Below are 115,343 nucleotides of genomic sequence, written 5' to 3' on the forward strand. Positions count from 1 at the left end.
ACGAGCGCACTTCATTCTCTGCTCGATTAAAACGAAGGTGCCATTCGTTCAGCGTCTTGGCGTAGTCCAAACCAATATCGAACAAGTCTCGCGTCACTAAGTCACTGTACTTTGTTGTTGCTTGGGTTAGTGAGGTTACCGACGGTAAAAAACCACCCGGGAAAATGTACTTTTGGATAAAGTCGACGTTGTTACTGTAGTAATCGTAACGCTGATCGGCAATCGTAATCGCTTGAATCGCCATCAAGCCACCAGACTTCAATAAAGACTCACAGACCTTAATGTACGAAGGCAGGAATTGTTTGCCCACAGCTTCAATCATTTCAATAGAAACGAGCTTGTCATAAGTGCCGGTTAGGTTTCGGTAATCTTCTTTGAGTAGAGTGATTTTGTCTTCTAAGCCACGCTCTTTGATTTTTTGCTCCGCGTACGCGTGTTGCTCTTCAGATATCGTTGTTGTGGTGACCTGACAACCGTATTGTTCAGCCATGTAAATCGCCATAGCGCCCCACCCAGTGCCAATTTCAACAACATGATCGGTAGATTTCAGCTCAAGTTGCTGACATAGACGATCCATTTTGTTGATTTGAGCCTGCTCTAGAGAGTCGTCCGCATGATTGTAAAGCGCCGACGAGTACAGCATATTGGTGTCAAGGAACGCTTCGTATAGGTTGTTACCCAAGTCGTAATGCGCATGGATATTTTTACGTGAGTTCTCTTCAGAGTTTCTGTTTGACCAATGGCTGAACTTGTACAGTATTTTAGTCAACCAACTGCCTTGCTCTTCGAGTTTATCTAGAGCACGCATGTTAAGGGCCATCAGTTTCATTAATGAGGTTAAATCGGGGCTATCCCACCACCCATCCATATAAGCCTCACCAGCAGCAATACTGCCGCCCTGCAAGATCCGTGAATAAAAGCCTGGATGTTTTACCTCTATAGTAGCGACAACAGGTTGACCACTGTACTCCCCATTTGGCGCACTAAAACGCTCGCTTCGCTCTGTCGTTTCCGTCTTAAAACTTTCAATAACTGTTAAGCAGCCGATTTCCATTTTTTGCAGACATTGAAAAATAACTCCGCGAGCCGCTTTTTGCGTTGTCGTCAATTTACGCGGCAATGTCATAGAACTAGTATTTAACATGCAGAATTCTCCTTGTGCTTTTTATTTTTTTTGTCTGTTTTTTCAGTATCGGCTTCTATTTCTTCATGCGTTGAATATTTAGGATGAGAATAAAAAGGTGCGCCTTTCACCCAAAGTTTTAATGCGTGCCAATAAATACCAACCATTACTTTTACCGTTTGTATTGGTGTAACGATCAAACACCTCAATAAGGTTTTGCTTGAAAGTGGCTTGGCTTTCATAACCATGGTGGCATCAAAGTGTTTCTCTCCTTTGTGACATTCAAGATGAATATTCAACTTGTCTGTCAAAGGTTTAATTCTCCAGCGGTAGAGTTGGTCAATCGGGTTGAATGGTGAAACATGGAATGCTTTAACTTGTTCCCAACCAAACTTTTCTTCTTCTTTATCTGCTGACACCACGTAGTAATGTCGTTCATTCCAAGGAGTGTTACTCACCTCTGCGAGGAGATACTTCCATTCTCCTTCCGCGTTATAAACGTAGTAGAAATTAACGGGACTGAAATAAAGTCCTAGATAACGCAAGTGACAGACTGCGATTACCTTGCCGGTACAGCGAACACCTGTCAGTTCTTCAATTTTGCTGTGCACTGCCGACTTGACGCTACCTTCACCAATGTAATCACTGCGCTTGAAGCGAGCCCAATGCCACCAACGCGAACCAAAACCCCATACTTTTTTCTCTAAAGCATCGATCTCGTCTACATCAATGGCGGGCATAAATAAAGAGTAGTTCAACTCATGATTCACCGGCGTGAATCGACGGTGACGAACGTTGCCTATAAACAATCGGCTGTTCATTTGGCTATCCATATCACGCTGCGCCTTTTTCGAAAGGAACCACATTTTGTTCGCGGTACTTTTCTTCTAGTTCTTTCACAACATCAAGCGCGCTACGCACGCCATCTTCATGAAAACCGTTGTACCAATAAGCCCCGCAGAACCAGGTACTTTGTTTGCCCTGTATCTCATCTTTGCGCTGCTGCGCTGCAATAGACTCAGTGGTGAATACTGGATGATGATAAGTGAACGAACGCAAGACTTTATTTGAGTTAATTTGCTCAGTACTGTTCAACGTTACACAAAACGTGTGTTCTGATTGAATATGCTGAAGAATATTCATGTTATAAGTGAGCGAAGGGAGGCGTTGCTGTTCCTCTTCACTTCCTTCCAATAGGTAGTTCCATGATGCCCATGCTGCCTTACGTTTTGGTAGTACGGCAGAGTCGGTATGAAGAACAACTTCATTTGCTTGGTATGTCATATCCCCCAAGATTTCCTGCTCAATTGGGCTGATATCCTCTAGCGTTCTCATTGCTTGATCACTGTGACAAGCAAAGATAACGTCATCAAACCAATGTGTTTCTCCGCGAACTTGAACGCCAACCCCTTTTTCGTTGCGAACCACTTTTTCGACAGGACTATTAAGACGAATATTCTCGACAAAGCCTTTAGTCAATGGTGGAATGTATGAACGTGAACCACCTTTAATCACATACCATTGTGGTCGGTTAGTCACATCTAGCAGACCGTGGTTGAGGAAGAAACGTAAGAAGAACATAAGAGGGAATGCGCGCATGTCAGCCAAAGTCGACGACCAAATCGCAGCGCCCATCGGTAATATGTAGTTATCGGTAAAGAAAGCACTGAATTTGTGTTCGTCAAGGAACTCACCTAACGTCTGAGAGTGCGTGGACTGCTCGCTAGCGAAGCGCTTGGCAAGTTTATTGAAACGAAGTATCTCGAAGATAAATCGATAAAATTTAGGGTTTGCCCAGTTACGTTTTTGAGCAAACAATGTCGACACTGTGTGGCCGTTGTACTCTAGTCCGTTCCCATCATTTCTGACACTGAAGCTCATTTGAGTCGGCAGACCTTCAACGCCAATCTCGCTCATCATTTTAATGAAATTAGGGTACGTACGGTCGTTATAGACGATGAACCCAGTATCTATCGCGTATTCTTTACCATCAAGGCTCACATCAACGGTTGCAGTATGGCCACCGATGTAATCGTTCGCTTCAAACAGCGTTACATCATGTTCTTTATGCAAGTAATAACCACAAGTAAGGCCAGAGATTCCCGTTCCCACAATCGCTATCTTCTTTCTTCCTGCTGTTTTCATTTTTATTCCTTCTTATGATACGAGTTTAGCAGTTAGGCGAGCTTGCCAACTGTATGGAAGTAACGAGATAAAACGTAAAATACTGGTAAATCTCGCCGGGAAATAGATATAGGTCTTGTTGGCGGCTAACTGCTTCCTGATAGAGTCCGACGCTTGCTGAGTAGAAATGATCATTGGCATTTCGAAGTCGTTTTTGTTAGTCAACGGCGTTTCAACAAAACCAGGAAACACCGTTACCACTTTGATCCCTTTCTTTTTCAAGTCGACGGCGAGCGTGCGTGCAAAATAACTGACTGCCGCTTTGGATGCGCCGTAAGCTTCAGCACGAGGCAATGCCACTTCTGATGCGATAGAGCCAACAATAACAATGCGGTGCCCTCTCTCTAAATGCACTTGGCAGCCTTCAACGCAGTTGGCAACACCGACAACATTTACGTTCATCACACGCGCCATGAGTTTCGCGTCGACCACTCCCTCATCCATGTACTCACAATCGCCTGCGTTAAAAACCCATGTGTTTGGCGTAAATGGCAAATTAGAGAGCGCCTGCTGAGTTTCCTCATAATTTGTCACATCAAACTGCAATGTATGAATTTTGGAGGAAACTGCCTCCAGTTCTGCAAGAACATCTTGATTCCGACCACAAGCAATCACATTCCATTCTGAGTTCGCGTAATCTAGGGCAAGCTGCCTTCCTATTCCGGAGGTGGCGCCTGTGATTAAGATGGTGTTGTTCATTGTCCTAACCTCTGCTTGATGGTTTTAACGACTGAACCAAGTAACGGTAAATGCTCATAGAGCATCTCTCCGAGATCAAAATAGTCTCGGTGATAAATGACCTGACCTTCGCTAAATTTGAGGTGCGAAACACCATTGACGAGAATAGGCGCACCCTTCTGAAGTTTGGGATGCTGAAGGTCCATTGTCCAAGTTAGGAAGCCTGTATCTCCGACTTGTTGATGCTCATGGATTACAAAATCACAACTGATGACGTTGGCATATAATGAGGTGAAATAATCCGAAAGTGCTGGCCATCCTTCTAAACGATGCGCTGCGTCCTCAAATACTACATCTTGGTGATATATATCCTTAAGCAGATGTAAGTTCGCTTTGTTGAGCTTTTGATAGATATTGCCAACAGACTGTATGTCCATTTTTTACTCCTACACGCCCATTAAGTTGTACAAAATTATTATATGTACAAGATAGTTCATTCCACCAAAGTTGTACAAAAATAATTTTGTATAACTTTATTTCTGTAAGTAGTACGTGATGAAGTTCGCACGCGATCAATCGGCGAAAAAAAAGGCTTGGTCAAAACCAAGCCTTTTCAGCAGATTAACAATTATTTAAGTAGGAACAATTAGTATTGCTGGCCTCGCAACGCTGCAATACGTTTATCTAGCGGAGGGTGGCTCATTAATAGCTCAGTCAGCGACTGCTTGCCATTGATACCAAACGCCATCATGGTGCCATCCAGTTGAGATTCATGACTCACCTTCAAACGCTCTAGAGCCGCAATCATTTTTTCTTTGCCAACGAGGCGCGCAGCACCTGCGTCCGCGTGGAATTCGCGATGACGGCTGTACCACATAGTCAAGAAGCTAGCTAGGAAACCAAATACCAGTTCAAGCACCATGGATACGCCAAAGTAAACCATCATATTTGTACCTTGGCCTTCTTCATCATCGTTCGATGCCACGATATTGGCAATAAAGCGTGATAGGAAGATAACAAACGTGTTCACGACACCTTGCATCAACGTCATCGTGACCATATCACCATTTGCAATATGGCTCACTTCGTGTGCAAGTACTGCCTCTGCCTCATCACGAGTCATATTGTGTAAAAGACCAGTAGAAACGGCGACAAGAGAGTCATCTCGTTTTGCACCTGTCGCAAATGCATTGATATCTGGTGAATCATAAATAGCCACCGTTGGCATACCAATACCCACTTGTTGAGCTTGACGACCCACAGTTTCGACTAACCAATGCTCCGTTTCGTTGCGCGGGCTTTCAATGACCATACCACCAACCGAGCGTAGCGCCATACCCTTTGACATCATCAACGAAATAAATGCGCCACCAAAACCAAATACAGCAGCCATTACAAGTAAACCTGACAGACTGCCTGGTTGCATTCCAGTTACAGCGTAAACAATATTCAGAACAACACTAAGCACTAGCACGACAGCTAGGTTAGTTGCTAGGAATAACATAATTCGCTTCATTACTTTTCTCCGAGGAAGCTTATCGTTTTTTTAAAACGGATTGTTATAAGGAACAAATGGTAATCGCTATAAAAGCCAATTCCGTTGATTTTCATGTTCCGTGCGTTATAGATATAGTCTATCCGCGATAAAAACAAGGTTAAGCAATAAATTGCAACATTTGTTTTCGGGACTGAAATATTTAATTCAAGCGATTTCAAAACATGCTTTGGTAGGAGCCGGAACCTCCGTTCATATACATTTATCAAAATGATAAAATAAGCTCTGAGCTACCCATCATCTATTGATAGATGATCTTGGTGTTAAATCTATCACCTCTTAGCAACTTAGCTAGAAATTTTTTAATAGACCAAAAACAGTACGTTAGCTCTGCTATAGACTTTGGTCTTATTGTGCGGCTACATGGACATGCTAAATTCGAATGAGATGAACAAAACAGAGTCACTCTAAGTACATTGCAAAAAGTGCATTGGGTGAGCTCAAAAACTCCATGTATTGAGGGAAAAACCATGGTAGAAACTAACGACTATCAAATGGCTATTGATTTACTGCGTTGTCACCTAGGCATCTCAGAGGACGAGGCAAAGCAACAACTTGGTATTTCAACCGATCATCATATGTCTCAGCGTGTTGCAGAAACACAACAAGCATTGATGGGGCTCAGCCAAGATAAGTAATCTGACTTTTTAGGTTACACCAACAAGAAAGGGCTGCATTGCGCAGCCCTTTGGTTTTTTAGTCTTTTACCCTAAACACCATTAGTCAGTGTTTAGCAACGGCTCTACATTAATGTACTTGCCTAGCTCTTTACGTTTAGCACTTGGAATATATGGAATTTCCCCAAGCTTAGGTGCATCGATACGTGCTTCTAGCATCTCGATAATGTCAGCGTAGTGCTCTGTGCCTGGGTTGACGCGGTTTGCCACCCAGCCAACAAGATTCAAACCATCCGCTTTAATACTCTCTGCTGTGAGTAAAGCGTGGCTCAAACAGCCTAATTTAATGCCAACCACCAGTACAACAGGTAACTGCTCTTCTTTTACCCATGTAGATAAACAGTCCGTATCGGATACTGGCACACGCCAGCCTCCAGCACCTTCAACGAGAACAACATCGGCTTGCTGCTTATGTTGAGCCAGTTTTTGACTCAGAACATCGTAACTTATTTCGACATGTTCATGCTTCGCTGCAATGTGGGGAGAAGCAGGCAACTCTAAAGCGTATGGGTTCACATCATCATAGTCCACATCGAGTGTTGCGGCGTCTTGTAAGTGTAAAGCATCAGAGTTACGCCATCCGGCTTCAGTCTTGTCACTCCCTGCTGCCACTGGCTTATAACCAATAGTGTTTAGTCCTTTTGCGGCGATCGCTTGCAAAATGGCTTTAGACGCTACCGTCTTTCCAACATCAGTATCCGTACCAGCAATAAAAAAAGCATCAATCATAGATGTATTACTCCAAAACAAACCTGATAACTTGCAGGTAGAAGACCTTGATCGTTTTTAAACGCTTGGTACGCATGCTCAACTTTTAACAAAGTCTCGCGACTAGTTAAACCGTGTGAGCGCCCGCTTACGTGATTTGCACCTATACCTTTGAGGTCACGCATAACTGAAAATGCAGAGTCGTACCAAACTGTGATGGTGGTCAAGTCTAGTTGATGGCTGTCACATCGAGATTGCGCTAACGCAATTTTTACCTGATTGAGCGTTAGAAAGTTATTGACGTGTTGATATGCATCAATTTTTTCCCATGATGCACGCAGCTCATACAGTGATCCATCAACCAGTGTAGAGAACCACGCTTTCCCACCATTTTTTAGCACGCGGCGCACTTCTTTTAGTGGGTAACTTAAATCTGTACACCATTGCAGCGCTAAACTTGAAAACACGTAATCGAAGCTATCATCGTCAAATGGTAAGTTTTCAGCATCAGCAACTTGGTAATGCATTCGTACTGCACCACAACGCTGCTCTGCTTTATCTAACATGGCTTGAGAGATATCGCCGCAGACTACTTCCGCACCGCGTTGTTGAAGTAGTTGGGAGAAATAACCCGTGCCACAACCTAAATCCAATACACGTTTTCCCGTCAAGTTTTCAGGAAGTTTATCAAGCAGCTGATGCCCGACATCACGTTGAAAAGCCGCATGTTTATCGTATGTTTCTGCTGCTTTACCAAACGAAGAGGCAATCGCGTCTTTATCTTGATGGAAACTCTCTAACGCGAGCGTTTGCGCTAATGCGGTAGTTGCATTATCCATTACAGCGCTCCTAATGCTTGCTTCAATGCGATTGAAAGCGTTTTAACTTGTTCATTAGTGTGATTGGCAGTGAGTGTTATTCGAAGACGAGACGTTCCTTTAGGCACCGTCGGAGGGCGAATAGCAGTCACCCAAATACCGTTTTGGCGACAAGCACCTGCTACTCGCAAAGCCAATTCAGATTCACCAATCAAAAAGGGCTTAATCGAAGTTTGAGTCTCAACAAACCCCTCAAGGCCGCTAAGGCTATCTCGATACACTTCACTAAGCTCAGAGAGCTTTTCACGTCGCCAAGACTGCTCTTGAACCATCGAGACTGCATGAGTCAACGCATACGCTTGTGCTGGCGGTATCGCCGTGGAATACACATGGTGACGAGCAAACTGAGTTAAAAAGTCCCCCGTTGCGTGGTCACATAAAATAGCTGCGCCAGACGTACCAAACGCTTTACCGAAGGTAACGACCAATAACTCAGGCTTAACCGCGGCATGCTCGCAAGAGCCACCACCGGATTGACCAAGAACGCCAATACCATGAGCGTCATCGACAGCAAGCCAAGCATCATGACTGCGAGTGACTTCAGCTATATCGCTGAGCGGCGCACAATCACCGTCCATGCTGAACACCCCTTCAGTCACAACCAGATGGTTGTCTTCGCTATTAATCAGCGATTTCAGGTGCTCGATGTCATTGTGCTTGAAACGCTTCATCTTAGCTGGTGACAACGTCCCCGCTTCCATCAGTGAGGCATGGTTCAAACGGTCTTGGATCAATACGTCTGACTTTTCTAACAAGGTGAACAACAAGGCTTGATTAGCACTGAACCCAGAACCAAACAAAATTGCTCTGTCGTAACCCAGCCATTCGGTCAGTGCGGCTTCTAAATTGCTGTGCGCGGCACTAAAGCCAGTCACCATCGGTGATGCCCCACTACCACTGCCGTATACACTCAAACCTTGCTGCCAAGCACGAACAAGCGCTTGGTCATTGGCCAATCCCAAATAATCATTACTTGAGAAATTAATGTAGCGTCTACCTTCGTGTTCCAAAACGGACTGGTTACCGGCAAACACCACATTCATAGAACGATTCAACCCTTGCGTTTTACGCTCAGCAAGGGCGGACTCGATACGAGATTTAAACGCTGGCATCGTAGAAAAGGTCGTCTTTTGTTGGACGAGCAGCAACACGCTCTACGACGCGATCGAGTAACTCATTTTCTTCGATTTCATCAGGCTTTTGAGACACCTCTTGGCTGTTAATGCCGAGCTTATTGAACAGCATCATGTCTTTGTCTTCTGAAGGGTTTGGCGTGGTCAGAAGTTTGCAGCCGTAGAAGATGGAGTTTGCACCCGCCATAAAACACAGCGCTTGCATTTGTTCGTTCATGTTTTCACGGCCAGCGGATAAACGAACGGCTGATTGAGGCATCATGATTCGTGCAATCGCAATCAGGCGAATGAAATCAAATGGCTCAACATCATCCACTTCTTCCAACGGTGTGCCCTTTACCTTCACGAGCATGTTGATTGGAACGCTTTCAGGGTGTACCGGTAAGTTAGCCAATTCAACCAACAAACCTGCTCGGTCATTGGCACTCTCACCCATACCGATGATGCCACCAGAACAAATCTTCATGCCGGCATCACGAACGTGAGAAAGCGTATCTAAACGGTCTTGATAAGTACGTGTGGTAATGATGTTGCCGTAAAATTCAGGAGACGTATCTAGGTTGTGGTTGTAGTAATCCAAACCTGCGGTTGCCAGTTGTTTTGCTTGATCTGGTGTCAACATGCCTAATGTCATACACGTTTCTAAACCCATGCCTTTCACGCCTTTGATCATGTCGGTCAAATGTGGCATGTCACGCTCTTTCGGGTTTTTCCATGCTGCGCCCATACAGAATCGAGTAGAACCAGCATTTTTGGCTTTTTGCGCAGCATCGAGTACGCGTTCTACTTCCATCAGACGCTCTTTCTCGATGTCTGTGGTGTAACGAGCACTCTGAGGACAGTACTTACAATCTTCTGGACAAGCACCTGTCTTAATCGACAGAAGCGTGCTTACTTGAACATGGTTGGTTTGTTGATATTGACGATGTACAAGCTGCGCTTCGAATAGGAGATCCATGAATGGTTTTTCCATGAGATCGCGCACTTCAGCATGCGTCCAGTTATGACGAACTTCCACGTGTATTCCTTTAGTCACTTTTGTTGTTGTGTTGACAGTCTACTGAGTCTCGATAAACTGTCAACACAACACAAAAGAACAAAGTTTACATTTGTTTGCTTTTTAATCTTAACTGTTATTGGAATCGCACATGGATCTCGCCTTCGACCGCCAGCATATCTGGCATCCTTACACTTCGACATTGACACCTCTGACCTGCTACCCAGTGGCATCAGCAAGTGGTGTTCACATTAAATTGGAAGACGGTACTGAGCTTGTCGATGGCATGTCTTCTTGGTGGTCGACGATCCACGGCTACAACCATCCGCATTTAAATCAAGCCGCTCACCAGCAAATCGATCAGGTCTCTCACGTGATGTTTGGCGGGATTACCCACCAGCCAGCAATCAGTTTGTGTAAGAAGCTACTGTCCCTAGCACCAAGTAATCTTGAACATGTATTCCTTGCCGATTCAGGCTCCGTTGCCGTAGAAGTCAGCTTAAAAATGGCACTGCAATATTGGCATGCAAAAGGCGAACGCCGACCGAAGTTTCTTACTTTGCGACACGGTTATCACGGCGATACGTTTGCGGCGATGTCGGTTACCGATCCTGACAACTCAATGCACTCTCTTTACAAAGGCTTTTTGCCTGAACATATCTTTGCGGAGTCACCAACTTGTGGTTATTGGGATGAATGGAAGCCAGAGGACCTTACCGACTTCGAGCACAAGATTGAAACGCTCCACCAAGAACTTGCTGCGGTGATCCTTGAGCCTATCGTTCAAGGCGCAGGTGGCATGCGCATCTACCATCCAGAATTTCTCAAAGGCGTGCGTAGACTTTGCGACAAATACGGTCTGTTATTGATTGCAGATGAGATCGCTACCGGTTTTGGACGCACAGGTAAATTGTTTGCCTGCGAACATGCGGATATTCAACCAGACATTCTGTGTGTCGGGAAAGCACTTACTGGCGGCTACATGACCCTCTCTGCGACCCTCGCGAGCAAACACGTAGCAGACACTGTTTGTGGTGGTGATGCTGGTTGTTTTATGCACGGTCCAACCTTTATGGGGAATCCACTCGCTTGTGCCGTAGCTACTGCAAGTTTGGAATTGATCGAGCAAGGTGATTGGAAGCAACAAACCCAACAAATTGAAACGCTGTTTTCTGAGTTACTACCAAAACTTGAAGAATACGACTTGGTGAAAAACACCCGTTGGTTGGGTGCTATTGGCGTAGTGGAGACGCTTCGCCCTGTGAATATGGAAACCATCCAAGCCTTGTTTGTTGAACACGGAGTGTGGATTCGTCCATTTGACAAACTGATTTATATGATGCCGCCGTTCATCAGCAAGCCAGAAGATATTGAGAAGCTAGTTAACGCGATTGATGCAGCGTTGCAACGTAAAGACTGCTTCGCTTCATAGTTCCATTCAATACGAAAACGGTTTGAGTATGAGACTCAAACCGTCTCGTTATTTATTAGAGCAGTAAAGCTATCGAAGTTGACTGTCTTTACTCGCTCGTCGATTGAACAATGCTTGGCGTTGAGATACCAATTCGATTGTTGACTGACATTCGATACACAAACGAACGCCTTTCATTGCAAGACGACGCGCTTCTGGGATCTCATCACCACACTCATCGCAGTAATGGGTGCTCTCACCCTTTGTGATACTGCCACGAACACGGGAAATCTCGTCGTCTATTGTGTTTTGAATTTGTTGGCTGACGCTATCGTCGTTTGCCCACCCTACGGCCATAAGCCCTCCTCGTTACTTGAATGAGAAAATCTACTTACCGTGGTAAGGTGGATGATTATATCGATTACAAATAACAAGATAATTAAGGTAAATACGAAAACACTATTACGTTTTAGTAATAATTACTCTGTAATCGATTATTCGGCGCTCTCATGGAAAAGCAATGCAAGGTTACTCATACTCCCTTCCTCGCATTCAAAATACTGCGTTTGCTCAGGCTCTCTCAAAGTAACACTGAGTATCTTCTCAACCTCATCAAACTCCTCGCTAAAGTACTCACTAACCAATATGACGCGCTCACCAATACTAAATTCCAGTGACTTCTCATCTACCAACGCTCGATGATACTGGTCTAATTTAAAGTCCTTTATAACTAAAGATCTTTCAATACTGCTCCCCCCTAAGCTAAGCTCCGACAGTAGAACCTGACTGTTTATGTTTTCTATTGATATTTCTAGACGGTTAGGATGTGAAGCATCACACTTAAATAGCGCAGTATTAGTGTGGCTGAAAGCACAAGCAGATGAACTAAAAATAAGTCCAAGCAAAGAAATGTTACGCAGCATTTTTAATCGAAGCATATTTTTTGTAAGCCTTTTCTAATTTGACGTCGTATTGATTTTTCTGATACTCAGAACCATTGTAACCACGAGCAAAGGCAGCCCAATTTTTATCTCTTATATGCTCACCTAAGCCAGACTTTTGGATAAACGTAACAAAAGCCTCAAGTTGTTTCTTCTCCGACTCGAATACAGCTTTAACAAAGGATTCAGCGGTAACATGACCAGCTAACTTGAAATTAAAGCCCATAATTTGGAAACGTCCCCAAGATGCGGAGCGGATTGCTGCATTTGAATTCAGTTCAATCGGTTTATTTAGACGTACGTATTCTGAGATACCACCAACATAAAGACTTCGATTCCAATGCCGACTTGAAATACTTGGATGACTGTTATCGTAGGCTCTTGAAGTGAGTCTCGAAAATATATGAGCCTCAAACAAAATCTTTGGCTTACCATTGCTAAAGTAGGCTTCTCCTCGGCTCTCAACTTCCGCTACAGCTTTAATAGCAGCGACTTCGCATCCAAGAGTTTCAGCTACTTTGCGATAATCCAAGTCCGTCAACGCATCTCTTGAGCCAACCAAAGGTAACGTATATGCCACCGCGGTCTCAGGTGTTCGTTTTAAATAATCATTCAGCTTACGATGGCTTCTTCCATTCACATCTATCCTTCCATCTGGACGAGCCATCCCAACAAGGTTTTTCTGAAAAGCTTTAATTGCGCCGACAGTTTTGGAGTTTTCCGGTCTAGAGCCTAGTTTCCCATCCACTTTAAGTTCCTTTACTCCCTTTAAAGAACCAAGCAATTGGTTAATAGACCTTTGTACCGTACGAATGTCACCATCCACATTTTTACCACCCAAGCCAACAGAGCCGCTTATTCTTATTGAAGCCATGAAAGTACCTCCTCTTTATATTTTGGAGGAGCTTGTCATGCTCAATGAAGCTTAGAAAAATATCATTAGGGACTGGTTTTAATAATTTAGGCTAACTATGCAATACCTCATCCTACATTTACATAACAACGTATTTTCACTCGACGCAGATAACAAAAAACCCAGCACTAAGGCTGGGTTTTGGTGTTCTAGTGGTTAATGGATTAACCGATGTGCGTTGCGCCCGCCATGTACTTCTGAAGTACTGTAGGGATTGCAATGCGGCCGTCTGCTTCTTGGTTGTTTTCTAGGATAGCAACCATTGTACGACCTACAGCAAGACCAGAACCGTTTAGCGTGTGTACAAGCTCAGGTTTCTTCTCGCCTTTACGACGGAAACGCGCTTGCATACGACGAGCTTGGAAATCCCACATGTTAGAACATGAAGAGATCTCACGGTAAGTTTCTTGAGCAGGAACCCAAACTTCTAGGTCGTAAGTCTTACGAGCGCCAAAGCCCATGTCACCTGTACATAGAACCACTTTACGGTAAGGAAGCTCAAGAAGTTGTAGAACTTTCTCAGCGTGACCTGTTAGCTCTTCTAGTGCGTTCATTGAATCTTCTGGCTTAGTGATTTGTACTAGCTCAACTTTGTCGAACTGGTGCATACGAATCAGACCACGAGTGTCACGACCGTAAGAACCCGCTTCTGAACGGAAACATGGCGTGTGAGCTGTCATCTTAATTGGTAGATCCGCTTCGTCAGAAATCGTGTCACGAACTAGGTTCGTTACAGGTACTTCTGCAGTAGGGATTAGAGACAGTTTACGTGGCTCTTCGTCGTTTACCTTTTCTGCTAGCGGCTCAGTGTGGAAAAGATCTTTACCAAACTTAGGAAGCTGACCAGTACCGAATAGGCTGTCAGAATTTACTAGGTAAGGTACGTACATTTCTGTGTAGCCGTGCTCTTCAGTGTGAAGATCCAGCATAAACTGAGCGATTGCACGGTGTAGGCGAGCGAATTGGCCTTTCATCACGATGAAACGTGCGCCAGTGATCTTAACTGCGCTTGCGAAGTCTAGACCGTCGCCCATTTCGCCTAGGTCAACGTGATCTTTCAGTTCGAAGTCGTAAGACTTTGGCTCACCCCAACGAGAGATTTCAACGTTGTCGTTTTCATCTTTGCCATCTGGCACTTCGTCTGCTGGGATGTTTGGTACAGAAAGCGTGAACTCGTCTAGTTGAGCCATTACTTGCTCAAGTTCAACTTTCTTCGCATCAAGATCGCTACCTAGCGTACCGATTTGTTTCTTGATCTCTTCTGCGCCTTCTTTGTCGCCAGCCGCCATTTTTTGGCCGATTTGCTTGGAGATGGAGTTACGCGTGGATTGTAAATTTTCTACTTCTACTTGAATGGACTTACGTTGTTCTTCAAGTTTACGAATAGTATCTACGTCTAGCTTAAAGCCACGACGCGCCAGTTTAGCAGCTGTTTCATCCAGCTCTGTACGAAGTAATTTAGAATCCAGCATTGTTAATCCTATGCTTTTTGTTGTGAAATCACGCGCACTTTCCAAGCGTACGCGTTAAAAAAATTTACTGAACAAATGTATCCAAAAACGCCTACTTTTCATAGCGCTTTTGTGGGCTATTTGCGTCTAAAGTAGCCAAGTAATCTAACTTTTCGCCGATTTTGGTCTCCAGACCACGATTTGTCGGCTGATAGTACCTACGATCGCCCATTTCAGGCGGCAAATATTGCTCACCGGCTGCGTAAGCACCAGGCTCATCGTGAGCATAACGATACTCAGCCCCATACCCCATGTCTTTCATCAAATTGGTTGGCGCATTTCGAAGGTGATGCGGCACTTCATATTCAGGTAAGTTATGAGCGTCCGTTAGCGCTTGTTTCCAAGCAACGTAAACGGCATTACTCTTTGGAGCGCACGCGAGATAAACAATAGCTTGAGCAATCGCACGTTCACCTTCTGCTGGACCAACGCGTGTAAAACAGTCCCACGCGGAGAGTGCCACTTGCATTGCGCGAGGGTCAGCATTACCTACATCTTCAGAAGCGATCGCAAGTAATCGACGGGCAATATAAAGAGGATCACATCCCGCTGCAATCATACGTGCAGCCCAGTAAAGCGCCGCATCTGGGTTAGAACCACGAATGGATTTGTGGACCGCAGAGATTAAGTCGTACCAGATATCACCTTTGTTATCGAAGCGAGAGACTTTCTCCCCTGCCACTTCAGCCAGCAACTTAAGCGTGATCTCTTTTTCACCTTGCGCATTGTCTTCTGCCATGTCGTAGAGCAGCTCAAGATAATTGAGAGACATGCGAGCATCACCGTTGACCAGTTCTGCTAGGCAGTCTAATACGTTATCAGCGAAATGTGCGGGTGTATTGCCCAAGCCACGCTCTTTGTCACTGATCGCTTGATTCAGCGCCAGTGAGATTTCATCTTTATCGAGAGACGTTAGCTTGTAGACACGTGCACGTGACAGCAATGCGTTGTTTAACTCAAACGATGGGTTTTCTGTCGTCGCACCAATAAAGGTAACCGTGCCATCTTCGATATGCGGTAAAAACGCGTCTTGTTGAGATTTGTTGAAGCGATGCACCTCATCCACAAATAAGATGGTGCGGCGACCCGCCATTTTGTTCTCACGTGCTTTCTCGATTGCAGCACGGATTTCTTTCACACCAGACGTTACGGCAGACACACGCTCTACTTCAGCATTGGCGTAGTTTGCAGCCACTTCCGCTAATGTCGTTTTGCCTGTGCCTGGTGGTCCCCAAAGGATCATAGAGTGAATGTGACCCGCCTCTAGCGCACGGCGCAGTGGCTTACCAGGGCCTAAAATGTGCTGCTGTCCAATATATTGCTCGATCGTTTCCGGTCTCATACGAGCAGCAAGGGGACGAAAATCTTCGTCCCCCGAGAAATCTAATGTGTAATTACTCACTACCAATTAATTCCTTTGGTCATCCACTTCCACACCTTTTGGAATTGTGAATGTGAATCTGTCTGCTTTTGGTTTACCCAGCTTCACGTTGTTAAAGGTGAACAAACCTTTTTGGCCGTCTTGCTCAACCACATTGAAGCCTTTCACCACACCTTTGGCATCAATATTAATCTGGAATTGACCTTGTGTGGAGTCTACTGCAGTAGGAATGAGAGTGAACTGGTCACCTTTTTGAGATATTTTGTAGTTATTCCAATCACTTGCTCGGTTACGCGTTAGCAAAACAAATGGCGTTTGCTCTGTTGCTTGCTCTTGCCAGTAGATGCTCACTTGCTCGATGAATGGGCTGTAGTACCACAATGTCTTACCGTCAGAGACCAATAGGTTCTCATCAGGGAATGTTGTACTCCAACGGAACAGGCTTGGGCGGGCAATTTCAACCGTACCTTCTCCTTCCATCACCGTTTCGCCTTCAGGGCTAATAACCTGCTGAGAGAAATCTGCACTAAAGCCATCATTCATAGAAAGGCGTTTGTTTAATTCATCTTTAGGAGACGCTGCGTGTGCAGTAGAGAAGAGGGAAAAGCTTAAAACAAGCGCGGAGAAAAGTTTCGCTGAAAATAGTTTTTTCATTCAGATACCTATTATTAGAACCACTCACCTCAGTTGGACTGAGGTGAGTAACACAAGTTCATTAATCTTTTGGTGGCGCAGGTGCCAGTACTTCACGGTTACCGTTATGACCCGGAGCACTTACGATGCCCTGCGCCTCAAGCTGCTCTACAATACGGGCGGCACGGTTGTAACCTATCTTAAATCGGCGCTGAACACCGGAAACCGAACCTCGACGTGATTGAACCACGTGCTCAACAACTTGATCGAAGAGCGGGTCTACATCTTCATCCGCTTCCATTTGCTCACCTGGCAATAGACTTTCTGGAGTTTGATCTCCACTGATGATCTCTTCAATGTAGTTCGGTTTACCACGCGCTTTCCAGTTGTTTACAACAGCATGAACATCATCATCTGATGCAAATGCACCGTGAACACGAGTTGTATGACTTGACCCCGGCGGTAGATACAACATATCACCCATACCAAGTAGTGATTCTGCGCCGCCTTGATCTAGGATTGTACGAGAGTCCGTTTTAGTCGATACCGTAAACGCAACACGAGTTGGAATGTTCGCTTTAATTAGACCGGTAATAACATCAACCGATGGACGCTGAGTCGCAAGAATTAAGTGAATACCTGCCGCACGCGCTTTTTGCGCCAAGCGAGCAATCAGTTCTTCAACTTTCTTACCTACCACCATCATTAGGTCAGCAAATTCGTCAACAACAACGACGATGTAAGGCAGCTTTTCTAGCAATGGCGGTTCAGTATCCATGCTGTCGCCTTCTTGCCAGAACGGGTCATGGATTGGGTGGCCCGCTTCTGCTGCCATCTTCAGTTTTTCGTTGAAGCCCTTCACATTACGTACACCTAATGCCGACATCAATTTGTAACGACGTTCCATCTCGCCCACACACCAACGTAGAGCATTTGATGCGTCTTTCATATCAGTCACAACTTCAGAAAGAAGATGAGGGATACCTTCATAAATAGAAAGCTCTAGCATTTTCGGGTCAATCATGATGAAGCGTACATCTTCTGGGCCTGCTTTATACAGCATGCTCAAAATCATCACGTTCACACCTACCGACTTACCAGAACCTGTTGTACCTGCTACTAGCACGTGTGGCATCTTCGCAAGATCTGCCACCACAGCTTCGCCCGCAATGTCTTGACCTAACACAACCGTTGTTGGTGACGTTGCTTGCTCAAACTGAGGGCTACTGATGACATCAGATAAATAGACCGTCTGACGACTCATGTTTGGCAGTTCCAAACCGATGTAAGGCTTGCCAGGGATTACTTCCACAACACGTACCGCCATCGCAGACAATGCACGCGCTAAGTCAGTTGAAAGACCAGAAATACGACTTACTTTCACCCCCGGCGCCAAATCAAGCTCAAAACGAGTGATCACTGGACCAGGATAAATACCAACCACATCGGCTTTGATTTTGTAGTCAGCGAGTTTGCTCTCTACCAATCGAGCGACCTGCTCTAGCGCATCACGGTCGATAAAGTTTTCACGTTTTTCTGGATGATAAAGCAACTCGAGCGTTGGGAGTGGCTCTTCCGGAACTGGCAAGTTTTCTTCTTTCTGTACCAAAAATGGGTTCTGTGTTGCAGCGACTTTGGCTTGCGCATTGGAAACCATATCTTGGAATGCTGTAACGTCTTGGTCGTTGTCTTGGATCTCTTCTACTTCCACTTTTTGAGGTGCAGGTTCAAATGTTGTTGAAGGTGTTGCTGCTTGCTGATGAGGCGTTGTTGGCTGTACTTGCTGTGCAGGCTGAGACTCCACTTCGTCTTCATCATCTAACACATCAAAGTCAGAGATCGTAGGCTCAATATGTTGGCTCGACTCTGTTTGAGCCGTGATGCTATCTAATACAGCAGAATCAATTGCAGGCTCTTCATGTACAGGATGCTCTATACTTGGCTGCTGTACTTGCTCTGCTTCAAATTGTTCGTACTCCGCATAATCTGGTTCAACACTGATCGGTTCTTCTGTAGCTGTATGTGGCTCTACATAGGAAGAGTAAGTGTTTGCAAATGATGGGGCTGCCTGTTCTTCAGTTCCCCAGTCATCTGCTTGTTGCGCCGCTGCTTCAAGCTCTTCTATCGTAACATTCAGTTGCTTGGTGCGTTCCAAGAGCGGATCAACGTTATCCGTGTTAACCGTATGGATAGGTTGTATTTGAGGCTCAGGTTCAGAATAAACTGGCGCAGCATTAACCGTAGCCTTGCGTTGTGGTGGCGTCGGTTCTACCATCGCCTGTTCCGCAGGCTTATCAGGTTTCGCTTGCGGCATATAAATAGGATACTCATGCGCTGGCGCCGGCTCTTTCGGTTCATCGACATCGTACGCCGTTAAATGAGGAAGCGGCTCATCATCAATTTCATGGTCTACATTATGTTTAGGCGTAGAGACTTTATCTTCTACAAACTCATCAAGCTGAGGTTCTAAAACTTCCTGCTCTGAACCTCTTGCCTTATTTGCAAGCGCGGCAATTAGTGCTAACGCACGATCACCAAGCCATTCCACGATGTTAAGCCATGAGATGCCAGTGAAGAGCGTAAAGCCCGCTCCCCACAAGAACAGCAGTACCAATGTGGTACCGAGTACATTCAATGTAGGTAAAGCGAGGCTAGACAACACATCCCCGACCACACCTCCGGATGAAAAATACCAAATGTCATCAAAATTAATATCGGCAAGACCGCAACTGGTCATAATAAGGACGACAAGACCGAGCAGCCTTGTACCCCATAGCATGAAATCAATTGGCTCATCTTCTCCTCGTTTACGGCAAATCACCCATGCAGCCGCCGCTAGCAAGAAAGGGATTGGGTAAGCGAGAGAGCCAAATGTGAAGAATAGAGTATCGGCTAGCCAAGCGCCGAAAAGGCCACCAGCATTATCGATATCCCCTCCCCATGCGGTTTGGGACCAAGAAGGATCGGCCGGACTGAAGGTAAATAGTGCAACCGCAAGCAATACCGAGCTAAGAACGCCAACGATAAAGCAGCACTCTTTTAAGCGTTGGAAGCCATTTAAGCGTGAAGACTGGGGCTCTTCACTGGTTTTGATAATGGTTTCGACTTTCTTTGCGTTCTCTTTGAACATAAATCAACTTGAATATGGAAATGAAATAGGAAATTGCAAAACATTCCGAGCGGCATCAAGCCGCTCGGTAAATTGATTTAACCATATCAAGGAGAAAAACCCAATTACTCTCTGGCGAAAGCGGAAGCATATACCGCTTTCTTTGCAAGAAATTAACGAGTTTTGATCACAAGCTGGTTAGATTGTTTCACTTCTTCCATAACAACGTATGTGCGAGTGTCATTTACGCCAGGTAGACGTAGTAACGTATCGCCCAATAGTCGGCGGTAAGCACCCATATCTGATACACGGGTTTTAAGAAGATAGTCAAAGTCACCTGAAACAAGATGACACTCTTGTATGTCGTCTAGCTTTTGAACAGCTGAGTTAAACTGCTCAAACACATCCGGCGCACCACGGTTTAGCGTAATCTCAACGAATACTAATAGTGATGCATCCAGGAACTGCGGATTCAATAATGCAGTATACCCTGTGATATAACCCTGACGCTCTAAGCGACGTACACGCTCCAAACATGGCGTTGGAGAAAGTCCCACACGTTTTGAAAGCTCAACGTTTGAAATACGACCGTCTTTCTGCAGCTCATTAAGAATGTTGCGGTCGATACGGTCTAGTTCCTTGGACGGCTTTTTATAGTTGTCTGCCATTTTTTATTCCACCTTATTACTTCCTTGCAAAAAAATATACTACAACTTTTTAATATTTGGTGCCAAATTTTACAAATCTATAACTATACTAGTTATTAATTCGACAATAACACCCTACTAACAGTTAATACAACCATTATAGAAAGAGGATACAGGATGATCATTGGCGTACCTAAGGAAATCAAGAATCACGAATATCGTGTTGGTATGATCCCAGCTAGCGTGAGAGAACTCATCTCACATGGTCACCAAGTTTTAGTTGAGACCAATGCAGGTGCCGGCATTGGTTTTTCAGACGATGATTACATCGCTGTCGGCGCATCCATTCTCCCTCATGCTGCTGACGTATTTGCGCAAGCAGACATGATTGTAAAAGTAAAAGAACCCCAAGCAGTAGAGAGAGCAATGCTCCGCGAAGGGCAAATTTTATTTACTTATTTACACCTAGCACCAGATTTTCCACAAACTGATGAGCTAATCAAGAGCAAAGCTGTCTGTATAGCCTATGAGACTGTAACAGATAATATGGGTCGTTTGCCACTGTTAGCACCAATGTCAGAAGTGGCAGGTCGGATGTCTATCCAAGCTGGTGCGCAAACGTTGGAAAAATCGCACGGCGGTCGTGGTCTGCTCCTAGGCGGCGTACCTGGTGTTGAACCTGCAAAAGTCGTTATCGTTGGTGGTGGCGTTGTTGGTGCAAACGCTGCTCGTATGGCGGTTGGCCTTCGCGCTGACGTCACTATTCTAGACCGTAACGTAGACACACTTCGTAAGCTTGACGAAGAATTCCAAGGTCGCGCAAAAGTGGTTTATTCTACTGAAGACGCTATCGAGAAGCATGTTCTAGAAGCGGACCTTGTTATCGGTGCCGTTCTAATTCCTGGCGCAGCAGCACCTAAACTGGTCACTAAAGAGCACATTGCTAAGATGAAGCCTGGTGCAGCAGTGGTTGACGTGGCAATTGACCAAGGCGGTTGTTTCGAAACTTCACACGCGACAACTCACGCAGATCCAACTTACATCGTTGATGAGGTGGTTCACTACTGTGTAGCAAATATGCCTGGCGCAGTTGCTCGCACTTCAACATTTGCACTCAACAACGCTACGCTTCCATACATCGTGAAGTTAGCAAATAAAGGCTACCGCGAAGCACTTCTAGAAGACAAAGGCTTCCTTGAAGGTCTAAACGTTATTCACGGAAAAGTAACATGTAAAGAAGTAGCAGAAAGCTTTGACTTGGAATACGTTGAACCAACTCAAGCTATCGCTATGTTTAATTAATGACAAAATAAAACATAACTTGTCACGTTTTGTTTACAAAAGCCCACTCATAAGTGGGCTTTTTCATATAGAGCGTTTGGCTATAAAGAATAACTAAATCTTATATGCACAAATTAAAATATTTCTAGGTGTGACCGATTTAGGGCAAAACTCTGACAATCTAACACGGTAACCACGTTCTTCAAGATAAAGCACTTTGTCTAATGCGAGCCAGATCTCCAACGGACGTTGAAAAACAAGTTGCACTAAGCTCATTCTCTCCATTTGCCAGAAGCGTTGTTCGCTTAACTTTTCAAAATGAGAGAAATCGATTTCTTGAGGAAGAACAATGCCTTTTTGCTCCGCTGCCCAGCGACATAAAGATTCAAAACCATCACTTAATTGCGACTTACGGATACTCGGCACAGGCTGATACTCTGCCATTCCCAAAGCTTGTCGCGTGATCAAATCAAACCCAAGACGAAACATCATTTCCTGCTGACGATGACGACGCACGCGCTCTCCTCCTGTCACCGTTTGTTGTAATGGGATACGCAGTTCTTGCTTAGACAATGAGAGAGAAGAAGCCCTGCCCGATTCCGACATCGGCTGGTATTGTTCCGACTGAATCAAGTGGTAACAACAAGGTGATATGGTCATCGCAGCAATCCCATTTTCACTGCCGTACTGCATTAGACGAGCGTGAAGGTCACCGCATGCATGCAGTGCTACTGCGTGTTGCGTTGGCTTAAACACGGCTTTCGCTTTGCTATCAAACGCGTCGCCTTGAATAAACGTCATCTTCCAATGATGTTCATTGGCTGCTTGTTGCCCCGAATCGCACAGTGCTTGTTGGTATTCAAAGCTGGTTACAGGCTGATCGGTTTGCGTTGTCAGGATTCGCCCCAAGTAACCTTTACCTGAGCACCATTCTAGCCATTCTTCGCCACAGTGTTGTTGAATTGCAGCTTCACCCATCGAGCTAATTTGCTCCAACTTACGTCCCGGAATACCGTTATCTAAACCACGAGCGAGTTCCAAGCCGTTTAACGACAAAAGCTCTAAATGAGTCAGTTCTGCGAGTTGTTCAAGCTCAGGCAAAAACGGACTAAGTGCTTTTAACGCGAGTTCTGGTGCTGCTTTGTATTCTTCGATTTGAGAGGGAGTAAGAGACGCTAGCCATTGGCACAGTCGAGGATGTTGCTCCTGCCAAGGTAATGATGTGTGAATGCTGCTTTTAAAAGGCTCGAATCGCCACAAAGATTGGTTTTCGATTAAGCAGTCATTAATAAACTGAAATTGCGTTTTCATAGCTCCCCCTACAACGAGCGCATTGTAGAGGGAATCGAAACATCAATGAAGTGTTATCTCACCGGAAGCTCGATGTCTTTAAACATCTCTTCGATTTCTGCATTAGACTTCAACGAAATCGCCTGCTCAACCACTGGACGCGTTAAGTGCGGTGCAAAACGCTCCATAAAATCGAACATGTAAGAGCGTAAGAATGTACCACGGCGGAAGCCGATGCTCGTGGTGCTCGCGCCAAACAAATGGCTCGCATCTATTGCAACCAAGTCACCGTCCTGCTCTTCATCCACAGCCATGCTTGCAATCACACCCACACCAATACCCATACGAACGTAAGTTTTAATGACGTCTGCATCAGTTGCCGTGAACACCACTCGCGGGGTTAAACCTTCGCGGTTGAATGCTGTATCCAGCTCTGAACGACCAGTAAAACCGAACACGTAAGTGACTAATGGGTAAGCGGCAAGATCACTGATCGTTACTTTGTCTTTCTTCGCTAGTGGGTGGTCTTTAGGCACAACTATTGAACGATTCCAGTGATAACAAGGCAGCATGATGGCATCTTGATATAAGTGAAGAGCTTCTGTCGCAATCGCAAAATTCGCAGTGCCTTTAGCTATCGCCTCAGACATTTGTGACGGTGTACCTTGGTGCATGTGTAACGACACTTTTGGATAACGAGAAGTAAAACCTTTGATGACATCTGGCAGTGCATAACGAGCCTGCGTATGTGTCGTGGTGATATTCAGCGTCCCCATTTCTGGATGGGTGTGCTCTCCAGCCACCGCTTTGATACTTTCTACACGAGCGAGAATTTCTTGAGAGATACGTACAATTTCTTCTCCAGCTGGCGTCACTTGCGTTAAGTGCTTACCGCTACGTTCAAAAATCTGAATACCTAACTCATCTTCCAGCAACCGAACCTGTTTACTAATACCTGGCTGAGAGGTATATAAGCTTTCCGCCGTTGCAGATACATTCAGATTATGGTTTACAACCTCAACAATATACTTCAGCTGCTGCAGTTTCATCGTAATCCCTTACTTATTCATGAGAGAGTTTATTGGCCACTCAAGCGAGCGATATAATAATTAGTTATAACGCGTTCAAATCGAAATGAACAGCAATTTCTAACTTATACCTCAATCACATACTAATAATCTTCAAGCAAGAAACAATATGCACAAAGTTGAGCCAATAAATGACCGAAGTTCTATGATGTGACTTCTATCAGTAACTAAAACGTGGGAGAGACAAAATAATCAAACAAATAAGGTGCCGAGTAAGATAAGATTCATGTATTCTTTAACGCTAGCCGCAGAAAAGTAAAGCAGACGCAAAGATATGAATATTGGTTTAATAATCGCTTTGGTAGCCATCCTACTGGTGTTAATCCTAGGCTATAACATTATGTTGCAATATAAGGTTAAAGTTGAAACCGCAAAAAGGCAGGAATCAGCGCGATATGTAGCCTTGATAGATGGTACTGAAGAGTTGATTGGTCATGCGCACCATATCCCTTTTAGTAAAGAGCTGTTGCTGTGTCTAAACAATCGTATTCTTGACGCGCTAGAGAGCATGCATGAGCTGGACCCGAAGAACAAGCAACTTGCTCAACGTATCGAAAATATGAAGCAGCAGATTACGCAGCTAAAAGAGAATGGTCCTACTGGCGAGAGTACCACTTTCAAGATGCCGAGTAGTGATAAACAAGCTATCGTCATGCTTAAGCTGGTTAAACGACTTCGCGACACTATCCGTAACGAGCACAACAAAGGCCGATTGGATACCCAGACTTACGTCACCGAAAATGCGCGCTTGGAAACGATGCAAATTCGCATCAACATTGAAAATGTCATCAAAAGAGCAAACGACTCTATCGCTCGTGGCCAACCAGGCACCGCGCTTCAACTGCTGCGTAAAGGTATCGATGCTTTGAGCACTAAGAGCGATCCTTATTCTATTCAAGCGAAACAAAAGCTTGAAGAGATGTTAGGTGACTTAGATAAAAAGCGCCAAGATAAAAGCGATGCCGAAATGCAGCAGATTGCTGACAAAGAGCGTGACAATGACATGGAAGCTCTCTTCGGCGAGAAGAAAAAGTGGTAACATTCACTTCAGGTCAAAAAAGGCTGCAATTGCAGCCTTTTTTCTATCCGCAAGACAACGGATATGCCCAATAAAAATGTGAAGTACTAAAACTAAAATGATGAATCTAGACGCCTATCAAGATCTTCTTGCTCCCATTAACCAATTTCTGCGATGCAGTACACCTGATGAATGGGTAGAGGAAGCAAAGAAACCAGAGAACCTTCAAACCATTTTGTTAGACCACCTACTGTGCGAACTAAAAGCTGGCCAATCTGCCATGTTTTTAATTCGTAAGTATGCCGTTGATCAATCCAGTTCACATGCTCTACTTGACTGGTTTAAGCCCTACGAAGATTTTGCTTACCGTAACGTAGGCTCATTGGAAACTTTAAAAGGCAAGAGCAATATTTCTAAGGCAATCATGGCTAAGTCCGACTCACCATATAGCCAAGATTTGATCGATAAGATGGTGCTTTTGATAAAAGAGGAGTTACACCACTTTTATCAAGTTTTAGAGATCATGGAAAGTCGTGGAATTGAGTACAAAAATATTCCAGCAAGTCGTTATGCTAAAGGACTGATTTCGCATATGAAGACTCATGAGCCGGAAACGCTGATCGATAAACTCATCATTGGTGCGTACATCGAAGCTCGATCTTGTGAGCGTTTTGCCAAACTAGCACCACATATGGATGACGATATCGCAAAGTTCTACATTTCTTTATTACGTTCAGAAGCACGCCATTACCAGGATTATCTTGTATTAGCGGAGCAAATCGCAGGCAAAGATATCAGCGAGCGCATCGCCTACTTTGGACGTATAGAGGCAGATTTAATTTCTACGCCAGATACAGATTTTAAGTTTCACAGTGGTATCCCAGCCTAGCGAGCATATTCTCCCAAGGTTGAGCATACTCTGAACTTATATAGACAGAGAATAAATAAGCCGGACATTTCGTCCGGCTTATTTATTGTAGCAATGAGGTTAGGAATAAAGCTGAAACACAACAACTAGAGCTGGAATGAACCCATTCGAGTTTTCAAGTTGTGCGCTAGGCTACTAATCTGCTGACAAGCCACAGCCGTTTGTGAAGCTCCCTCAGCCATCTCTGTTGAAGCACTATTAATATGCTCCACACTGCGATTCAGCTCTTCGGATACAGAATTCTGCTCACTGCACGCCGTTGCGATTTGTGTGCTCATTTGCGCTATGTTATCGACAGAATGTTCAATTTCTTTTATCTGGCTATCAGCGTCATTAACTTGCTCAACACACTGAGAAATACCCTCCTGACAATCACGGCTTGAATGCCCTATTTTACTGCTGCTCTCTTGTAGCTGATTAACAATTTCCACAATTTGTGAAGTGGAGTCTTGAGTGCGTTGCGCCAGAGAACGAACCTCATCTGCCACAACAGCAAACCCACGTCCTTGTTCACCAGCCCGAGCGGCTTCAATTGCGGCGTTCAGTGCTAACAAGTTTGTTTGCTCGGCAATCCCGCGGATCACATCGACGACCACATTGATATTGTTTGAGCTCGATTCAAGCTCACGTGCCAGTTCATCTGATTCTTGGATCGTATGTGATACACGCTCAATTACTGCGATAGTTTGTTGTAACGTCGCCGTTCCTTGCTTTGCCACTTCCGCAGCCGAATAAGCAGAGGTTGCGCCAACTTCGGTATTTTGTGCCACTTCACTTACAGCAGCTTGCATCTCTGTCATCGCAGAAGCCACCGAGCTAAGTTCAATTTGTTGATTTTGCATACCAGAGGCGGTCTGAGAAGAAATAGCACTCACTTCCTCTACTGCTGCCGTTAGCTGAATCGTTGAGTCATTAATCTCAGAAACCAGCGAATGTAAGTTTGTTTGCATACCGACAAGCTCTTTAAGCAACGTTCCTAACTCGTCTTTGCTCAATTCACTTTCGTCGATTTGATTATTCAATTGACCCTTGGCGATTTTAGAAGCGAATTCCAATGCTCGATCAACAGGCCCGCAAATGACTCGAGAAAGCAGCATGGCAGACATTACCATGACCAATGCGACGACGAGCGCACCAACAGCAGCGCTGTATTGTGTAAATGCCGCTTCACTTTGTACTTCTTCACCAATCAAATTCACCAACTCATCGTTCAACGCGAGGGTATCATCCAAGCTGCTCAACGCTTTTGAGTAGGTATCGAAACTCGATAAAATCACATCATTTGCACTTTCAGCATCACCTTGGCTTAGCAGTGCGTTGTAAGTCTTCGTTTCTTTGATGTATTGATTCCAAGTTTCTTTAAAAACGCTAAAAGACTGCGTTTCACGCTTATTAAGGTCGAGCTTTTCGTATTCTGCAATACCAGCCTGCACATCAGAACGCCATTGGTCGAGGCCTTTTAACCACTCACCAATTTTGGGGTGATTTGCGTTTGGCAATAAAGAGAACTCATCTTTACGCACTTTAGTAATATCAACTTGGATACCTTTCAAAATCGCAACAGAAGGTAAACTTTTATCTGTTAACACTGAGATGTCTTTATTCAGTGTTAACAAACCTTGCACCAACATTACTGACACTAAACCAAACACGGCAAAAACGGTTAAATAACTAACCGATATTTTCTTTACGACACTTAAGTCTTTAATACGCATGCACTTTCTCCCCGCAGCCTTTCCAAACCTCTCACTTAAGTGAAAGCTTAACCTCTAAAACACACTGTTTTTTCGCTCGATATCATTGAACGCTCTTATATACATCGGCTTGAGAGATCAAATCTTGACCAGTAATTGATAGTTTTATCACATGCTATTTTAGAGATAGGCTCGTATGCTCCTTATTGTGTCTACATCTTTTCATGAGCGCTTCTCGGCGCAGATCCAAGATCTCATCGATGAGCTTTTCTTTCGCGTTTATCCCAAAATGCTGGGCATAATTTTTTACTTTTGCTATCTCATTAGGCTGCAAGCGGTACACCTCTTTCTTTAAACGCGCTTCTGCTTCACTTCTAATCAGACCTTGCTCTTGTAACAATTTAATGATGGTTTCATCGGTTGGATTTACTGCTCTAGCCATGGTGCTCCATCTATCAATTTGAGTTCTAGCCATATGGCTAGATGAATGACGCCGCACAACTTATAGAGCAAAGATGACAGCTTGATTGCAGTGAATGCAATTCGTTGACTGTTGGTATTATTTTCCACCGCTTCAACGGCAACACACTCAATACCTCCACCCTCACCATTGAATAAAGATCACATTCTGATAACAATTTTCAACACTGGCTTAGATGTCATCCATATTTAACGTGCAAGTAACATTTATAAACAAGAATGATTACTCTAGTTCAAATGATGGAAAAATAAGATGAAATTTTCGCAGTGGAGCCTTTTATTAAGTAGCTTGATAGCGTTACCCAGCATTGCAGATACCGACGTTTACCTAACGAATAACTCTGATCAACCGTTAACTATTCAAGTAAAACATGAAGGTAGTGATTTGCTTCAATACGGAGACGAGTGGCAACAACATGTGCAGGTACTTGGTCCGTGGGAAACTAAATCTGTATTAAGCTTCAACCGCTGGGAGGGCGTGAAATCAAATCAAACTTACCGTTTTGAAACGGTGGTTTCTAGCCCCGAAGGTGAAAGCATAACACTCAATCAAATAATGGAAGGCCATTGGTACAATTCGACCATTGAATACGGCTTATCCGCAGCCGATGTCGAGTTATCTCTCAAAGATGATCGTAACATTCATCGTGCCAACACTAACGCTTTTGGTACGAGAGAAACCGAACTGGCATTTAAGTCAGACAGTACCGCTCGATATGATGATCTTTACTACACCATCACGCCAAGCAAGGTAGCGGAGTCTGTCGACAACGAAGAACAAAACCTTAAGTTGATGACTTATAACATCTGGGCGTTGACGGCTATTGCATCGCACATTGGAGATCGTTACGAACTGATTCCTCAACATGTAAAAGGTTACGATGTTTTGGCGCTGCAAGAGGTGTTTGCCAGCGGCCGTGAAGCATTCTTACGTGAGTTAGCCAAGGAATATCCTTACCAAACAAAGATGTTAGATAAAGAAGGCGTTAATATTCATGATGGTGGCGTAATCATAGTTAGTCGCTACCCTATCGTGAATGAAGCGCAATATGTCTTTCCCGATTGCTCTGGTACAGACTGCTTTGCCGATAAAGGCGTAAATTATGCGGAAATAATTAAAGGTGGTCAGGCTTACCATGTGTTTGCTACCCATACCGCATCTTTCGATACAGACACCGCCCGTGAGTATCGTCAGCGCCAGTTCAAACAAATCCGCGCACTCGCCCAATCTCTTGACATTCCTTCAAGCGAAACTGTGGTATACAGCGGCGACTTTAACGTCAACAAAAGAAAGTTCCCTGGTGACTACCAACAAATGATCGCTAACTTAAGTGCCATAGAGCCTCACTACTCTGGTTACACGGAGTCAACCTTTGATCCCCGTATCAATAACTTCGCAGGTGAAGCGTTATCAGGTGGCGAAAACGTGGAATACCTTGACTATGTTATGGTGAGTAGTGAATACGGGGTGAAATCATTCAATGACAACCGTGTAGACGTGCCGCGCACAACCGCAGAGAGTTTATGGAAACACTATAACCTTTCTGACCATTTCCCAGTAAGCGCAACAATCAAGCCATGAAGAAAATCGCTTTGATAATCATGTCCGCCATTATGGCGGGCATGATATTTTTAACTTTCAATCACGATGTTCAAAAAAAAGAGCTCGCTTCCTCTCCTTCCCCTAAGACAAAAAATCAGAGTGTCTCCAGTACATCACCACAAACAAGCAGCATCGTGCCCGATACGGATACTTCACCACAAACAGCTAACCTCCCTTCCACAGTTCAAATAACGACTGAGCGATTAACTCAACTCAAAGGCAGGAAACTTGTCGCTGAACTTGAGACGTTTTGGCATGAGTGTATGTTGAACCGTAGTTGTGAAGAGCAGATCGCCTTGTTTGAGGCGCATTTATCTTCAGCTCGATTCCAGCTTTTGGCGAACTACCCTCAGCTCAGCAGCCAATGGCAAGAGAGTGTAGGAAATTTGTTATTTGATAAGCAACAATCACTGGCGTCGCGTATTGCACAGCTGAAGAACGAAGCAAGAAGCATCTGGGGAGAATTGGCTGATGTTGTTTTCGCGGATGAGTTCGCGCTGTACGATTTCAACTTAGAAGCCCAAAAGCTGGACACTCAAAGCCCAGATAACTTTTTGCGAGCTTTCGAGCAACTCACCATTGACTGGCAAGAACATGCAGGTGCTATCGGGCTAACAAGCGACCAGGAAAAATATGAGCGTGCGGTCACCCTGATTCCTAATAGTATGAGCCTACCAGATCGCTTGGCGCTCATCGCAGAGCTAGAACGAACTTACTTAACGAAAGAAGAAAGTAAAAACATTCATGCTCGTCAGCAGCAAATTACAGAGCAAAAAAAACAAGTCAAAGATTACCAACAAGCATTACAACAACTTGAGTCCAAGCTAAGAACGCAAAGAGCTTCTAGCCATTCAAATTTGTCAGAACCGGAATGGCAAAGCTATTACCAACAAGAAGTCGCGGATTTTCGTCGTGAATTTTTTTCTTCTTAACAATGCGCTTTGACTGACTGGGAACTTAAAAAGGCACGTTGCTAACCAGCCGTCGTGCCTTATGTTCAACTCTCTACTTTTAATTCAGAACAAATTTAAACCAAATACATCTTTCACATCAAATAGCACTTTTTCGGTTTTCTCGCGAGAACGCTCACTACCTTGTTTTAAAATATCAATCAGCTGCGCTTTATCATTCAAATACATAGCGCGCTTTTCTCGAATAGGGCGAAGCATCTCTTGTAAGCATTCTTCTAACACTTTCTTGGTCAAACCATCACCTAACCCACCTCGTCGATAATGGTCTTTTAGCTGTTCGACATAATTTTTATCAGGATGAAAAGCATCGAGGTAGATGAATACAATATTCCCTTCGACTTGGCCAGGGTCCTCAATTTTCAGATGATTGGGATCGGTATACATAGATTTCACTGCCGCGGAAATCTCCTTTTCGGAGGCCCCTAAGTTGATTGCGTTCCCCATGCTTTTAGACATCTTATTTTTACCGTCAGTACTCGGCAAACGAGGTGCATCGCTAAGTAATGGACGGCATTCTCTAAGAACCTCTTTTCCACCCAGATGGTTTATTTTTCTCACGATTTCATTAGTTTGCTCTAACATCGGCAGTTGGTCATCACCCACTGGTACTAGCGTCGCATGAAACCCCGTAATATCGGCAGCTTGAGAAATTGGATATGTTAAAAAGCCAGCAGGAATAGAGCGTTCAAAGCCTTTACTTTGAATCTCATTTTTAACCGTGGGGTTTCGCTCTAATCGTGCGATAGAAACAAGATTACTGTAATACATTGTCAACTCGGCTAACGCTGGAATTTGAGACTGCAACGTGATCGTAGTTTGAGCGGGGTTGATACCAACAGCCAAATAATCTGCAACGACATTGAGAATATTAGAGGATACCTTTGATGGATTATGCGCGTTATCCGTCAACCCTTGCATGTCCGCGACCAAGATCGTTTGCTCGTGCTCCGTTTGCAATTTGACTCGTTGTTGCAATGAACCAATATAGTGCCCTAGGTGTAATGGACCTGTTGCTCGATCTCCGGTAAGTATAATTTCACGCTGAGATGTATTTTTATGGCTATTCATATTTGTCTCCAAGTATTTAATAGATCGCTACTGGAGATAAAAAGATCAAACACTCTTAGCTACCATCCAGCAGCTTAAGAATGTAAGTATTCCGCGCCGCTCTATTTAGAGCGCCACCAAGAGAAGGTTGTTAATGAAGGGCGAACGTGTATTTTCATGTTTTTTAAACTAACAGCACACACCGCAGAACTCAATCTGTTTTGTACTGAATTAGTGTGAGTGTTCCAACAGCGAATTAAGAGGATTACATTGGTAAAGACATCGCAATGACCAAAACCGCACCAAATACCGAACCAGAGACAAACGCACACAGTACAGTTTTGTTGTGTTTCCTTTTCATTGATGAACTCCTATCCATAACTACGATGACCAGCCCTCACATCTAATACGCATGTGGATGCATCACGACAACGAGTTAACCAACATATCGCACGTAGGACCAGTACCGCTTTGTTAAATTGGGACCTCGTCCATAACTTGGAGTGTAAATGACTCCGGAACCTACAACAGAAGAAAATTTCATCACGTTACTGTCCTACCCTCCGGGTTTGTGGCTTAATAGGCAACAGGAACACTTTTTTCTTTTGCTGCGGATACTTACATGGAAGCTGTTTTACATCAGTTGCAATTCTCTTTGTCGATAACCGGACCTATCTGTTTGATGTTGGTACTTGGCGTTCTTTTTAAGCGCTTTGGTCTAATCAACGATAATTTTATCGAAGTAGGCTCTAAACTGGTGTTTCAAGTTACCTTGCCTGCAATGTTATTTGTCAGCATTGTGGCTTCAGAACACGACTTTTCCGCGGCAAGTGGATTCGTCAATTTCGGCGTCATCGCTAGTATTTCGTTTTTCATTTTCACCTACCTTTCCGTCAAACTTCTGTTCAAAGCATCGCCTGACCAAGGCGTTCTCATCCAAGGTGGGTTCCGAGCAAATACAGGTATTATTGGTATCGCTTACGTTGCCAATGCGTATGGTTCTCAAGGTGTGGCGCTAGCTGCGCTCTATGTCGCGGTCACCACATTTATTTATAACGTCCAAGCGGTAATTTGCTTATCGCCCAAGGGGGCAACGTCTGCCTCGCAAGCAGCAAAGATGATGGGCCGAACACTGACTAGGAATCCGCTCATAATCTCCATTGTTCTAGGAATGGCTTTTTATTTACTCGCTATTCCAGTACCGAATGTGGTTATTGATGCAGGAGACTACTTGTCCAAAATGACATTGCCTTTGGCGCTGTTGTGTACGGGTGGCTCACTTGACTTTAGCTTGATGAGAAAAGAGAAAGGTCCATCTTGGTTTGCGAGCAGTTACAAGCTCATCGTAGCGCCAGTCATCATCACCATGGGAGCTTACTTAGTAGGATTTCGAGGAATTGAGCTAGGTATTCTTTTCTTTATGAACGCCTCTCCAGTCGCTGCTGCCAGCTATGTCATGGCGCGTTCCATGGGAGGCAATGCCACGTTAGCTGCAAATATCATCGCACTCACTACGGTGCTTTCTACCGTGACCTGTACGTTGGGCATCCTATTTCTTAAGTTCTACAACTTAATATAATTGGTCCGCGATAAAATAAAGACGCTAGACGGCATTGATGTCAGTTACTGGTCGTGATTCGCAAAAGTGAGCTTTCTTACCAGACGAAAAAATTCACTCACTTCAGATTCCGACAAACAAGAAAAAAACTCTTTCTGTAAATTCGTCATGATTTGATGAACTTGCTTTAAAGCATTTGCTCCCTCTTTTGTCATGCTTAGCATTTTAAGGCGCTGATTCGATTTACTTTTAGAAACTTGAACAAACCCTCTCTTTTCCAGATTGTCCACCATCCGCTTTGCTACACTTCGCTCAGTTCGAACCGCATCAGCCAACGCTTGCTGGCTCATAGGTTGAAATTCTTCTAAAGCGGCCAGTGCACTTGCCATTTCTAGTGTCATCAAATTTTGCCGAGACAGCTCGGCTTGGGCACGATTGCGGTACATGCGCTGCATCACACCGCAGACAAACATAGGGCTTTGATCCAAAACGGAAATTGGGGAAATTTTCTGATCTTTCATCGTCGTTTTTCTTCTTTAGGCTTTCATTCGGCCGAAAAGGCTGTGCTGATACTGCACACAACACGCCGTCTTTCAGGCTCGCGTCATAGACGGTAACCACCAAGTGAAAACATAAAATAAAGAGCGCCGAAGCGCCCTTTAATCGTGTTTATTATCACTAGTATAACTCAGTTAAAACAACCAAGTCCTACTCGCTTTGCTGAGTGGGTTTAGTGCTGGTCTCAGACAACTCTGCCTCCGACTCTTTTCTCGCACGTCGATCAAACAATCGCTCAACCACTACAAAGAAGATTGGGACGAAGAATATACCCAATATCGTGGCACTGATCATGCCACCAAGTACGCCGGTACCTACTGCGTTTTGACCTGCCGATCCCACACCTGAACTGATAGCAAGTGGTACCACACCCAAACCAAAAGCAAGCGATGTCATGATAATTGGGCGCAGACGAACGCGAACAGCATGTAAGGTTGCTTCGATAAGCCCAGCGCCTTTCTCATAGTAGTCCTTTGCAAACTCAACAATCAGAATGGCGTTTTTGGTTGCCAAGCCGACCGTAGTTAATAAGCTCACCTGGAAGAACACATCGTTATCCATACTGCGCGTCATTACCGCAAGCACAGCACCAAGCACACCAAGAGGAACAACTAACACCACGGCGAAAGGTACTGACCAACTTTCATACAAAGCGGCAAGAACTAAGAATACGACGAGGATAGATAGCGCATATAGCATCGGCGCTTGGTTTCCGGAAAGGCGCTCTTCATACGAAATACCATTCCAGTTCACCGTGAAACCTTCTGGTAGCTTTTCTACCATTGCTTCAATTTCTTCCATGGCTTCACCAGTACTTACACCAGGAGCTGCACCGCCTTGAATATTCATTGCTGGCAAACCATCAAAGCGCTGCAAAAGAGGAGAACCATATGTCCACTCGCCACTCGCAAAAGCAGAGAAAGGCACCATCTCTCCCTTAGCGTTGCGTACGTACCATGAATCGAAGTCTTTTGGCTGCATGCGGTATTCCGCATCACTTTGCACCATCACTTTCTTCACACGACCGCGGTCAATATAATCGTTAATGTAAGCCCCGCCCCATGCAGCTGACAGGATTTGGTTTACGTCATTGATACTGACATCCAAAGCACGAAGTTTGACGTGGTCAATGTTCACTTTGTACATTGGCGCATCTGCCTGACCGTTTGGACGAACACCGACAAGTTTCGGGTTTTGTGCTGCCATGCCCAGAAGTTGCCCTTGAGCCGCAACTAATGCATCGTGCCCTTTATTCAACGAGTCTTGGAGATAGAAATCGAAACCTGTCGAGTTACCTAGCTCTTGAATCGCTGGAGGGGCGAACGCAAACACCAAAGCTTCTTTAATGGTAGAGAAGTACCCCATCGCTCGGCCCGTAATGGAAGCCGCATCAGCGCCAGGCGCTTCACGCTCAGACCAATCTTTCAGGCCGATAAATGCCATCCCCATGTTTTGGCCTTGACCTGCGAAACTAAAGCCCGCAACAGAGAAGACGGATTTTACATTGTCTTTTTCGTCTACTAGGTAAAAGTCACGCATTTTCTCAAGTGTTTTTTCCGTCTGTTCTTGTGTTGAGTTAGGCGGCAAAATAGCCATTGAGAATACTGTGCCTTGGTCTTCATCTGGCAAAAATGACGTTGGAAGGTTCATAAATAACCAGCCAGCACCTGCACTCATTGCCAAAAATACAACCAACATGCGACCTGTGCGTTTTAGAAGTTTGGCAACGCCGGTTTCATAGCCTGCTGTCATCGCATCAAACTTGCGGTTAAACCAGCCAAAGAAGCCTTTCTTCTCTAGAAGCTCAGCATCGCCTTTTTTCAGCAACGTAGCGCACAATGCCGGAGTCAGAATTATCGCAACCAAAACGGAAAGCGTCATAGCCGCCACAATAGTTATCGAGAACTGACGGTAAATAACCCCGGTAGAACCAGACATAAACGCCATAGGGACGAATACCGCTGAAAGCGTCAACCCCACACCAATCAGGGCACCAGTGATCTGCCCCATCGATTTTTTGGTCGCTTCTTTGGGCTCTAAACCATCTTCATGCATCACACGCTCGACGTTTTCCACCACAACGATGGCATCATCCACCAGCAAACCGATAGCCAGAACCATCGCGAACATGGTTAACGTGTTTACGCTAAATCCAGTCGCGTACAAAATAGCGAAGGTTCCGAGCAATACGACAGGCACTGCGATCGTTGGAATGATCGTCGCACGGAAGTTCTGCAAGAACAGGTACATGATTAAGAACACAAGAAGAATAGCTTCTAATAGCGTTTTAACCACTTCTTGAATCGAGGCTTTGACGAATGGTGTTGTTTCAAATGGGTAAGCAATCTGCAACCCTTCTGGGAACGTTGCACTCAGTTGTTCTAAGCGCTCTTTTACCGCATTGGCTGTCTCAAGCGCGTTTGCGCCAGTACCTAATGAAATACCTAACCCCGATGCTGGGAAGCCATTATATTGGCCTCGAATATCATAACTTTCTGCACCACGCTCAACGCGAGCTACATCTTTCAAATAAACATTCGAACCACTGGCGTCGGACTTAAGAATGATGTCTTGGAACTCTTCTACACTGCTCAAACGACTTGCAGAAGAAATCGTAGCATTCAACAACTGACCCTCCTGCGCAGGTGCCGCACCAAGTTGACCTGAAGAAACTTGCGCGTTCTGTTCACTGATTGCATTTGCTACGTCGATCGCGGTCAAGTTGAATTGCGTAAGCTTAAATGGATCCAGCCAAACTCGCATCGCATACTGCGCACCAAACGCCTGCACTTGTCCTACGCCAGTTACACGACTTATCGGGTCTTGAATATTCGTTACAACAAAGTCGCCGATATCGTTTTCTGTAAAGTCAGGATCTTCAGAATAAACTGCGACAACCATGAGAAATGCCGTATTGGATTTATTGACGACAATACCTTGGTTTTGTACCTCCATCGGCAATGAAGTCAATGCCAATTGCAGTTTGTTCTGCACCTGTACTTGCGCGATATCAGGATCAGCTTCGCTATCAAACGTCAGGGTAATTGTCGCATTACCAAATGCATCACTGCTCGATGATAGGTAGCGAAGGTAATCTAATCCTGTCATGTTTTGCTCGATAACCTGCGTTACCGAGTCTTCAACGGTTTTTGCTGATGCACCTGGATAGCGAGCACTGATGGTGATCGTCGTCGGTGAAATCGTTGGGTATTGCGAGACGGGTAAATTGAATAATGACATTACCCCCGCCAACATCGTTAGAATCGCGAGAACCCAAGCAAATACCGGACGATCGATAAAAAATCGTGCCATGATTACTCCTGTTCACCGTTTTGGATAGTTACCGAACTGCCTGGCCCTACCTTTTGTAAACCGGCGGTAATGACTTTATCACCCGCGTTCAAACCATCAATAATGCGCCATTGGCTATTGATCGCTTCGGCAGTCTTCACTGGTTTCGCTTCCACTTTGTTCTCGCCATTAACCGTCATCACTGTCGCTTTACCTGTCGCATCACGAGATACCGTATTTTGTGGTATTAGAATCGCATCAGGGTCGACACCAGTAATGACCGTCGCACGAACAAACATTCCAGGTAGCAACAAACCGTCAGGGTTTGGGAATTCGGCACGAAGCGTCACGCTGCCCGTACTTTCGTTCACATTGACCTCAGTAAATTTCATTGTGCCTTTGTGTTCGTAAGTGCTGCCATCTTCAAGCATCAATGTAACTTGCGCAGAGTCATCTTCTTGCATATGGCCTTGGGAGAGTGATGCTTTCAAACGCAGCAGTTGCGCGGATGATTGCACAATATCAACATTGATAGGGTCAAGCTGCTGAATGGTCGCTAATTTGTCAGCTTGGTTAGCCGTAACCAACGCACCCGCTGTCACACTCGATTTACCGATCACCCCGCTAATCGGAGCTTTGACTTGCGTATAATCTAAGTTGATTTTTGCTGTGTTGATCTTGGCTTTTGCGACTAGGACCTGCGCTTTCGCTTCTTTGTATGCCGCTTCTGCTTCATCCAAGTCTTGTTGGCTGATGGATTTTTTGGTGATCAAGGTTCTGTAACGCTTCACCGTGGCATAGGTCGACTCTGCCGCAGCTTGCGCACGGATTAATTCCGCTTCAGCGCTCAGCAAATCCGCCTGAAATGATGAATCATCAATTTGATATAGCGACTGTCCTTGTTCAACAAGGCCACCTTCAACAAAATTTCGCTCCGAAATAATGCCAGTGACTTGCGGACGAACTTCTGCTTCTTTGAATGCTCTGCTACGACCCGGCAACTCTACTGTCAATGCTTGGCGCGTTGGCTGCACTGTTAACACTTCTACTTCGGTTACGGGCGCAGGCCCCCCACCTTGGCTCGATCCTTCTTCGCTAGGTTGACATCCAACCACAAAAAGGCTCGACGCAATCAGCAGAGATAGCGTGGTTTTACGTCTCATGAATTTTTCTCTCTTATCTACCGACAAGCCTTCAAGATTCCTTATTAAAAGCTTCTAGAATGACTTAATAATGACTAATGGATGTATATCCAGAACAAATTAATTAGGATGATAAATACCCAGTGTTGTACATACAACAAAATTTACAGTTCTATACGCTTACGAAAAACGTTTATGGTAAAGGTGTTATGAAGTTCTCAAATTTGAAGATTTTGGGTTGGAAATCACATTTTCCTGTGTGCAATTGCAATGGTTAAAAAGCAGCAAAAGTGATGATAAAAGCATCATCACGCTGTACAGAGTTTGTTACCGCTGTCTAGGGTTATTTGCCCACTCTGGTATACGAACTAAAGTGAGAAAGGAATGTAAATATAGTCGAAATTTCACAAGTCAGGTTCGCCACTTATCTAAAAAATAACCCGCTAAGAAGCGGGTTATTTCGTCAGTGAGATTGCTGTTCTCAGCTTATACTTTGAACTGACTGACCTGATGATCTAAACGTTGAGTTTGCTCTGACAACATGGCTAAAGAAGCTTGCGCTTGGTTTACGATTTCCACAATTGAAGTGCTACTGTCTGCAATGCCTTGTACGTTGCTATTTACTTCGTCACTTACTGTACTTTGCTGGCTCGCAGCCGTTGCAATGTGTGTATTCATCTCGTTCATACGTGAAATCGCGTTCAAGATTTCAGAAAGGGATTCACTCGCTCGGCCAGCGGACTTGATCGTTTCATCACTGCTATTTTGGCTACCGAGCATCACTTCTACAGCTTGTCCTGCACCAGATTGTAGCTTTTCAATCATGGTTTGGATTTCTCCCGTACTCTGTTGCGTACGACTGGCTAAAGAACGAACCTCGTCCGCTACCACAGCAAAGCCTCGCCCTTGCTCTCCAGCGCGAGCCGCTTCAATGGCTGCGTTAAGCGCTAATAAGTTTGTTTGCTCGGCAATACCACGAATTACATCCAGTACGGACGCAATGTTACTCACATCATGATCCAATGTGTTAATGACGTGGCTTGCGCTTTCGATTTCACTTGCGAGGCTGCGAATTGAGCTAACCGTTTGATCCAAAATAACATTGGTATTGGTAAGTTCATCATTCGCTGTTTGGCTCGCAACCGCGGCTTCGTTAGCGCTATCGCTTACATTTCTGCTGGTGACTTGCATTTCGTGCACTGCCGCCGCTACCGCCTCACTATCTTTTTGCTGAGAAACGGTCGAGTTCGCGATGGTCTTGGTCAACGAGCTAAGATTTGCCATTTCGTTACGTAGGGTATTTGAGCTTTCAATTACCTGAGCGACTGTCACTTGAATTTTGGACACAAACTGGTTAAATGCGTCTGCTAAATTGCCAATTTCGTCTTGTGTTTTTACATCGATTCGCTGACTTAGATCACCTTCACCGGACGCAATTTCTGTCATCGCATTTTTAATATCATTGATAGGCTTCACAACCGTTTGCAACAACAAAAACGCCATCGCAATAGCGGCCAGAATAACAATCACAATGCCCGCTTCAAGAATGAGTTCTGCTCTTGTTGCAGCCGCTGATATTTCGTCCTTCAATTGGCTTTGCTTTTCTTCTATTGCATCTTTTACAACGTTAAGCTGCGCTCTAACCTCGATAAATTGGTCTTCAAAGGTATGTTTGTGCTCATTGTAGTAACCACGCCATTGAGATTGAGGTAAACGTAGCATCGCCTCATAACTTGCTAACCATTTTTCACCCAAAGAGACAAGCGTTCGAACTTCATTACCATGTGTAGAAGGCGTCACACCGGCTTGCGATAGCTCAATCATTTGTTCCATACGCGGCAGCGCTTTGTATGCGTTGTCTTTGTATTCACCGATGTGGTGATCAATATCGGTTTGAGTATCAGAAAGAGCAACACCTTGGATTGCAGATGTAGCTTGGTAAAGATCGCGGTAAGCATCCTCAATCGTTAATAAGTTCGGCACGATCTGTTCGTTGAGTGTCTCACTCAATTCAGATTGCTTCCAACTTGTCATAACGTTTAATACAGAGCTCACAATAAACAATCCAATAATCAATGACAGCGGAATCACTATCTTCTGCTTGATCGTTAAGTTCTGGAACATGAATAGACTCTCTTTATTTATGGTATACAAACTGCCGGAAATTATATCAAACAAATAGAGTATACTATTAGGTAAAAGAGGCTATTCAACATGAAATCTAATGACTTTTTGACAAGGGTTCTAATTTCAACAATTAGTTGATTTTATACAAAATTTAACAAAGAGATCTTTTCAAAAGATGCAAATTAAAATGCTCTTTCAAAACGAAAAATATGTAACAGAAAGTGAATTAAAAGGGACCACATTTTGAAGAATAGATCGACTCAATGATTTACTGAGAACACATACAAAACACAGTTCTTGGATTGAGCACCACCGCGGAATATGCAAAGGTCCGAACATTTCTTCTAAAGCTCAAAAAAACCATTGTTTATCTGACGTATTTAAGGGTACTCCTTGATGATGTTAGTCGTGATGTTGGCAGACAGGATGCTTACAAGTTTTCGAAGTTAACCAGTAGCACAGTGAACGATTCAGATTTTCTTGAGCGCCAAGGCAATAAAAAAGTTTGCTATTTTCCTCTCAAGAGACGCATTAAAGAAAATAATGCAACCTAGTCACAAAGTCTTGCTACATCTTCAGAAAAGAATGATGTTGCTAAACAAATCTGGTGCAGCATACACATTGAAGCTAAACTCGTTTAAGGAACTTTTTCATATCAATATGAGAAAACATAGATTTCTCAAAGTTACACCGACCATTCAACGATTAAACTAATGTTAGCGTACCGGTACGTCCAAAAACTCCATGCATGAACCATTTGAAAGAGCCAAAATGTTCCAACCCAACTTCGCCTCAGTGGAGTGGCGAGTCGTTTCGCTCGCTCTCCTACTCTCTCTTCCTAACACAGCTCAAGCGGATCCACTAGATAAGGAAATTAGCAACCTTCTCCAACAACGTTTTTCTATCGCGGTTTTGCTGTCCGACACTGACGCAATTGCGTTTGGTATTGGCGACTTTGATCCGAATGCATTATTTGATACCGCCAACCCAGAGTTCGGGACTGACGAGTCAATCAATGAACGTCGAAGCAAATCCGTATATGTTCTCCCTTACACGACTAACTTTGACATAGAGGGCAGCGAGGACTTACATGAGCTGTCGTTTAAGGCATTTACGATACAAACAGAGAATGATCTCAAACTATTCGGCACAAGTAAGGATCTTCTCAAGGAAAGGACATACGGTGCATCGATTGGTTATGGGTATCTATACAAAGCAAGTGAAAACGTCACCCTTAGCACCAGAACGACGACTCACCTTATGCGTTATAAAAACTCATTCTCTACCGATAATAAACTTTCATCCATCATTGGAAGAATCCTAGACGGCCGTGCCGTTAACGTTTCAGCATGGGCGGCAATAGTTCAACCATCCATTAAAGCCAAATACACGTCTCCCACAATTTGGGGGAAATGGCATGCCAGTTCGACATTGAATTCATTCATTGGGCACAGCTGGGGAAGCGCAAATAACGGCAATATAGGCAACCCTAAAGGTTGGTACCTATCTAATGAAATCACCGGTTACTACAATATTTATCACGGTGAGCAGGCTTTATTTACCGGGATTAAAAGAGTCGACCTTTCGCATGATTTAAGCGATGAACTGGGAAGTCCGCATTACTACGAAGCTTCTATAGGATGGCTATTTTATGCACCAAAGCCCTTTGATTGGTTGGACAATTTCGGCATAGGCGTTAACTTCAACTACGGCTCGACTCTCAGAGGCGGCAGCATTCAGCTTTACTACAACAAACAATAAAGCCGTCAATACAGGAACCAGTTGGTAGCATATATAACAAGAAGAACGAGAAGACACAAAAGGAATGGCAGAGTTAGCGTCTTCGCAAACTTTTTCATGAGACTTGGGTTATCAAACACCACACCTTCCGCTTCTCTTACCCTTCGCTCTTCGTCAAAATGCCATTTAATGGCTAAGTAGGCTCCTATCCCTAATACAATAAGCTTAAAAGCTCCAGCAAAGTAAGGAAAGAAATTAGCCCAACTGTCATTCATTATCCATCTCCATCAAATTCAATATCAGCTTTGCGGTGGCAGAATCCAAGATTCATGTAGAATGCCCCCCTCAAAGTCAGACTCTCTGGCTAGCGCCAGTCTACTGCTCGAGATAGCTGTCCACAACTCTCTTTACCATATCGGCATCTATTAATTATTTAATAAATAATAAGAAAGACACTAGCACACTTGCTGAAAAGTAAGTGTCAGTTTGGATTGAAACTCATCAGAAATCGAAAATGGTCCGCAGTCGACTTGTTGATCTAGTGAAAGCCGAATTACCTAGCGCCAAATCGTTCGCTAGTATAAAAATGTAGCCTATCGCACTTCTGGTCGAGTGCTAACGAACTTATGATGCATATGTCATTAGCAGTGCAATTTTAAGTTTATCAATTAGCTAAAGTTTCCCACCTTAACTGCCAGTAAGTTTGCTGTGTTTGAGATGATCTCGACATGACTAGTGTATAAATAGTATGGAGGTTCAAAGTGAAGGCAAGGCAATTTTCCTTACTAAAAATATTGTTTTTGTAATTTTATTTCAGGATTATCGAAACCATCATAAGGATAATTCGAACTAATCTTAATCCATGCTCCTTCAGTTACATTTGCTTTCTTTTACTCACTTCTCGCGACTATTAGTGGCATTTTGAGACAATTTCCTACACTCCTTTCTTTCCCTTAGTTGATATAAATCATGGTTAGAAGAAAACAGAATCACCTGTATTTCTCGATACATGAATCCAAACTGCCCGACTTTTCGTAACTAAATTACAGATAGACACGATTTTTAGTATGGCACGTTTTTGAGGAACCAAGATGTTAGATACCCTCATGCTGTCGCGGATCCAGTTCGCGGCCAATATCAGCTTTCATATTCTCTTCCCGACCATCACCATCGCGTTGGCATGGATGTTGGTGTTTTTCAAGTGGCGATATAACCGCACCCAAGCCCCCGTATGGCTCGATGTTTATTACTTCTGGGTCAAGATATTCGCTCTTACTTTCGCCTTAGGTGTAGTATCCGGCATTACGATGAGTTTCCAGTTTGGTACCAACTGGCCAGGCTTTATGGAACGAGTCGGTAACGTAGCAGGACCATTGCTCGGATACGAAGTGATGACCGCCTTCTTTATGGAAGCCACCTTCCTTGGCGTGATGCTTTTTGGACGAGGACGAGTGCCGGAATGGGTTCATACTCTCGCCACCGTTCTGGTTGCTGTTGGGACAAGTATGTCCGCGTTTTGGATTCTAGTGCTTAACAGCTGGATGCACACACCAAGTGGCTATGAAGTGATTGACGGAATTGTACATGTAACCAGTTGGAAGGAAGTTATTTTCAATCCTTCTTTACCTTACCGTCTTCTGCACACGCTATTAGCATCGGCGCTGACTGCCAGCTTCTTGATTGCGGGTATTTCGGCTTATCAAATAATGAAAAAGCCAGATCATCGCTCAGCCAAACTTGGCCTAAAAGTCGCGCTGTTCGCGGCGGCTGGATTCATCCCAATTCAAATCTTTGTCGGTGACCTTCACGGGTTAAACACGCTTGAACATCAACCTGCAAAAATCGCAGCGATGGAAGGCGTGTGGGAGACCGAGCAAGGCGCGCCTCTTCTTCTGTTTGCGATGCCAAATGAAGAAACTCGCAGCAATGATTTTGAAGTGGGCATCCCAAAGCTGGCGAGTTTGATTCTTACGCATGACTTAGATGGGGAAATCCAAGGACTTAACGAGTTTGCACCTGACCACCCGCCAGTGAAGCCCTTGTTCTTTGGTTTCCGCGTGATGGTTGGTGTTGGTGTCCTTATGTTGCTTGTTAGCTGGTATGGCGCGGTGAAGCTAGCACGTAAAAAAGCGCTACCTAAACCTTACCTGTACACGGTATTAGCCATGACGTTCTCTGGTTGGATAGCCACACTGGCGGGTTGGTATGTTACTGAGATTGGTCGACAACCTTGGTTGGTCAGCGGTGTATTGCGTACATCAGAAGCCGTCACCACGGTTGCGAGCAGTAGCGTGATGACTTCGCTCATTATGTACTTAGCCATTTATGCTGCATTGCTGGTTGCGTACATCCATACCCTATTCTATTTGGCGCGCAAAGACGTTGCAGCCCATGAAGTCCCACTGACACAACAAGAGGCCTAATCATGCTCGACTATCTACCAGAAATTTATCTTCTGCTGCTTGGCTTCTCGGTCTTTATGTATGCCGTGCTCGACGGCTACGATCTTGGCGTCGGTATCCTTTTACCGAGTGATAATGAAGCGCAACGTGACCGAATGATAGCGTCTATCGGCCCTTTCTGGGATGCGAATGAAACGTGGTTGGTGTTAGCCGTCGGTATTCTGCTGATTGCCTTTCCTACTGCTCATAGCTTGATTTTGACGGAACTTTATATGCCGACCGCGATTATGCTTATCGCACTGATCATGCGTGGCGTGGCGTTCGACTTCCGAGCCAAAGCGAACTCGGATCATAAACCTCACTGGGATTGGTGCTTCAGAATTGGCTCGTTAGTCACCGCGCTAACCCAAGGCTACATGGTGGGTCGTTACATCATGGGATTTGAACAATCAACCGAAGCATTTGGCTTTGCTTGGTTAAGCGCACTTTGTGTAGCGGCGGCGTACGTTTACATCGGTGGCGCATGGTTAGTACTAAAAACGGAAGGTGATTTGCAAATACGCTCGGCCCGTTGGTCTCGCCGTGCTGGTTGGTTAGCAGCCTTAGGAATCTTGGTGGTTAGCGTTGTAAACCCAATTGTAAATCAACAAGTTGCCTTGCGTTGGTTCAGCTTCCCAGAAATCTTGTTGCTTGCCCCAGTTCCGTTAATTGTATTGGCAACCATCTTCCTAGTTGATCGCTATTTGCGTCAGGTTCCAATGGTGAATGATCTGGGTGTGCGCTGGCCTTTCTTTGGTGTCACTGTCATTTTCGCGTTGAGCTTTCTCGGGCTTGCGTATAGCTTCTTCCCAGAAGTTGTGCCGGGATTAATGACCGCACAACAAGCTGCCTCCTCGCCTGCGACGTTAATAATCGTGGGCTACGGTGTGATGATTGTTATGCCGGTGATATTGCTTTACACCTTTGTGGTATACCGGATCTTCAAAGGCAAAGCGACAGAACTTAGCTACAAGTAGGAAAGGGAATTCCTCAACAAAGCGCCGCTGCTCATGCGGCGTTTTTTTGCAGTACTCAACGACTAAAGTATCTACCCAAGGCGACTGAGTGGGAACGCTGAGAGAATGTAGCGGCAGCCAGTAGTTTGTTCCTAACTAGAACGAGATAACCGTTTCTCAACTATAGCGATACAGGCACAAAAACAGAAAGAATATTTGATGTTACAAAAGGTAGACCGCCACTTTAAAACGCTTTGAGTATTTTTTGCGCTCAATGTGGTGCAAGTATACTTATGCTTTTTATGACTTGTGAACACTCAATTGCATGTTATGTTGCTGTTGAAATCGTACATGAAATAAGGACAAGAACATGAAGATAAGATGCAAAACGACGCAAAGCATTGAAAAATTTAACCCTGATGACCTCAATCTAAACACAGATCTCTTTGGTATGATTGCTGTTGTATTCGTGTTCATGGCTGTTTTGCTTAGCATCTAGTAGCACTACGTTCATTCTTGTGGCCGTATTCATACCTCATGTGATATGGGTGCTAAATTCTAGATTAAAGCGGATGTGCTAACCCGCACCAATCAGATTATGGCTGCCTCTGTATAGCATCTTCAATTTTGGCGTTGTATAGAGGTGAGATGTGAATAGTTGGCTTGTAGATAGAATGGCGCTTGCACCTTGAGCACTCTTGTGTACTTTCAATTACGCATTACTTTAGTGTAGATACGAAAAAAGGCCTGACAAATCAGACCTTTTAGAATGTGGCGGTGAGTGAGAGATTCGAACTCTCGATACGTTGCCGTATACACACTTTCCAGGCGTGCTCCTTCAGCCACTCGGACAACTCACCGAATCAAATTTTGGTTAGCATCATTGGCTAACGAGGCGCTAATTTAATGATTATGTGCCTGATGGTCAAGGCTAAACATAAAAAAAAGCGCCCTTTTCGAATCGATTGCTCACTAAGTAACTAAATTGAGCAAAACTGGGGCATTTACATGCTTTGAGAATAACCGGGAACACGGAACCAACGGCGGCACATATCCAAGAAGTACCCATACAACACACCCATGCCACAAGAAATAACAGCGTTACTTGCCACTGCGGTCACAATTTGATCTGTAGACGCGCCAACCGCGAATAAGATACCCGCATAAACTGGAGATTGAAATAGTACATAAGCGACCAGATCAGAGATGTTTTTCATAAAGGAAGACGGCGACACCTTACTACCTTGATGCAGCACCCAATCACGAAAAACCCCATACGGCCAAGCAATGGCGATATTCACTGGAATCGATAGCGTACGCGATGCTAGAGATTGCTCAAATGTCATCCCTGAAATCAAAATCTCGACAATCATCCCTGTGATAAAGCAAAAAACAACCATAGCAAAGGTATCCGCTGCGGCGTGACGAATACAAAATGGTCCACGAGACTTCATTTACAAAACCCTTAAAATCAAACACTGCAATTAATAAAAATAATAAAACTATTAACCACTAAAAAGACATCAAGCCAGTTAATGATGCAATTAGAACACACAAAAACTAGCTTATGGCTCTGTATTTAAAATTAAGTTGTAAATTTATAACCAACTTTTAAAGTAAAAGTAGTTTTTTTCACCAATGGCGAGTAAAAACGCCTAAAATTACGTAAAAATGGTACAAAAACACGGATTTCACTTACATAAAAAGGGGTTACGATAATTATTTTGACGTAAAGTTAGAACAAAACTCGGACTGTAAACAGTCACTCCTATAGCTTATGCTACCAAGCTGCGAAAATTCAGAGTATTACCGATATAATCACAGTAGAAGGTCTTGCTGCTTTACTCGTAAAAGTAAAACTGCAAGCCTGTTCATTGCAGGTTAGAAGAGTTTGTGACGACGCTGGATGACGTATGAATAGTAAGAACAATTTACAGTTGCGCCATATTGATTCAGTTATGGTGAGGCCAGCAAAATCGTTAATGTATCGATATCATCTTGGTCCGGGGATTGCTGACGCTTTAAGTTACTTCTTATCCGTTCGGCGACTGAAGAAACGTCGCCACTGAGTTCAAGGGGAGCCTCCGCAATGATCGCTGAAATAGCCTCAAGTGCTTCATTAAGATGTCCATTATCTAGAGCGACATAGAAGTTGAGTAACCACTTTTCAGCATTAAAGCTATCTGCTGCATTTCCATCAAAGTCCGATTGGTACTGATATAACTGTGTCGCATGAAGATACAGTGCATCATTTAATTCAGACTCCACTATTGGTTTCGCTATTATGTGGTCTGCTCCTACATTAATCATACGCTCTTGTGTTTCTTTGAACACATCCGCTGTACAGCCAAAAATCAGTACCGACTTAGCAGGTGAACTCATTGCTCGAATGGCTGATATGGCCCCAACGCCATCTAGAACAGGCATATGATTATCCATCAGTATCAAATCAAATGGTTTGATCGCAACCTCATCGACTGCAAGCTGACCATTTTCGACACTTGTGCACTCAAAGCCCTTGGCTCGGAGGAAAGTTTCCATAATGATCGCATTTGTTCGGTTGTCTTCAACAATGAGTGCTTTCAACCCTTTACAGTTCAATTTATGTGTATTGATTGACTCTACTTTACCCGGCTTGCAAGGTGTAAGGGCAATTTCGACAGTAAAAGTCGTTCCAGCGTCCTCCTGACTCTCTACAACCACTTGCCCACCCATATGTTCCGCGATTTCTTTGACTATTGCTAAACCAAGCCCTGTACCACCAAACCGTCTAGTCGTTGATGACTCTGCTTGCTCAAAAGGACGAAAAATGCGTTTTTGTGCCTCTTTTGAAATACCAATCCCTGTATCTTTTACCTTTAGTATCAGCTTGGTGCCAGCCTTACTCGATTTCTCGGCTAGCTCTACCTCTACGATGCCACGATCGGTGAACTTAACAGCGTTATTGAGTAGATTGAACAGTACTTGACGCAAACGGGCTTTGTCATTGTTGTACCAACGACCCGTTGGTAAATGCGAGACTACTCTAAAGCGAAGACCTTTTTCTGCACATAGCGTTTGATAAACACTCTTGATACTGCCGATAATCGACTCAATTGGGAAAGGCTTATTTTCAAACTCAACATGCCCTTGTTCAATTTTTGAGTAATCTAAAATCTCATTGAGTAATGTCATCATGTGATCACCTGAATCATAAAGTGTTCTCAGGTGCTTACGCTGCTCATCGGTAAGTGGTGTTTTTAACAGTATCTGGGCAGTTCCTAGTACACCGTTCATTGGTGTGCGAATCTCGTGGGACAATGTGGCTAAGAATGCCGTTTTAGCGTTTGTCGAAGCCTGAGCTTTTATTCTCTCCTGCTCTAAATAGATCGTCTTTTCATTGAACTTCTCGATAAGCTGTCCGATTTCGTCATCGCTATCGTAGTCAATATCTATGATCCCACCAGTTTTCGAGTCATCAATCTTAGCGGCAATGCGAACAATTGGTTCAACAATATAGCGATTCAGTAAGTAGTAACCGACCAAGACACACAAGAGCAAAAATGGAATGATCCTCCCCTCAACGCTCATCACTTGTTCAAACACTTGATCGGCGACTTTAGCTTTTGCGTTGACAACTTCCATGCGCCAATCGAACTCTCCGAAATCAAGCTCGCTGACATAAATTTCGTCCGTCAGTTGAAAGTTGTGTTCAATAATCACGTTTGAGTCAGCATCGCGAACCACTACCCCCAAAGAATGCTGGTTCGTGTGCTCTCGAATAAACTGAAAAAGTGCATCAAGTGATAGGTCTACCGTTACAACTCCAGCGAATCGACCGTTTTGGTAGTACGGAGAAGACGCGGTAATCATCTGGACCTGAGTAAAGGTATCGATGTAAACCGTAGACCAACTAACAGAACCTACCGGAGCATCGGCGGCAGCGACATACCAGGCTTCATTATCATAACCGCCAGATTCGGGGTTATTGTAGGAGTGAATTTGGTCAATACCACTATCACTGTTTTTATTGAAGAATAGACTTTTATATCTCCATTGTTCTGCTTTTAGTTCGGGTTTAGGCCATACGCCACCACTAACAAGCATCTTGTCACTCAATTGAAGTATATGTGGAATTATTGTGTTGAGAGATTGAATATTTTCAGTCCCTTGGGCTAGCCCTACTAAGCTGCTCAATACACCTGTAGAACTGAGGAGGGGCTCTTTTATCTCAAGAGCCAGGAGTTGGGTACGTAACTCTAGGTTTTGCTCTAGCTTTTGTCTAACCGGTGGCTCAACAACCAAATAGGCGACAGAACCGATAGTGGCGATAAAGAAGCACAGGTAAAGTGTTAGGGCGAGAATGCTTTTTTTTCTAAGTGATGAGCGAATTTCCATAGATGTGTGAATCATTCCCTAATATCGATTTATCACTAATTGATTGGTAAGATGAGCGCAATCAACCAGCCCATTAACAAATGGTATTCTATTTTGAAACTACAAGACATCCTTTCTCTCCCAGAACTTGACGGTAAACTACTAAACCTAGCAAAAACTCAAGGCTTTGTAACAGCGATGGCTGCAGCGCCAAACGTATTAATGCCTCAAGAGTGGTTGCCATTCTTATGGGGTGGAGAAGAAACAGCGCCATTTACTGACGGTGAACAACTAGAGCAGTACATTGACGAGATTGTACAAATGTGGAACCAAACTCGTCCCGCTCTCCTAGAAGGCACTTGGCAGTGGCCTGCAGGGTGCGCGCTAGATGAGCAAGACATTGTAACAAGTCAGGCTCGCGATTTCTGTGAAGGTGTATTACAAGGCTGGCAACTTGCGCGTGATGACTGGGAAACGTTGATGCCTGAGGATAGCGAAGATAATGCCCTACTCGGTGGTGTTTTACTTTCTCTTACTATGCTTTACGACCCAGAAACAACCATTGAAACATTGGCCGAACAAGGTATGGAAGGCTTAGAGCAGTTTGAAGAGATCTTCAATGCAATGCCAGTGATGTTATGTGGTCTTACCCAGCGCGGTGTTGCATTAGCTGAAGAACAATAGACGCAACGCTGTCGACCATCAAGATTGAACGGCTGAATAGACAAAAAGCTCTCCAAATGGAGAGCTTTTTTGATCATGTTAAAATTACATGTGGAATATACCGCGCCATATCTTGAGTCACTAAGCTACTGTCTTCCCTAATCGAAATACCGGCAGCTCTATCATTGACCAACCAACTGCCAATTAACGTATGGTTTTGCCCAAACTTAGGTAGTGGATGGTATTGCTGGACGATATTGAATTTAGATTCATAAGGCCCTGACGTTTTAACAAAACGTTTTCCATCGATGACGATCTCGATGTTCGCGCCCTCTCGAGAAAATAGTGGCTTGATGACACAATCTCTCATAGTGTTCGCTTTTGAATCGTTAGCAAAATAAGCGGGCAAAAGGTTCGGGTGATTAGGAAAGCGCTCCCACAATAACGGTAAAAGTGCTTTATTGGATAGAATCGACTTCCACATCGGTTCTAACCAGTTTACGTTCGCAGTCGCTAAGTACTTCGCATATTCCTCTTCAAACATAAACTCCCAAGGGTAAAGCTTAAACATCCAACGAATCGCTCTGTCGTCAGCATCCACAAACAGACCATCTTCCGTCACTCCAATATCTTCGACATGCACGAATGCCGTTGCTAACCCTGCCTCTCGCGCGCAATCCTCTAAATACTGGACAGTCCCTTTATCTTCTTCAGTGTACTTGCAGCAGCTAAAGTGAAGTGTTTGTCCTGGTTGGTATTTTGCTATTTCGGCAAAGCGCTCGATCAAAAAGTCTTGAAGAATATTGAATTGATCCGCGCTCTGGTGAACTCGACCTTTATTTACAACATCTTCTAGCCACACCCACTGCCAAAAGCCAGTTTCAAACAAGCTGGTTGGCGTATCCGCATTGTTTTCCAGTAATTTTGCAGGCGAGGTCCCGTTGTACGCGAAATCCAGCCGCGAATAAAGCGAAGGTTCGCTTCGTCTCCATGAAGAAGCGACCTGCTCCCACATAGATTCAGGGATCGCACATTGCGTCAGCAACCGCTCACTCCGAACGACTTCATCCACAATAGCCAGGCACATCTGATGCAGCTCTTCAGTGGGCGCTTCTATATCGCGCTCAATTTGCTCCAGCGTGAATTGATAGTAAGCACTCTCATCCCAATACGGTTGGTCATACATGGTATGGAAACCAAAACCAAACTGGCGTGCTAATTCACGCCAGTTTTCGCGCTCTTGTATTTCTCGTCGAAACATAGTGCTTTTTAACCGCCTCGACTGACCGACACCGCTTTACCAAACCCGCCTCGAGACATCGCCCTGCCAATGGTGCCGCCGCCACGTTTATTAAGGCTATTCGTCGCAACTTTGGTCGGCTGATTTCGGTAGGAGCCAAAGAATTGTCCTGCTCCATTATAGAATTTGGATTTATAACGGTACATCGGCTCTGAGTAATAGCTCTTGTTATAACCTTTCAACCCGCTTAATGAGCGACTGTAAAAAAAACCGCCAAAGTTAGGTACATAAGCTCGGGAACTGGAACTGTAGTAACAATCATCCTCGTAGAAATCATTCTCGCATTCGAACTCGCTGCGGTAGCGAGGGGCATTTTGTTCGGCACGAGCTAAAGCTTCTTGGTATGCAATGTCACACTGTTCACTAAACTCAGGCGAGTTAGATTTACACTCATCAGCATCAGAAAAAATGTACCCTTCTGTTTTTGACTCGTACGCAGCAAAGAAGAAAATACCACCAAAGGCAGCAAAGGGAAGAATTTTCCCAAGCTTTAAGCTTTTGTCCATGGAAGAACGTTTAACGTTAGAACTCCGCTTCATCGTTCCTCCTAGTAGGTCATGCACGCGGCATTCAATACGCCAACCGAAACAGAAACTGCTGCTAATACAATACCGGCTGGCAGTTCATCTTTTTCGATACGCTCTGCCACTTTCGGAAGTAAAATAAAGCGTACAATTGCAAATGCAATAATTTGAGCAAGCATTGCAACAACGCCCCATACCATAAAATCGACGATATTGACTGAGTTTTTTGCCGCCCCCGAAATCGCGAGACAGTAACCAAGGAAGGCCCCACTTAGCGCAATCGCTGCTGCTGTATTTTGTTTTTCTTTGATCAGATGCCACTCATCGTATGGCGTCAACTTGACGTAGATGAACTTAAACGCCAATACAAAAATAATAGAAACAGAGAAATAGAGTAAAAAGTTTGGGAAGCCTGCTAACAGGCCAGCAATCATGTGCATTATTGTTCCTTGTTCATTTCTTTCCAGGCAAAATCTTCAATACGTTCATCTGCAATGTAAAACAGCTTGGTACTCGCGGGTACTTCAGCATCTAAATCTGGGTTGAGTTGAATACCATCGCCAATATCAAAAGCAATCAGCGTGGCATGATGGCGTCTTTTGAGAAAAACGAAGAGATTCTCAATAGTGGTGGCAGACTGCCCCTCAGGATAAATAACTGAGTATTGCGTCATACCTCGTGTTGAAGCCAAAAGCTCCTGATGAAGCGCACTTGAGCCCGGGTCAACCGCCGCTTTTGCCAACATTTCTGCGCCAACAGCAGGTATGCATTCCGCTTTCGGGCAATGCTGACTTAGAAGTCGGCCTAGCGCTTCATCTTTAAAGTAAGCGACCAAATGAGCGGAAGGGTTTACAGATGCGCAGTATAGAGCGGCTGACAAGGTAATGTCGTCCGAGAGATTATCCACAATAATGCAAGCGGCTTCGGCAATATTGGCGTTTTTCATTTCTTGCGAATCGGTATAACTGGTCACTTTGATAAAACTGATTTCGCCAGGTAACGGGTTCTCTATTTCTGAACGGCTGCATAAAACAATCGGACGCTTTCCCTCTTCTTCATGTTGTAACATGCGAATAAGGTGCATCGTTCTCGATCCATTCCAGCCCAACAATACAATATGGTTTTCCACTCTTACTCTCCGTTTTCCTAAAATACCCGCTCGCCAATAGTCCATCGCTGCTCCAGCGACACGCCCCAATAATGCGGCGAATAAGCTCAAACCGCCGGGGATTACAAATAGTACGACAACCCATTTACCCAAATCTGTTACTGGAGAATGGTCGCCATAACCCACCGTACTCGCCGTAACCATGAGGTAATAGATAAAGTTAGCGAAACTGTCTGTTAATGCTGTTTCACCAGCGAGAACCAGCAGCCACCATGAAAGGCTCACATATAAGCCACTAAAGATGAGAAGGCTTCGGTTGCTCAATTTAAAAAGGTGGGAACTAAGCCACTTTTTAACTACTAACCACACCGCCATAAATTTATGACCTCGATATTCATTGATTGCATCAATAGTAACTCATTGATAGTAAGACACAAAAAAACCAGCCATATTCGGCTGGTTTTTGAGATTTATTTTCAGTTACGCCTACTTTTTAAGCATTACCTTTCACTTGCATATTTAGCTGCTCAGCAAAATCTAGCATGCGGTTAAGCGGGATAAGGGATTTAACACGCAGTTCTTCGTTAACAAAAATCTCGTGCTCTTCACCACCTTCACTAAGCGCTTTCTCAATTGCTTTCAAACCGTTCATTGCCATCCAAGGACAGTGTGCACAGCTGCGACATGTTGCGCCTGCACCTGCGGTTGGCGCTTCGATAAGTTCTTTCTCTGGCACAAGTTGCTGCATTTTAAAGAAAATGCCTTTGTCTGTCGCAACGATCATTTGTTTGTGAGGAAGCTCTTTCGCTGCTTTGATCAGCTGACTCGTTGATCCAACGGCATCGGCAAGTTCTACGACGCTTGCTGGTGACTCAGGGTGAACCAAAATAGCCGCATCTGGATACACGCTCTTCATTTTTCGTAGCGCATCAGCAGAGAACTCATCATGAACCACACACTCACCCTGCCAAAGCAGCATATCTGCGCCAGTTTTGTTAGCGATGTACGATCCTAGGTGACGGTCTGGTCCCCAAATAATTGGCTTATCTTCAGCGTCTAAGTGTTCCACGATTTCAAGCGCAATGCTCGATGTAACGACCCAGTCGGCACGGGCTTTAACCGCTGCTGAAGTATTTGCGTAAACTACAACCGTATGATCAGGGTGAGCATCACAAAACTCGCTGAACTTATCCGCAGGACAGCCAAGGTCAAGCGAACATTCCGCTTCCAACGTTGGCATTAGAATGCGCTTTTCTGGTGTCAGAATTTTGGCCGACTCGCCCATAAAGCGAACACCACCAATAATCAATGTACTTGCAGGGTGACGATTACCAAACTTCGCCATTTCCAACGAGTCACCAACAAACCCGCCAGTGTCTTCAGCTAGGGCTTGAATCTCAGGGTCGGTATAGTAGTGCGCGATAAGTACCGCATCTTTTTCTTTGAGTAACTTTTTAATACGCTCAATGTAAGATGCTTTTTCTTCTTCGCTTAATGGAACTGGTTTCGGTGGGAATGGGTAAACAGTGTCGATTTTATCTAATATATGGCTCATTGCTCTTGCTCTACGCAACTTCCTTTAATCCGAGTATTGTAACCTCGTTAATTTTCAAAAACCAACTTGTCGCGGGGATTTCTAGCGGTCTAGCCGTATATCTTTGTTACAGGTAGCATTTCCGAGTAGCGAAATTCGGTGCAACATAAGGTCAGAGGCTCTGCATCATTGCTATCGACTTAGCCGTTCTGCACCAACAGAAAATGGAAAAGAAAAAGGAAGCCGAAGCTTCCTTTTCAAAACATAACGTCTTACAGCTTAGAGCTGGCAAGTTTTGCAGATGCACTACCTGGGTATTCATCAACCACTTGTTGGTAGTACTTTTTCGCTTGAGCTGCATTGTTATTACGCTCAGCGATTTCGCCTAACTTAAGCAACGCATCGGCTCGCTTATTGGAGTCTTTATAAGACACAACAGCGGCAAAACTTTTCACTGCATCCTCATCCTGCTTTTTAGCGAAGTACAACTGACCTAGCCAGTAGTGAGAATTCGCTGAATATGTAGAATCAGGATAATCTTTCTGGAACTGCTGGAACGCTGCAATTGCGCCAGTGTAGTCACGTTTCTTGAGGATGAGGTCGACTGCATTTTGGTATGCCGTTTGCTCATCAACATTTGGTGTGTACTGACCACCTGTTTTAGCCGGTTTCGCTTCTTGCGCAGGCGCGGATTTTATCTCTCCACGAACACGATCCAGCTCGACAAACAACTCTCGTTGACGTTGCAACATTTGCTTCATTTCGTAGCTATTTCGCTCTAATTGACCACGTAATTCACTGATCTCTTGTGACATTTGGTCAATTTGCTGTTGCATTTGGAGCTGAACGCGATTGCGGTTTTGTAGCAAGCGCTCTAGACGCTCTACTTCCGTTTCAGATGAACGGCTCTTAGAGACGGATGATGTGCTGTTGAGATCGGATACTGGAGCTGGTGCAGCGAACGCAAAGTTCGCTGCACTTGCCAGTAACGTAAGCGCAACAGCGCGCTTAGTGTTACTGAACATGAGGATTACCTCGAATTAGTATACTAGAACCGCGCGACGGTTTTTAGCGTAAACTTCATCTGATTGACCTAGAAGAAGTGGCTTCTCTTCACCGTAGCTAACGATTGAGATTTGGTCAGCTTGAACACCTAGTGCTTGTAGGTAGTTCGCTACTGCTTGTGCACGACGCTCACCTAGAGCGATGTTGTACTCAGGAGTACCACGCTCATCAGCGTGACCTTCGATAGTTACGTTAAGTGCTGGGTTCTTGCTTAGGTAAGAAGCGTGAGCCGCTAGCATCTCTTCGTAATCTGCTGCAATTGTTGAGTTGTCAAAAGCAAAGTAGATTGTTTGAGTTTCACGTAGCGCTTGCTCTTTTAGCTCTTGCTCTGTCAACTGACCGCTTTGATCAATTGGCGTAGCTACTGTTGTTTCCACTGCGCCATTGTTGTTTGTTGCTGCACCAGTGTTAGAAGCAGCGTCGTCGCTTGAACTACACGCTGTAACAGCCATTACAGGAAGCGCGATTAGTAGCCCTTTTAGAACCTTGTTCAGTTGCATCTTATTTTCCTTTATTAATCAAACTTATTACTACAAAAACGGTGACCATGCAGGCGCTCGAACACGCCCATTTGTTGCCGGTAATCTAGCTTTGAATCGACCATCAATTGACACCATCGATAGTACGTTTTTCTTGTTGTAAATCGAGCTATACACAACCATGCCACCGTTTGGGGCAATACTAGGAGACTCATCAAGCAAGGTCTTAGTTAAGACTTGAAGAGCACCAGTTTCCAAATCTTGTTTCGCCAAATTAAATCCTGCGTTGCTGCGGTTCACCATAACTAGGAATCGCCCATCAGGAGTAATCTGACCACCCAAATTTTGGCTGCCTTGCCAAGTCAAACGGTCAATAGAACCGCTGCCCAAATTTACTTGATAAATCTGTGGTTTACCACCCCTATCCGATGTGAAAATCAACGATTTTCCATCCGGATGCCAGAACGGTTCCGTATTATTTGATCTGCCACGCGTAATTTGCGTCAGCTTACGAGTGTTAAGGTCAAACGTATAAACATGAAGCGAGCCTGTTTTAGAAAGAACAATCGCTAACTTATTGCCATCTGGCGAAAATCTTGGCGCACCATTGTGACGTGGGTATGAAGTAATTTTCTCACGTTCACCGGTGTAGATGTTCATGATGAAGATTTCTGCTTGGCCATTTTGGAAGCTAACATATGCAAGCTTTTTACCATCGGGGGACCACGCTGGTGACATTAATGGTTGTTTAGAGCGTAAAACCAGACGCTCATTGTAGCCATCGTAATCAGCGACTCGAAGTTGGTAAGGGAAACGGTCTTTATCGTTCACTACCACATATGCGATACGAGTCATGAAAGCGCCACGGTCGCCAGTTAACTGCTCATACACCAAATCAGAGATACGGTGAGCGTACTCACGCATACGAGGCCCTTGAACAGTGGCTACTTTATTGAACAGCACATGATCTTTTGACAGGACTAATTCACCGTCACTACCAAGCGCCTTACTCTTCCCACCTGTTAACTGACCACGCACAATATCAACAAGTTGATAGTTGATAACGTAGTCACCTTGGTCGTTTTGCTTGATTGAACCAGTCAATAGCGCATCCACACCTAAATTGGTCCAAGCATCAAAATTAACTTCTGATTCACTGAACGGTGTTTGTGGCATTTTGCTCGTTGGAACTGGGCTGAATTTACCACTACGTTGTAAATCCGAGGCGATAACAGCAGAAACATCCGTTGGAAGCGCTTGTGTGCCCTCCCACTTAAACGGAACAACAGCAATTGGTCGTGCTGAATCAATACCATCGGTAATGACCAACTCTAATGCGGCATTCGCCACATTTGTCATACTGCTAAACAGTACAAACATTCCTAGTAAAAGGCGTCTAATCACGTCTTATTCCTTATTCTAGTATTCAACGGTTAAGTTGATATCTCTAACTTTATCAATAACATCTCTATCTTTAGGCATCGGAAAGTTGCCAACTTGGGCTACTGCACTTTTGGCTGCACTACAAAGACGAGAGTCACCGTTTAACACAGTAACATTACTCACAATACCATCAGTCCCAGTTGGAACTAGCTTCACATTAAGCCTACACGACTTTCCCACAAGATAATCGTCCTTAATGATACGACTCTCTATCAATTGTTTGTAAATTGCACCATAGCGGTCAACTTCAGATTGCACATGTTGATTTTTCGCTTGCTGATTCTGTTCTGACTCACTCTCGAGACCCGCAAAAATATCATCTAACGCGGCTTCTTGAGCTTTACGCTCACGCTCGGCACGCTCAGCTGCTTCTCTCGCTTTACGCTCTCGCTCCGCTGCCTCTTTTGCCGCTTTCTCTTTTGCAATGCGCTCTTGTTCAGCTTTTTCAGCAGCTTCACGCTCACGACGTGCTTTTTCTTCCGCTTCTTTTGCTGCTTTTTCACGAGCCAAACGTTCTTGCTCAGCTTTTGCTATAGCCGCTTCTTTTGCTAAACGCTCCTGCTCAGCTTTACGCACGGCTTCTTCTTTTTCCTTGCGCTCTTTTTCTAGCTTAGCAGCTCGCTCTTTTTCTTTGCGAACACGTTCTTCTTCCTGCTTGCGCTCTTGCTCTTTTTTCTTACGTGCAGCTTCTGCTTCTCGCGCCGCTTGAGCATCTTTCGCTTGCTGCTCTTTCAACTTGCGAATTTGCTCTTCTTCAGCTTTGCGGTTTTTTTCTAGCTGCTCTGCTTCGCGTCTCAGTTTATCAAGACGCTCTTGTTCTTTTTTCGCTGCCTTTTCGCGTTGCTGGCGAATTTCTTTCGCTTGTTGCTGCACAAGTTTTGGATCGATGACAACAGCTTGAACCATTTGCCCTGTAGGCTCTGGTTTAGACATGTTGAAGTCCGTCCCCCAAAGCAGGGCTGCAACTAGAATTGCATGCAAACCAACCGATATTGCTATCGGTTTGGCGTATTGGTTGGGTTTCTTCTTGTGATCTTTCATAGATAATTGATGTCTATTCCCTGATATCGGTCATTAGACCTACCTTAGGGATACCAGCTCGACTTAGTTCATCTAGCAATAGAACAACATCGGCATATGGTGTTGCCGCGTCGCCACCTACCGCAACTGGTGAATCCGGCTTAACCTCTCGCTCCGCTTTCACTCGCACAATAACATCTTGCAACGACAAACCTCGCTGAACTTCTTCATCATTTACGCTTAGGCCTAAATTACCCTCGCTATCAATTTCGATGATAATAAAGCTACTGTCAGTCTCGCCAGCAAGGTCTTGCATAGATTCTGCGGTCGATGTTTTCGGAAGATCAACGTCGACGCCTTGAGTCACAAATGGAGCGGTCGCCATAAAAATGATCAACAGTACGAGCATTACGTCGATATACGGAACAACGTTGATCTCCGCTGTCATTTTTCGCTTTTTAGGTTGATAACCCGCCATGCTTTATTCCTTATCCGCGCTGTCTCGGCCAGCCATCGCTTGACGATGAAGGATGCTGTGGAATTCTTCAGAAAATGTTGCGTAAGTGTGCTCTAGTTTACTCACTTTATTGCTTAGGCGGTTGTACGCCATTACTGCCGGAATAGCCGCAAATAGCCCCATCGCTGTCGCGATAAGTGCCTCGGCGATACCCGGTGCAACCATAGACAACGTAGCTTGCTTTACTTCACCCAGCGCAATAAAGGCGTGCATGATGCCCCAAACGGTACCAAATAGGCCGATATAAGGGCTTATAGAACCGACTGTTGCCAAAAACGGTAAGCTTGTTTCTAGCTCATCTACTTCACGAGAAACAGCAACGCGCATTGCGCGGCCAGTGCCTTCCATGATGTAAGCTGGTGAATTTGCGTTGCTCTTACGTAGGCGAGCAAACTCTGTAAAACCTGCGTAGAAGATTTCTTCTGTGCCTTCAATTTCGTCTTTACGCGCTTTTACTTTTTGGTAAAGCTGAGAAAGATCAGTACCCGACCAAAATTTGTCTTCAAACTGCTCTGCATTTTTTGATGCTTGAGAAAGTACTTTGCTGCGCTTGATGATCATTGCCCATGACACAATTGACATGCCAAGCAACGTCAGCATCACAAGCTTTACCAACAGACTGGCCTGAAGAAAGAGATCTAAAATGGAAATATCAGCAGTCACTATTTGTTAGCTCCGAATTTATAAAGGTTGGAATAGCTATTGGTTTCATTTTCTTATTATCGATACATGCTACCTTAACCGAGGCCTTGCACAATATCTTGCCTTGATCATTGACCAACTCTTGACAGAATTGCAGAGAAGCACGTTTTATTTCTGACACTCGGGTTACGACTGTCAGATGCTCGTCCAGCCTAGCGCCTTGGTTGAAATCGATATCCATGTGTCGGACAACAAAGCCGATATTTTGTTCCAGTAACACATGTTGAGAAATGCCTTTAGCACGTAACATCTCTGTCCGTGCGCGCTCAAAGAATTTTAGATAATTAGAATGATATACAACACCGCCCGCATCAGTGTCTTCATAGTACACAGTGATCGGCCAGTGAAAGAGATTTGATGTGCCTTGCAAGGGAGTACCAATATATTCAATTCTTTAAAGTAATTACTATAACTGAAGCGACAGCAATTGGTACCGAGCTAAGGAAATATTTTTGAAATTTGTAGAAAAAATAAAAGCTAGGCGAGATACCTAGCTTTTATTCGGTGATTTAGTAACCGACTTTATTACAGCATATTTCAGCCTAAATGAAATAAAGTGCCGTTAGATAAATTAAGATAGCTAACGAGAAATAAGGACTAAACAAAACTTGCCAGTACCAGTTTCTTGGCTTGAAGCCCACCCCATACACCATGCTTGAACATACAGACCAAATCAGTGCTGGTGCGATGATTGAGTTAAAACCACCAATTGCTTGATGGTAAGCTTCAGGGTCCCACATCACCAATCCTACGTGCATAAAGCCAAGGATGAGAGATAAGACTCGTAGCAGAGTCTTATCCATTGGTGCGTGAAGTTTCGCTACCTTATCAGCGAGGTTACTCACTGTCTTTATCCATCATTTCTGAGTGCTCTAGCCAAAGAGCGTTGATGATACCGAATGCACAAGCAAGTAGTACACCTAGAATCCATGCGAAATACCACATAGTAAATGCTCCTTAGTAAAGTGAGTTTTTGTTGTCTTCAATGTACTGGTCATCAAGGCGACCAAACATCTTGTAGTAAGTCCAAGATGTGTAACCAAGGATGATTGGCACCATAACAAACGCAACGCCTGTCATTAGGTTCAGAGTCAGCTCAGATGACGTTGCATCCCACATTGTTAAGCTGTGGCTTGGCATTAAGTCTGAAGGCATGATGAATGGGAACATCGCAAAACCTGCAGTAAAGATAACACCAGCAACACCCAAGCTTGAAGTAATGAACGAAATCGCACATTTTTCAAGACGAGATGCCAATACAGCGAGAAGCGGCATTGCAACACCTAGTACAGGAGCAGCCCATAGTAATGGGTAGTTTTCAAAATTCTTCATCCACGCACCAGCTTCACGGATAACCTCTTTGTTTAGAGGGTTAGAAGCAGCGTTAGTGTCGATACCGCCAACAATGACGTAACCATCGATATTTTGGATCCAGAAACCAGCCGCTACAAACGCAGCAACCGTCAGTAAACCAGCCAACTGAGCAACGTTGCGCGCACGCACATGCACTTCGCCTGTTGTTTTCATTTGTAGCCAAGTAGAACCTTGCATCAAAATCATGAATAAGCTTACTAGACCACACAACAGTGCAAATGGATTTAGTAGACCAAAGAATGAGCCATGGTATGTTGGCATCAAGAACTCACTCAATTGGAATGGTACACCTTGTAGAAGGTTACCAAACGCCACACCAAAGATGATTGGCGGAACAAAACCACTGATTGAGATACAGATATCCCAGGTATTGCGCCATTTTGGATCTTCGATTTTAGAGCGGTAGTCTAGGCCCAGAGGACGAAGCCATAGCGCTGCTAGTGTCAAAATCATCGCTAAGTAGAAGCCTGAAAATGACGTTGCGTAAACCAAAGGCCAAGCTGCGAACAGTGCACCACCAGCAGTGATAAGCCAAACTTGGTTACCATCCCAGTGAGGAGCAATTGAGTTAATCATGACACGGCGTTGCGTGTCGTTTTTACCGATGATAGGTACAAGCGCGCCTACACCCATATCGAAGCCGTCTGTTACTGCAAAACCAACTAGTAGAACACCGATTAGTACCCACCAGATGAGTCGCAAGATTTCGTAATCAAACATCTTGTTATCTCCTTACCTTACGCTTCTACTTGGCGACTAACTTTGTCTTCAACAGAGTCAGCATTTTGCTCGAAGTGGTAGCGACCCGTTTTCAGGCTACTTGGGCCTTTACGAGCGAATTTCAACATTAGGTAAACTTCTGCAATCAGGAATACCGTGTATAGCGCCAGAATTGCGAAGAGTGAAGTCCAGATTTCACCTGCAGTTAGTGCAGAAGCTGCAACATGTACTGGTAAAATTTCACCTACAGCCCAAGGTTGACGGCCGTACTCAGCGACGAACCAACCCGCTTCAATTGCAATCCAAGGTAGTGGAATGCTAAATAGTGCAGCTTTTAGAATCCATTGTTTCTGCTCAATCTTCTGACGACACGTTTGGATAAACGCCGCACCAAAGACAAACAACATGATGAAGCCACAAGCAACCATGATACGGAATGACCAGAATAGCGGCCATACTGTTGGGATTGAGTCGTCCGCAGCAGCTTGGATTTGCTCTTCTGTTGCATCAACAACATTGTCTGTGTAGCGCTTTAGAAGTAGACCGTAACCTAGGTCACCTTTCACTTCATCAAACGCAGTCATGTTTTCTTCTGACTTATCGCCCGCACGAAGCTTCTCTAGAAGTTCATAAGCGTACATGCCGTCACGAATACGATCGACGTGTTCATCACGTAAATCACGAAGACCTGTTACTTGCTCATCAAAAGAGCGTGTCGCGATAATACCCATTACGTAAGGGATCTTAATTGCGTAATCGGTATGCATCGTTTCCTGGTTAGGAACACCAAATAACGTAAATGCGGCAGGTGCAGGTTCAGTGTGCCACTCTGCTTCAATTGCAGCGAGTTTCACTTTTTGAACTTCACCAAGCTCATAGCCAGATTCGTCACCAAGAACGATGGTAGATAAGATAGCTGCAATACCGAAAGAAGCAGCAATAGCAAACGAACGACGAGCAAACGCAATGTCACGACCTTTTAATAGGTAGTATGAACTGATGCCTAGAATAAACATTGCGCCACAAGTGTAACCAGAAGCAACCGTATGCACGAACTTAACCTGAGCAACTGGGTTTAGTACAACCTCAGAGAAGCTCACCATTTCCATTCGCATGGTTTCGAAGTTGAAATCTGCGCCTACTGGGTTTTGCATCCAGCCGTTTGCGATAAGAATCCAAAGAGCAGAGAAGTTAGAGCCTAGTGCAACAAGCCAGGTAACCGCTAAGTGTTGGCGTTTAGATAGACGATCCCACCCGAAGAAGAATAGACCAACAAAAGTTGACTCCAGGAAGAATGCGACAAGTGCTTCGATCGCTAGCGGTGCACCGAAGATATCACCTACATAGTGGGAGTAGTAAGACCAGTTCGTACCAAACTGGAACTCCATGGTAAGGCCAGTCGCCACACCAAGTGCAAAGTTAATACCGAATAGCTTACCCCAGAACTTGGTCATGTCCTTATAGATTTGCTTGTTCGTCATTACGTACATCGATTCCATAATGGCCAGAAGGAAGGCCATACCAAGGGTCAATGGTACGAATAGGAAGTGATACATCGCTGTCAGTGCAAACTGCAACCGCGATAGATCAACTACGTCAATCATGGTAACTCCTATGTGTCGGCTGAATGACACTCTCTACATATTGCAATCCATATTCAGGTGTTATTTACACTTGAAAAATGTTGAATTATCACAACTCATTGTTGCAAAAATGTGCTTCATTGGTTAGTTAATTGTTAAGCATCAGCTAATATAGCTGGGGCTAATATTACTTGTAAAAACAGATTGTTTCAAAAGGTTTATAGCCGTAACGCGCTTTGATATACATCAATGTTTATGCGCGGAATTTGCACAAAAATCCATCACATTGATCTAGATCAACCAGTATTGGATACGGATGTTAAGAGAGAGTAATCAGGAGAGAAATTAACCAGTTGCAAGCAAACATCGAGTTAACAATCAATGCTTTTTACTTACTAAACCAGTATGAGAAAAAATTCAAAAAATGTGAGTTTGGTCAACTTTAATGAAGCGCTGGGCAACAAAGGCCCAGCGAGGGAATCTTATTTTTCAATTCCGAAATGCAAATACGCACGATCTGTCGCGATTCTTCCACGCGGAGTGCGTTGTAAATAACCTTGCTGAATAAGATAAGGTTCAAGAACGTCTTCAATAGTGTCCTTTTCTTCACCTATCGCCGCTGCCATGTTGTCGAGCCCGACCGGACCACCACCAAATTTTTCCATAATCGCGAGTAGTAGCTTACGGTCCATGTAATCGAAGCCTTCGGCGTCCACATCAAGCATATTCAACGCCTTATCGGCAACATCGGCACAAATGTGACCATTGCCTTTTACTTCCGCATAATCACGAACACGACGTAGCAAACGGTTAGCAATACGTGGTGTGCCACGCGCACGTCTTGCCACTTCCAATGCACCTTCAGGTTCCATTGATAAACCTAAACAATCCGCGCTTCGCTGCACGATATCTTGGAGGTCTTTTATCTTATAAAACTCAAGGCGCTGAGTAATACCAAAGCGGTCGCGCAATGGTGACGTTAAAGAGCCCGCTCGGGTCGTCGCACCAATTAACGTAAATGGTGGTAAATCGATCTTAATAGAACGAGCGGCCGGACCTTCACCGATCATAATATCCAGTTGATAATCTTCCATCGCCGGATACAGCACCTCTTCAACCATCGGGCTCAAGCGGTGAATCTCATCGATGAACAACACATCGTTTTCTTCGAGGTTGGTTAACAGCGCGGCCAAATCGCCTGCTTTCTCAAGTACAGGGCCTGAAGTAGTGCGAATGTTCACTTCCATTTCATTGGCAACGATATTCGCAAGTGTGGTTTTACCCAAACCTGGGGGACCAAAAATCAAAAGGTGATCAAGTGCTTCGCTACGTAACTGAGCAGCTTTAATGAAGATCTCCATTTGGTCACGGACATGGTCCTGACCTTGGTAATCCGCTAATTTTTTTGGCCGAATAGCACGGTCAATGACATCTTCATCACGAAAGGCAGGGTTTTCTGGCGCGATTAAACGATCGGCTTCAATCATCTTTTTACCTTGAAAAATGGTTACCTGAGAGAATAATGCCGCTCGTTTAACAGCAAGTGGCATATTTCTATATCTCGTCATCCTGTACAGCGACGAAGGAGCGTGATACAGGATCTTCTATCCGAGCGGTTTATGGTCAAATTGTTTCATTAACCGCTCAGCGTGCTGCTATTAGATTCCCAGTCTCGCTAGGCTCGCTGGAATGACACAAAAAACATCGTTAAGCGATTGGCATTAACCTTAGAGAATGAGTTATCTTGAACAAATGCTCACTGTGAAACCAGCGTTACACCATTGATTTTAGAGCTTCACGGATCATTTGCTCACTGCTCATGTCCGGTTTAGCAATTTGAGACACCACTTTCGATGCTTGAGTCGGCTTGTAACCCAAAGCTAGAAGTGCGCTAATTGCCTCTTCTTCCGCGTTGTTGGATGTCGCACCAGAATCCGCAGGAGCAGCATCCGTAAATGGTGTAAATAGATCGCCAGCGCCCCACCCTTTCAATCGGTCTTTCATTTCAACAACCAATCGCTCTGCGGTTTTCTTGCCAACGCCTGGAAGCTTAACCAGCGTAGAAACGTCTTCATGTTCCACACAAGTAACAAATTGCGTTGCTGTCATACCAGAGAGAATACCAAGACCGAGTTTAGGACCAACGCCATTGGCTTTGATCACTTCACGGAAAAGTGCTCGTTCTTTTACTGTGTTGAAACCGTATAGCAATTGTGCATCTTCACGGACGACAAAGTGAGTATAAATAATGGCTTCTTCGCCAACATTTGGCAGCTCGTAAAAACAGCTCATTGGCATCTGGACTTCATAACCAATGCCATTAACTTCAATTAATACTTCAGGTGGTTGTTTTTCAATCAGTGTGCCACGAAGACGTCCAATCACTATAAATACTCTTTGGAAATGAATTTGCGACAGGATAATAAAGAACTGGATAGACATCCAGTTAATTTTAACGGTAGCGCCCTTTTCTGGCACTGGTTGCTTTGCCCGCTAACGCAACGAGAGTCTTGTTAGTATTGGCATGACAAATCGCCACACCTAAAGCATCGGCTGCATCCGCTTGAGGCTTGGCGGGCAATTTAAGCATCTGCTGAACCATATGCTGAACTTGCGCTTTGTCCGCGCCACCAGTGCCGACGACAGCTTGCTTAATAAGACGAGCCGCGTATTCAAATACCGGCAACTCCGCATTCACCGCAGCAACAATTGCACTGCCACGAGCTTGGCCAAGTTTTAGCGCTGAATCCGCGTTTTTGGCCATAAACACTTGCTCGATCGCGAAAACGTCCGGTTGAAACTGGGTAATGATTTCCGTGACGCCTGCATAAATCTGTTTAAGCCGACCCGGAAGTTCTTTTTCTGAAGTACGAATGCAGCCACTACCAAGGTATTGCAAGTGGCGTCCATTTTGACGAATGACCCCATAGCCGGTAATGCGCGAACCTGGGTCAATGCCCAAAATAATTGACATGAATGTTCCTAAAAATGAGGCCTAATTCGGCCTCAGTCTTTTTATTATTACTTGCTAACTTCGGAGCAAATACCGCTCCCGACCCCTTGAGTTTAATCTAGCGTAGCCGCAACGTCGTCAGAGATATCACCATTGTGATAAACCTCTTGAACGTCGTCCAGATCTTCCAAAGCGTCAATCAAACGAAGTAGTTTTGGCGCAGTATCCGCGTCCAAATCTGCTTTCGTAGATGGGATCAGCGACACCTCAGCGTTCTCTGCCTCAAAACCTGCGGCATCAAGGGCATCTTTTACGAGTCCAAAGTCGCCTGGGGCCGTGTAGACATCAATCGAGCCATCTTCTGCCGTTTCAATGTCATCAGCACCACTTTCTAATGCCACTTCCATTACCGCATCCTCATCTAAACCTGGGCCATATGAAATCACGCCTTTCTTGTCGAAAAGATAGTTGACGCTACCATCCGTCCCCAGATTACCGCCTGACTTTGAGAATGCATGGCGTACGCCAGATACCGTACGATTTCGGTTATCCGTCATACATTCAACCATGACCGCCGTACCACCTGGACCATAACCTTCATAGATCACGGTTTCCATGTTGTCGTCGCCTTCACCACCAGCACCTCGGCTGACAGCGCGGTTGACAGTGTCACGTGTCATGTTGTTAGACAGTGCTTTATCAATTGCTGCTCGCAAACGTGGGTTATTTTCTGGCTCACCGCCCCCCTCTTTTGCCGCAACAACGATTTCACGGATTAATTTAGTAAAAATTTTGCCGCGCTTCGCATCTTGCGCTGCTTTACGGTGACGAATATTCGCCCATTTACTATGACCAGCCATAATTCACCTTTTAATGTATTTTGACGCTTAATAACAAAACATGTTCTAAAAGCGTTGCTTGGGAAATTGCTTTGGAAGTTTCTTGGGTTTATTTAAACAAAAACTCCCGCAGTTGCGGGAGTTTTCTTCAAATGTTGTGCGCTTATTCTGCGTCTTTTTCTTTCGCTGCAGTTACTGCGATTGCTAGCTCTTCTAGCGCTGCTGGGTTCGCAATACTTGGTGCGTCTGTTAGTAGACACGCCGCTGCTGTTGTTTTAGGGAACGCGATAACATCACGGATGTTCTCTGTACCACATAGCAGCATTACTAGACGGTCTAGACCAAATGCAAGACCAGCATGTGGAGGCGTACCGAATTTCAGCGCATCAAGCAGGAAGCCGAACTTAAGCTGTTGCTCTTCAGGTGTGATGCCTAGAATATCAAATACGGCTTCTTGCATATCTGCGTTGTGGATACGAACAGAGCCGCCGCCCACTTCGTAGCCATTTAGAACCATATCGTAAGCGTTAGAATTTGCCGCAGCTGGGTTTGCTTTTAGCTCTTCTGCAGTCACACCTAGAGGCGATGTGAATGGGTGGTGCATCGCGTGTAGGTTGCCTTCGTCATCTTCTTCGAACATTGGGAAGTCAACAACCCATAGTGGAGCCCATGCAGACTCATCCGTTAGCTCTAGGTCTTTACCTAGTTTCAAACGTAGCGCACCCATTGCTTCTGCAACGATGCCCGCTTTATCAGCGCCAAATAGGATAATGTCACCAGATTCCGCTTGAGTACGATCTAGAATGCCGTTGATCACGTCTTCATTTAGGAACTTAGCGACTGGAGATTGGATACCTTCCATGCCCGCTGCACGGTCGTTAACCTTCATCCAAGCTAGACCTTTCGCACCGTAGATGCCAACGAATTCACCGTAGCCATCAATTTGCTTACGAGTCAGAGAAGCACCACCTGGAACGCGAATAACGGCAACGCGGCCTTTTTCGTCGTTTGCTGGACCTGAGAATACTTTGAACTCAACGTCTTTCACTAGGTCAGCAACGTCTACTAGTTCCAGTGGGTTACGTAGGTCTGGCTTGTCAGAACCGAAACGACGAATCGCTTCGCTGAACGGCATTACTGGGAATTCACCTAGGTCAACGTTTAGTAGCTCTTGCCACATTTCACGAACCATTTTCTCAGTCGTTGCACGAACTTGGTCAGCCGTCATGAATGACGTTTCGATATCGATCTGAGTGAATTCTGGTTGACGGTCAGCACGCAAGTCTTCATCACGGAAACACTTAACGATTTGGTAGTAACGGTCAAAACCAGACATCATTAGAAGTTGTTTGAATAGCTGTGGAGACTGAGGAAGCGCGTAGAAGCTGCCTTTGTGAACACGGCTAGGTACTAGGTAGTCACGAGCGCCTTCTGGAGTCGCTTTTGTTAGGACTGGTGTTTCGATGTCTAGGAAACCGTTGTCATCTAGGAAACGACGAACAAAGCTAGACGCTTTAGCTCGTAGCTTGATGCGGTCGCTCATTTCTGGACGACGTAGATCTAGGTAACGGTACTTCAGGCGCTGCTCTTCAGAGTTCTTTTGGTTGAAGTCTAGAGGCAGAACATCAGAACGGTTGATGATTTCAAGACCTTTCGCAAGGATCTCAACTTCACCTGTTGCCATGTCTTTGTTTGCTTGGCTCTCTGGGCGAACGCGCACTTCACCCGTTAGTTTGATACAGAATTCATTACGAAGTGTGTTCGCCACTTCATACGCATCCGCCATATCTGGATCAACAACTACCTGAACGATACCTTCGCGATCTCGCATATCAATAAAAATAAGACCGCCTAAATCACGACGACGGTTAACCCAGCCGCAAAGTTCTACAGTTTGTCCTGCAAGGGACTTGTTCAGGTGACCACAGTAATGGGTACGCATAATGAAATTCCCAATCTCTCAAATGTTGTTAACTACGCTCTGTCAGCCTCATTGCTAAGCAGAGTAAAGATTCAGTTATACGCTGAATGTCCACGAAAATCGACTACTCAACATACAATTACGTGTGTTTTATCATTCACTGGTGCTTTTTAGTACAACAAATGTTCAAAAGCGCACCAAAGCGAAAAAATTGGGGAGGATTATAGCGTGAAATTACCTATTTCAGCAAAACTCTCGTAAAGTATTCACACGAGTAGCAAGCAGTAAAGAATAATGGATAACTTACCTCTTCGACTTGGATTGACGATGTGGTCGCACAATCAATGGCAACAAAGTTTTTACGGCAGCGGGACAAAGCCCGCTGAACGTTTAGAAAGGTATGCGCAAGTGTTTCATACCGTGGAAGGCAACACGACATTTTATGCCACACCGACGCTCAATACAGTGCAAAACTGGAGAGCCGCAACCCACGATGATTTTCGCTTTACTTTCAAACTTCCTAAAGCCATTACTCATGAGCAAATGCTAAGAGGTTGCAGCGAACAACTGAGAGACTTCATGAAAGTCATGGAGCCTTTGCATGACCGTGTAGGCCAATGGACAATTCAATTACCAGCCGCATTTGGTCCTGAGCACCTTGATCGACTGAAAAAGTTCTGCGCGGGCTTTCCACCTAACTTCCCTCTCGGTGTTGAGGTTCGCCATATGGCATTTTTCTCCAAAGGCGAAGAAGAGCGAGCACTTAACCAATGGTTAGTAGAGAATAATATTGACCGCATTATTATGGATAGCCGCCCAGTCTTTGCCGCTAAGCCCGACAATGAGGCGATTATTGATGCACAAATGAAAAAACCACGAGTCCCTGTTCACGCCATTGCTACCGCTTCACATCCTTTGATTCGCTTTATTGGTCATCCAGAAGAACAACAAAATTACGAGTTTTTTAAACCATGGCTCAACAAGTTGCCACAATGGATTGCCGAAGGTAAACAGCCATATGTCATGATCCATACCGCAGACAATATAATTGCGCCAGAGTTGGCCGCAAACCTATATAAAGACATACAAAAGCGTATCACACTCCCTGAGTTATCACCTTTCCCAGCTGACGATGGCAACTCGCAGTTACAGATGTTCTAACGCAACACATGACAGAGGCGCGAAATTCCCATAAAATACGCGCCTTTTTTGGTGCCTGACATTTTCAGGCGGCTTGTATGCAGAGACTTAGTTATGAACCCTAAGAGCAATCCAGATACTATTTTTTCGGCTCCAATCGATAAAATTGGGGATTTCACGTTCGATGAACGCGTAGCGGAAGTATTTCCTGACATGATTCAACGATCGGTACCGGGTTACAGCAATATCATTTCTGCAATCGGTATGCTGGCAGAGCGTTTTGTAAAACCTCACTCAAACATCTATGACCTTGGCTGTTCTTTGGGTGCTGCAACATTGTCTATGCGTCGCCATATCAAACAAGAAGGTTGCCAAATCATCGCAGTGGACAACTCTCCTGCAATGGTTGAGCGTTGTAAACTTCACGTCAACGCTTACCGCAGTGACACTCCTGTGGATGTAGTAGAAGCAGACATTCGCAATATCGAAATTGAAAACGCGTCAGTGGTGGTGTTGAACTTCACTTTGCAATTCCTCTCTCCAGAAGATCGTTACTCCTTGCTCGAAAAAATTTACGCTGGCCTTCGTCCGGGCGGCATTTTGATTCTATCTGAGAAATTCGTCTTCGAAGATGAAGTGTCGAACGAGCTGTTAATTGACCTTCACCACGACTTTAAACGTGCGAATGGTTATAGCGAACTAGAAATCAGCCAAAAGCGCAGCGCGATAGAAAACGTAATGCGCCCAGATTCAAAGAAAGAACATAAAGAGCGTTTCGCTAAAATTGGCTTTTCTAGCTATGACGTTTGGTTCCAATGCTTTAACTTCGGCTCCATGTTCGCGATTAAATAGACCATGCATACCAAGCCTGAACCATACCGATTTCGGCTTTTGTTAATAATTTATACCCATCAACTCAGCGATTAACTAACTATGTTTAACTTTGCAAATTTCTACCAATTGATTGCCCAAGACACCCGTCTTCAACCTTGGCTTAATGTGCTTCCACAACAGCTAACGGATTGGCAAAATGCAGAGCACGGTGACTTTGGTCGCTGGTTGAAAGCCCTGAACAAAATCCCAGCGGGTAGACCGGACAACATCGACATTGTTGATTCTGTCACGATTTCAAACAATGAGCCCATGCCTCAAGGGGAACTTAAAAAGCTAGAAAGCTTACTTCGTACATTCCATCCTTGGCGCAAAGGCCCATACAACGTACACGGCATCCATATTGATACTGAGTGGCGCAGTGATTGGAAATGGGACCGCGTGCTTCCGCATATTTCACCATTAAAAAATCGCAGCGTACTCGATGTAGGTTGTGGTAACGGCTACCACATGTGGCGCATGCTAGGCGAAGGTGCACGCTTAACTGTCGGTATCGATCCATCTCACCTGTTTCTAATTCAGTTCGAAGCAATTCGTAAACTAATGGGCGATGACCAACGTGCACACCTATTGCCATTGGGTATTGAACAACTACCTAAGTTAGAAGCGTTCGATACGGTATTCAGCATGGGCGTGCTTTACCATCGCCGCTCGCCTCTCGATCATTTAGTGCAACTAAAAGATCAATTGGTACCTGGTGGTGAACTCGTATTGGAAACACTCGTGATTGAAGGTGATGAGAATGCAGTACTGGTCCCGACTTCTCGTTACGCGCAAATGCGTAATGTCTATTTCTTCCCTTCAGCAAAAGCCCTAAAAGTGTGGTTAGAATTGGTCGGTTTTGAAGATGTTCGTATCGTTGATGAAAACATCACATCCGTAGATGAACAACGTACCACAGATTGGATGACGCATAACTCTCTACCTGACTACTTAGATCCGAACGACCCAAGCAAGACTGTAGAAGGCTACCCTGCCCCTCGCCGCGCGGTTCTTGTCGCTCGCAAATCATAATTCGCTGAGATTCCTGACATTGTCTTAACTCATTTTACGAGTTAAGACATTACCCTCTTTCCTCGTAATGAGCGAGTTTGATTTTTGAATCCATTTTTCACGTCAAAATATAAGCACGCTCTAAATAAGGATGCGCTTTTATGTCCTTGATTTTTGGCTTTTCATCACTATTCCTCAAACAATAAGTAATAGAGAAACATTCTTACTTGTGAGGCTTTATCGATATAAGCTAAACTCCTAAAAAATAAACAACTTAATCCAATCCCAAGGTTTTCAATGTTATTACGATTGACCCCGATTGTTGCCATCGCCTTACTATCTGGATGCTCACTAACCAAAGGCGAACAGTACCACCAAGAAACGTTAGCGGCGATTCAAAATTCAGAAGCGAATGTCAATAATCGCATTACCAACCTAGAGCTACAGCTCAGCAACCAATCGGACTATATCGACAGCCTTGAAGAACAAGTCGATAAACTACAGGTTGAACTTCTTACATTTCGCGATGAAGCAATGGCAGAAGTAAAAAAACCGAAAGAGCCGATTATTGTCCAATCTCCCGCTCCTGTGGAACCAACCCCAACTCACGATATTGTCCTTGGCTCTATCGAAAAGGTCACTGTAGAGTCGATTAAGCAAACTTTTGATGCACGTATCGACACTGGTGCCGCGACGTCGTCTTTAAATGCCGTTGATATTGAAGAGTTCGAAAGAAATGGCAAAAAATGGGTCCGATTCCACTTAGCAGACACCAGTAAATCCGAAGAAGAGAAAAGTACTTGGATCGAAGCTCCTGTCATTCGCTACGTCAAAATCCGCCAGGTTACCAGTGAAGAGTTAGAACGCCGCGCTGTGGTAGAACTTTGGGTGCGCGTTGGAAAAATTCATGAAAAAGCGCAATTTACGTTGGCAGATCGCTCACATATGAACCATCCTATTTTACTGGGTAGAGAATTTATGCGCGACATAGCACTTGTCGATGTAAGTCGTACCTATATCCAAACGGACGAAGATAAAAAATAATAAGGTAGATTATGACGTCAAAAATACCGTTTTACCTTTCTATCATCTTATTGGTGATTGCGGGCATTGCTCTGAGTGTTTTCAGACATGAAAACTACGGCGTGCCTTGGACGCCAGGCGAAACTCGCCAGGTATGGGATGTAGAAGCTCGTATTGAGTTCAATGCTAACGGCAACGAAGTAAAAGCGTCACTTGCAGCACCTCATACACAAAGTGGTTACACACTTATCGGTGAATCTGCTTCCTCATCAGGTTATGGCGTTTCCTACATCAATGACGATTCAGGCCGTCGTGCAGAATGGTCAATTCGCCAAGCTCAAGGGCCACAAACCATATACTACAAAGCCCAGTTCTTAGTAGACCCTCAGGCTAAAGTCACTCCTTTACCGCCAACGGAAGACATTACGCCACCAACGCTATCAGCACCACAAGCAGCAGCGGCAAATGCCCTTATCGAACGTGCGATGAGTCGCTCAGCCGATAATGTGACGTTTACTCGTGAGCTTATCAAAGCGCTTAATGACCCAGATAGCCAAAACTCGTCGCTACTACTGAACGATTTCAGCCGTACTGATGCACTGCATAATATTTTGCTTACCGCAGGTATACAGAGCAAAACCGTCGGTGTTATCGAACTAGAAGATGGTCGTCGACGCCAAACAATTCAACCAATGGTTCAGGTTTGGTCAGGTAAAGATTGGGTACTGTTTTCGCCAAAATCCGAACAAAAAGCAGTGAAACCCAACTTGTTAGTGTGGGATGAATCAAACGTATCCTTACTTGACCTTGTTGGTGGTAAAAATAGCCAAGTGCATTTCTCGATGATTAAGCAAGAAATGACACCACAACAAGCTACAAACAACAAAATAGAAGCAGATGGATTACTGAATATTTCAATTCATAGCCTACCTTTGGAAGAGCAAGCGATGTTCAAAACCATCATGCTCATCCCTATTGGTGCTCTGATCGTTGTGTTCTTGCGTGTTATTATCGGCCTGAAAACATCCGGTACCTTCATGCCTGTGTTGATTGCCGTTGCTTTTGTTCAAACTCAACTATTAACGGGTATTGTCGGTTTCTTGCTAATTGTAGGTACAGGCCTGATTATTCGAAGCTATTTGTCTAGGTTGAACTTATTGCTGGTAGCAAGGATATCTGCGGTCATTATTACCGTTATCATGATCATCTCGGTGTTCACCGTTGTTGCGTTTAAGATGGGCTTAACGGAAGGCCTAACAATTACCTTCTTCCCTATGATCATCTTGTCTTGGACGATTGAACGTATGTCAATCCTATGGGAAGAAGAAGGTGCGAAGGAAGTTGCTCTGCAAGGTGGTGGTTCATTGCTGACAGCGGTATTAGTTTACCTTGCAATGACGAACTCATACATTCAACACTTAACCTTTAACTTCATTGGTCTACAGTTGATTGTTCTGGCCGGTATTCTATTACTAGGTACTTACACAGGTTACCGCCTCACTGAGCTACGACGCTTCAAACCACTAGCGGAGGACTAAACGATGTTCGAAAGTTTTACTTCGCCGTCTAAGCTTCGCCATAAAGGCATTATGGGGATGAACAAGCGTAACCACAGCTATATTGGCCGTTACAATGATCGTTCTAAATACCCACTTGTCGATGACAAGCTAAAGACCAAAATTATTGCACAGGCAGCAGGAGCAACAGTTCCTGCCCTGATCGGTGTCATTCATAACCAAGCTGAAGTTAAGACTATCCACAAAATGGTTGAGAACTGGCCTGGTTTTGTAATCAAACCTGCACAAGGTAGTGGCGGTAAAGGCATTCTGGTTGTTACGTCTCATAAAAACGGGGTATATACTAAACCCTCCGGCTCTACAATTGGTAGGGATGAGGTCGAGCGTCACATTAGTAATGCGCTTGCTGGCCTTTTCTCTCTTGGTGGTAAAAATGACGTTGCTGTGGTTGAAAACTTAATCAAGTTTGATGACTGTTTTGATGGCTTCAGTTATGAAGGCGTACCAGATGTTCGGATCATCGTATTTAAAGGTTATCCAGTTATGGCGATGATGCGCTGTTCTACAGCGGCTTCCGACGGCAAAGCAAACCTTCACCAAGGTGCCGTCGGAGTAGGCATTGACATCGCGACAGGTAAAGCCGTCAGAGCGGTGCAGTTCGATCATCCAGTGACTCATCACCCTGATACAGGTAAAGACCTTTCGACCCTTCAAGTACCGCATTGGGAGCGCTTGCTGGAGCTTGCGTCAAGTGCCTGGGAAATGACAGGTTTGGGATACATGGGTACGGATATGGTGCTGGATAAAGATGAAGGACCTATGGTTTTAGAGCTTAACGCTCGCCCTGGTCTGGCAATCCAAATCGCTAATGGTGCAGGCTTGCTTCCTCGTTTGAAACACATAGAGAGCCTTGGCACACCTGCTGAGTATCCAAAACCGATTGAACGCGTCGCTTACGCGGCAGAGCAGTTCGGTGTGAAGCCGTTGTTCTAACCCTCCGACATAATGTTCGTTATTACTCGCCAGTAATTGTCATGATTACTGGCGTTTTTGTTCCCGCATCCAAAAACCTTGCACTTGCTCTCCTTATTAAACACATCCTTCTCATATATAAGTTGAATCAATGATCGAGCTAACAAAATCAACATAGATCGTTTCTTTTCTACTTTGCCTTTTGAGTATGATGAGAGCTCCCCTTACTCAACTTGAGAGGTTGGGAAATGCTAATAAAAGAAACAAATAATGATGAACCAGAGCTTGAAGAACAAGAGAGCTTAGACCAACACCTACAACGCTTGTCTGAGCTTTCTGTCCAAGCACTTGAAGAGCTTGCTGAAATGATCGAAGTCAGGGACGATATTCCAGAGGAATAAACGTCGCTTCCTCATTAAGTTCCGCTAATAAGCCGAGACTGCCGTCCTACAGTCTCGGCTTATCTTATGTTGTTCGAAGCCTACCTCGTAAATAGATACAAAAACGCCCGCGTTCATTGCGGGCGTTTTGTTAGATTCGGAGTTTACGATTCAAACTCTTCAATCATCTCTTGTGCTTCAGTCTTAGGCTTATCCGTTTGACCAAAACCACGCAGACCAACCACGTGTACGTGTTCGTGATCTTTAAACACCTTACGCACCAGTTTGTAGGTAGTCCCCTTCTCTGGGCTGATGTTTTCAGGCGCTGCGATAAGAAGCTGCATATCCAGACGGTCGCACAATTCGAACAATGTCGCGATCGATTTCGCATCCAGACGCGCTGCTTCATCCAAGAAAAGCAAACGACAAGGCACAATGTCTTTGCTGCGTAGACGACGAGACTCTTCTTCCCAGCTTTGTACTACCATCAATAGGATTGACTGACCAGTACCGATCGCTTCACCTGTTGATAGTGCGCCAGACTCAGCCTGTAGCCAACCATCTGTACCACGGTTCACTTCTACACTTAGCTCTAGGTAGTTACGGTAATCCAGTAGCTCTTCACCCAGAACCTGAGGAGAACGTTGACCCATATCAATATGTGGGTTCACACGTTGGAACAGCTTCGCCATTGCTTCGGAGAAGGTAAAGCGAGTCGATTCAAACAGGTCTTTGTGCTGCTCTTGCTGTGTCGCTAGACCGTTCAGTAGCACTTCGTGACTTTCGCGGATCTTCACGTTTAGACGTACGCCCTTCACCTGACCAAACGAGATGTTCGACAGGCCTTGGTTCAGCATACGAATACGGTTTTGCTCACGCTGAATCGTCTTCTTGATGATGCTCGCTACTGACTCAGAGCTGATCGCTAAACGGTTTTCACGTTGCGTTAGCTCTTCCGTTAGACGCGCCAGCTCTACTTCCATCTCTTCGATCGCTTCTACAGGATCATCAGTACGGATGATATCCTGACGAATACGCTCACGAAGATGTTGGTAAACCGCAATGTAGAACAGAACTTTACGCTCTGGGCGAGCGTTGTCTTCTGATAGACGCAGCGCATCACGCAGGTCGTCATTGTTCGCAACCGCGAGACGCAGCGCACCCAATGATTTATCCGACATTGAACGCAGTTCATCCGCTGACATATAAGCCAGTTCACGCTTGTGTAGACGACGCTCAACATCGTTCTCACGCGCCAGACGAAGTACTGAACACCAGCCAGCTTTCGCTGCAACCACGAAGGTACGTAGCTCAACGTATTCTTTCTGAACTTTCTTCAGACGTTTCGCCAAGCCTTTCATCTCTAGTTCAGTAGAGGTGATCGTGCGCTCGTATTCGCTCTTACGGCTACGAGACGTGTGTAGACGCTCATGCAATTCATCACGACGACGCATTGCACGTTCTTCAGCACCTTCGTCCGCGTTCACGCCAAACTCTTGAAGTTCTTGTTTGAACTCTTGAACCGTTTCCAGTTTCGCTTGGTGTGAACTCTTCAATGACGCCAATACTTGGTTGTATTGGTTCATTTGGCCTTGCGACTGTTTCAACTCTTCACGAGAGCGTGTACGCATTTGTTCAGCTTGAACCAGTTTTGCTTTTAGCTGCTCGCTCAGTTCGCTGCTCTTGTTCAGTAGGTCTACTGAATCTGAGTAAGCGAAGTAGTGGCGACGCTCAACGAGATCTGAGAGTGCAAAGATTTGCTTCTTAAGATCTTGTAGCTGTTCGTCTGCCGCTTTGTATTCTGCTTCTAGCGCGTCGAATTGCTCTGGGTCAGCATCAAGCGCAGACGCAATATTCTCTAATTGCGCGACGGCTTTTGCATGGTTGCTTAAGAAGTTCTTCGCCTCTGCAAGCTGAGCGATTTTCTCTTCTAGCTCATCAAAACGCGCTTGCAATGACTCATCTTCAACAAGCACCATGTGTGACGCTAGCTTGTCCAGAGAAGACAACGCTTGCTTGCTGGTTTGAAGCTGAGAACGTTGTTGTTGCTCTTTCGCATCCAGATCCGCCAACACGCGAGCAATTTGGTTACGCTTATCACGAATAGTTGCCAGTGCTTGTTCTGGATCGGCGTCAAAAGCAACCTGAATGTGGTTAGACACAAATAGGTTAAACGCTTGGTACAAGCGCTGCATTTTCTGAGAATCAAACGCCGCTTTTGCGTGTTTCTCTACCACTTCTTCTCGTTCGTTACGCAGCAACTCTAGACGCTGCTCACGTGCCGCACGGCCAAACAATGGGATCTCAGGCAAGCGAGAGTAACGCATTTGGCGATCGTTCATACGAACGCAAACCGCGCCCTCTAACTCTTCTGCATCGAACGAGCTGTCATCAAAGGCATCGATGTCACCTTCAATGATGTACAAGTCTTCTGGACAGTCGTCTAGCTCTACCAGTTTCTCTTCGATGCCTGACAAGTCAGAAACAACGATAGCGTGACGAGCCGGACCGTACATCGCACTGAAATAAGGCGCGTCATCAATCGTGATGTCATCGTAGATCTCAGACAGCAATACACCGCCCAGCGTATCTGCCAAACCTTTCAGGCGAGGGTCATTTGAACCACCAGGAGAAGCAAGACGCTCAATCTCAGAGTCTAGCTGGCTACGGCGCTCAGCAAGCTTATCTTTAGCTAAAGACAGCTCCCTTTCTTGTTCAAGGACAACTTGCATGTGGTTCATTACCGCATGGCGATCCTCAAGCTCTTCACCGCTCTGCTCCCTCAGTTTATCTAGCGCATCGTTCGCCGCAATCCAAGCTGGTGCTATTGCTTCAAGCTTACTGATTTCTGCCGCCGCGTTTTGCTCTAGACGGCGCTGTTCACCACGCTGATCACGAACTTCTTCTTGAGCTATCTCTAGTGATTCGATTTGCGTCGCATGACGTTCACGTTCTTGTTCAAACGTAACCTCATCGGTTAGTTCAACGTGATATTGCTTTTTGTATTCAGCAACCAGTTCACGTGATTGACGCTGCTGGTTAAGGCTGCGTTCGAGATCACGGTGTTGTGCTCGCCATTGCTGTTCGTTTTGTGCGATTTGTTGTGACTCACGCGCTTTCGCGATTGCAGTTTTCGCATGTTCAGACGCGTCTTTGCGCTCAACTTGACCAACGATGCTTTGTACCAGTTTAAGCGCGGTTTCAAACTGCTCTGCCGCTGCAGAAGACATGTCCAGTTTGTGCTTAACCGATAGCAACGCATTGGTGCTTTCTGATTCTTTGTTCTTAAGCTCAGAGACAAGCGCTTGAGCCGATTCCGCCGTTAGGCTGTCATCGCCAAGTAGTTGCTTCGCTTTCTCCAGCGCTTGAACTGCTTGTTGATATTGAAGGGCGCGAGTTTGCTGAACGTCAAGAGCTTGCTGGTAATCAGCAAGTTGCGTCTTAAGGCTATCCACCTCTTCTTCTGCAACGGTAGCTTGCTCTTCAGCCATCATCACGCGTTCTTGCGCTTCTTCCACTACCATCATTTGTTCTTCAAGACGCTCGCTCAGCTCTTCAAGATCTTCTTGGTAGCGTTCGATCTTCTCTTGCTGACGCAGCGCGTTTTGCACCAGTTGCAAGTGATCAGAAGCCGCTTGGTAGTCTTGCTCTAAAGAAGATTCTGACTCGATCAGCAGTTCCAGCTCTTCTTGAACGCGGTTAAGCAGATTGTTTTGCTCAATCAAGGTTTCGCGAGAACCAAATAACTCTGAACGCAAAGACAATGTCTGTTCTAGTTTTTTACGGCGCTCGTTGGCATGGCGCATATAGTCCGCTGCCACGTAGTTGGTCGACTCTGTAATCAAATGTTTGAACAAGTCACGGTCTGCTTGCGTGGTTTTGATCGCTTCTAGCGTCATGCGGTTTTCACGCAGCGCCGATTCCATATCTTGGAACGCTTTCTTCACGCCGCCGTTTTGTGGCAGAAGGTAGTCACGTAGCGAACGGGTAATCGCACTTGAGATACCACCGTAAAGCGATGCTTCGATCAGGCGGTAGAATTTAGAACGGTCACCAGAGTTACGCAGTTTCTTCGGAATCACACCGAATTCAAACATTTGCGCGTGGTAATCCACGATAGAAGAGAAGGCTTTGAATTGAACACCTTCAAATTCTGCGATTGATTCTTTTACTTCATTGATTTGACGTACACGAGCTTGAGTCGCAGATACGCTTTCAACCAAGATATCCGTTGGTTTCACATGGCTTGGAAGACCTTGGATCACAAACGGTTTGATGTCTACTTTCTTATCACGACCCGCAACTTGCTGTAGTTTTACTGCAAACAATAGGCGTTGGTTACGTGAGTTCACCACGTCTAGCGCCGCATAACATGCGCCCGGCTGTAGCTTACCGTACAAACCTTTGTCACGAGACGATTGGCTGCTGCCCGCTTCTGTCGTGTTACGGAAGTGCAGCAGCGTTTGGTCAGGAATCAATGCGGTGATGAACGCCGCCATTGTGGTTGATTTACCTGCACCGTTACCACCTGATAGCGTGGTGACCAGACCATCGATGTCAAACGTACGGGCAAAGAAGCCGTTCCAGTTGACCATGGTCAGCGATTGGTATTTACCGCGTTCAATCATGCTCATGCTTCACCCTCTTCTGTTGTTTCTTCTTGGGCTTGGTCGTCTTGATCTTCTTCAGACAATAGGCTGCCTTGGCTTGGCTCTTTGGTGTGCACTACCGCTTCACCATCACGGATCAGACGCAGCTGCGCTTCACGCATGTCATCGCCAATACGTACATCGGCACCAAAGCGGAATACCGCTTCACTGATGCTGAATTTACCGGTTTCACCGATGTTGATGATCATGCCTAGGCGACGCAGACGACGAAGTGACGTACGTACTTTTTCAAACAGCTTTTCTTTATCGAGGTCAGAACCAGTCGCACGGTTCGTCACTAGCTTCATCAGCTTGTTTTCATCTGCTAGAGCAAGCAGTTCGTCGTACAGCTCTTGGTTAGTGAAGATGCCTTCGTGCGCAAGACGCTCTGGGCTTAGGTAAAGGAAACACAGTACCTTGCCCACCAACATGTCCAGTTCAGAAAGAACACTACGGCCAATCAGAGACGTTGAACGTGGACGAAGGTAGAAGAAACCTTCTGGCGCTTTCACCAATTCGGTGTTGTAGCGTTGGTAGAAAGAAGAAAGCTCAAGTTCGAAATCCGACAACAACGCGTGGTTGTCTAGATCTTCACTTGAGATATGACGCCCTGCTCGAAGCATGCTGTCTAGCGCTGGGAACAGAGGGTTAGAAATTGCTTTTGCCAGATTCTCTGACATGTATTCATTAGTATCGGTCGATGACATTCGCTTGTACCTTTGCCCCAAATTCGTTGATTGCTTTCCAGTCTGGCTGAACAGCTTGGTAGTCGGATTCTGAGTAACCCAGACGTACCGCCTGATCAACGACAATGCGAGCTAAATCAAAGTGATGAGTGTATGGGTGTTGTGCAAGGTAATCTCGCAGTACCACGCTCAAGTCGATTGGTGTACCTTGATCTTTATGCGCTTTCAGCATGTCACCAATTCGTTCAGACAGCTCATCATTGACTTGTTGAAACTCTTCGTATTCTACTTCCATCGGAACTTGACCCGTGACCTCGTCATCACGCAGTACTAGGGCCTCATCACGAAGGTCAGAAAGCCTCTCCGCATCTGCATAAGTCAGATACCAAGGCGCATCGAAGTAATCTTTGACGGATTGACGCAGACGCGAGCTAAACGCACGGTTCTTATCCATATCGATTGCAGTACGAATAAACTTGTGCACGTGTCGGTCGTAACCAATCCAAAGGTCGATCGCTTGCTGGCCCCAGCTTGTGATTCGGTCCAGCTTCATTTGCAGACCAAACAAGGCTTCTTCGATAAACTCCAGCTCAGGGTCACCGTAAACAATTTCTTGAATATCGAGGATCTGAGTTTGCAGTTCATCACTGGCGGCTTGCAGCGTATCTTGAAGTTCACGCAACGTGCTTGATGTTTCTGACAGAAGTGCTTCACAGTTGTTGATCGCTTCGCGCCAGTCTTTGTTAAGCAGGTCAGCAATCTGTTGTTTCACTGACTGTTGCTGCTCATCCATAACACGTTGGTTGAGGTCAATTTGATCGAAGATTTCGCCTACAGAATATTTTAAAACACCGTATACGTTTTTCTTCCAGTGACCCGGTGTGCCACCTTTTTGTGCTGCCTCAATCGCTTTCGCCATTTCATCCGCTACCATGGATAGCTGGATAGATAGACGCAGTTTTGAGAACTCACGATGACGCACGTAGTAGTCGGTTATTCCTATCGCTAATGGCGACAAGCGGTAAATGCTCGCTCCGTCAGTAATTTCACTGACAAAACGGCTCATAAGACGCTGCTTAACCATCTCGTTGATCGCATTGTTCGCACGAAAAGCGGAGGCTTCGCCGGTCTCATCAAATAGTCGAGTGACGATGGCAAATGCATCATGCAGTTCACCTTCACCCAGTTCTTCATCGAACCTTTCATTACTCAGTACGGCAATGGCTATCAAAAATGCCAATCGCTCTGTGGTCAGGTTCAACGAGAAATCGTGCTGCTTAACCCAGCCAACCAGCTCATCGATTGGTTGCTCTGCAGCATTGAGAGTCATCTCACTCATTGTTATTCCTGTTTATCGTTCTTTTTAGCCCACACATGAATGTAGCGGCCTAATGAGAGGTATGGCTCTTGTCGACAAAGTTGTTTTTCTAGCGCCAACACATCTTCAAACTCGTAATCACCCATGTATTCCATATTGCCTATGTAATCACTAAATGAGCGAATACCAGATTTGCCACAAATATTAAAACCTGAATTTTCTATCCACTGGTAGACTTCTTCAGGTTTTAAGCCTTTTTGCGGCTGTAGTTTAAATCTTTTTCGGTGAGGCATGCCGTCTAATATATGAGGAATGTTGCCACAAACCACGTTTTTATAGACTAAACCGTGGTGGTTGTAGAACATGACTGATGCGATACCTCCCGGTTTTACTTGTTCAAGAACTGTTTCAAGTGCGGCCTTAGGATCAACCAGCCACTCCATCACAGCGTGGAACATAACCAGATCGACCTGTCCATCCATATGTTCACCGATGGATTGGACAGGCGAATGAATCAGGCGATACTGCTCAAGCAAACCGTTTTTTTCAATATCCTGCTTAGCCAACTGCAGCATTTCCGAAGATAGATCACATAAAGCGATTCGATGTCCGAGCTTAGCAAGCTTTTGCGACATTTGTGCCAAACCACCACCAGCGTCCAACACTTCTAGGGGTTGCTGGTCAGCATCTAATTCACTTAGAATCTGTAGAAAATCTTCCCACACAATGATTTGGCGGATCTCCCCTTTATCGGAGCCGTAAATATTTTTTGCAAATTTGTGGGCGATATCGTCGAAATTGCGGTCTTCTGTCACTTCTGCTGAGTTATCATAACGGATTGTGCCGCTATTCTGGCACAAGGAAAGCAGGAATAAAGAGGGATACCCTCATTTTTATTATCAATTGATGTTTTTTCGGACTATTTATGTATGTTTGAGCTGAAAAAAGTAGTGTCAGCCATGCTTATGCCCCTTCCGGCATTGCTGCTGATAGGCTTGTTGGGTCTTGCTCTCATTAGTTTTACTACAAAACGTAAAACTGGCTGCTTCGTTGTTCTATTCTCTTTTGTTGGCATTTTTCTTGTTGCCTTCCAACCTGTTTCAACCAAGCTTCTTATGCCGTTAGAGCGAGAGCATAAAGCCTTTTTGCCAGTTTCTGGCACCATCGACTACGTGATGGTTTTAGGGAATGGTCATGTTATCGATGACGAAATTCCACCCACCTCGCAGTTAAGCCGTGCAGCATTAATGCGCTTAACTGAGGGCATTCGTATTTTAAGAATGTATCCAGGCGCGAAATTAATCTTATCCGGCTATGCTGGCGGATCTGAAATTAGCCACGCGCGAATGATGGCGAACGTTGCCCTTGCGTTGGGAGTCGCGAAATCCGATATCATTTTATTAGAAGATGCGAAAGATACGTGGGAAGAGGCGCGTCAAGCGGCTGCATTCGTTCAACAAAAGGAGATTGTGTTAGTCACTTCTGCGAGTCACATGAGCCGTGCATTGTATGAGTTCAACGCAGCAGGCATTAAACCAATCCCAGCCCCGACCAACTTCTTAGCTATTAGCGAGATAAGTCAACCTTGGGATAAATACTCACCTAAAGCGCGTTACTTAGAACAAACAGAGCTTTATTGGCATGAGTACTTGGGCAGTATTTGGCAAAGGTTGCGTGATACTGTCGGCCAAACACCAATGGTTGAAGCAAACTAGTATTATCTTGAAGCCACAAAAAAGGAGAGCCGAAGCTCTCCTTTTCTTTTTACGATTGAGTTATGTTCAAACTAGTCACCAGCAAACATATAGCCTTCGCCGTGCACCGTTACAAAAATCTGTGGGTTCTTAGGATCGAACTCCATTTTTGCGCGCATACGTCGAATAAGAACATCAATGGTGCGGTCATTCGGCGCATCCACTCGATGGCTGATCATGTTCAAAATACGCTCACGACTTAACACCTGGTTAGGGTAAGACGATAATGCCACCAAAAGTTCATACTCTGCTTTAGTTAGTTTTACTGGCTCACCGTTGCGGCTAAGTGCGCGACGTTGAATGTCGAATGTCCACTCCCCAAAGCGCACAATGTGCTCTTCACTGGTTTCATTCGCTTTCGAGCTGCCACTGCGCGCTGCTGAAATACGCCACAGCAAGTTTTTAACGCGAACTAACAGCTCTCTCAGTTCAAAAGGTTTTGTCACATAATCGTCAGCACCCATTTCTAGGCCTACGATTTTATCAATGCTATCCGTGCGTCCTGTTACTAATATGATACCAATATCCGATTGGCTACGTAACTCACGAGTAAGCATCAGGCCGTCTTCACCAGGCAGGTTAATATCCAGCATGATCAGGTCTACATCGCCCGCTTGCAAAACTTCACGCATTTCTGCGCCACTCTCTGCTTCGCTGACTTGGTAGCCCTCATTTTGGAAATATCCCGCAAGCTTACTACGAGTTACAACATCATCTTCTACGACTAATACGTGATAGCTCATTTACACCACTTTTCTGTCTTCTTATTATCCAAGACGTATTCTATTCATAACTAGTAACATTTCTAGTCATAGATACATTAAAACGCAAGATTTAGCGTTTTTATTGATTCAAAACAAGCTTGCCCATTGCTATTAATAAACGGTCATTTTTGACCATAAAACATAACAATTATAGTTACTGCTATTCATTTTAATTGATTACACTTAGGGGATATCCCTAATTGACTTTGTGATGCATGACTTGAAGCATCATTCAGGAGCCCAAAATGCAAGAAGTGAAAGCTTTTAATGAAAAACGCGCTGAAATTTACTGGTGGTTTTCGAGCTTGTTCGCAAAAGAACTAACAGAGAAAGAATTGGAAGCCTATCACAGTGTTGAAATTCGCAGTTTTCTCGCAGGTTTAGGTGAAAATGAGTCGCTAAAACCAGCCGTTGATAGCCTAGTTGATGCATTGAATCGGTTACAAGATCGTGAAGATGCACAACTAGAGCTTGCAGCTGACTTTTGTGAACTGTTTTTGAAGACAGAAAAATACGGCGCTCTTCCTTACGCATCCATGTACATTGGTGAATCAGGTTTACTGAATGACAAGCCAGCTGAGGAAATGGAAAAGTTGATGGCTGAATTTGGCGTTCAAGTAGACGAAAACCTAAAGGAACCTGCGGATCACTTAGCCGTTGAGCTCGACTTTCTCGGGAACATGATTATCCGCTCAAACGAGCTTGAACAAGAAAAACACATGGAAGAAGCCTTCGTTAAACAAAACGACTTTATCCAGCAACAATTGATGTCTTGGTTACCTCAGTTTTCAGACAAATGTAAAAAATTCGATGAATTTGGATTTTACTCAAGTGTCGCGAAACTATTAGTTGCATTTTGTAAACTAGACAGCGCCTACCTTCTTGGTGAATAATTGCCGCCTATTTTTAGGGAGCCTGCCTATCGGGCTTCCTGTATGCCTGAAAGTGACCGATTGTAAGTAACTTGGGTATAATATTCGTTTGCCTTAACTTAGCGCAAAGACGCTTGGTTATTTAGCAGTCAAAATGTGACTTCAAATACACAAATCTCTTGCTGAAAACATTGCTAGTCAGTCCACATAGGGCTAAAATGTGAGCGCAAACGATTAAATATGATTTATATGTAAACCGCTGAAATATAGCGGTTTTTGTGTTTTCTTAACAGGTTGATGGCAATTTCTCATCAGATAGAAAAAAGATAAAATTCATCGACCGATGCTGCTACGTACCCTTTTGTCGCACTTGGATCAACCGCTGCCGAGACACTTAGCGCCAATTTTATATTGCTAGGTGTGAAACCATTAGAGCATCAGGTACATCCAATACGACATATTTCAGTAGCTCGATACAGGACACCATTTATGGCCACGATAAAAGACGTTGCTCGCTTAGCCGGCGTTTCCACTACGACAGTTTCGCACGTTATCAATAAAACGCGTTTCGTTGCAGAAGCAACGCAAGAAAAAGTAATGAAAGCCGTTGACGAGCTGAATTACGCGCCAAGTGCCGTTGCACGCAGCCTAAAATGCAACTCAACTCGTACGATTGGCATGTTAGTAACTCAATCAACTAACCTATTTTTCTCAGAAGTGATTGATGGCGTTGAGAGCTACTGTTACCGCCAAGGCTATACTCTGATTTTATGTAACACAGGCGGGATTTACGAAAAACAACGCGATTACATTCGTATGCTGGCTGAAAAGCGCGTTGATGGCATCCTAGTGATGTGTTCTGACTTAACCGAAGAACTAAAAGAGATGCTTGACCGTCATGCGGACATTCCTAAAGTGGTCATGGATTGGGGCCCAGAGAGCTCACAAGCAGACAAGATCATGGATAACTCAGAAGAAGGTGGCTACATTGCAACCAAACATCTGATTGACAATGGTCATACGGATATCGCTTGTCTAAGCGGTCATTTTGAAAAGCTTGCTTGCCAAGAGCGCATTGCAGGTTTCCGTCGCGCAATGAGCGAAGCGAACCTAGCTGTAAATGAAGACTGGATCCTTGAAGGTAACTTTGAATGTGATACGGCCGTATTAGTTGCAGATAAAATTACCGCAATGGACAAGCGCCCGACGGCGGTATTCTGTTTTAACGACACAATGGCTCTAGGCCTAATGAGCCGCTTGCAACAAAACGGGATCAAAATTCCTGAAGATATTTCAGTGATCGGCTACGACAACATCGAGCTTGCGGAATACTTCTCTCCACCGCTAACGACTATCCACCAACCTAAACGTCGTGTTGGTAAAAATGCATTCGAAATTCTACTTGAGCGTATCAAAGATAAAGAACACGAAAAACGAATTTTCGAAATGCAACCTGAGCTTGTAATTCGAAATACTGTGAAAAAAATGAACTAAATTTCACTGTATTTAACCGTGTTAAATAAGCGCTCTACAGGGGCGCTTATTTTTTTGGAAAAATTAAGCATTCTCTAATACTTCACACCACTCTAATAACAATTGACTAACGTTAACTCCCTGTTTTATATAAATGTAATATATATTAAGAACTCCTTTTCAAAGGCCAATTTGCACCTTTCCATATGCAAAATAGAGCATTCAACCTATCATTTTTATTGAACCGAAATCACACTTTTAACGCTAAACCGTGATGTTAATTCAATATAAGAAGTATGCTCATTGTGTCACGCACAGGGCAAACCATTCGAAAGAGTGGGACGCAAAGCCTCCGGCCTGAACCATATTACGATATGGAAGGTAGCGGGGTTACCGATGGCAAGTGTGTAAGCAATGACTTTACTCTGTAATGACATTGTTTTTACGCATGTTTGCTACTCTCTCGGACCTGACTTTTGGTGGCGTAATATTAATTACACCGAGATAACAAAACATGGATAAACCGATACTCAAAGACTCTATGAAGCTATTTGAGGCACTTGGTAATATCAAGTCGCGCTCAATGTTTGGTGGCTTCGGACTATTCGCTGATGAAACAATGTTTGCACTAGTGGTAAACAATCAGCTTCATATCAGAGCAGACCAAAAAACTTCATCTGACTTCGAGAAACAAGGGCTAAAGCCTTACGTTTATAAAAAACGTGGCTTTCCAGTCGTTACAAAGTACTACGCTATTTCCAGCGATTTATGGGAATCAAGCGAACGCTTAATCGAAGTAGCGAATCAATCATTGAAAAAGGCAAAGCTTGAGAAAGAACAGCAAGCAAGTACAAAGCCTAACCGTTTGAAAGATTTGCCTAACTTACGACTGGCTACCGAGCGCATGCTAAAAAAAGCCGGCATCGAATCCGTAGAGAAGCTTGAAGAGGAAGGTGCGCTTAACGCCTATAAAGCGATAAGAGATACGCACTCTGCAACCGTCAACATTGAGTTGCTATGGGCACTAGAAGGTGCTATCAACGGCACTCATTGGAGTGTGGTACCTCAAGCTCGCCGAGATGAGTTGATGAACGGCCTCCAATAAAAGTCGGCCTAAAAACTATCTTGTAAAACCGCAGTCTAATCTGCGGTTTTTTTGTGAAATTTTTTCGGTTTTCCTACTGTCTTATTACATATATCCCAAATTGGAATCAAAATTATGAATAAGAAACTGATATTAGGTCTCATCCTACTAGCGGCTATCGTCTTTTTAGGTATTAACTTTGGCCAGTATTTAACCTTAGAGAATGCAAAAGCCCAACAAGAAGCACTAACTACATACATCGATCAGAATTTTGTATTCTCGGCTGCGATTTACTTTTTTACCTACATTGCAATTACCGCTTTTTCTATCCCAGGAGCGGCAGTAGTCACCTTACTTGGTGCAGCCTTATTTGGTTTTTGGACAAGCTTGCTACTGGTTTCTTTCGCTAGCACTATGGGGGCAACACTGGCCTTCTTGAGCAGCCGATACTTATTGCGTGACTGGGTACAAAACAAATTCGGAAATAAACTCAACGCAATTAATCAAGGTGTCGAAAAAGACGGAGCTTTTTATCTATTTTCCTTGCGTCTAATCCCTGTATTCCCTTTCTTTCTAATCAACTTACTGATGGGCTTAACACCGATGTCTGTAGGTCGATTTTATCTCACTAGCCAAATAGGTATGCTGCCAGGCACAGCCGTATATCTGAATGCAGGTACTCAATTAGCAACAATTGAAAGCCTATCGGGCATTGTTTCACCCGCAGTATTAGCGTCTTTTGCGCTATTGGGACTATTTCCAATCATCACTAAATGGGTTATGAATAAAGTAAGGCCGACACCAAGTCAGCAAAACTCGTAATTGGTGAAGTGGGTATTTTGATGAAAATATTTATCGCTAAAAACCCAGCAGAAGCACACATTGTATGTGAGCTGCTTAAAGTGGAACAAATTTACTGTGAAGTTCGCGGAGAAGGTATTTTCGGCTTAAAAGGAGAACTGCCGTTTGGTGATGATACCGATCCTTATGTGTGGCTTTTTGACACGGCACAAAAGATGAAAGCTGAAGAAATAGTAAAAGCATATCGAAAACAATCCGATAGGCATGAGTATCAAGATTGGCAATGCCCAAAATGTCATGAAATAAACGAAGGGCAATTTGGTGCATGTTGGCAATGTGGATATCAACTAGGAGAGCTATAGCGGCTCTCCTATTCAGTGGATGCACTCAGTTTTAAGCACATACAGCTTGCTGTTTAATAAACTCGATGGAGTGTTGATTGAAGTCTTCTGGACGCTCTACATTGCATACATGACCACAATTCGGGATTTCTCGTAGAATGCTGAGCTTATGTGCTGCAACCATTTCTTTGACAGGTTTAATAAACATGTAATCCCTGTCGCCCATTAAGTAAAGAGTCGGAATGGGTAACTCTCGATCTTTAAAATATTTCATTAACGGATTTACATCAGCGGCAAGAATAAACCAACGTTTAAATTCTTTTTGGCAAAGCTTCTTGGCTTCGCGAATAAAAAGGTGGCGAGATTCTCGTTGGCTTCTTTGAGGCATAACAATATAAGCGAACAGTTTGTAGAGCCACATGTACGGTAGGATATGCTTACAAAAATTACCTAATTTCACCAATATCTGAGAACGAGTGTTAAGCCTTGTGACAGCACCGCCGAGCACCATCGAACGTACGCGCTCTGATGACAATTCAGCAAGGTTTCGAACAATAATAGTACCAAGCGACATACCGACAAAATGAGCGGATTGGATCTTTAAATGGTCCAATACTTTCAAAATATCTTGGGTAACTTCCGTAAAGGTATAACGGCTAGCAATGAGCTCTTTAAGTAACTGATTTGACTTTCCATGACCTCTTAAATCGATCAGCAATAAGTTAAAGTGTTGCTTGTAAGCTTTAATTTGCTTGAACCAGATAGAAGAGCTACCACCAGCACCGTGCACAAATACAACCCACTCATTACTAGTAGGGTGCAAATAGGTTTTATGAAAAAGTAGCGGCTGGGTCATATTGAGTATCAAAAAGATCGTGCTATTGAGTAAAAAGCCATCCTACCACACTCCCCTTACTCAAGATAATAAAGGCACCTCATTCGGTGCCTTTCGTTACAATTTTAAGTCAAACTAACGCTGAGTGGTAAAGCTGCAAATAAGATTCTGCGGCCTTTTGCCAACAAAAGTCTTGTTGCATCGCGTGCAACTGTACTTTATTCACTTCAGGCTCGTTTTGAGCGTAGAGCAACAGTGCCCTTAGCATCGTTAACAACAATGCCTTCGGTGTCGGTTCGAAAAAAACAAACCCCGTTGCTTCAGATGGGTTTACATCATAATCGCTAACGCTGTCCTTTAAGCCACCAACACCGCGTACTATCGGTAATGTCCCATAAGCCATACTATAGATTTGGTTTAAGCCACATGGTTCAAACTCAGAAGGCATCAAGAAGAAATCCGAACCAGCTTCAACGATATGCGCAAGTTCATTGTCATACGCTTCTACAAAGGCAAATTTGCTAGAAAACTGCGCGGCAACCTCTCGTAACTGAGCGGCAAGAACAGGGTCTCCGGTCCCAACGACAACTAGCTGAACATCGTGCTTTAAAAAATCGGCCAAAGCAGGCAACAAGTAATGAACGCCTTTCTGCTGGGTCAACCGACAAACCATACCGAACATAGCTACATTTTTTTCGGGCAAATTTAGTCGTTGTTGTAATGCTTTTTTACAAGCTTTCTTCCCTTGCGACATACTTTGCTGGTCGGCGCAGTAATTAACCGGCAAGTAGGTATCAGTTTCCGGATTCCAAGCACTGTAATCACAACCATTCAAGATGCCGACTAAGTCCTGCGCGCGTTGCTGAAACTCCCAAGCCATGCCGTGACTGCCAAGCTCTGTTTTTAGTTCCTCTGCGTACGTAGGGCTAACCGCGTTTATCTTATCTGCATTCATTACACCAGCTTTAAGCATCGTAATATGCGTTGCACTCACCGCAGCATCGGGAACGTTTCTACAATGAAACTCTGGCAAACACTGCACGTCTTCATAACTAAATACGCCTTTAAAGACCGCATTGTGAATTGAAATGACGCTTTTAGTATGAGCAAAAAACGGATCATTGCCATACCTGTGCTTGAGCAAAAATGGAACAAGACCTGTGTGCCAATCGTTCGCGTGTATGATATTAGGTTGAAAGGCGAGCTTGGGTAACATATCGAGACATGCTGCACTAAAAAACGCAAAGCGCTCGCCGTTATCAGTATACGCTTGGTTGTTCTCCGCATACATTGATGGTCGATTGAAATACGGCGGACAATCAATCAGGTAAACAGGATTTTGACCTAACATGAGCCGCAAAACTCGATACTCCGTATGCGGCCATGATGTTAATTCTGTTTCTAATACAACTTCTGCGTCTGCGAGTTTATCAATACTGCTGTACGCAGGGATGGTAATTCTTACGTCTTGCTGTAGGTTTTGAAGGGCTTCCGGTAGTGCCTTGGCAACATCTGCCAAGCCACCACTTTTAATGAGGCCTTCAACCTCAGAAGCTACAAACAGAATAGATAAGTTGTTAGTAGCCAACTCGAGCTCCTTTCGGAATAACAACAATGCCCTCCTCAGACACGTGGAAGTGTTTTTTATCTTCTTGAAGATTCACACCAATCTGAGTACCAGGAGCAATATCGGCATCCTTGTCGACAATCACACGACGTAAAACACATCCTTCGCCAATTTTTACGTCACCAAGAAGTATACATTCGCTGATATCGCAAGCAGAAGCAATATTACTGCGAAAACCAAGCACCGACTTTTCGATTCTTGAGCCTCTAACATAGCTGCCATTACACACTAAACTATCGATTATCTGCACACGACCATTATCAGAGTCGGTAAATGTCGCAGGTGGCAATGGTGGGTAGTAGGTATGCAATGGCCATTTACGGTTGTACAGCGAAAATGGTGCATCTTTTTCTAGCAGATCCATATGCGCTTGCCAGTACGCATCAATAGTTCCGACATCACGCCAGTACACCTCTTCTTTTTCGCCACTGATTTTGTTGGTACTGAAGTCATACACGAACACATCACCTCTAGGGAACATCTTTGGAATGATGTCCTTTCCAAAATCATGTGATGAAGCTTCATTATCCGCATCTTCGACCAACTCTGAGAACAGTACCTGAGCTTCAAAAACATAGTTACCCATTGAAACTAAAGCGTAATCAGGGTCACCAGGAATCGACTTCGGATTTGCTGGTTTTTCTTCAAAGCCAATCATACGGCCTTCGCTATCCACTTCGATAACCCCAAATTGCGACGCCTCTTTTAGTGGCATGCGCAATGCAGATACCGTCAGAGAAGCCTGCTTTTCTGAGTGGAAGTTCAGCATTTGTTTGATATCCATCTTATAGATATGGTCAGAGCCAAAAATACAAACTTGCTCTGGTTCCTCTAACTCCATAAAACGCAGGTTTTGATAGATCGCGTCCGCCGTCCCTTCGTACCAACGTTTACCAGTACGCATTTGAGCGGGAATAGGATCGATAAAGCGGTCTGTAATGCCGTTGATGTTCCACCCCTTTTTTAAGTGATGGAATAAAGATTGAGATTTAAATTGGGTTAGGACGTAAATGCGCATCAGATCCGCATTAACAAAATTGTTTAGAGCAAAATCGATCAATCGATAACTACCACCAAACGGTACCGAAGGTTTACTGCGAGATTCCGTTAAAGGTCTCAAACGAGAGCCTTCACCGCCAGCAAGAATCATTCCCAAAACACCAGCCATTTGTTGTTCTCCATATCGTTATAGCTTGGATTTGGTACTCGCTTGAATGAGTCATACTCGGGGAGTCAAGCGAATACATTTAGCAACCGTCTCTGAGTTTCTGTGAACTCTTACAACACGGATAAAAAAGCTACGGCACTTCCAGTATGCAACGTCCACTCTTTCCTTATTTTTTGACGCAAACAATGCACACAGTTGCACTAATTTTTGTAATAAATTATCTAAGCGGGTTCTAAATTACAATTTTTAATACGCCATTCTGTGTACCATACAGCTCTTGCGTACTCAAGACGATATCTAGATCACACATGGAAAAGCAAACGATTACATTGTGAAAACAATTTACGAACGGATTCACTACACCGCCGATTTTTTAGCCCAATGTATAACAAATATGTGAATGCAAAATGAAAGTTACAACGAATATTTTTTACATAAAAAATACATCAGCGACTACGAAATATTGATACTGGGATCTTCTCGCGTCAGCAAAACTCAGTCAAAGCAGCAAAGATCTATACGAACAACACAGTGGCCTTTACGCAAAAACAAAACGCAAAAAAGGCAGCGATATCGCTGCCTTTTTACATTACTTAGATCGTACGTTTTTATGCTTTCGCTTTTTTACGCTTATCAGTGACTTCCCACTTACCGTCAACAAAGAGCGCTGTCCAACCAGATGGTTTGCCATTCTCTTCCGAACGAACGTAGTTCTCTTTTGTTTTGCGACTAAAGCGTACAACTGCAGGACGACCATCAGGATCTTCTTGCGGTGCGGTCGCTAGGTATTTGAACTTCTCAGGTAAACGCTCTTCAAAACGTGCCAGTTCAGCAACCAAAGGAGCACGTGTCTCGCGCGATTTCGGGAAGTTGCTTGCCGCCATAAATAGACCTGAAGCACCATCACGAAGTACGAAATACGCATCTGAGTTTTCACATGGCAACTCGGGGAAATGAACAGGATCTTCTTTCGGGGGCGCGACTTCGCCATTCTTCAAGATCTTTCGAGTGTTCTTGCACGTTTCGCTCGTACAATCCATGTATTTACCAAAGCGACCGTTCTTAAGCACCATATCAGAGCCACATTTGTCACATTCAACAACTGGACCATCGTAGCCTTTTACTTTGAACTCGCCGTATTCAACAAGGTAGCCTTCACAGTTCGGGTTATTACCACAAACATGCATCTTACGCTTGTCATCAATCAGGTATGCGTCCATCGCTGTTTCACAGATCGGACAACGCTTTTTAGCACGAAGAGCTGCGGTTTCAACGTCTTCTTCTAGAACGTTAATAATACCTTCTTCGTCACCCAAGTTGATGGTTGTCTTACAACGCTCTTTTGGTGGTAACGCGTAACCTGAACAGCCTAAGAACACACCTGTCGAAGCAGTACGGATGCCCATTGGACGGCTACACGTCGGACACTCGATATCCGTCATGACGATGTGGTTTAACTTCATACCGCCTTCTGACTCATCCAGCTCCGCTTTTTCAAGATCGCCAGTAAAATCAGCAAAGAAGTTGTCTAACACAGCTTTCCAGTTCACTTCACCTTCAGCGATTTGGTCCAATTTCTGTTCCATACGCGCAGTAAAGTCGTAGTTCATCAAATCGTTAAAGCTGTCATCAAGGCGGTCAGTAACAATTTCACCCATTTTTTCAGCGTAGAAACGGCGCTGATCAACTTTCACGTAGCCACGATCTTGAATCGTAGAAATGATCGATGCGTAAGTCGACGGACGACCAATGCCTCGTTTCTCCAGCTCTTTAACCAGTGCTGCTTCAGTGTAGCGCGCAGGTGGCTTTGTAAAGTGCTGTTTAGGGTCAAGTGACTCTAAGCTTAGCTTATCGCCAAGTTGTACCGCTGGAAGGATTGTATCCTCGTTTTTGCCCATTGGACGCTGTACACGAGTCCAGCCGTCAAATTTAAGGATACGGCCTTTCGCTTTAAGCGTGTATTCTGCCGCTTTTACGCTAATGGTTGTTGAATCGTATTCTGCTGGCGTCATTTGACACGCTACAAACTGATTCCAAATCAAAGCATAAAGTTTGTGCGCATCAGCATCGACACCTTGCAGGTCTTCCGCCTTAACACCCACATTTGAAGGGCGGATCGCTTCGTGCGCTTCCTGTGCTCCTTCTTTGCTACCGTACGTCAATGGTTTCGCTGGTAGGTACTTATCACCAAACTCAGAACCAATAAAGTCACGTACAGCGTCCACAGCCTCGGCACTTAGGTTAGTCGAGTCAGTACGCATATAAGTGATGTAACCGGCCTCATAGAGGCGCTGAGCTAGCATCATGGTCTTTTTCACGCCGTAGCCCAGACGTGTACTTGCTGCCTGTTGAAGCGTAGAGGTGATGTAAGGTGCTGAGGGCTTGCTCTTTGTAGGGCGGTCTTCACGCTTACATACTTCGTAACTTGCATTCTCAAGTACAGACATCGCTGCTTTGGTTTCTGCCTCATTAACTGGCTTAAACGCAGAACCGTCTTTCTGAGCAACAAGCAGTTTAAAGTCCGCTTTGTCTTTCGTTTTCGTATTCGCATGAATGTCCCAGAATTCTTCTGGTACAAACGCGTTAATCTCACGCTCGCGCTCAACTAACAGTTTCACCGCAACAGACTGCACGCGACCAGCAGATAAACCACGAGCCACTTTTTTCCAAAGTAAAGGTGAAACCATAAAACCAACGACACGGTCCATGAAGCGACGTGCTTGTTGGGCATTTACACCATCCATGTTCAGCTCGCCAGGTGTCTGGAAAGCTTGTTGGATCGCGTTTTTCGTAATTTCGTTAAAAACTACACGTTTGTATCGCTCTTCATCGCCACCGATGATCTCACGAAGGTGCCATGCGATTGCTTCTCCTTCGCGGTCCAAATCGGTTGCGAGATAAACGCAATCTGCGTCTTTGGCGAGTTTTTGTAGTTCGTTGACAACTTTTTCTTTGCCTGGAAGGATTTGGTAATTCGCTTCCCAGTCATGATATGGGTTAATCCCCATCTTTTTGATCAACGCTTTGCGGTCTTTCTCTTTTTTAACGCGCGCTTTCTCTTCCGGACTCATCCCTTTAGTTGAGATGGCTGCGGCTTTTTTCTCACCAGTGCTTTGACCGGCCGTAGGCAGATCACGCACATGACCAACACTAGACTTAACAATAAAGTCTTTACCAAGGTACTTATTTATCGTCTTTGCCTTGGCTGGTGACTCCACTATAACGAGTGATTTACCCATAACTGACTCTAACGTCCTTCATAATAATGCGGGTAGAAACCTTGTTTAAAGGCCACCCGCATAATGTTCTATTTCATTGCTTCTTTTTTTACTATTGTGCGAGATGAAAAGAAGATCAACTGCTTTTTTGAAATTCAGATCCGATTGGTTGACAATTCATCGTCTTTATACTTCAAAGAGACAGGGTTCTGAAAGGTATTGAGCGGCATATCTAAACAGGCAAACTTAGCATCCGCTAATCCAATGCAATAAATTTTGTTACCCATCACAAAATAGTTTGGTTCAATGCTCTGCCATCTTCCTCCGCATCATGCTTATACTCTAAAAATTGATCTGTTTAGTCTTACTGAACGATTGACTGAATTAATCATGCAAACCCATTTTAGTTGTAGGTATACTCAGCGTTCTTAACTGAATAGGATGGTAGAAAGAATATGTCTGATAGAACGTTTATCGAAGAGTTCGACCTTCTTTTGATCGCTAACCAAATCATCCAAGAGCACGATGATTACATCGAGGGAATGCGAGCAACAAGTGTAGAAGAAAAAGAAGGTGTTTTAGTTTTTAAAGGTGAATACTTCCTTGATGACAAAGGTTTACCAACTTCAAATACGACTGCAGTATTCAATATGTTCAAATACTTAGCGCATCACCTTTCTAAGGAATTTACGCTGGTTAAATAGTATTGGGAAACAAAAAAGCCAGAGTGTTATTCACTCTGGCTTTCCTGTTTCAGGTCAGAATATTTAGCAGCTTAAAGCCTTAAGTTTGTCGAAGTAGTCAGGGAACGTTTTCGACGTACACTTTGGATCGTTAATCGTCACAGGCGTATCACTAAGTGCCACCAGCGAAAAACACATCGCCATTCGATGATCATCGTAAGTATCAATCGTAGCATGCTTTAACTGAGAGACAGGTTTGACGATGATGTAGTCTTCCCCTTCTTCCACTTCCGCACCAACTTTACGTAACTCAGTCGCCATAGCTGACAAACGGTCTGTTTCTTTTACACGCCAGTTATAAACGTTACGAATAGCGGTAGTGCCTTCGGCAAATAACGCTGTTGTCGCGATGGTCATTGCAGCATCAGGGATATGGTTGTAATCCATATCAATGCCTTTTAATTGACCAACACGTGAAATTACGTAGTCATCACCCCATTCAATTTCTGCACCCATTTTTTCAAGCGCATCAGCAAATTGAATATCACCTTGAATGCTGTTTTTACCGATACCCGTTACTTTAACTTCTCCACCTTTGATGGCTGCCGCCGCCAAGAAGTAAGAAGCAGAAGACGCGTCACCTTCAACCAAGAAATCACCTGGAGCGATGTATTGCTGACCGGCTGGAATCACAAACTCTTGATAGTCGTTGTTGATCACATCGACCCCAAACTGCTTCATAATATGCAGGGTGATATCGATATAAGGCTTAGAAACCAAATCGCCTTCGATGTTGATGCGAATTTCACCTTCAGCCAATGGCGCAGACATTAAGAAAGCGGTCAAGAACTGACTTGAAATGGACCCATCGATAGAAACTGTACCTGCTTTTAGGCCAGTACCAATTATTTTGAGAGGCGGAAAGTTCTCGTTTTCCATGTACTCAACGTTCGCACCAGCATCTTTCAGTGCCGTGACAAGGTGACCAATTGGACGCTCTTTCATACGAGGTTCGCCCGTCAGTACATACTCCCCTTCTCCAAGACAAAGAGCCGCAGCTAATGGTCGCATCGCAGTGCCAGCATTGCCGAGAAATAACTCTACCGGCTCTGAGACAGAAAACGGACGCCCAAGGCCGTCAACGAGACATTCTGTTTTATCTTCGGAAAGTTGGTATTGAACGCCTAGTTTAGTCAGCGCATTCAGCATATGACGAATATCATCACTGTCGAGGAGATTAGTAAGGCGAGTTCTGCCTTTAGCAAGAGCAGCAAGTAAAAGAGCTCGATTAGAAACACTTTTAGAGCCAGGAAGGTTCACTTCCCCTTGAATTTTATTGATAGGTTGTAACGTTAGGCTTTCCATTAAAAGTTGATAATCCTTTGTGCCCTCAACATACGATTTTTTATGAGGGCTAAACAATTCTTCGTGAATTCAGACTACCCAAAAAAACACGACAAAACCAGAGTAAATCGGCGCTAATTTATGAATATCCTCAAGCAGCCTAAAGATACAGAATTAAAGGCATTGCCAGCGATGTAAATCAGAGCGAAAGAAGCACGGCGAAACAGCAAACTATTTCGACTTTATTTGACGATAAGCCAGCCCGACTGTACATGCCTGATTAGGCTTCGTTAGACTAAAACAACCTAGGGTTAATAAGTGATATCAACCCTGACTCCATCATCAAAATATAAAATACGAACTTCATCCCCTCGACTAAATAACATATTTTTATCAACATCTTGGATGACATTAATTAGCTTATCACCCTTCACTTTGATGAGTAGCTCAACTAACTTATATTCAACCGTGTATTGGTAATTACTTTGGTTTTGAGCAACTGCGGCACCTGCAAGCGCACCCACTGCCGTCGCGACTTCTCTTCCCGTACCGCCACCAAATTGATTACCGACTAAACCACCGATAGTGGCACCAAGTAGTGTCTTCCAACCGTTACTTTTCGATTGAACAACCTCTTGTTGAGTAATATAACGGACAGAGTCAATCTTCCCGTAAACTACTTCATTAACTGGCTTGGCAACATTTCTTTCATAGGCTGCGTTGGCGACAAGTGGTAAAAACAGTATGATCCCAAGCCATACTTTTACGATATTTCTTAACCAGGTCATCATAAACTCCTCTGACTCCAATGTTGGTAACGACTTCTTATGGCTATTTATTTAACTGAACTCGATGAAACGTTCAACTTTCCCTCACCCTATAAAGCACTCAGCGACCCCAATGGTTTGCTGGCTTTTGGTGGTGACTTAAACCCCATGAGAATCCTCAATGGTTACTATCAAGGCATTTTCCCTTGGTATGGTCCTGGTGAACCTATTTTATGGTGGAGCCCTTCTCCGCGCGCTGTGTTTGACCCATTGCAGTTTAAGCCATCTAAAAGTCTCAAAAAATTTCAGCGTAAACATAACTATAAAGTAACACTCAATTTCGCGACAGAAGAAGTGATTAGACTATGTTCTTCAACACGCCCTGCAGAGGAAACATGGCTCAACGAGGAAATGCAAGCTTCCTACATTGAGTTAGCCAAACTTGGTCACTGTCACTCTGTAGAAGTATGGCATGACAACAACCTGATTGGCGGACTATATGGCATCTGCGTGGGCCAACTTTTTTGCGGAGAGTCGATGTTTAGTCTAAAAGATAACGCATCCAAAATTGCATTGTGGTACTTATGCAACCATTTGGCGTCAAAGCAAGGTCAATTAATCGATTGCCAAGTTATGAATTCTCACTTGGCATCACTTGGCGCATTTGAACTTGAGCGTGACGAATTTATGCAAAAACTACTATCTTTAAGAGAAAAGCAAACACTATTTGATGCCTATCAGCCCCAAGTTTTGCAGGATTCAGTATGAGTACGGATATACAACATATTCGAATAGGGTTGACGAATAATCACCCTTGTAGTTATTTGCCTGAACGGCAAGAGCGGGTTGCGGTGGCGCTTGATGAAAGGCTGCATACTGAAGAAAATTACCAGTTGCTCATGGCTAACGGTTTTCGTCGTAGCGGAGATACCATATATAAACCGCATTGCGAGCATTGCACCGCTTGCCAGCCAATTCGAGTCTCGATTCCAGACGTTAGACTATCAAAAAGTCAGAAGAGGCTGCTTAATAAAGCACAGTCTTTACGCTGGGATATGAAACCTGAAATGGATGAGGAATGGTTTGAGCTTTACAGTCGGTACATCTGCAAACGGCATAAAAACGGCACTATGTACCCACCAAAGCGTGATGAGTTTGCTCGATTTGCTCAAACTAGCTGGCTGACAACGTCGTTTTTACACATTTACGATGAATCAGATCAATTGCTCGCCATTGCAGTGACAGATTTGATGCCACAATGCTCGAGTGCTTTTTATACTTTTTTTGACCCTGACTACGAGTTATCTCTTGGGACATTAGCGGTGCTTTATCAAATTAAATACTGCCAAGAAAACAAACAACAGTGGCTATATTTGGGATATCAGATTGATGAGTGCCCAGCAATGAGCTACAAAACACGCTTTCAACGCCACCAAAGGCTAGCAAATCAGCGTTGGCGAGGGTAGAATACGCCTCAACTTTACATAATTACTATTTAGCGGCAGAATATAGCCCGCTAATATTGCCTAATTTCTAAAGAGGATTAAATGGCTAAAGAAGACGTAATCGAGATGCAAGGCACAGTCCTTGACACTCTACCAAACACTATGTTCCGTGTTGAACTTGAAAACGGTCACGTTGTGACTGCTCACATCTCTGGCAAGATGCGTAAGAACTACATCCGTATCCTAACGGGTGACAAAGTAACTGTAGAGATGACTCCATACGACCTGTCAAAAGGCCGCATCGTCTTCCGCGCTCGTTAATCTCTGATTTTCGGATGCAATAAAAAACGGAGCAAGCTGCTCCGTTTTTTATTGCACAATTTTTTCCGATTTAGTTCAGATAACAAAGCGCACGATCTTCTCGTGCGCTTTTGCGTTTGTTACCGACTAACGATTAATGCATCGCTGTCTCTTTCTCACTTAAGTATTCAAACTCAAGCGTATCGTTGACCAGCGTTACTTTCACTGTACCGCCGTCAACTAAAGATCCAAACAACAGTTCGTTAGCCAAAGGCTTCTTAAGCTGTTCTTGGATAACACGCCCCATTGGGCGAGCCCCCATAGCTTTGTCATAACCTTTATGTGCTAACCAATGGCGAGCGTCTTGAGATACTTCCATTGAAACGCCTCTCGCATCAAGTTGCACTTGCAGTTCAACAATGAACTTATCAACCACTTGATGGATAACGCTTTCATCAAGGCTGTTAAACCAGATGATGTTATCAAGACGGTTACGGAACTCAGGAGTAAACACCTTCTTAATTTCCGCCATTGCATCGTGACTGTTGTCTTGTTGAATCAAACCAATTGATTTCTTCTCGGTTTCCGCCACACCTGCGTTAGTTGTCATAACAAGAATGACATTTCGGAAGTCTGCTTTGCGACCATTGTTGTCCGTTAGCGTACCGTTATCCATGACTTGCAACAACAGGTTAAAGATATCAGGGTGCGCTTTTTCAATCTCATCAAGTAATACGACTGAGTGTGGGTGCTTAATAACAGCATCGGTTAGCAAACCACCTTGGTCATAACCGACATAACCAGGAGGCGCACCAATTAAGCGACTTACGGAGTGACGCTCACCATACTCAGACATATCAAAACGAAGTAGCTCGATACCTAGAAGCTTAGATAACTGCACCGTCACCTCTGTTTTACCAACCCCTGTTGGGCCTGCAAACAAGAATGAACCAACAGGTTTGTTGTCTACACCTAAACCTGCACGTGTCAGCTTGATCGCCTCGGACAATGCATCAATCGCATTATCTTGACCAAATACCAACATCTTCATTTTGCTATCTAAGTTTTTCAAAATGTCTTTATCTGAAGAAGAAACCGACTTCTCTGGAATTCGCGCCATTTTGGCAACCATTGATTCGATATCAGCCACTCCGACCGTTTTTTTACGACGGCTTGCAGGAGCAAGACGACTACGCGCACCAGCTTCATCAATGACATCAATAGCCTTATCTGGTAGATGGCGTTCATTAATGTATTTAGCCGACAGTTCTACCGCGGCACGCAGTGCTTTATTGGTATAACGTACTTCATGGTGAGCTTCGTACTTCGGCTTCAAGCCCATCAAGATTTTAGTTGTATCATCCAATGAAGGCTCTACAACGTCTATCTTTTGGAAACGGCGAGACAACGCACGCTCTTTCTCGAAAATGTTGCTGTATTCTTGGTATGTCGTCGAACCAATACAACGCAACTTACCACTACTTAAAAGAGGCTTAATAAGATTTGCTGCATCGACTTGACCACCAGATGCCGCGCCTGCACCGATGATGGTATGTATTTCATCGATGAACAAAATGGCATCTTCTTCTTTTTCAAGTTGTTTCAAAATCGCCTTGAAGCGCTTTTCAAAATCACCGCGATATTTGGTACCAGCGAGCAAAGAGCCAATATCTAGTGAATAAATCACGCTGTTTTGAATGACCTCAGGGACCTGCCCTTCAACAATTCTCCATGCAAGACCTTCCGCAATGGCTGTTTTACCAACCCCTGCCTCACCCACTAGTAGGGGATTATTCTTGCGGCGTCGACAAAGTACCTGAATAGTGCGCTCTAACTCTTTATCACGTCCAATGAGTGGGTCGATGTTTCCATCTTTAGCGACTTGATTAAGATTCGTCGCAAAGCTTTCTAGGCGTTCTTCAGAATTAGGCTCTTCAACACTTTCTGAGCTAAACGAGTCTGATGATGAATCCTCACCTGCACCTGATGCTTTAGTAATACCGTGGGAGATGAAGTTAACAATATCTAATCGGGAGATGTCATTTTTCTTCAGTAAGTAAGCGGCATGCGACTCTTGTTCACTGAAGATAGCAACAAGCACGTTGGCGCCTGTTACTTCATTACGACCAGACGACTGTACATGAAAGACGGCGCGTTGTAGTACACGTTGAAAACTCAAAGTCGGCTGCGTTTCACGCGTCTCATCACTATCTGGGATAAGAGGCGTAGTTTGATCGATGAAAATATCGAGTTCGTTGCGTAAAGCGTCAAGATCCGCCTTACAAGCTAGAAGGGCTTCCTTAGCTGCATCATTTTCCAACAATGCAAGTAGGAGGTGTTCGACAGTCATAAACTCGTGGCGTTTATCGCGCGCCCGAGCAAATGCACCGTTAAGGCTTGACTCTAGTTCTTTATTTAGCATAAGTACCTCCCGAAAAAACAACTGGGGTTGTTCGAGCAAGTCTTCTTTGTTTACGCTTGCTCCATAGTACAAAGTAGCGGATGTTCATTTTCCCTTGCGTACATCGTAACTTGCGCTACTTTTGTTTCGGCAATTTCTGCGCTGTATGTGCCGCAGATTGCCTTTCCTTCATAGTGGACCTGAAGCATGATTTGAGTTGCTTTATCAATATCATGTGAGAAAAATCGCTCAAGCACCTCTATGACGAAATCCATAGGTGTATAGTCATCATTATTGAGTACGACATTGTACAGCTTAGGTGGCTGGACTTTCGTACTTTCTCGCTCCAGAAGATCAGAGTCCGGAGTGACCCATTCAAAATTTTTACTCATGGCAATCTAAAGATATCGTATCAAAGGGTTGATGTTTTCGACCTATAAAAACAATCTACCACAAGCGTGCAGCGCGGTGTAGTGAGTTATGGCACCGAATTCGATCTTTGATCGATAAAAGTTGCTACCTAATATAGAGACTAATGCACGTCTTGATACGGCGCAAATAAAAGATGCTTGTCGATAAGTTACACATTTTTTCTTATAAAAGAACTTTCTATTTATTGCTCTCGGACTATTGCAAACCACCCCATCATCTTCTATCTGGATCACACTTCCTCATTGAGAATACGGTAATTATCACGAAAACTTCATTTTTTATTCAGTCAGAGGATTCTTCTCCCATAAGCAACACGGACAGTATGGCTTTTTCAGTATGAGCCACTTCATAGGCAAATTGACTAAACTTCTGCGTATATACGAAAAACTGTTTGCAAATTTGTTAATCTCAAAAGTGATTTGTTTTCAATTATGTTTCTGTTTGTTGCTCACTGCTATTGACTGTCGAAATTCATTGACTACAGTGGAAAGTGTCGATGCATAAATCATCATTTTGAAACCTCTCTTCTTTAAGTGGTTTGATGAATGTGACTTATCATTGATTTGACGTTTGTTGGCATTCGCTGACAATGGTAGTACCAAGTTAAAGGTATAACTTGGTTGCAGTAACAACATCAGTAAAAAATGCATGAGGGATGTAAAGCATGGCTACAGGTACAGTAAAGTGGTTTAACAATGCCAAAGGATTTGGGTTTATTTGTTCAGATGAAGAAGAGGGAGATATCTTTGCCCACTACTCAACTATCCAGATGGACGGTTATCGTACACTGAAAGCAGGCCAACAAGTCTCTTACGAGATTGAAAAAGGTCCCAAAGGCTGTCACGCGAGTAGCGTCGTGCCTCTTGAAGGCCAAGCCAAATAATTAGAGCGCTGTCGAAATATAAAAATATTGCTCTCGAAACGCCACGTTGATGTTTTGAAGAGAAAAATAAACCCGCCAAGATAGCGGGTTTCTTACTATTTAGAGCACGTGTTACAAAAGGAACACATACAACGCACTTACAGGATAGGAAACACGTCGAAAACGACGTGTTTTTACACTAACTTACTTGTTAATGATTGCGTTAAAGGTTTCGCTTGGACGCATCAATTTAGAAACCAATGCATCGTCTAGTAAGTAGTAACCTCCTAGCTCACCTTTCACGCCTTGCGCATTATTTAGCTCAGCAACGATCGTTTCTTCCTGCTCTGACAGCGCTTTTGCAATTGGTGTAAATTCAGCAGCAAGATCCGCATCATCCGTTTGCTCTGAAAGCGCTTTCGCCCAGTAAAGTGCAAGATAGAAGTGGCTTCCACGGTTATCTAGCTCACCCACTTTGCGTGACGGAGATTTGTTGGTGTCTAAAAACTCACCGGTCGCTTTATCTAGTGTATCTGCGAGAACCTGAGCCTTAGGATTGTTTGTCGCTACACTTAAATGCTCTAACGAAGCTGCAAGCGCTAGGAACTCGCCCAAAGAATCCCAACGAAGGTGATTCTCTTTTTCTACTTGTTGAACGTGCTTAGGAGCAGAACCACCAGCGCCTGTTTCAAATAGACCACCACCATTCATCAATGGAACAATAGATAGCATCTTAGCAGACGTACCTAACTCTAGAATTGGGAACAAGTCTGTTAGGTAGTCACGAAGAACATTACCTGTAACAGAGATAGTATCTAGGCCCGCTTTCATACGCTCTAGTGAGTACTTACAAGCTTCAACAGGAGATAGGATCTTAATCTCTAGACCGTCAGTATCGTGATCTGGTAGGTAGGCGTTTACTTTCTTGATGAGCTCAGCATCGTGCGCGCGGTTTTCATCTAGCCAGAATACAGCTGGAACACCTGTTGCACGTGCGCGAGTCACTGCTAGTTTAACCCAATCTTGGATTGGTGCGTCTTTAACCTGACACATACGGAAGATATCACCTTCTTCAACCGCTTGCTCTAACAGTACGTTACCTGAAGCATCAACAACGCGAACAGTACCCGCAGCGTCTAGAATGAATGTCTTGTCGTGAGAACCATACTCTTCAGCTTTCTGAGCCATTAGACCAACGTTAGGTACGCTACCCATAGTGGTTGGATCAAATGCGCCGTGCTCTTTACAGAAATCAATAACCGCTTGGTAAATACCTGCGTAGCTACGATCTGGAATCATCGCTTTGGTGTCTTTTTGTTTACCATCTGGTCCCCACATTTGACCCGAAGAGCGAAGCATTGCTGGCATAGAAGCATCTACAATAATGTCACTTGGTACATGTAAGTTTGTGATACCACGATCAGAGTCAACCATCGCAAGTTCTGGTTGAGTTTGGTAAACCGCTTGAATGGCCGCTTCAATTTCTGCTTTTTGCGCTTCAGGTAGAGACTCAATTTTTGAGTAAACATCACCGATGCCATTGTTTACATCAACGCCTAGCTCTTCAAACAGCTTACCGTACTTATCGAAAACGTCTTTGTAGTAAACTTTTACGGCATGGCCGAAAATGACAGGGTCAGACACTTTCATCATCGTCGCTTTCATATGAAGAGACAGCAGCACGTCTTGTGCTTTCGCTTCAGCAATCTCTTTCTCGAAAAATTCAACCAACGCCTTCTTCTTCATTACTGAAGTATCAATGACTTCTTTATCTAGTAATGGGAACGCAGACTTAAGCTCTTTAACTGTACCATCATTACCGACAAACTCGATTTTGACCTCTGTTGCACCAGAGATAGTTGTAGACTTTTCGCTACCAAAGAAGTCATTGTCTGACATGCTCGCAACATGAGACTTAGATTCTGCTGACCATGCACCCATTGAGTGTGGGTTTTTCTTCGCGTAGTTCTTAACCGAAGTCGGAGCACGACGGTCTGAGTTACCTTCACGAAGTACTGGGTTAACCGCACTACCTTTGATTTTGTCGTAAGCCGCTTTAATCGCTTTCTCTTCGTACGTGCTCGGCTCTTCTGGGTAGTTTGGTAAATCGTAACCTTTCGCCTGAAGCTCTTTAATCGCCGCTTTAAGCTGAGGAACTGAAGCTGAAATGTTAGGTAGCTTGATGATATTTGCTTCTGGAGTTTGAGCTAGTTCACCAAGCTCAGTCAACGCATCGCCAATGCGCTGTTCTTCTTTTAGATGCTCTGGGAAGTTAGCGATAATTCGACCTGCTAGTGAAATATCACGAGTATCTACATTGATGCCAGACGATGCTGTGAATGATTGAATGATTGGTAGTAATGAATAAGTTGCTAGCGCCGGCGCTTCATCAGTGATGGTGTAGATAATTGTAGGTTTTTCTGTAGGCATGAAATTTCCCTATTTTTTAATCAACTTGTTGGCTGATCAACTCAGCGTCTGAGTTGGTTTAATTGACGCATTGCTGCACGTTAGCAGTACATGTCTCCTCACTAACGCCACATGCGGTTCGCACTCTTTGTTGTAGTTTGAAGCTCTAAGCTCTGAATCCATGAGTGCACTGATATAATTAAACAAATAACACGAATTAGTCTATCATTCTGTGCGCGTTTGTTAGTTTTAGGCGCGCAAATCATATCCGATCATGAGAAAACTTAAAACTTTCAAACACAGTTCATTTACATTTTTGCAGGGTAGTTAACATGTCATCTCGTACAGGTCAGGAAAAAGGTCGCAGTCGTAACCAGTCTAAAACGGGCCATTTTAAACACTCAGGAGCTCGCAATGGCTCGAAGACTCGTACTCAGCAAGACCGCCGCCCTAATCGCCCAACAAAAAGCCAAAAGCCAAAAGTGGCCCCTAAAGATCGTAAAGTCATTATTTTCAATAAGCCTTACGATACGCTCAGTCAATTTACCGATGGCGATGGTCGCAAAACGTTAGCGGACTATATCCCAATCAAAAATGTCTATGCGGCTGGCCGATTGGACCGAGACAGCGAAGGTTTGATGGTACTCACTAACGATGGCATCTTGCAGGCGAAGCTAACGCAGCCAAAGTCAAAATCGCCGAAGACTTATTGGGTTCAAGTTGATGGCGCTCCTCAGGAGCAAGATCTTGAAAAATTGAGAAAGGGAGTAGAGCTAAAAGATGGTATGACTCTACCAGCCGAAGTTGAAGTTATTCCAGAACCACAAGTCTGGGACAGAACGCCTCCGGTTCGTTTTCGCGCAAATATCCCTACCACTTGGTTAGCCATTACCATTATTGAAGGAAGAAATCGTCAGGTGCGTCGCATGACTGCGCACATTGGCTTCCCTACCTTGCGCCTCATTCGTCATTCGATGGGTGATATCGTCCTTAACGACCTAATGCCTGGTGAATGGAGAGAAATCTCTCTCTAATAAGCAGAAAAGATAAAAGCAGGCTTAAAGCCTGCTTTTTAGATTCGTACTTTTTCAGTTAAGCCCTATCTAATGAACTAAGGGATTACTGCTCAGCAAGCCAGTTTTTAAATGCCTCTTTTTCCGCCGGAGACGCTTTCTGGTACATCGTCTTTAATACATCAACCATTGGGCTGTCGTTCGATGCGGCTGTTGAACGGGTATCACTAGTCTCAACTCGAGGCTCGATATCACTTACTGATTGTTGATGCTGATTCACAGTTACATAACTAACGGCAACACTCGCGATACCGCCAGCAATATTGTAGTTGCGAGATTCTTGAGGGTAATTACGACCAATTTGAACACCATCTGACTCTAATACATCTTCGACCAAAGCAATAGGTTGGCCTTTGGTATCCAGTAATTGCCAATCTAGAGGCGAGATGTTGTTTTGCGCTTGGCGAAGAGTTTTAAACTCTGGCAGTTCAAACGTTAGCTTTTCGTTTTCAGCATCAAATTTAGCAACGATTACATCACTGTAAACCGTCTTAAGGTTTTCGTTAATTTCGAATGTAGGTTGATATTTGAAGACAATTTGATTCGTTCCGTCAGGTAGTTCGATTGTCTTCTCACTAGAAAAAAGACCACCTTCTAGATCTGGCTTCTCCATGTTGACGGCCAATAACTTCACGTCTTCTGGAACCACTAAAGTCGTTGCAGCGTAGAGGTTTGTACTGGCAAAAATAGACAGTGCCATTGCCACTTTTAATGATAACTGCATAGAATTTTTCATCCTTATCTTCATAGTAAAAGACCCAGCATATAGCTGGGTCTTACAATATCAAACTGGGTATTGATTACCAGTAGAAACGAGCACCAACACCGAAGTTAGTTGCGTCGTCTGTGTCTTTGTTGTCGAAGTCAGTACCTTCGAAAGTGTAACCCGCTTCTGCGAATACACGTGCCCATTTAGAGAACTTGTATTCAACACCAGCGTAGAACCAAGAAGAGTCTGCGTCTACTTTACCTGCTTCGTCAGTAGACTGAGCTAGGTACTCGTAACCAGAGTATAGAGTTGTTTTAGGAGCAACAGCGAACATACCAGCTACAACGATGTAGTGTGAATCAACTGTTGATTTACCTAGCTTATCTTCGTTTTCGTTGTAGTAGTACGTAGCACCTAGAGTGTGCTCGTTTAGTGCGTACTCAGCAGTTACTTCAAAAGATAGGTTTTCGTTATCAGTACGCTCTGTGTGAGAAACTGTTTGCTCTACACCATTAAGAACTAGTTTTTTCTCTTTAGTTACGTTGATGTCGTTGTTCGCAGTAAGTACACCAGCGTGTAGAGATAGGTCGTTGAAAGATTTACCAACGAATACTTCTAGTACTTCTTCGTTAGAATCTTTTTCGCCTAGCGCGTAACCAGCTTTTAGCCAGAACGCGTCATTTTCGTAAGCGTATTTGATTTGAGAATCGTTGTTCCAAGCGTGACCGTATGCAGTTTCCGCTGCGTTACCACCGAAGAAGTAAGAGTAATCTGCGAAGTATACATCATCAGCCCAAGTACCTTCTTTACCGAAGCGAAGAGTACCCATATCACCCATATCAAAACCGATGATGTGGCGACGTACGTATACAGAGTCATCTGTACGCTCGCTTGAATCAGCACCTGCGTCGTAGTTGTCACCTAGAGCAACACCGATTTCAACTTCACCCAGAACTTTTAGGCTTTCGTCAACAACGTAAACCGCGTTCACACCAGTACGAGAAGAGCTAGTGTTTAGCTCTGCTGTGTGATCAGTTTTTTCTGTGAATAGAAGAGTTGGACGTAGCTGACCGTAGAAATCTACAGAACCTTCTTCAGATTTGAATACTTCAGCTGCGTTCACTGAAGTTGCAGACGCAACTACAGCTAGTGCTAATAGAGTTTTTTTCATAATTAATCCACTGCCTTTTCTTAGTTCGGGATATCCTTGTCCGGTTCCCTTTTTTTATATGTTTGAGGTAGAGCGTTAACAAAACGTTATACAGCACCTCCTCAAAATCTGGAGCTAAGAGTGCAAAAGATTATTCTGGCTGTCAAATTTTCTAAATACCAATGTAAAAAAAACAAAATACCATTATAAAACAACAACTTGATAAGTTTACCTTTATTTATTCGACGAACATCTAACCAATCTCCATTATTATTTGTAATTTACAAAATTATTAACAAATGGTTTTTTAATCCAATAAGTAAATTTAAAAAAACAAAAAAAAGAATAAAAACCCACAAATCAGACCAAGTTGGAGTTTTATATTTTTCATATAATGAAATTAATTTCATTAAGATAAGGTTCAATATTTTTTTGTGAAGGAGATCTACATTCCTTATAAAAGCATTCCGTTTTGTGAACTACTGTACAACTAGTGATGTGTGCTACTATTCGCCTCCAACGCATTTGAGGCCCGTATGCTGACCAGTAACATTCAAAAATCGATTCGTAATAGCTATCAAAACCTTCAAGATCAACTTGATAACTTTGTGCCTAGAAGAGCACAAAACTACCTTGTTGCAGAGATTGCAAAAACGCTGTGCGGTCAGTATCACAAATCTAACCGAATACTCGTTGCAGAAGCAGGGACTGGAATTGGTAAATCGCTCTCCTATCTAATGGCGACCATTCCCGTGGCTGTACATAACAATAGAAAAGTGGTTATCTCAACGGCGACCGTCGCTCTGCAAGAGCAGCTCATAAATAAAGACCTCCCTCTTTTTCGTCGGATTACCGACCGAGAGTTTTCTTTTATTTTGGCAAAAGGCCGTCAACGCTATTGTTGTGCAGAAAAGCTCGCTACTGCTAGCGGTGCTGATGGTGGCCAGTTAGCCATGTTTGAAACCAAACCTAAGCAAAAAGATATAGAGCTGTTAGAAACAATGCATCGCTCTCTTGCGCAAGGTAAATGGGACGGTGACCGTGATTCTTGGCCTAAACCCATCGACGATAAGCTTTGGCAACTGATTGTCAGTGATAAACACAGTTGCAATAACAGTTTACCAGGCCACCGCGGCTGCCCATTCCAAAAAGCGCGCTCAGAGTTGGATAAAAACGATGTCATCATTGCTAACCACTCTCTCGTCATGGCAGACGCAGATTTAGGTGGCGGCGTGATTTTACCTGAGCCAGAAAATACGATATACGTCTTCGACGAGGCACATCACTTACCTCACGTCGCTCGTGACCATGCTTCAGCATCTGCGAGTTTAAAAGGTGCGGCAGCATGGCTTGAGAAGTTAAATCAGTCGATTAGTAAGTTTTCATCACTCGCAGACGAGAAACGCGTAGCTCGATTTCGCAACGACCTTCAAGACGCGGTTCAGAACTTGATACCGGCACTGACTCAATTGCCCAAACAGTTCGACCCGGCTCAATTTGAAGAGGGTATCTACCGCTTCGAACACGGTGAACTACCAGAATGGCTAGAGAACCAATCCAAAGAACTAAAACAGTTCAGTAAAAAAGCAAATCAGAGTGTGGCAAAAATTGCCGACCTTATTGCGGAAAGAGTAAAGGACGGGGAGCTTGCGACAAGATTGGCTGAACCAGCGCTTGCAGAGCTCGGTTTCTACATTCAAAGGTTAGAAAACCTAGCGCAAGTATGGCATTTAATGGCTGAACCAGCTCGTGAAAAAGGTGCGCCTTTAGCTCGCTGGTTAGAAACCCACCCTGATCGCGAGGGTGATTTCATTGTGAGTGTTTCGCCACTTGAAATTGGATGGCAACTCGACCAACAGATTTGGAGCAGATGTATTGGCGCCATTTTGGTTTCCGCAACGATGCGTGCATTAAACTCTTTCCATTACTTTTGCCATCAGGTTGGTATTGATGGAAAACCAGAATCAGGCACTCAGTTTTTAGCGCTTGCGTCACCATTCGATTACCAAAACCAGGCAGAATTGCTCATCCCTGCGATGAAATATGAACCACCAGCGCCTCAATTTACTGAATATCTTATCGAGATATTGCCTAAGTACTTGGAAGACAAGAAAGCCAACTTAGTATTATTCTCATCCTATTGGCAGATGAACCAAGTCGCGAAGGCACTCTCTTCGGAGTTCATAAAAAAAGGCTGGGCGTTGCAAGTTCAAGGTGAAAGCTCACGTCAAGAAATTCTAAAAAAACATAAAAAGCTAATAGAATCAAATAAAACCAGCGTCTTATTTGGTACTGGCAGTTTCTCTGAGGGGCTAGACTTACCTGGCGAATTACTTGAAAACTTGGTGATTACAAAAATTCCATTTGGCGTTCCAACCTCCCCTGTTGAGCAGGCTCATTCCGAATACATTGAGAAAAAAGGAGGAAACCCGTTTATGCAAATAACTGTACCAGACGCAAGCAAAAAGCTGATCCAGAGCGTAGGTCGCTTACTGCGTAAAGAGAGAGACTCTGGTAGAGTAACGATTCTTGATCGACGCCTAGTCACTAAGCGATACGGACAAGCCTTAATCGACTCACTACCTCCATTTAAACGTAAAATAGAATATTAGAAGAATCACCATTTATGGAAATGATTGAGCCAACCATGCTGTTGGTGTTGGCGCTTGTCGCTTTTGTCGCAGGATTTATTGATGCAGTTGCCGGTGGTGGTGGCATGCTTACCGTACCTGCTCTACTTTCGCTAGGCTTGCCGCCTCATATTGCACTAGGCACCAATAAACTTGCCGCTACCTTTGCTTCTTCTACTGCAGCATTTACGTACTACAAAAAACGTCTATTCAAACCTCAATGCTGGAGGCGTGCATTCGTGGCAACACTCGTCGGAGCGACATTAGGTACGCTATTTGTAGATGCGATTAGTACGGATTGGCTGGAAAAAGGATTGCCGCTTGTTATTTTGGCGGCAGCGTTGTATACCGTTTTTCATAAAACACCCCACTCTGCTCATCAAAGTCCAATACCCGAGCCTTGCCCAAAACTTCATAAAAAACAGTACATGCAAGGCTTATCCATAGGATTCTACGACGGACTCGCAGGGCCTGGAACTGGGGCTTTTTGGACAGTAAGTTCAATGGCGCTGTACCGACTGAATATCTTGCTCGCCTCTGGCTTAGCAAAAGCAATGAACTTTACCAGTAACTTTACCTCTTTGATCACTTTTGCATTCCTCGGACACATCAACTGGGTGCTAGGCTTAACAATGGGAGTATGTTTAATGGCTGGTGCTTTTGTTGGCGCGCACTCCGCTATTAGATTTGGTTCTAAATTCATTCGTCCTGTATTTGTTACTGTCGTCAGCATACTAGCCATTAAATTGGCTTATGACGCATGGTTTGTAGGCTTGTCATGAACATTTCTCAACTCCAGGAAAATCTAGAACAAATGGCGAAGCAAGCCGCTGTTCTTGACCGTCAAAGAGGCGAACATCATGTTCCGCTTTTTGATGAGCGTTTATTTGGTTGCCGCTCTCGCTTACTTACTCCTTGCGTAAAAGAAGCAAAAGCCACGCTGGATGCGATTGTGCGTGAGCAAAATGAAGGTAAGCTCACCGCTTTGCGTGCTGAGTACCTCACTGAACGGTTAGTGGCGCAAATCGGTGCAATTCAACGCGAGATTTCTACCACTAAAATTCGTAAGAATGAAATCAAACATAGCAGCTATTTCCGCAAGCCTATCAACGTGCTTTATCAGGAACTCGCTCAACACCAAGAGTGGGCAAGACGCTTGCGCGAGATGGTGTTAGAAAAAGAACGTGCTGTCGAAAGCGCTCCGAGTTTTATGCGTGCCGACGCTCAAAAAGTATTACTAGCAACCGAGCAACGTTTAGCGCGTTGTGAAGCAGCACTTCTTAAGCTAGAGAACCAAATTACACATAGGGAAAAACATCAATAATGGCTGATCAACCAACCTCGCCTTTAGATGACGCACCTGAAGAGATCAAACTGGCTGTCGATTTAATCTATTTGCTTGAGAGCAATGAGATAGATCCAGAAGTTGCGCTTAACGCTTTAAAGATCGTGCAAAACGACTTAGAAAACAAATTAAAAGCAAAGTAGCTCAGAGCGTTTCAATCCTTTCACCGAGACTCATTTTCAGTGCTCTTACACAATGATACTATTCATAAAAAAGTACGCCCCCAAAAGGATAAATAATGAAAGTAATCAGCTTTAACATCAATGGACTACGTGCGCGACTGCACCAACTCCAAGCGCTAATCGACAAACACCAACCTGATGTGATTGGTCTTCAGGAAATTAAAGTTCACGATGAAGCATTCCCGATTGAAGCTGTCGAAGCCATGGGCTACAAAGTGTATTTCCATGGTCAAAAAGCACATTACGGCGTAGCAATGCTTTGTAAGCAAGAGCCTCTACACGTACAAAAAGGGTTCCCGACGGATAACGAGG

104 protein-coding genes, 1 tRNA gene and 1 riboswitch (2 of these 106 only partly in view) are annotated in these 115,343 nt (G+C 44.3%); of the genes, 37 read left to right on the forward strand and 68 right to left on the reverse strand.

Annotation, left to right across the window (positions count from 1 at the left end):
• The 6 genes from R7P69_RS09325 to htpX all read right to left on the reverse strand — a co-directional run.
• On the reverse strand, nt 1-1,144 hold the 5' portion of the coding sequence (locus R7P69_RS09325; protein WP_025766883.1) for an SAM-dependent methyltransferase. Its footprint begins 113 nt before the window's first position; the window shows 1,144 of its 1,257 coding nt (coding positions 1-1,144); its start codon is at nt 1,142-1,144; its stop codon lies beyond the left edge, outside the window.
• Nucleotides 1,138-1,956: a DUF1365 domain-containing protein gene (locus R7P69_RS09330; RefSeq protein ID WP_025766884.1), complete on the reverse strand. Its 819-nt coding sequence runs from the start codon at nt 1,954-1,956 to the stop codon at nt 1,138-1,140. Before R7P69_RS09330 ends, R7P69_RS09325 begins: the two co-directional genes overlap by 7 nt.
• 1 nt (nt 1,957) lies before the next feature.
• Nucleotides 1,958-3,268 (reverse strand): NAD(P)/FAD-dependent oxidoreductase, encoded by a 1,311-nt coding sequence (locus R7P69_RS09335; RefSeq protein WP_025766885.1) that lies wholly within the window; start codon nt 3,266-3,268, stop codon nt 1,958-1,960.
• Between the two features lie 12 nt (nt 3,269-3,280).
• Nucleotides 3,281-4,006, reverse strand: coding sequence for an SDR family oxidoreductase (locus R7P69_RS09340; RefSeq protein ID WP_025766886.1), 726 nt, complete (start codon nt 4,004-4,006; stop codon nt 3,281-3,283).
• The gene (locus R7P69_RS09345) at nt 4,003-4,422 is read right to left on the reverse strand and encodes a nuclear transport factor 2 family protein (protein ID WP_005378211.1); all 420 of its coding nucleotides are present in this window, start codon (nt 4,420-4,422) and stop codon (nt 4,003-4,005) included. Before R7P69_RS09345 ends, R7P69_RS09340 begins: the two co-directional genes overlap by 4 nt.
• A 209-nt stretch (nt 4,423-4,631) precedes the next feature.
• On the reverse strand, nt 4,632-5,501 hold the full coding sequence (gene htpX / locus R7P69_RS09350; RefSeq protein WP_005388085.1) for a protease HtpX: 870 nt from the start codon (nt 5,499-5,501) through the stop codon (nt 4,632-4,634).
• 509 nt (nt 5,502-6,010) lie between these two features.
• On the opposite strand from htpX, the gene R7P69_RS09355 reads away from it, so the two are divergent.
• Nucleotides 6,011-6,178 carry a hypothetical protein gene (locus tag R7P69_RS09355; protein ID WP_005378215.1) on the forward strand — a complete coding sequence of 56 codons (168 nt, stop codon included), beginning with the start codon at nt 6,011-6,013 and terminating at the stop codon, nt 6,176-6,178.
• Between the two features lie 81 nt (nt 6,179-6,259).
• On the opposite strand, the gene bioD is transcribed toward R7P69_RS09355, so the two are convergent.
• Genes bioD through bioB form a run of 4 tightly spaced genes read right to left on the reverse strand, consistent with a single transcriptional unit; the run spans nt 6,260 to nt 9,954 of the window.
• Entirely contained in the window at nt 6,260-6,946 is a 687-nt protein-coding gene (gene bioD / locus R7P69_RS09360; protein WP_025766887.1) for a dethiobiotin synthase, read from the reverse strand.
• A complete protein-coding gene (gene bioC / locus R7P69_RS09365) occupies nt 6,943-7,764 on the reverse strand; it encodes a malonyl-ACP O-methyltransferase BioC (RefSeq protein ID WP_005388087.1) in 822 nt (273 codons plus the stop codon). The genes bioD and bioC overlap by 4 nt, the downstream gene beginning before the upstream one ends.
• Nucleotides 7,764-8,915, reverse strand: a complete 1,152-nt coding sequence (gene bioF / locus R7P69_RS09370) for an 8-amino-7-oxononanoate synthase (protein WP_025766888.1) — start codon at nt 8,913-8,915, stop codon at nt 7,764-7,766. The genes bioC and bioF overlap by 1 nt, the downstream gene beginning before the upstream one ends.
• Nucleotides 8,902-9,954 carry a biotin synthase BioB gene (bioB, locus tag R7P69_RS09375; RefSeq protein ID WP_025766889.1) on the reverse strand — a complete coding sequence of 351 codons (1,053 nt, stop codon included), beginning with the start codon at nt 9,952-9,954 and terminating at the stop codon, nt 8,902-8,904. Before bioB ends, bioF begins: the two co-directional genes overlap by 14 nt.
• A gap of 130 nt (nt 9,955-10,084) precedes the next feature.
• On the opposite strand from bioB, the gene bioA reads away from it, so the two are divergent.
• Nucleotides 10,085-11,365: an adenosylmethionine--8-amino-7-oxononanoate transaminase gene (gene bioA / locus R7P69_RS09380; RefSeq protein ID WP_064368027.1), complete on the forward strand. Its 1,281-nt coding sequence runs from the start codon at nt 10,085-10,087 to the stop codon at nt 11,363-11,365.
• Nucleotides 11,366-11,434: 69 nt separating this feature from the next.
• Here the strand turns inward: bioA and R7P69_RS09385 are convergent, their stop codons facing one another.
• From R7P69_RS09385 to lrp, 8 genes are all read right to left on the reverse strand, one after another.
• Nucleotides 11,435-11,701: a DksA/TraR family C4-type zinc finger protein gene (locus R7P69_RS09385; RefSeq protein WP_033905078.1), complete on the reverse strand. Its 267-nt coding sequence runs from the start codon at nt 11,699-11,701 to the stop codon at nt 11,435-11,437.
• 137 nt (nt 11,702-11,838) lie between these two features.
• Complete coding sequence (locus tag R7P69_RS09390) at nt 11,839-12,267, reverse strand: hypothetical protein (RefSeq protein ID WP_054575142.1); 429 nt, start codon at nt 12,265-12,267, stop codon at nt 11,839-11,841.
• Nucleotides 12,257-13,159: an N-acetylmuramidase domain-containing protein gene (locus tag R7P69_RS09395; RefSeq protein WP_238952265.1), complete on the reverse strand. Its 903-nt coding sequence runs from the start codon at nt 13,157-13,159 to the stop codon at nt 12,257-12,259. The genes R7P69_RS09390 and R7P69_RS09395 overlap by 11 nt, the downstream gene beginning before the upstream one ends.
• Before the next feature lie 203 nt (nt 13,160-13,362).
• Entirely contained in the window at nt 13,363-14,670 is a 1,308-nt protein-coding gene (serS, locus tag R7P69_RS09400; protein WP_005378225.1) for a serine--tRNA ligase, read from the reverse strand.
• 91 nt (nt 14,671-14,761) lie between these two features.
• Nucleotides 14,762-16,117 (reverse strand): replication-associated recombination protein A, encoded by a 1,356-nt coding sequence (locus R7P69_RS09405; RefSeq protein WP_224721218.1) that lies wholly within the window; start codon nt 16,115-16,117, stop codon nt 14,762-14,764.
• On the reverse strand, nt 16,118-16,744 hold the full coding sequence (gene lolA / locus R7P69_RS09410; RefSeq protein ID WP_005388103.1) for an outer membrane lipoprotein chaperone LolA: 627 nt from the start codon (nt 16,742-16,744) through the stop codon (nt 16,118-16,120).
• 61 nt (nt 16,745-16,805) lie between these two features.
• Complete coding sequence (locus R7P69_RS09415; RefSeq protein ID WP_017821701.1) at nt 16,806-19,853, reverse strand: DNA translocase FtsK; 3,048 nt, start codon at nt 19,851-19,853, stop codon at nt 16,806-16,808.
• A gap of 152 nt (nt 19,854-20,005) precedes the next feature.
• On the reverse strand, nt 20,006-20,500 hold the full coding sequence (lrp, locus tag R7P69_RS09420; RefSeq protein WP_005378234.1) for a leucine-responsive transcriptional regulator Lrp: 495 nt from the start codon (nt 20,498-20,500) through the stop codon (nt 20,006-20,008).
• A gap of 156 nt (nt 20,501-20,656) precedes the next feature.
• Between lrp and ald the strand changes: the two genes are divergently transcribed.
• Complete coding sequence (ald, locus tag R7P69_RS09425) at nt 20,657-21,781, forward strand: alanine dehydrogenase (RefSeq protein WP_005378241.1); 1,125 nt, start codon at nt 20,657-20,659, stop codon at nt 21,779-21,781.
• A gap of 93 nt (nt 21,782-21,874) precedes the next feature.
• On the opposite strand, the gene R7P69_RS09430 is transcribed toward ald, so the two are convergent.
• Nucleotides 21,875-23,071 (reverse strand): methyltransferase, encoded by a 1,197-nt coding sequence (locus R7P69_RS09430; protein WP_017634951.1) that lies wholly within the window; start codon nt 23,069-23,071, stop codon nt 21,875-21,877.
• A 53-nt stretch (nt 23,072-23,124) separates the two neighbouring features.
• Nucleotides 23,125-24,099, reverse strand: coding sequence for an HTH-type transcriptional regulator CysB (gene cysB, locus R7P69_RS09435; protein ID WP_005388967.1), 975 nt, complete (start codon nt 24,097-24,099; stop codon nt 23,125-23,127).
• Between the two features lie 313 nt (nt 24,100-24,412).
• Between cysB and R7P69_RS09440 the strand changes: the two genes are divergently transcribed.
• The gene (locus R7P69_RS09440; protein WP_005378247.1) at nt 24,413-25,177 is read left to right on the forward strand and encodes a hypothetical protein; all 765 of its coding nucleotides are present in this window, start codon (nt 24,413-24,415) and stop codon (nt 25,175-25,177) included.
• 97 nt (nt 25,178-25,274) lie between these two features.
• The gene (gene miaE, locus R7P69_RS09445) at nt 25,275-26,045 is read left to right on the forward strand and encodes a tRNA isopentenyl-2-thiomethyl-A-37 hydroxylase MiaE (protein ID WP_086046621.1); all 771 of its coding nucleotides are present in this window, start codon (nt 25,275-25,277) and stop codon (nt 26,043-26,045) included.
• 125 nt (nt 26,046-26,170) lie between these two features.
• Here the strand turns inward: miaE and R7P69_RS09450 are convergent, their stop codons facing one another.
• Nucleotides 26,171-27,799: a methyl-accepting chemotaxis protein gene (locus tag R7P69_RS09450; protein WP_047100808.1), complete on the reverse strand. Its 1,629-nt coding sequence runs from the start codon at nt 27,797-27,799 to the stop codon at nt 26,171-26,173.
• 154 nt (nt 27,800-27,953) lie between these two features.
• Nucleotides 27,954-28,220, reverse strand: a complete 267-nt coding sequence (locus R7P69_RS09455) for a hypothetical protein (protein ID WP_025766895.1) — start codon at nt 28,218-28,220, stop codon at nt 27,954-27,956.
• A gap of 291 nt (nt 28,221-28,511) precedes the next feature.
• On the opposite strand from R7P69_RS09455, the gene R7P69_RS09460 reads away from it, so the two are divergent.
• The gene (locus R7P69_RS09460; protein ID WP_047100810.1) at nt 28,512-29,840 is read left to right on the forward strand and encodes a sphingomyelin phosphodiesterase; all 1,329 of its coding nucleotides are present in this window, start codon (nt 28,512-28,514) and stop codon (nt 29,838-29,840) included.
• The gene (locus R7P69_RS09465) at nt 29,837-30,793 is read left to right on the forward strand and encodes a hypothetical protein (RefSeq protein WP_047100813.1); all 957 of its coding nucleotides are present in this window, start codon (nt 29,837-29,839) and stop codon (nt 30,791-30,793) included. The genes R7P69_RS09460 and R7P69_RS09465 overlap by 4 nt, the downstream gene beginning before the upstream one ends.
• Nucleotides 30,794-30,877: 84 nt before the next feature.
• Here R7P69_RS09465 and trpS read toward each other — a convergent pair whose 3' ends face one another.
• Complete coding sequence (gene trpS / locus R7P69_RS09470; protein WP_025766897.1) at nt 30,878-31,900, reverse strand: tryptophan--tRNA ligase; 1,023 nt, start codon at nt 31,898-31,900, stop codon at nt 30,878-30,880.
• Nucleotides 31,901-32,501: 601 nt separating this feature from the next.
• On the opposite strand from trpS, the gene R7P69_RS09475 reads away from it, so the two are divergent.
• Entirely contained in the window at nt 32,502-33,458 is a 957-nt protein-coding gene (locus tag R7P69_RS09475; protein WP_005388415.1) for an AEC family transporter, read from the forward strand.
• 44 nt (nt 33,459-33,502) lie between these two features.
• Here the strand turns inward: R7P69_RS09475 and R7P69_RS09480 are convergent, their stop codons facing one another.
• The 4 genes from R7P69_RS09480 to R7P69_RS09495 form a co-directional block, all read right to left on the reverse strand.
• Nucleotides 33,503-33,958: a MarR family winged helix-turn-helix transcriptional regulator gene (locus R7P69_RS09480; protein ID WP_238952264.1), complete on the reverse strand. Its 456-nt coding sequence runs from the start codon at nt 33,956-33,958 to the stop codon at nt 33,503-33,505.
• Nucleotides 33,959-34,145: 187 nt separating this feature from the next.
• Nucleotides 34,146-37,307, reverse strand: coding sequence for an efflux RND transporter permease subunit (locus R7P69_RS09485; RefSeq protein WP_005378264.1), 3,162 nt, complete (start codon nt 37,305-37,307; stop codon nt 34,146-34,148).
• A gap of 2 nt (nt 37,308-37,309) precedes the next feature.
• Nucleotides 37,310-38,449 carry an efflux RND transporter periplasmic adaptor subunit gene (locus R7P69_RS09490; protein ID WP_025766899.1) on the reverse strand — a complete coding sequence of 380 codons (1,140 nt, stop codon included), beginning with the start codon at nt 38,447-38,449 and terminating at the stop codon, nt 37,310-37,312.
• A 465-nt stretch (nt 38,450-38,914) separates the two neighbouring features.
• Complete coding sequence (locus tag R7P69_RS09495) at nt 38,915-40,552, reverse strand: methyl-accepting chemotaxis protein (protein WP_258488654.1); 1,638 nt, start codon at nt 40,550-40,552, stop codon at nt 38,915-38,917.
• Nucleotides 40,553-41,326: 774 nt separating this feature from the next.
• Between R7P69_RS09495 and R7P69_RS09500 the strand changes: the two genes are divergently transcribed.
• Nucleotides 41,327-42,316, forward strand: coding sequence for a Solitary outer membrane autotransporter beta-barrel domain (locus R7P69_RS09500; RefSeq protein WP_017820055.1), 990 nt, complete (start codon nt 41,327-41,329; stop codon nt 42,314-42,316).
• 5 nt (nt 42,317-42,321) lie between these two features.
• Here the strand turns inward: R7P69_RS09500 and R7P69_RS09505 are convergent, their stop codons facing one another.
• Entirely contained in the window at nt 42,322-42,570 is a 249-nt protein-coding gene (locus tag R7P69_RS09505; protein WP_005378271.1) for a hypothetical protein, read from the reverse strand.
• Between the two features lie 816 nt (nt 42,571-43,386).
• Between R7P69_RS09505 and R7P69_RS09510 the strand changes: the two genes are divergently transcribed.
• The 3 genes from R7P69_RS09510 to R7P69_RS09520 all read left to right on the forward strand — a co-directional run bounded on the left by R7P69_RS09510 (nt 43,387) and on the right by R7P69_RS09520 (nt 46,191).
• Nucleotides 43,387-44,718, forward strand: a complete 1,332-nt coding sequence (locus R7P69_RS09510) for a cytochrome ubiquinol oxidase subunit I (RefSeq protein WP_005388402.1) — start codon at nt 43,387-43,389, stop codon at nt 44,716-44,718.
• A 2-nt stretch (nt 44,719-44,720) separates the two neighbouring features.
• Complete coding sequence (locus tag R7P69_RS09515) at nt 44,721-45,713, forward strand: cytochrome d ubiquinol oxidase subunit II (protein ID WP_017820054.1); 993 nt, start codon at nt 44,721-44,723, stop codon at nt 45,711-45,713.
• A 349-nt stretch (nt 45,714-46,062) separates the two neighbouring features.
• The gene (locus R7P69_RS09520) at nt 46,063-46,191 is read left to right on the forward strand and encodes a hypothetical protein (RefSeq protein WP_005378275.1); all 129 of its coding nucleotides are present in this window, start codon (nt 46,063-46,065) and stop codon (nt 46,189-46,191) included.
• A 273-nt stretch (nt 46,192-46,464) separates the two neighbouring features.
• Here the strand turns inward: R7P69_RS09520 and R7P69_RS09525 are convergent.
• From R7P69_RS09525 to R7P69_RS09535, 3 genes are all read right to left on the reverse strand, one after another.
• Nucleotides 46,465-46,552, reverse strand: a tRNA-Ser gene (locus R7P69_RS09525).
• Between the two features lie 144 nt (nt 46,553-46,696).
• Nucleotides 46,697-47,146 carry an L-alanine exporter AlaE gene (locus R7P69_RS09530; protein ID WP_005378276.1) on the reverse strand — a complete coding sequence of 150 codons (450 nt, stop codon included), beginning with the start codon at nt 47,144-47,146 and terminating at the stop codon, nt 46,697-46,699.
• Nucleotides 47,147-47,648: 502 nt separating this feature from the next.
• Nucleotides 47,649-50,069 carry a hybrid sensor histidine kinase/response regulator gene (locus R7P69_RS09535; protein WP_017820050.1) on the reverse strand — a complete coding sequence of 807 codons (2,421 nt, stop codon included), beginning with the start codon at nt 50,067-50,069 and terminating at the stop codon, nt 47,649-47,651.
• Nucleotides 50,070-50,120: 51 nt separating this feature from the next.
• Here R7P69_RS09535 and R7P69_RS09540 point away from each other — a divergent pair, with 51 nt between their 5' ends.
• On the forward strand, nt 50,121-50,732 hold the full coding sequence (locus R7P69_RS09540) for a YecA family protein (RefSeq protein WP_005378278.1): 612 nt from the start codon (nt 50,121-50,123) through the stop codon (nt 50,730-50,732).
• Nucleotides 50,733-50,805: 73 nt separating this feature from the next.
• Here R7P69_RS09540 and R7P69_RS09545 read toward each other — a convergent pair whose 3' ends face one another.
• The 21 genes from R7P69_RS09545 to aspS all read right to left on the reverse strand — a co-directional run bounded on the left by R7P69_RS09545 (nt 50,806) and on the right by aspS (nt 69,814).
• A complete protein-coding gene (locus R7P69_RS09545) occupies nt 50,806-51,972 on the reverse strand; it encodes a glutathionylspermidine synthase family protein (RefSeq protein ID WP_054866291.1) in 1,167 nt (388 codons plus the stop codon).
• A gap of 8 nt (nt 51,973-51,980) precedes the next feature.
• Nucleotides 51,981-52,550: a DUF1190 domain-containing protein gene (locus R7P69_RS09550; protein WP_053307470.1), complete on the reverse strand. Its 570-nt coding sequence runs from the start codon at nt 52,548-52,550 to the stop codon at nt 51,981-51,983.
• 8 nt (nt 52,551-52,558) lie between these two features.
• Nucleotides 52,559-52,975, reverse strand: a complete 417-nt coding sequence (locus tag R7P69_RS09555; protein ID WP_005378281.1) for a DUF350 domain-containing protein — start codon at nt 52,973-52,975, stop codon at nt 52,559-52,561.
• Nucleotides 52,975-54,018 (reverse strand): potassium channel protein, encoded by a 1,044-nt coding sequence (locus R7P69_RS09560; RefSeq protein ID WP_017635053.1) that lies wholly within the window; start codon nt 54,016-54,018, stop codon nt 52,975-52,977. Before R7P69_RS09560 ends, R7P69_RS09555 begins: the two co-directional genes overlap by 1 nt.
• 118 nt (nt 54,019-54,136) lie before the next feature.
• Entirely contained in the window at nt 54,137-55,198 is a 1,062-nt protein-coding gene (nadA, locus tag R7P69_RS09565; RefSeq protein WP_042522106.1) for a quinolinate synthase NadA, read from the reverse strand.
• Nucleotides 55,199-55,449: 251 nt separating this feature from the next.
• A complete protein-coding gene (gene ybgF / locus R7P69_RS09570) occupies nt 55,450-56,202 on the reverse strand; it encodes a tol-pal system protein YbgF (RefSeq protein ID WP_005387926.1) in 753 nt (250 codons plus the stop codon).
• Nucleotides 56,203-56,217: 15 nt separating this feature from the next.
• The gene (gene pal, locus R7P69_RS09575; protein WP_005378293.1) at nt 56,218-56,742 is read right to left on the reverse strand and encodes a peptidoglycan-associated lipoprotein Pal; all 525 of its coding nucleotides are present in this window, start codon (nt 56,740-56,742) and stop codon (nt 56,218-56,220) included.
• A 30-nt stretch (nt 56,743-56,772) separates the two neighbouring features.
• The gene (gene tolB, locus R7P69_RS09580; protein WP_005387925.1) at nt 56,773-58,125 is read right to left on the reverse strand and encodes a Tol-Pal system beta propeller repeat protein TolB; all 1,353 of its coding nucleotides are present in this window, start codon (nt 58,123-58,125) and stop codon (nt 56,773-56,775) included.
• Between the two features lie 15 nt (nt 58,126-58,140).
• The gene (tolA, locus tag R7P69_RS09585; protein WP_005378296.1) at nt 58,141-59,205 is read right to left on the reverse strand and encodes a cell envelope integrity protein TolA; all 1,065 of its coding nucleotides are present in this window, start codon (nt 59,203-59,205) and stop codon (nt 58,141-58,143) included.
• A 13-nt stretch (nt 59,206-59,218) separates the two neighbouring features.
• A complete protein-coding gene (locus R7P69_RS09590) occupies nt 59,219-59,662 on the reverse strand; it encodes an ExbD/TolR family protein (RefSeq protein WP_005378298.1) in 444 nt (147 codons plus the stop codon).
• A gap of 3 nt (nt 59,663-59,665) precedes the next feature.
• The gene (gene tolQ / locus R7P69_RS09595) at nt 59,666-60,364 is read right to left on the reverse strand and encodes a protein TolQ (RefSeq protein ID WP_005378301.1); all 699 of its coding nucleotides are present in this window, start codon (nt 60,362-60,364) and stop codon (nt 59,666-59,668) included.
• Complete coding sequence (gene ybgC / locus R7P69_RS09600) at nt 60,354-60,773, reverse strand: tol-pal system-associated acyl-CoA thioesterase (protein ID WP_017820044.1); 420 nt, start codon at nt 60,771-60,773, stop codon at nt 60,354-60,356. Before ybgC ends, tolQ begins: the two co-directional genes overlap by 11 nt.
• A 172-nt stretch (nt 60,774-60,945) precedes the next feature.
• Nucleotides 60,946-61,248 carry a cyd operon protein YbgE gene (gene ybgE, locus R7P69_RS09605; RefSeq protein ID WP_005378304.1) on the reverse strand — a complete coding sequence of 101 codons (303 nt, stop codon included), beginning with the start codon at nt 61,246-61,248 and terminating at the stop codon, nt 60,946-60,948.
• Nucleotides 61,241-61,348 carry a cytochrome bd-I oxidase subunit CydX gene (gene cydX, locus R7P69_RS09610; protein ID WP_000270284.1) on the reverse strand — a complete coding sequence of 36 codons (108 nt, stop codon included), beginning with the start codon at nt 61,346-61,348 and terminating at the stop codon, nt 61,241-61,243. The genes ybgE and cydX overlap by 8 nt, the downstream gene beginning before the upstream one ends.
• A 12-nt stretch (nt 61,349-61,360) precedes the next feature.
• Nucleotides 61,361-62,497 carry a cytochrome d ubiquinol oxidase subunit II gene (gene cydB, locus R7P69_RS09615; protein WP_006742909.1) on the reverse strand — a complete coding sequence of 379 codons (1,137 nt, stop codon included), beginning with the start codon at nt 62,495-62,497 and terminating at the stop codon, nt 61,361-61,363.
• Nucleotides 62,498-62,514: 17 nt separating this feature from the next.
• On the reverse strand, nt 62,515-64,101 hold the full coding sequence (gene cydA / locus R7P69_RS09620) for a cytochrome ubiquinol oxidase subunit I (protein ID WP_005378311.1): 1,587 nt from the start codon (nt 64,099-64,101) through the stop codon (nt 62,515-62,517).
• A gap of 461 nt (nt 64,102-64,562) precedes the next feature.
• Nucleotides 64,563-65,567, reverse strand: a complete 1,005-nt coding sequence (gene ruvB / locus R7P69_RS09625) for a Holliday junction branch migration DNA helicase RuvB (RefSeq protein ID WP_005378312.1) — start codon at nt 65,565-65,567, stop codon at nt 64,563-64,565.
• Between the two features lie 286 nt (nt 65,568-65,853).
• A complete protein-coding gene (ruvA, locus tag R7P69_RS09630) occupies nt 65,854-66,465 on the reverse strand; it encodes a Holliday junction branch migration protein RuvA (protein ID WP_012841979.1) in 612 nt (203 codons plus the stop codon).
• A gap of 67 nt (nt 66,466-66,532) precedes the next feature.
• Entirely contained in the window at nt 66,533-67,054 is a 522-nt protein-coding gene (gene ruvC, locus R7P69_RS09635) for a crossover junction endodeoxyribonuclease RuvC (RefSeq protein WP_005387909.1), read from the reverse strand.
• A gap of 92 nt (nt 67,055-67,146) precedes the next feature.
• On the reverse strand, nt 67,147-67,893 hold the full coding sequence (locus R7P69_RS09640; protein ID WP_005378402.1) for a YebC/PmpR family DNA-binding transcriptional regulator: 747 nt from the start codon (nt 67,891-67,893) through the stop codon (nt 67,147-67,149).
• Nucleotides 67,894-68,035: 142 nt separating this feature from the next.
• The gene (gene aspS / locus R7P69_RS09645; RefSeq protein ID WP_005378401.1) at nt 68,036-69,814 is read right to left on the reverse strand and encodes an aspartate--tRNA ligase; all 1,779 of its coding nucleotides are present in this window, start codon (nt 69,812-69,814) and stop codon (nt 68,036-68,038) included.
• A 273-nt stretch (nt 69,815-70,087) separates the two neighbouring features.
• Here aspS and R7P69_RS09650 point away from each other — a divergent pair, with 273 nt between their 5' ends.
• The 7 genes from R7P69_RS09650 (at nt 70,088) to R7P69_RS09680 (ending at nt 76,730) form a co-directional block, all read left to right on the forward strand.
• On the forward strand, nt 70,088-70,954 hold the full coding sequence (locus R7P69_RS09650; protein WP_238952262.1) for a DUF72 domain-containing protein: 867 nt from the start codon (nt 70,088-70,090) through the stop codon (nt 70,952-70,954).
• A 93-nt stretch (nt 70,955-71,047) separates the two neighbouring features.
• On the forward strand, nt 71,048-71,785 hold the full coding sequence (gene cmoA / locus R7P69_RS09655) for a carboxy-S-adenosyl-L-methionine synthase CmoA (RefSeq protein WP_017635063.1): 738 nt from the start codon (nt 71,048-71,050) through the stop codon (nt 71,783-71,785).
• 81 nt (nt 71,786-71,866) lie between these two features.
• The gene (gene cmoB, locus R7P69_RS09660; RefSeq protein ID WP_238952261.1) at nt 71,867-72,838 is read left to right on the forward strand and encodes a tRNA 5-methoxyuridine(34)/uridine 5-oxyacetic acid(34) synthase CmoB; all 972 of its coding nucleotides are present in this window, start codon (nt 71,867-71,869) and stop codon (nt 72,836-72,838) included.
• Between the two features lie 276 nt (nt 72,839-73,114).
• Entirely contained in the window at nt 73,115-73,861 is a 747-nt protein-coding gene (locus tag R7P69_RS09665) for an ATP-dependent zinc protease (protein WP_005378391.1), read from the forward strand.
• Nucleotides 73,862-73,872: 11 nt separating this feature from the next.
• On the forward strand, nt 73,873-75,378 hold the full coding sequence (locus R7P69_RS09670; RefSeq protein WP_005378389.1) for an inactive transglutaminase family protein: 1,506 nt from the start codon (nt 73,873-73,875) through the stop codon (nt 75,376-75,378).
• Between the two features lie 3 nt (nt 75,379-75,381).
• Nucleotides 75,382-76,350: an alpha-L-glutamate ligase-like protein gene (locus R7P69_RS09675; protein WP_005378387.1), complete on the forward strand. Its 969-nt coding sequence runs from the start codon at nt 75,382-75,384 to the stop codon at nt 76,348-76,350.
• Nucleotides 76,351-76,577: 227 nt separating this feature from the next.
• The gene (locus tag R7P69_RS09680) at nt 76,578-76,730 is read left to right on the forward strand and encodes a hypothetical protein (protein ID WP_005378381.1); all 153 of its coding nucleotides are present in this window, start codon (nt 76,578-76,580) and stop codon (nt 76,728-76,730) included.
• A gap of 143 nt (nt 76,731-76,873) precedes the next feature.
• Here the strand turns inward: R7P69_RS09680 and mukB are convergent, their stop codons facing one another.
• Genes mukB through cmoM form a run of 4 tightly spaced genes read right to left on the reverse strand, consistent with a single transcriptional unit; the run spans nt 76,874 to nt 84,177 of the window.
• Nucleotides 76,874-81,337 carry a chromosome partition protein MukB gene (gene mukB, locus R7P69_RS09685; RefSeq protein ID WP_238952345.1) on the reverse strand — a complete coding sequence of 1,488 codons (4,464 nt, stop codon included), beginning with the start codon at nt 81,335-81,337 and terminating at the stop codon, nt 76,874-76,876.
• Nucleotides 81,338-81,339: 2 nt separating this feature from the next.
• Entirely contained in the window at nt 81,340-82,065 is a 726-nt protein-coding gene (gene mukE, locus R7P69_RS09690; RefSeq protein ID WP_005378379.1) for a chromosome partition protein MukE, read from the reverse strand.
• A complete protein-coding gene (gene mukF / locus R7P69_RS09695; RefSeq protein ID WP_213968584.1) occupies nt 82,046-83,383 on the reverse strand; it encodes a chromosome partition protein MukF in 1,338 nt (445 codons plus the stop codon). Before mukF ends, mukE begins: the two co-directional genes overlap by 20 nt.
• Nucleotides 83,384-83,385: 2 nt before the next feature.
• Nucleotides 83,386-84,177, reverse strand: a complete 792-nt coding sequence (cmoM, locus tag R7P69_RS09700; RefSeq protein WP_025766915.1) for a tRNA uridine 5-oxyacetic acid(34) methyltransferase CmoM — start codon at nt 84,175-84,177, stop codon at nt 83,386-83,388.
• A gap of 114 nt (nt 84,178-84,291) precedes the next feature.
• Between cmoM and elyC the strand changes: the two genes are divergently transcribed.
• On the forward strand, nt 84,292-85,077 hold the full coding sequence (gene elyC, locus R7P69_RS09705; RefSeq protein ID WP_005387893.1) for an envelope biogenesis factor ElyC: 786 nt from the start codon (nt 84,292-84,294) through the stop codon (nt 85,075-85,077).
• Nucleotides 85,078-85,148: 71 nt separating this feature from the next.
• Here the strand turns inward: elyC and torR are convergent, their stop codons facing one another.
• Nucleotides 85,149-85,859 (reverse strand): two-component system response regulator TorR, encoded by a 711-nt coding sequence (gene torR, locus R7P69_RS09710; protein ID WP_005378370.1) that lies wholly within the window; start codon nt 85,857-85,859, stop codon nt 85,149-85,151.
• A gap of 266 nt (nt 85,860-86,125) precedes the next feature.
• Between torR and torD the strand changes: the two genes are divergently transcribed.
• The 5 genes from torD to R7P69_RS09735 all read left to right on the forward strand — a co-directional run bounded on the left by torD (nt 86,126) and on the right by R7P69_RS09735 (nt 90,472).
• A complete protein-coding gene (torD, locus tag R7P69_RS09715; RefSeq protein WP_005378369.1) occupies nt 86,126-86,773 on the forward strand; it encodes a molecular chaperone TorD in 648 nt (215 codons plus the stop codon).
• A 468-nt stretch (nt 86,774-87,241) separates the two neighbouring features.
• Complete coding sequence (gene purR, locus R7P69_RS09720; protein ID WP_005378368.1) at nt 87,242-88,246, forward strand: HTH-type transcriptional repressor PurR; 1,005 nt, start codon at nt 87,242-87,244, stop codon at nt 88,244-88,246.
• Nucleotides 88,247-88,533: 287 nt separating this feature from the next.
• Nucleotides 88,534-88,623: riboswitch (cyclic di-GMP riboswitch) on the forward strand.
• A 116-nt stretch (nt 88,624-88,739) separates the two neighbouring features.
• Nucleotides 88,740-89,330 (forward strand): TfoX/Sxy family DNA transformation protein, encoded by a 591-nt coding sequence (locus tag R7P69_RS09725; RefSeq protein ID WP_005378367.1) that lies wholly within the window; start codon nt 88,740-88,742, stop codon nt 89,328-89,330.
• A 114-nt stretch (nt 89,331-89,444) separates the two neighbouring features.
• Complete coding sequence (locus R7P69_RS09730; protein WP_005378366.1) at nt 89,445-90,131, forward strand: TVP38/TMEM64 family protein; 687 nt, start codon at nt 89,445-89,447, stop codon at nt 90,129-90,131.
• Nucleotides 90,132-90,151: 20 nt separating this feature from the next.
• Nucleotides 90,152-90,472: a DUF2007 domain-containing protein gene (locus R7P69_RS09735; protein WP_017820033.1), complete on the forward strand. Its 321-nt coding sequence runs from the start codon at nt 90,152-90,154 to the stop codon at nt 90,470-90,472.
• 31 nt (nt 90,473-90,503) lie between these two features.
• On the opposite strand, the gene R7P69_RS09740 is transcribed toward R7P69_RS09735, so the two are convergent.
• The 4 genes from R7P69_RS09740 to topA all read right to left on the reverse strand — a co-directional run bounded on the left by R7P69_RS09740 (nt 90,504) and on the right by topA (nt 97,320).
• Entirely contained in the window at nt 90,504-91,307 is an 804-nt protein-coding gene (locus tag R7P69_RS09740) for an alpha/beta fold hydrolase (RefSeq protein ID WP_017820032.1), read from the reverse strand.
• Between the two features lie 109 nt (nt 91,308-91,416).
• Nucleotides 91,417-92,874: a glycogen synthase GlgA gene (glgA, locus tag R7P69_RS09745; RefSeq protein ID WP_213871540.1), complete on the reverse strand. Its 1,458-nt coding sequence runs from the start codon at nt 92,872-92,874 to the stop codon at nt 91,417-91,419.
• Nucleotides 92,864-94,081, reverse strand: a complete 1,218-nt coding sequence (glgC, locus tag R7P69_RS09750) for a glucose-1-phosphate adenylyltransferase (RefSeq protein ID WP_017634726.1) — start codon at nt 94,079-94,081, stop codon at nt 92,864-92,866. The genes glgA and glgC overlap by 11 nt, the downstream gene beginning before the upstream one ends.
• Nucleotides 94,082-94,689: 608 nt before the next feature.
• Nucleotides 94,690-97,320, reverse strand: a complete 2,631-nt coding sequence (gene topA / locus R7P69_RS09755) for a type I DNA topoisomerase (protein ID WP_005378351.1) — start codon at nt 97,318-97,320, stop codon at nt 94,690-94,692.
• A gap of 434 nt (nt 97,321-97,754) precedes the next feature.
• Here topA and R7P69_RS09760 point away from each other — a divergent pair, with 434 nt between their 5' ends.
• Nucleotides 97,755-98,003 carry a YciN family protein gene (locus R7P69_RS09760; protein ID WP_005387884.1) on the forward strand — a complete coding sequence of 83 codons (249 nt, stop codon included), beginning with the start codon at nt 97,755-97,757 and terminating at the stop codon, nt 98,001-98,003.
• Nucleotides 98,004-98,066: 63 nt separating this feature from the next.
• On the opposite strand, the gene aroA is transcribed toward R7P69_RS09760, so the two are convergent.
• Nucleotides 98,067-99,347: a 3-phosphoshikimate 1-carboxyvinyltransferase gene (gene aroA, locus R7P69_RS09765; protein ID WP_151514646.1), complete on the reverse strand. Its 1,281-nt coding sequence runs from the start codon at nt 99,345-99,347 to the stop codon at nt 98,067-98,069.
• A gap of 290 nt (nt 99,348-99,637) precedes the next feature.
• Nucleotides 99,638-100,114, reverse strand: coding sequence for a glycine zipper 2TM domain-containing protein (locus R7P69_RS09770; protein WP_005378348.1), 477 nt, complete (start codon nt 100,112-100,114; stop codon nt 99,638-99,640).
• A gap of 39 nt (nt 100,115-100,153) precedes the next feature.
• On the opposite strand from R7P69_RS09770, the gene aat reads away from it, so the two are divergent.
• The 3 genes from aat (at nt 100,154) to infA (ending at nt 101,859) form a co-directional block, all read left to right on the forward strand.
• The gene (gene aat, locus R7P69_RS09775; RefSeq protein ID WP_005387881.1) at nt 100,154-100,861 is read left to right on the forward strand and encodes a leucyl/phenylalanyl-tRNA--protein transferase; all 708 of its coding nucleotides are present in this window, start codon (nt 100,154-100,156) and stop codon (nt 100,859-100,861) included.
• Nucleotides 100,858-101,559: an arginyltransferase gene (locus tag R7P69_RS09780; RefSeq protein WP_238952260.1), complete on the forward strand. Its 702-nt coding sequence runs from the start codon at nt 100,858-100,860 to the stop codon at nt 101,557-101,559. Before aat ends, R7P69_RS09780 begins: the two co-directional genes overlap by 4 nt.
• Nucleotides 101,560-101,640: 81 nt before the next feature.
• The gene (infA, locus tag R7P69_RS09785; RefSeq protein ID WP_001040192.1) at nt 101,641-101,859 is read left to right on the forward strand and encodes a translation initiation factor IF-1; all 219 of its coding nucleotides are present in this window, start codon (nt 101,641-101,643) and stop codon (nt 101,857-101,859) included.
• A 133-nt stretch (nt 101,860-101,992) separates the two neighbouring features.
• Here infA and clpA read toward each other — a convergent pair whose 3' ends face one another.
• The gene (gene clpA / locus R7P69_RS09790; protein ID WP_005387879.1) at nt 101,993-104,260 is read right to left on the reverse strand and encodes an ATP-dependent Clp protease ATP-binding subunit ClpA; all 2,268 of its coding nucleotides are present in this window, start codon (nt 104,258-104,260) and stop codon (nt 101,993-101,995) included.
• Between the two features lie 50 nt (nt 104,261-104,310).
• The gene (clpS, locus tag R7P69_RS09795) at nt 104,311-104,631 is read right to left on the reverse strand and encodes an ATP-dependent Clp protease adapter ClpS (RefSeq protein WP_005378419.1); all 321 of its coding nucleotides are present in this window, start codon (nt 104,629-104,631) and stop codon (nt 104,311-104,313) included.
• A 704-nt stretch (nt 104,632-105,335) separates the two neighbouring features.
• Between clpS and cspD the strand changes: the two genes are divergently transcribed.
• Nucleotides 105,336-105,554, forward strand: coding sequence for a cold shock domain-containing protein CspD (cspD, locus tag R7P69_RS09800; RefSeq protein ID WP_005378407.1), 219 nt, complete (start codon nt 105,336-105,338; stop codon nt 105,552-105,554).
• A gap of 183 nt (nt 105,555-105,737) precedes the next feature.
• On the opposite strand, the gene R7P69_RS09805 is transcribed toward cspD, so the two are convergent.
• Nucleotides 105,738-107,963, reverse strand: coding sequence for an NADP-dependent isocitrate dehydrogenase (locus R7P69_RS09805; RefSeq protein ID WP_238952259.1), 2,226 nt, complete (start codon nt 107,961-107,963; stop codon nt 105,738-105,740).
• A gap of 311 nt (nt 107,964-108,274) precedes the next feature.
• On the opposite strand from R7P69_RS09805, the gene R7P69_RS09810 reads away from it, so the two are divergent.
• Complete coding sequence (locus R7P69_RS09810) at nt 108,275-108,976, forward strand: pseudouridine synthase (RefSeq protein WP_005387874.1); 702 nt, start codon at nt 108,275-108,277, stop codon at nt 108,974-108,976.
• Nucleotides 108,977-109,061: 85 nt separating this feature from the next.
• Here the strand turns inward: R7P69_RS09810 and R7P69_RS09815 are convergent, their stop codons facing one another.
• Together R7P69_RS09815 and R7P69_RS09820 are read right to left on the reverse strand one after the other, a co-directional pair.
• On the reverse strand, nt 109,062-109,739 hold the full coding sequence (locus tag R7P69_RS09815; protein ID WP_017634732.1) for a DUF2057 family protein: 678 nt from the start codon (nt 109,737-109,739) through the stop codon (nt 109,062-109,064).
• 76 nt (nt 109,740-109,815) lie between these two features.
• The gene (locus tag R7P69_RS09820) at nt 109,816-110,895 is read right to left on the reverse strand and encodes a porin (RefSeq protein WP_005378424.1); all 1,080 of its coding nucleotides are present in this window, start codon (nt 110,893-110,895) and stop codon (nt 109,816-109,818) included.
• Nucleotides 110,896-111,410: 515 nt separating this feature from the next.
• Between R7P69_RS09820 and dinG the strand changes: the two genes are divergently transcribed.
• From dinG to xthA, 5 genes are all read left to right on the forward strand, one after another.
• Nucleotides 111,411-113,486 carry an ATP-dependent DNA helicase DinG gene (dinG, locus tag R7P69_RS09825; protein WP_054575464.1) on the forward strand — a complete coding sequence of 692 codons (2,076 nt, stop codon included), beginning with the start codon at nt 111,411-111,413 and terminating at the stop codon, nt 113,484-113,486.
• A 14-nt stretch (nt 113,487-113,500) separates the two neighbouring features.
• Nucleotides 113,501-114,286, forward strand: coding sequence for a sulfite exporter TauE/SafE family protein (locus R7P69_RS09830; protein WP_005387866.1), 786 nt, complete (start codon nt 113,501-113,503; stop codon nt 114,284-114,286).
• Nucleotides 114,283-114,828, forward strand: a complete 546-nt coding sequence (locus tag R7P69_RS09835) for a primosomal replication protein (RefSeq protein WP_033905048.1) — start codon at nt 114,283-114,285, stop codon at nt 114,826-114,828. Before R7P69_RS09830 ends, R7P69_RS09835 begins: the two co-directional genes overlap by 4 nt.
• Nucleotides 114,828-114,992 (forward strand): pleiotropic regulatory protein RsmS, encoded by a 165-nt coding sequence (gene rsmS / locus R7P69_RS09840; RefSeq protein ID WP_005378432.1) that lies wholly within the window; start codon nt 114,828-114,830, stop codon nt 114,990-114,992. The genes R7P69_RS09835 and rsmS overlap by 1 nt, the downstream gene beginning before the upstream one ends.
• Before the next feature lie 95 nt (nt 114,993-115,087).
• Nucleotides 115,088-115,343: the start of an exodeoxyribonuclease III gene (gene xthA, locus R7P69_RS09845; RefSeq protein ID WP_005378433.1), read on the forward strand. The gene runs 551 nt beyond the window's last position; 256 of the gene's 807 nt are visible here — the first part of the coding sequence; its start codon is at nt 115,088-115,090; the stop codon falls past the right edge of the window.

This window comes from Vibrio sp. 661 (assembly GCF_033339315.1).
Taxonomy (GTDB): Bacteria; Pseudomonadota; Gammaproteobacteria; order Enterobacterales; family Vibrionaceae; genus Vibrio; species Vibrio alginolyticus.

Excerpts from the sequence above, each read along its gene's own strand:
- R7P69_RS09545 (WP_054866291.1), bottom strand. The coding sequence starts at position 51,972 with ATGTTTCGACGAGAAATACAAGAGCGCGAAAACTGGCGTGAATTAGCA.
- R7P69_RS09540 (WP_005378278.1), top strand. The coding sequence starts at position 50,121 with ATGAGCGCAATCAACCAGCCCATTAACAAATGGTATTCTATTTTGAAA.
- clpA (WP_005387879.1), bottom strand. The coding sequence starts at position 104,260 with ATGCTAAATAAAGAACTAGAGTCAAGCCTTAACGGTGCATTTGCTCGG.
- rsmS (WP_005378432.1), top strand. The coding sequence starts at position 114,828 with ATGGCTGATCAACCAACCTCGCCTTTAGATGACGCACCTGAAGAGATC.
- R7P69_RS09505 (WP_005378271.1), bottom strand. The coding sequence starts at position 42,570 with ATGAATGACAGTTGGGCTAATTTCTTTCCTTACTTTGCTGGAGCTTTT.
- R7P69_RS09475 (WP_005388415.1), top strand. The coding sequence starts at position 32,502 with ATGGAAGCTGTTTTACATCAGTTGCAATTCTCTTTGTCGATAACCGGA.
- bioF (WP_025766888.1), bottom strand. The coding sequence starts at position 8,915 with ATGCCAGCGTTTAAATCTCGTATCGAGTCCGCCCTTGCTGAGCGTAAA.
- R7P69_RS09675 (WP_005378387.1), top strand. The coding sequence starts at position 75,382 with ATGTTCGAAAGTTTTACTTCGCCGTCTAAGCTTCGCCATAAAGGCATT.
- lolA (WP_005388103.1), bottom strand. The coding sequence starts at position 16,744 with ATGAAAAAACTATTTTCAGCGAAACTTTTCTCCGCGCTTGTTTTAAGC.
- infA (WP_001040192.1), top strand. The coding sequence starts at position 101,641 with ATGGCTAAAGAAGACGTAATCGAGATGCAAGGCACAGTCCTTGACACT.
- R7P69_RS09780 (WP_238952260.1), top strand. The coding sequence starts at position 100,858 with ATGAGTACGGATATACAACATATTCGAATAGGGTTGACGAATAATCAC.
- R7P69_RS09500 (WP_017820055.1), top strand. The coding sequence starts at position 41,327 with ATGTTCCAACCCAACTTCGCCTCAGTGGAGTGGCGAGTCGTTTCGCTC.
- ruvC (WP_005387909.1), bottom strand. The coding sequence starts at position 67,054 with ATGTCAATTATTTTGGGCATTGACCCAGGTTCGCGCATTACCGGCTAT.
- cysB (WP_005388967.1), bottom strand. The coding sequence starts at position 24,099 with ATGAAACTGCAGCAGCTGAAGTATATTGTTGAGGTTGTAAACCATAAT.
- R7P69_RS09835 (WP_033905048.1), top strand. The coding sequence starts at position 114,283 with ATGAACATTTCTCAACTCCAGGAAAATCTAGAACAAATGGCGAAGCAA.
- R7P69_RS09455 (WP_025766895.1), bottom strand. The coding sequence starts at position 28,220 with ATGGCTAGAGCAGTAAATCCAACCGATGAAACCATCATTAAATTGTTA.
- torR (WP_005378370.1), bottom strand. The coding sequence starts at position 85,859 with ATGAGCTATCACGTATTAGTCGTAGAAGATGATGTTGTAACTCGTAGT.
- purR (WP_005378368.1), top strand. The coding sequence starts at position 87,242 with ATGGCCACGATAAAAGACGTTGCTCGCTTAGCCGGCGTTTCCACTACG.
- R7P69_RS09560 (WP_017635053.1), bottom strand. The coding sequence starts at position 54,018 with ATGGCGGTGTGGTTAGTAGTTAAAAAGTGGCTTAGTTCCCACCTTTTT.
- R7P69_RS09810 (WP_005387874.1), top strand. The coding sequence starts at position 108,275 with ATGTCATCTCGTACAGGTCAGGAAAAAGGTCGCAGTCGTAACCAGTCT.
- pal (WP_005378293.1), bottom strand. The coding sequence starts at position 56,742 with ATGCAACTGAACAAGGTTCTAAAAGGGCTACTAATCGCGCTTCCTGTA.
- htpX (WP_005388085.1), bottom strand. The coding sequence starts at position 5,501 with ATGAAGCGAATTATGTTATTCCTAGCAACTAACCTAGCTGTCGTGCTA.
- R7P69_RS09735 (WP_017820033.1), top strand. The coding sequence starts at position 90,152 with ATGAAAATATTTATCGCTAAAAACCCAGCAGAAGCACACATTGTATGT.
- R7P69_RS09805 (WP_238952259.1), bottom strand. The coding sequence starts at position 107,963 with ATGCCTACAGAAAAACCTACAATTATCTACACCATCACTGATGAAGCG.
- R7P69_RS09520 (WP_005378275.1), top strand. The coding sequence starts at position 46,063 with ATGAAGATAAGATGCAAAACGACGCAAAGCATTGAAAAATTTAACCCT.
- clpS (WP_005378419.1), bottom strand. The coding sequence starts at position 104,631 with ATGAGTAAAAATTTTGAATGGGTCACTCCGGACTCTGATCTTCTGGAG.
- R7P69_RS09495 (WP_258488654.1), bottom strand. The coding sequence starts at position 40,552 with ATGTTCCAGAACTTAACGATCAAGCAGAAGATAGTGATTCCGCTGTCA.
- R7P69_RS09590 (WP_005378298.1), bottom strand. The coding sequence starts at position 59,662 with ATGGCGGGTTATCAACCTAAAAAGCGAAAAATGACAGCGGAGATCAAC.
- R7P69_RS09680 (WP_005378381.1), top strand. The coding sequence starts at position 76,578 with ATGCTAATAAAAGAAACAAATAATGATGAACCAGAGCTTGAAGAACAA.
- R7P69_RS09510 (WP_005388402.1), top strand. The coding sequence starts at position 43,387 with ATGTTAGATACCCTCATGCTGTCGCGGATCCAGTTCGCGGCCAATATC.
- R7P69_RS09430 (WP_017634951.1), bottom strand. The coding sequence starts at position 23,071 with ATGAAAACGCAATTTCAGTTTATTAATGACTGCTTAATCGAAAACCAA.
- torD (WP_005378369.1), top strand. The coding sequence starts at position 86,126 with ATGCAAGAAGTGAAAGCTTTTAATGAAAAACGCGCTGAAATTTACTGG.
- elyC (WP_005387893.1), top strand. The coding sequence starts at position 84,292 with ATGTTTGAGCTGAAAAAAGTAGTGTCAGCCATGCTTATGCCCCTTCCG.
- R7P69_RS09740 (WP_017820032.1), bottom strand. The coding sequence starts at position 91,307 with ATGACCCAGCCGCTACTTTTTCATAAAACCTATTTGCACCCTACTAGT.
- R7P69_RS09490 (WP_025766899.1), bottom strand. The coding sequence starts at position 38,449 with ATGAGACGTAAAACCACGCTATCTCTGCTGATTGCGTCGAGCCTTTTT.
- R7P69_RS09535 (WP_017820050.1), bottom strand. The coding sequence starts at position 50,069 with ATGGAAATTCGCTCATCACTTAGAAAAAAAAGCATTCTCGCCCTAACA.
- mukB (WP_238952345.1), bottom strand. The coding sequence starts at position 81,337 with ATGATTGAACGCGGTAAATACCAATCGCTGACCATGGTCAACTGGAAC.
- R7P69_RS09550 (WP_053307470.1), bottom strand. The coding sequence starts at position 52,550 with ATGAAGCGGAGTTCTAACGTTAAACGTTCTTCCATGGACAAAAGCTTA.
- cspD (WP_005378407.1), top strand. The coding sequence starts at position 105,336 with ATGGCTACAGGTACAGTAAAGTGGTTTAACAATGCCAAAGGATTTGGG.
- R7P69_RS09480 (WP_238952264.1), bottom strand. The coding sequence starts at position 33,958 with ATGAAAGATCAGAAAATTTCCCCAATTTCCGTTTTGGATCAAAGCCCT.
- R7P69_RS09820 (WP_005378424.1), bottom strand. The coding sequence starts at position 110,895 with ATGAAAAAAACTCTATTAGCACTAGCTGTAGTTGCGTCTGCAACTTCA.
- R7P69_RS09450 (WP_047100808.1), bottom strand. The coding sequence starts at position 27,799 with ATGCGTATTAAAGACTTAAGTGTCGTAAAGAAAATATCGGTTAGTTAT.
- topA (WP_005378351.1), bottom strand. The coding sequence starts at position 97,320 with ATGGGTAAATCACTCGTTATAGTGGAGTCACCAGCCAAGGCAAAGACG.
- R7P69_RS09650 (WP_238952262.1), top strand. The coding sequence starts at position 70,088 with ATGGATAACTTACCTCTTCGACTTGGATTGACGATGTGGTCGCACAAT.
- R7P69_RS09670 (WP_005378389.1), top strand. The coding sequence starts at position 73,873 with ATGACGTCAAAAATACCGTTTTACCTTTCTATCATCTTATTGGTGATT.
- R7P69_RS09415 (WP_017821701.1), bottom strand. The coding sequence starts at position 19,853 with ATGTTCAAAGAGAACGCAAAGAAAGTCGAAACCATTATCAAAACCAGT.
- mukF (WP_213968584.1), bottom strand. The coding sequence starts at position 83,383 with ATGAGTGAGATGACTCTCAATGCTGCAGAGCAACCAATCGATGAGCTG.
- glgC (WP_017634726.1), bottom strand. The coding sequence starts at position 94,081 with ATGGCTGGTGTTTTGGGAATGATTCTTGCTGGCGGTGAAGGCTCTCGT.
- R7P69_RS09815 (WP_017634732.1), bottom strand. The coding sequence starts at position 109,739 with ATGCAGTTATCATTAAAAGTGGCAATGGCACTGTCTATTTTTGCCAGT.
- R7P69_RS09725 (WP_005378367.1), top strand. The coding sequence starts at position 88,740 with ATGGATAAACCGATACTCAAAGACTCTATGAAGCTATTTGAGGCACTT.
- cydA (WP_005378311.1), bottom strand. The coding sequence starts at position 64,101 with ATGATTGACGTAGTTGATCTATCGCGGTTGCAGTTTGCACTGACAGCG.
- R7P69_RS09640 (WP_005378402.1), bottom strand. The coding sequence starts at position 67,893 with ATGGCTGGTCATAGTAAATGGGCGAATATTCGTCACCGTAAAGCAGCG.
- miaE (WP_086046621.1), top strand. The coding sequence starts at position 25,275 with ATGATGAATCTAGACGCCTATCAAGATCTTCTTGCTCCCATTAACCAA.
- R7P69_RS09330 (WP_025766884.1), bottom strand. The coding sequence starts at position 1,956 with ATGGATAGCCAAATGAACAGCCGATTGTTTATAGGCAACGTTCGTCAC.
- cydX (WP_000270284.1), bottom strand. The coding sequence starts at position 61,348 with ATGTGGTATTTCGCATGGATTCTAGGTGTACTACTTGCTTGTGCATTC.
- bioD (WP_025766887.1), bottom strand. The coding sequence starts at position 6,946 with ATGATTGATGCTTTTTTTATTGCTGGTACGGATACTGATGTTGGAAAG.
- trpS (WP_025766897.1), bottom strand. The coding sequence starts at position 31,900 with ATGAATAGCCATAAAAATACATCTCAGCGTGAAATTATACTTACCGGA.
- aat (WP_005387881.1), top strand. The coding sequence starts at position 100,154 with ATGGCTATTTATTTAACTGAACTCGATGAAACGTTCAACTTTCCCTCA.
- nadA (WP_042522106.1), bottom strand. The coding sequence starts at position 55,198 with ATGAGCCATATATTAGATAAAATCGACACTGTTTACCCATTCCCACCG.
- R7P69_RS09465 (WP_047100813.1), top strand. The coding sequence starts at position 29,837 with ATGAAGAAAATCGCTTTGATAATCATGTCCGCCATTATGGCGGGCATG.
- R7P69_RS09355 (WP_005378215.1), top strand. The coding sequence starts at position 6,011 with ATGGTAGAAACTAACGACTATCAAATGGCTATTGATTTACTGCGTTGT.
- tolA (WP_005378296.1), bottom strand. The coding sequence starts at position 59,205 with ATGAAAGATCACAAGAAGAAACCCAACCAATACGCCAAACCGATAGCA.
- R7P69_RS09345 (WP_005378211.1), bottom strand. The coding sequence starts at position 4,422 with ATGGACATACAGTCTGTTGGCAATATCTATCAAAAGCTCAACAAAGCG.
- aroA (WP_151514646.1), bottom strand. The coding sequence starts at position 99,347 with ATGGAAAGCCTAACGTTACAACCTATCAATAAAATTCAAGGGGAAGTG.
- cmoB (WP_238952261.1), top strand. The coding sequence starts at position 71,867 with ATGTTTAACTTTGCAAATTTCTACCAATTGATTGCCCAAGACACCCGT.
- cmoA (WP_017635063.1), top strand. The coding sequence starts at position 71,048 with ATGAACCCTAAGAGCAATCCAGATACTATTTTTTCGGCTCCAATCGAT.
- bioA (WP_064368027.1), top strand. The coding sequence starts at position 10,085 with ATGGATCTCGCCTTCGACCGCCAGCATATCTGGCATCCTTACACTTCG.
- R7P69_RS09335 (WP_025766885.1), bottom strand. The coding sequence starts at position 3,268 with ATGAAAACAGCAGGAAGAAAGAAGATAGCGATTGTGGGAACGGGAATC.
- R7P69_RS09485 (WP_005378264.1), bottom strand. The coding sequence starts at position 37,307 with ATGGCACGATTTTTTATCGATCGTCCGGTATTTGCTTGGGTTCTCGCG.
- lrp (WP_005378234.1), bottom strand. The coding sequence starts at position 20,500 with ATGGCAGACAACTATAAAAAGCCGTCCAAGGAACTAGACCGTATCGAC.
- serS (WP_005378225.1), bottom strand. The coding sequence starts at position 14,670 with ATGCTGGATTCTAAATTACTTCGTACAGAGCTGGATGAAACAGCTGCT.
- R7P69_RS09555 (WP_005378281.1), bottom strand. The coding sequence starts at position 52,975 with ATGCACATGATTGCTGGCCTGTTAGCAGGCTTCCCAAACTTTTTACTC.
- aspS (WP_005378401.1), bottom strand. The coding sequence starts at position 69,814 with ATGCGTACCCATTACTGTGGTCACCTGAACAAGTCCCTTGCAGGACAA.
- R7P69_RS09340 (WP_025766886.1), bottom strand. The coding sequence starts at position 4,006 with ATGAACAACACCATCTTAATCACAGGCGCCACCTCCGGAATAGGAAGG.
- ruvB (WP_005378312.1), bottom strand. The coding sequence starts at position 65,567 with ATGATTGAAGCCGATCGTTTAATCGCGCCAGAAAACCCTGCCTTTCGT.
- R7P69_RS09770 (WP_005378348.1), bottom strand. The coding sequence starts at position 100,114 with ATGACCTGGTTAAGAAATATCGTAAAAGTATGGCTTGGGATCATACTG.
- R7P69_RS09730 (WP_005378366.1), top strand. The coding sequence starts at position 89,445 with ATGAATAAGAAACTGATATTAGGTCTCATCCTACTAGCGGCTATCGTC.
- R7P69_RS09530 (WP_005378276.1), bottom strand. The coding sequence starts at position 47,146 with ATGAAGTCTCGTGGACCATTTTGTATTCGTCACGCCGCAGCGGATACC.
- R7P69_RS09395 (WP_238952265.1), bottom strand. The coding sequence starts at position 13,159 with ATGGCTTCAATAAGAATAAGCGGCTCTGTTGGCTTGGGTGGTAAAAAT.
- R7P69_RS09515 (WP_017820054.1), top strand. The coding sequence starts at position 44,721 with ATGCTCGACTATCTACCAGAAATTTATCTTCTGCTGCTTGGCTTCTCG.
- R7P69_RS09390 (WP_054575142.1), bottom strand. The coding sequence starts at position 12,267 with ATGCTGCGTAACATTTCTTTGCTTGGACTTATTTTTAGTTCATCTGCT.
- R7P69_RS09460 (WP_047100810.1), top strand. The coding sequence starts at position 28,512 with ATGAAATTTTCGCAGTGGAGCCTTTTATTAAGTAGCTTGATAGCGTTA.
- ald (WP_005378241.1), top strand. The coding sequence starts at position 20,657 with ATGATCATTGGCGTACCTAAGGAAATCAAGAATCACGAATATCGTGTT.
- R7P69_RS09760 (WP_005387884.1), top strand. The coding sequence starts at position 97,755 with ATGTCTGATAGAACGTTTATCGAAGAGTTCGACCTTCTTTTGATCGCT.
- R7P69_RS09665 (WP_005378391.1), top strand. The coding sequence starts at position 73,115 with ATGTTATTACGATTGACCCCGATTGTTGCCATCGCCTTACTATCTGGA.
- R7P69_RS09440 (WP_005378247.1), top strand. The coding sequence starts at position 24,413 with ATGAATATTGGTTTAATAATCGCTTTGGTAGCCATCCTACTGGTGTTA.
- dinG (WP_054575464.1), top strand. The coding sequence starts at position 111,411 with ATGCTGACCAGTAACATTCAAAAATCGATTCGTAATAGCTATCAAAAC.
- ybgF (WP_005387926.1), bottom strand. The coding sequence starts at position 56,202 with ATGTTCAGTAACACTAAGCGCGCTGTTGCGCTTACGTTACTGGCAAGT.
- mukE (WP_005378379.1), bottom strand. The coding sequence starts at position 82,065 with ATGTCATCGACCGATACTAATGAATACATGTCAGAGAATCTGGCAAAA.
- bioC (WP_005388087.1), bottom strand. The coding sequence starts at position 7,764 with ATGGATAATGCAACTACCGCATTAGCGCAAACGCTCGCGTTAGAGAGT.
- R7P69_RS09385 (WP_033905078.1), bottom strand. The coding sequence starts at position 11,701 with ATGGCCGTAGGGTGGGCAAACGACGATAGCGTCAGCCAACAAATTCAA.
- cydB (WP_006742909.1), bottom strand. The coding sequence starts at position 62,497 with ATGTTTGATTACGAAATCTTGCGACTCATCTGGTGGGTACTAATCGGT.
- R7P69_RS09830 (WP_005387866.1), top strand. The coding sequence starts at position 113,501 with ATGGAAATGATTGAGCCAACCATGCTGTTGGTGTTGGCGCTTGTCGCT.